Source organism: Desemzia incerta, from assembly GCF_900115825.1.
In the GTDB taxonomy this organism is placed as follows: domain Bacteria; phylum Bacillota; class Bacilli; order Lactobacillales; family Carnobacteriaceae; genus Desemzia; species Desemzia incerta.
Map to the genome: position 1 here is coordinate 57,672 of NZ_FOXW01000006.1, position 84,668 is coordinate 142,339.

Below are 84,668 nucleotides of genomic sequence, written 5' to 3' on the forward strand. Positions count from 1 at the left end.
GTACCCGTTTCCACATGCTGGATGAAAATCCGGAATATTACTTGGTCGCTCCTGTAAAAGGACATCCGCAATCTTTTTGGTTCAATGTTATGGTAAATGACATTGAGAAAACGTATCAATCAGCCATGGAGAATGGTTGTACAGAAATTCAAGGCATCACGCGTATGGAAGAATTCGGTATTTCAAATGCACAATTTTTAGATCCTTTTGGATACGTCTGGATGCTGCATGAAATTCATCGTGAAGTCAGCTTTGAAGACCGAATGGACATTTTAAAAGAAGAATTTGAATAATATACAGCAAAAAGGAGGACCGATATGTTATCGGTCCTCCTTTTTATTAGTTTATTTAGTTTCTATTGGATGCGTTTTTCCATACAATTTCCGAACCAATATAGGTGTTACGACAATCGTAATGATGGCTAAAGTAACGATTTGAGTTGTTGCACTTGTCACATAAGGTGCTACTCCAGGATTCACTTGAGCAATGATCGCAGGAAACGATGCGGACACACCTGCTACTGCATTCATAGATAAAGCAGGTACTCCGTCGTTTTTAAGCAATTTTTGATCGACTAAAACGATTGGACTCATCAACAAGTAAAAAACAACCACAAGAATGATACCGTAGACTCCTGATTGCAGTCCTTCAATCAAGTTCATGCCTTGACCAATATTCCACCCCAATAACGGAAGAAGTACTGTGATCCCAGTTCCAAATATTTTCGAGAAATCTTTATCCAAATTCCCTAATATCATACCTAAAATAAGAGGAAGAATCGTCGAGATGATTGGCATCCAATCAATCTCGCCTTGACCAGATATCGCATAAATAAACATCGGCACAGCTGGGATCCCGAACAATCCTACTAAACCAATAGCAGCTTTGTCCACATCATCACCAAAATCGTTAGCCAATGAAACATATAAAGCTGGGTTCATACTGCACATAGCCACTACAAAAGCCAAGGCACTAATACCAAATATGCCTTCTTGCCCAAATAAAGAAATAAACAATAAACCAAATCCAACTGTTAAAATAAATTTCACGACTAACAATACACCATGACGTTTGAACAACTTGCCTAACGTTTTGACGTTAATACCAATTCCAGAACAAAAACAAATCAGACCTATAATGAAACTTGTCCCGCTTCCTCCTAGAAAAGCATTTGTGATTCCGCCAATTCCGCTAAATAAATTCGGCCATATCGTGTAAAACACCGCACTCAGCAACATGGGAATTAAAAACGTTCCTGCTGGAATTCTATTCATAAATTTAACCATACATTCTCCTACTTTCACTTTTTTAAACGCTGTCTATTGTTATTCAGCTTCAAAGAATCCGTGTTGATTAGATGGCAGATCAACATCAACCAATCTTTTAGAAACCGATAAACAAAACGTATCTGTTTAACTGACAGCTGTTTGTAAAATGTCATTAGCAACGAAATCATTTCTCCAAAACCAGCTAGTAACATTTCAATACTTCTTCTATTGTCAGCTACTTCACGAATTTTTTCAAGGCTAATTCCTTCATTTAAAGCAATTACCTCTTTTCTTCTCATTGTTAACGGTTCATTCAAATCATTTTCAAAGGATTAATCCTTTAATTCATTTTATGAAAGTTATATGACATTTTTTAAAAAAAGACCTTACCTGTACACAAGTTTCTTTATTCACAATCAATTATGTGTTAAGATATCATTGTATTAGAGAGATAAAGAACTGTTTTATCCTTAAAAAACCCTTTCTTTGTCTATCTTTAAGCTCAAAACTGAGCATTAAGGCCCCTCTATCATACATAGCTTATACTCGGATAATTTTTTCAAAGTTGATTTGGAAGGAGCAGATGGAATGAAGCGAATGCTATTATTAGCGATAGGTTTGATATCTTTTGGATTTGGCTCAATCGGGGTACTTCTTCCAGTTTTGCCAACAACACCCTTTTTGTTGTTGAGTGCTTATTGTTTTGCTAGAAGCTCAAAACGATTTGACATTTGGCTTAAGCAAACTAAACTTTATCAAATCTATATTGCCGACTATATGGAAAGTCGGATGATCCCTACAAAGCGCAAATGGAAGATTTTGCTCAACATTTATTTGATGATGAGCTTTTCTATTTATTTTGCACCTTTACTCCCAGTAAAAGTAGGATTGACGATTCTAACCGCCGGCATCACTTTTTATTTATTTGCGGTTATTCCAAGTCCTCCAGAAAAAAAATCCAGTTTTAGAGTATAAGCAAAAAACCACGCATCAGACTGAATCCGTCTGATGCGTGGTTTTTATCGATTAAGCTTCTAATCGTGCAACTTTTCTTGTCATAGTGACTGTCACTAAAAGACTGATGACCAATAAAAACAGCGAGGTTACTATCACAATACCTTGTCCGCCAGCCATCACTAAGTTGCTGAGGATACTGCAAAATACAACTGCGGCTACGATAGCTAAAGGCAATGACTTTTTCCACCAGCCGATCGTTAAGGAAATCAAGCTTACGCTGCTGACCAAAACTCCAGCGATCACTAGGAGCGGCAATTGGCTGATGAGTTGGCTAAAGGACAACGTATCTTGAACCAACGGAAAAATAGATTCAGAAATAAAGAACAATCCATTGGTTAGAAAGAGCCCGATAAAAACACCTAGTCCCGAGAACACGACGCAAAAAATGATTTTAGCGAATAAGATTTTCTTTCTGGACACTGGATAACTCAATGTCAGATAAATATAGTTGTCGTTGTACGACTCCATGATCACTTTTCCTAGCAGTGCGGTCCCTAAACATGCAAACCCAGCTACATTGACAATGAAAGATGTGAAATATAAAAACTCATACGTCATCATTTCAGAGTCGGCTGCGGAGAAACTCGGATCTATTTTAGGAGCATAGGCCATCAGTTCTACCATTGCTAAAGCTGCTACCGGAATAATGACGGCTGCTAAGAAATAAGGGCTGAGGGCTATTTTTTTCATTTCTAGTTTGATTAAATTCATGTTAATACTCCCCTTCCATTTTGCTGATCAAAAAGTCTTCCAACTGGTTCTGATGGGCAGACACGAGTGCCGTTTTTTGGTCATTCAGCACCAGATGTCCGTCATATATCACTCCAATGCGGGTCGCGACCAATTCAACTTCTGTCAAAATGTGACTCGACATGATGATCGTCTTACCTAGTAAAGAAATTTCTTCCAACAGTTCTCTGAATTGCTTGATTCCTCTAGGATCTAAACCATTCAGTGGCTCATCGATCACCAGCAGTTCAGGATCATGAACTAAACATCTCGCTAAAACTAACCGTTGACGCATTCCTAAGGAGTATTCCTTGACCGGTCGATCATTATCGACGCTCAGACCTACGACTTTGAGCCATTCTTCGATGCGGTTTTTAGAAGCTTTCATGTAATCACAGTGAATGGATAGATTTTCTGCAGCACTCAAATGTTCATAAAAAACTGGTTCATTGATGTTGGACCCGATTTTGGTTTTAACTTTTTCAATATCTTTCGTTTCATTGAAAATACGAACTTCTCCATTTGTTGCTTTTGATAATCCTGTTAACAATTTGAACAACGTAGACTTGCCAGCACCATTCCGTCCGAGCAGCACATAAATATCGCCTTTTTGGACGGTCAAACTAAAGTTTTTCAATACTTCTTTTGCTCCGTAATTCTTCTCTACATTTTGCACTTCTACCACATTCATCATTTTTATCTTCCTCTCTTTTATAGGAATAACTGTTCATTTCAACATAGATACCACTGGTATGTTTCGGTTTAAAAAAATAGCTGTTTGAAAGCTATTCTTTTTTTAGCATCGAAAATAAATGGAACGCATCTTTGACTAATTCGTCTGACAATAGTGGAACACCTAACCCCTCAAACATCTTCTGGATAAACTTAGTTTTTCGTTTTAATTCTTCCAATGACAATACACTGATTTGAAAGCCAATCCACAAATTCAATGTCAACATCAGCAATTCAGAAATTTCTTTTGGATATTCTGTTTGGATCGATCCATCATCAATTCCCTCTTGAACGATTTTCTCTACTTCTGGAACCAATTCTTCAAAGACTTGCAAATACTGCTCTCCCAATATTCGAGGACTTCGTAAAGTTACAGCAGCCGAATAACCGATTGATTGTTGCCGGTAAGCATGAAAAGCGTCTCTGAGTGTATTTTGCAATTTTTCAAAACCATTATCCCCTTTTAAATCATTCAACATAGGCTGTTCGCCTGTTTCGTCCATCAGCGTCTCTAAAATAGCAAACTTCGATTTAAAATGGTGATAAATAACCCCTTTAGTCATGTTCCCTAAACCATCAACAATATCTTGGATCGAGGTTCCATCGTATCCTTTTTCTAAGAATAACTTTTCTGCTACTTCCAGAATTTTTTTCCTAGTTTCTTCTGGATACTTATTCCTTGCCATGAAATCACCTCTCTTTGAATACCAGTGGTATGTAATTACATAATACATACCACTGGTATCTATGTCAACTATTTTTGTTTTATACTGATATTTTTAAGCACAAATTCTTCACTATCTTTATTATTGCTTATGACATATATTCCAACATTTCTTTTGCTGATTTACGGTATGATCAAAATTTTCTTGTAAAACTGGTTTGAACTCTATAGTATGAACGATGAGACCAAAAAGAGGAAGAGGCCAATAATACATGAAGATTATTAAAGAAGAACCCGCTAATATAGAAGAATTGAAAATCAAAGCCAACACAAAAGATGATTGGAAAGTCAGAATGGAAGCTGTAAAAGAATTAGCTAAGTATGACTGTCAAAAATCTAGATACATCTTAACTAAACTGGCTACTAGCGACCGCGTTTTCGCTGTTAAAGAAGCTGCTTTTTATGCAGCTCGTTTTATGGGTGTTACTGAAAAAGGCGAGCAATTGCCAACACCAAGAAAAAAAATAGGCTATACTAAGAAAGCTTACGCGAAAATTTTCAACCGTGTAAAACGTGATACACAAATGGAAGAGCTTGATTTAGCTGTATTTAAAAAACAGTTCCAAGTTGTTTCTCCAGAGATGTATGACGTAATGCAATATGAAAAACAAGAAGATTTTGATGCTTGGATCGCTGATTCTTACGCAGAGTTCTGCTAAATTCTGCATCATCTTTATTGAAATAGTTTTACCTAAGAATCATTTGTCTACTACAAGGCAAGTGATTTTTTTATCTTCATCCAGTCATTAAATTCTTAATCTGCTATATTAAACCAACCTAAATTTGAAAACGTTTTCTTTTAGTGAGATAATGAAGATAATCGACTTTTATAAGTTGATAACTATATTAGGGGGTCAGGATAATGAATTTAGAACAATTAAAAACTGTTGGATTTGTCAACAGTTCTAAAATGGGTGAAAAAAGAATAGCCTTGCTGCCTAAGGATATCGTCCAAATAGAGCATAGGGAAAACTTATTTTTTGAAGAAGGTTATGGAGCTAATCTAAACATTTCGGATACAGAGTATGCGGATCTAGGCTGCCAGATCGTATCTAAAGAAGTGGCTTTAGCACAAGATATCATTTGCGATCCTAAGATCGGTGATGCAGATTATTTAACCGATCTGCAACTAGGACAGACCTTGTTTGGCTGGGTCCACGCCGTCCAGAGTAAAGAAGTGACAGATATCTTAGTCGCTAACGAATTATCTGCCTATGCTTGGGAAGATATGTATGAAGACAATCGACATTCTTATTGGCGTAATAATGAGCTGGCTGGTGAAGCAGCTGTAATGCATGCCTATCAACTAAATGGATCAATGCCTTATGAAACAAAAGCGGCTATCTTAGGTCGCGGCAACACCGCTCGTGGAGCACAACGTATTTTGACCAGCTTAGGGGCTGAGGTTCGTGTTTATAACCGTCACCAAGAAAAACTGTTCCAAAAAGAAATAGCCGAATTTGATGTGATCGTCAATGCAGTCTTATGGGATACTGCTCGTACAGATCATTTAGTCTATAAAACAGATTTAAAACGACTAAAACCAGGCACTATGATCATTGATGTGAGTTGTGATGAGAATGGCGCTATTGAAACTACTAAACCAACTACTTTAAGTGATCCAATTTATGAGATCGACCACGTGATCCACTATGCAGTTGATCATACCCCTACTCTTTTTTACCGCACTTCTTCAAGTGCCATCTCAAATGAAACAGCTAAATATATAGATGATTTGATTGAAGGACGCACAAACCCCATCTTAAAAGATGCCTTGATTATCGATAAAGGCAAAATCATTGATGAACGCATCAATCAATTCCAACAAAGGAATATTCCTGATTTATTCATAGAAACTGACAAAACTGATCCGGCTTCAGCCGTTTGATAAAAAATAAACTGATGAGTATTCGAGATTGTTCTGAGTACTCATCAGTTTTTTCGTTGTTATAGTGAGACACTAGTGCTAGGTTTGGCTATCTTTTCTATATGGCTTTCCGTTTCAAAATAAACATCTACCAATCGTTTTAATTCTTTTACAGCTTTATCTGCACGCTGATGTTGTTCTGGATTGATGGATTCGATAACCAATACGGCATCGGTAGTCTCTTCCTTTAGCATCGTTCGCTGCGCTTCCCGCCAGTTCCAGCAACGGCAAACAGCTCCCTTTTCATCTCCATAAATAATCTCTCCAGGTAAAGCCGGTGCATCTGACTCTGCCCCTAAAGGTAAAAAGCTCTCTCCTCCCGCTGCTACACCAAGATACAAATCTCCTTCAATAGACTGCAGGTCTTCTCCTCCGCATGGCAAAGCGTACGTTAACGAAATACTGTTATAAATATCTACCAAAGAATTGATTGGTTGAAAATCTCTGCCTTGATCAACACGTTTCAACAGTGCCTCAATGGAAGAACGGGCTCCTTTTTTGGTTTTAAAGGTGCTGAAGGCTTCTCGCCACTCTTTAATGACACTGTTCTGGCTGAAAACTTCTTCTGTTAAGTATCCTTTGGCAGCTTCTTTTCCATCTTTCAATAAGTCGATCAAATAACGCTCATCTTGTGGTTTGTGGTTATTGATTCCTTTCACCACCACTAGATGAAGCTGTGCTTCAGGGAACAACTTCCAAAAATCCTCTTCAACTCTAAACTGTTTCATCGTTTTCACCCCTGCTCTTTCGTTAGATTTTTCGTTAAGATCAAATCTGTCTGCTCGTCTTCGCCCATAAAAAATGAATGAGCTCCAGTTTGAACGAATCCTAACTTTTTATAAAAAGCCAAAGCAGCCTGGTTATGCTCCCAAACGCCTAGCCAAAGGGTTGTTTTTTGATGAAATCTTGCCCGTTCTATAGCTTGTTGAATCAGTATTTTACCTAACCCTTTCCCTTTGAACTCAGGCAAAACATAGATTCGTTCTATTTCTAAGGCATCTTCGCCGTTTGTTTCCGATTGGGCTTCATTGATATTGATTTTTAAGTATCCTGCCAAGTCGTATTCATCATATATAAAATAAAATTCTGAATCTTGGTTCAACAACTCTGTTTTCAGCTGTTCAATAGTGTATGCTTTTTCTAAATAGTTGCACAAATCTTCTTCGGTATTTTGGTCTTCGAAAGTATCTCGAAACGTTTCAATGCTTATACTTCGCAATGTTTGTACTTCTTCCACAGTACATTTTTCCACTTCAACAGCCATTATTCATTCTCCTTAATAGTTATAATTTCTTTTCTGCCCTTTCTTTACGGCATTCCAGTCTACTTCTATATTTTCTCTCACTTTTTCCAGCAAATCAGAAAGGACTTCAGCTTCTTCTTTTGATAATCCGTTCAATGCAACTGCATTAGAATAAGCATTTTCAGCTAAAATGTATGGAGCTACTTCTTTCCCTTTATTGGTTGGAAACAGCCGTTTGATTTTTTTATTCTCTTCATCATCTTTCCGTTCGATGAAGCCATTCTCTTCCAACTTCTTGACGGCTCTAGCTGCTGTTGTTCGATCCACTTTGATCATTTCAGCAAGCTTTTCTTGGATGATGCCGGGTTGTTCATAGATACGTACTAAATAAAGGTATTGTCCGCGAGTCAGATCGTATTGTTTGAACTCGATATTCGCAATGGAATCCAATGCTCTAGCAATCATTCCGATGTCCCTTAAAATCTCCGTCATCTGTTTTCTCCATCCTGCTGCATTTATTAACCTTTATAGTAAAATATTTATGTTGCATTTGCAACATAAATATTGAATTTCTTACTGCACTAAAAAATGTATTTTTTAGTCTGATTGTTTTACAATAAAATAGTTCTATCTTAAAGTAGAATCCACAATATTTATAGTTCATTTAGAAAGGAGCAGCTTACATGTTCATTATGTTTGATATCCGTTCATTCAATCAGCAACTGGATTTCAATCAACCTATGACTTGCCCTCATTGCGGTCATTTCGGTCGTTACGAAGTTTTTGTCACAGGCAGTAGATTCCGGTTGTTTTTCGTTCCTCTATTTACCTTTGGAAAAAAATACTTGGCCCATACGACTTGCTGTGATTCTTGGTATGAGTTAGACAAGCAAACAGGAAAAGCGATCCAGAAGAAACAATCGGTGCATATCGAGGAAAGCGATTTAACGCAAATGTTGTCAAAAGGAACCTATACTTCAAAATGCCCTAATTGCGGACATCCAAATTCTCAAGAAACCAATTTTTGCCCGAATTGCGGTCAGCCGTTATCTTGATACTAAAAAAGTCGCATCAGCTCATGGAGCCTGATACGACTTTTTTTATTGACTGAAAGTCTTTTTCTAACGTACTTTTACTTTCTGTGCACTTATTAAGCAGTGAATATATATTTAAGCAAACAGCATTTTTTAATCCTTATTTCGATAGAATCTTTTTAATTTTTGTACGTCAATTTCATCGATGAAATTTAAGCCAATCACTTCCAAAGCATCACCAGTTTTTATAAACAGATTGATGTGTCCAATTTGTTTAGGGAACAGCCATCTCGTTGTTTGTTCAGAAAAGGATTGGACTTTTTGACGTTCGACAAAGGTTTGAACTTTTGAGAACCATTCTATGTTTTGGATACATATTCGATGAGCGGTCTGAATCTGATAACCTTGGTGTTGTTCTTCAAGCCAAGAATTCAGCAGCAATATGAACATCACTGCTACAGCCGCTAATGCCAGCCAATAATTCAGAAATGCCAATCCTGCAGCGATCGGAATAAAGAGCAATTTCCATTTCCAGAAGTACCACAATTTTTTACGGGATACGAACTTTATTTCAGGACGAGTGAAGTTCCATTCCGGCAGTAATTCCGACAATGTCTCATAGAGCTGATGGTCAGAAATGATCGGCAAGATATAAAGCTTTTTGACGATTCCGCTTTCCCCTTCTGCTTCTTGCCCGCCTGCCAAAAGCAACTCAACAGTAGAGATCCCTAGTAATTTTCGAACCGGTTGCTGCCTGATCTTCAGACCTTGGATTTTTTCTACAGGAATCTTTTGGATTTTGCGTTCGAACAATCCACTTTCAATCGTTAACGTCTGATTTGTACGATTGACTTGAAAGTTATAGTACTGGATAAATGTCCTTAGAAGAGATAACAGCATGACGAAAACCAAACTAACGAATAAAATCGATAATGACGCCAACCATCCTGCTCGCAGCAAGCTTTCTGCCATTGAGGTAGTGGTAGTTATCCAATTTTCCGGAATAAATTCAGAAATGAAGATAATAACAGCGATCAATGTGGCCATGATACTCAAATCTGTCAGGGCAAATAAGACAATCTGACTGTTGGTGACTGTGTAGTCTGCAGAGCTTGATTCTTTTTGCATCTCCAGACCTGCTGAATGAATTTCACTTTCCGGCTGGTCTCCTTGGCGATACTTTTCAATCCATTCCCATACCTCAATGTTTACTGCAGGCATAGAGGCTTCTGCTTGCGTGCTTTCTCCCCCGGCAGTTTCGATCAAGAGCTGGATCACACCAAATGGTTTGAAGAAAAACCATTGGCGTTGCTTAATTGTTTGGATGCGTTCATAAGGAATGTCAGTTTCTCTCTTGCGAAAAACACCTCGGTAGAGGATGATTTTTTCAGAAGAAATCTGGTAAGTTTGAGAAAAATATTTCCACAGAGCTTGAATCAGCGACAATAAAACTATCGCAGACAAAGCGATCAATCCAAAAAGGGTCATCAATTCTCCATTGAAAACTAATAAAAGAACTGCAAATGACCAACTCTTCAATCCCTTAAATAAATAAATGAACACCGCCAAGGGATGAAATCTTTTCCGCTCAGACATCCTCTTTCGCCACCTTTACCAATTCAATGATTTGTTGGCGCAATTGAACGGCTTCTTCTACGTCTAATCCCGATATATGGTGACTTGAGGCTGCTGTATGTATGACGATCTCCATTAATTTTTCTTTGCGTAAAAAGGGTCCTTGCTCTGTTTCGATATGTTGGATCCGGTTGATGGGTACATGAGTAATAGTTCTGAAAATGTAACCATCTTGAAAAGATAAATCTTCAGGCGTGATTTCATATCGATGGAATTGGTACCGATAAGGAATCAACAGCATCGCAATAATCGACCAGATAAGAACAACGGCAAAGTAAATCCCCATGCTCCACACCCATACTCCTTCTAACACATCCAGCCAATTTAGAAAAGCCGTCACCCCGATTCCGATGATCAAAAAAATTCCTGTTGTCACCAGATTGCTTTTCTTCCACACTTTTTTGATTCGCTCGGGCATTTGTTTTGGTAATAATGGATAGTCCATTCTATTCCTCCTCTATAATTTTTTCTTCTTTTATTCTTTCTAGAAAGTCCTGCTTGCTGTAAGTTTTTATCACAGTGATTTTGACAGCCGGATCATGTCGCGGCACAGAATCCCATTTTCCATCAATTCTCCTTCATAATGCTCCGTGAAAAAGTCTCTGTCCACACTTGTGATCCTGAAGCCGCGTTTTTGATAAAACGCCAACTGTGCAATACTGGAATTCCCTGTTCCAACTTCTATCGTTTGAAAACCTTGGTCTTTCGTTTTTTCCAAAGCATGACTGATCAATTGTTTTCCGATCCCTTTACTTTGAAAATCTTCTCGTACGACTATATTTACCAGCTCAACCGTTTCAGGTCTAGTTGGCAGTAAGACATATGTACCGATAACTTGATTCTGGTTTTCCATCACAAAGCACTCCGCTCTTTTTAAATAAGCTTCAATGATTTTTTTGAGAAGGATCTGCCAGCAACAATAAATCCATGGGCGGCGCTTCATCTGGTTGCAATTTTCTGATCATCTAATTTGCTCCTTAACTTATTTTAAAGGATCTTGATTCATTATAACTGAAAGAACCTGTCCGCAGAACTGCAGACAGGTTTTTTTGTTAAATAAATTTCAATACAAAATACGCTACAAAAACCCCAGATAAAACATACATGATTTTAAAAATAGCGGCATGTTTTCCTGAACATACTTTAAGGAATGTATAGAAAGTAAAGCACCGACAATGACAAGCAGCGCAGAAATGACCGCCATCGGAATCAAAACGATCGAAACAATCACTCCGAAAATAATCATCAGCAAGAAATTCACAAAAAAGACAGCTGTGCCAACAAAAATCGGCACAGCTGTCTTTTTTACTTCATCATTGATCTATTGACTATTTTTTAATTGGGACAAATGGAATTCCAAGTGTTCTTCAATAAATGTCGCGATCGTGTAATAACTGTGGTCATGCCCTTTTTGCATACGAACGGTTAACGGATAATCTTTCTCATCTGCCACTGTTGCAATTTTAGAGGGTTGTAATTGCTTTTCATAAAAAGAATCGGCATCTCCTTGGTCGATCAGGACAGGGATTTCTTTCCCAGCATGATGCTTCAACAATTCCGTTGCATCCCATTCTTTCCATGTTTCTTGATCGTCGCCAAGATACTCAGTGAAGGCTTTTACTCCCCAAGGCACTTCGATCGGGTTAACGATCGGCGCAAATGCAGAAATCGAACGGAAACGATCAGCGTTACGCAATCCGATTACTAAAGCGCCATGGCCGCCCATTGAATGACCTGAAATAAATTCTGGACCGTTCAATTGGAAGTGGTCATGAGCAATAGCGGATAACTCTTTAGTGATGTAATCATACATTTGATAATGAGGTGCCCATGGTTTTTCCGTCGCGTTGAGGTAAAATCCGGCTCCCTGGCCTAAATCCCAATCCTCTGAATCAGCTATCTCTTCACCGCGAGGGCTGGTGTCCGGCATGATCATAGCCACTCCTAAACGAGCAGCTGCTTTTTGTGCCCCAGCTTTATGCGTAAAGTTATCATCGGTACACGTTAATCCAGACAACCACCAAAATAAAGGCGGGTTGGAGAACGTTTCTTTATTCGGCAAAAACAAACTGAACGTCATCAGACAACCTAAAACGGTCGAATCGTGACGGTATTTGTACTGTGTACCACCAAAAACAACGTGCTCTTCAAGTAATTCTAATTGAGACATCCATATCCTCCTCATGTGAAATTAAATTGGACAATAATCAGTAAGAAAGTACCGTACGAATTGATTTTCCTTCGTGCAGCAAGTCAAATGCTTCGTTGATTTGTTCAAATGGCAATGTGTGTGTGATGAACGGGTCAAGTTGAATCTCGCCAGTCATCGCTTTTTCTACCATACCTGGTAATTCAGTACGTCCTTTGACTCCGCCAAATGCTGAACCGCGCCAAACGCGACCAGTAACCAATTGGAATGGGCGTGTGCTGATTTCTTCTCCAGCTCCGGCAACACCGATAACGACACTTTCTCCCCATCCTTTATGACAGCATTCTAAAGCTGAACGCATGACGTCTACATTTCCGATACACTCAAAACTGTATTCTACGCCGCCATTTGTCAACTCGACAATGACTTCTTGGATCGGACGGTCGTATTCTTTAGGGTTTAAGAAATCTGTGGCGCCCATTTCTTTCGCCAATGCAAATTTGTCAGGATTCATATCGATCGCAATGATGCGTCCTGCTTTTGCTTGGACTGCTCCTTGAATGACTGCTAATCCAATCGCACCTAACCCAAAAACAGCGATCGTGTCGCCTTCAGCAACTTTCGCTGCGTTGCTGACAGCACCGATTCCTGTCGTCACTCCGCAACCTAGTAAACAAACCTTTTCTAAAGGAGCTTCTTGGTTGACCTTCGCTACTGATATTTCAGAAAGCACCGTATATTCACTAAATGTACTAGTTCCCATATAGTGGTAAATCGGCTCTCCTTTGTAAGAAAAACGAGTCGTTCCGTCCGGCATCAACCCTTTACCTTGTGTTTCGCGAATCGCTTGGCACAAGTTCGTTTTGCCTGATGTACAATACTCGCATTTGCCGCATTCTGGTGTGTATAACGGAATAACGTGATCGCCTGGTTGAACCGAAGTAACTCCTTCTCCGATTTCGACAACGATACCGCCGCCTTCATGTCCCAATATTGCTGGGAAAACACCTTCTGGATCTGTCCCGGATAACGTATACGCATCCGTATGGCACACAGCTGTATCTGTGATTTTTACTAATACTTCCCCTTTTTTAGGTCCGTCTACATCGATCTCTACGATTTCAAGGGGTTGACCTGGTCCAAATGCAACTGCTGCGCGTGATTTCATGTTGTTGAGCTCCTTTGATCTTATCAAATTAATCCAAAATAGAGGGACTTATACACCCTTACATACCTTGTTTCCCCCTATAAATGTATCTTACTCAAATCATAACATGATTATCTTTTTGCTACAACTTGCTTCGTTCGTATCTGCACCGACTTGCAGTCGGTGCAGTTATCCTATAGCTGTGATGATCCGATATCTCAAGTAAGTGGTAGCTGAATCTACTTTGCAAAAATATGGTTTCCCTTGATGTTCAAACCGCAATATTCATCACCACGAGTCACGAACATAACCCCATAAAGCTAGGAGCAATTCAGGCCATACTCACACTGAGCAAGCGTTTTTGATGGAACAGTCAAGATGATTATGGGATGATACACATAAATATTATTTGACAGAACAAGGAGAAAACGATCATGAAGAATAAGAAAGAGGAATATCGTATCTTAGCAACTAATATCATTCAACTAGTTGGGGGTGAAAAAAATATCGATAATGTCATCCATTGTGTAACACGCCTTCGCTTTTATTTGAGAGATGACACCAAGCCTAACGAAGAAGAACTAAATGAATTAAAAGGCGTCATGGGCGTGGTGAAAGCAGGCGGCCAATACCAAGTAGTGGTCGGTCAAGCTGTCGAGGACATCCATAAAGAAATCCTCTTACAACTAGGCATCTCTGACGACCAACCACAACACACAGCATCTACAACTGGTCTGTCTGAAAACAGCACGGCTTTTGAAAAACTCAAACACAGTGGAAACCAGCTGATCGGTGTTATAACGGGTTCAGTGATGCCGATCATCAATATTCTAGCTGCTTCCGGTATCATCAAAAGTCTTTTGGCTGTATTGACTGCCTCAAATCTGGTGTCCGAAACAAGTAGTGCTTATTTGATTATTAGCGCCATGGCTGATGCAGTTTTTTACTTTTTGCCTATAATGATCGGGTTTAACGCTGCTAAACGCTTAGGCGGAAATCCTCTGTTAACAGCAGTAATTGGCGGTGTTATCATTCACCCCACTGTTCTTGAAGCAGCAAACAACGGCTTGAACATTTTATCTATCGGTGCATTTGATTTCCCTTATGTTGCTTACACGTATTCCATTTTTCCGATGATCGTAGCTGCCTGGTTAGTAAAGAGATTAGAAACTTGGCTGAAAAATTGGGTCCCTACATATATCCAAGCGATTTTTGTTCCAATCGTTACCATTGGAGTTGTAGTTTCGATCACCTTTTTGATTACCGGCCCCGTCATTACTTGGCTCTCTTTTGGTCTAGCAAATGGCCTACAATCCTTGCTCAGCTTGAATGCACCTATTTTCGGAGCTGTTATTAACGGTTTTTACCAATTGCTGGTTATTTTCGGTTTGCATTGGGGTATCATCCCTATCTACGTCAACGACTTCGCAACTCTAGGGCATAGTTATTTGTCAGCGATAGTGAGCGTAACAATCGTTGCACAAGGCGGTGCAGCTCTGGCAGTAGCGGTAAAGTCAAAAAAACAAGATGTAAAAGAATTGGGTTATGCAGGAGCGGTCTCCGCTTTTTGTGGCATTACTGAACCGGCGATTTATGGAATCAACTTACGGTTCCGCAGGCCTTTTGTATGTGCAAGCATCGCTAGTGCTGTCGGTGGATTCCTTACTGGAGTGTTCAACGTAAATATGTGGAGTATTATCGGATCCATCATCGGGCTGCCTTCATTTATCGATCCTGAGAACGGCATAACAGCTAACTTTTGGTACGCCATCCTGGTAACAGCTGTAACGTTATTTGTATCATTTGCCCTTACCTATGTTTGGGGATACAAAGATACAATGAAAATGCATGAAAAGCGCAGCAAACCTAAAAACCCAGCAAAAGAAAGACTAGCTTAACGTTCAACAGATCTGTAACCCTTATAAATACAAATAAACCTCCCTATCACATTCAACAGGGAGGTTTATTTACGTTTTACTAAATGAAATCAAGTATTTTGGATTAAAGGACATTATTTCCAAGGAATTCTTTTATATTCTATAGTTACTTCAGCGGCTGAATTGCACAGGTTCCTCAAATCCATCTACCAAAGTCCAAGTCTCGCTCAGCTTAGTTTCTGCAATTTTTTCACCGCGTCTGTAAGAATAGCGGACCGGTACTTGTCGGCGGATAGCTTCGTATTCATTCTCAGCTGGCAGCACAATAAAATCAGCCGGCTTCCCTTCTTCAATACCATAACGTTCTTCAATGTGCAGCGTTTTAGCGCTGTTGATCGTGATCAGATCCATAGCATTCATGATCTCTTCGTAGCCTGTCAACTGAGTGGCGTGCAGTCCCATCAGCAGAACCTGCAGCATATTTCCTGTTCCCAGAGGGTACCACGGATCATAAATATCGTCATGCCCGAAACAAACGGTTAAATCGGCTTCCAGCAATTCTTTCACACGTGTTAGTCCTCGACGTTTCGGATAAGTATCAAACCGCCCTTGCAAATGCATATTGACCAACGGATTGGATACAAAACGAATATCAGATAATTTCAGTAAACGGAATAATTTAGACGTATACGCATTGTTGTACGATCCCATTGCTGTGGTATGACTGGCTGTTGTTCGCGAACCCATCCCTCTTTCGTAAGCTTCTTTTGCCACTATTTCGACAAAACGCGATTGTTCGTCATCGATCTCATCACAGTGGATATCCACGAGGCGATCATATTTTTCTGCCAGATCAAAAGCAATCTTAAGTGATTCTACACCGTATTCTCTCGTGAATTCATAATGCGGGATGCCGCCTACTACATCAGCTCCCATTTTCAAGGCTTCTTCCAGCAGTTCTTTTCCATTTGGATAAGATAAGATGCCTTCTTGCGGAAAAGCAACAAGTTGAATGTCGACATACGGCGACAACTCTTCTTTCACTTCCAGCATGGCTTTTAAGGCTGTCAAATGAGGATCTGTCACGTCCACATGTGTACGCACATATTGTATTCCTTGAGCTATCTGCCATTGCAGGGCTTTTTTTGCACGCGTCTTAACATCTTCATGCGTTAGAGAAGTTTTGCGTTCAGACCAACGTTGAATACCTTCAAACAATGTCCCGCTTTGATTCCATTCCGGCTCGCCTGCTGTCAAAGTTGTGTCTAAATGAATATGCGGCTCAATAAATGGCGGAAGCACCAACGAACCGTTGACATCCAACTCATCCGCTGTTTTTCCTGCAATTTCTGCTTGTGGTTCAATACCGGTAAACATTCCATCTTCTATCGTAATTTGCCAAAGACCTTTTTTTCCTCTTAATGCTGCGTTTTGAATCATCATTTATTCTGCACTCTCCTTAATTATTTTTTCAACTGTTAGTGCTGATTTAGGTTTCGGCAGTTTCATCAACCCTGTATAAACTACCGCTGTTCCGACTAGTGCATTGAGTGGAGAGATCCCTGGTGCAAATTGAGCTAAAGCTACACCTATAACCCAAGCTAAAAGAGCTGTCCAGTTGATTGGTACAAAAGTTGCTTCTTCAAACTTAGTATAGTTGCAGCGTTTTACAAAAAAGTAATCTGCAATAATGATTGCTCCAATTGAAGGGATAGCAGCACTCAGCAAGTTTAAAAATCCGACGAAGTTATTGTACATCCACATAGCCAAGACGGTTCCTACGATCCCGTTCACTAAAACCCAGAATTTCTTAGAGCTTTTCGTAATATTGGCAAATCCTAATCCAGAAGCGTAAAGCGCATTATCATTGGTTGTCCAGATATTCAACGCCAGTACCAAGATTGCCGGTATGGTCAGTCCTTGCAAAAATAGAACTTCTGAGATATCTGAAAGTCCGTAAACCATTGCCCCCACTGCTCCAAATAAGAACATCAGCGAGTTGCCTAAGAAGAAAGCTGTGGAAGTAGCCCCGATAGCAGAACGCGATGTTTTTGCAAAGCGGGCAAAGTCAGCTGTCAATGTCCCGCCGCTGATAAATGATCCAATACAGATCGTCAAAGCAGCTGACATGGTGAGGCTTGCTTGCGGTTCATACTCAAAGAGAGCCGATAAACCACCCATGAATCGGGTTGCTTCGAAAGCGGAATAACTTCCTAAAATCGCAACTAAAGGAACGGCTATAAAACTTAAGATCACCAGCGATTTCATTCCGTAAAGAGAAGCCAATGTGATCATGGTCCCAAAGACAAAAATCAGTAAATAACTGTTCCAGCCCATTTCTCTTGCGATCGGAACGGCGAACATTGCCACACCGACCCCGAACCAACCGACCTGAGTAAAGCCCAATAAGAAAGATGGCAAATGCGAACCTTTTTCACCAAACGAGTACTTAGCCAACAAGTGAGTAGATAAACCAGTTTTAGCTGCGATATGCGCCAATGCACCTGTATACATACAGAGTGCCAAATTTCCCAGCAAAATGACGAGCAAAAATTGTGACAACGTCAAACTCAATCCCAATTGACCTCCTGCTAACATACTGGCTGAGAAAAAGGTAAACCCTAGCATTACCGCCATTGTTTTTGCAAAAGAATTACGGCTCGATTGCGGTACCGTTTGTAATGAAAACTCTGTGTCGATTTTCTTCATTTTGTTTCCTCCCATTTCTATGGGTACCGAAAAGCATAAAAAAGAGGCTGATCATCAGATTTCACCTGACAATCAGCCTCTTTTTAAATATAGGAAAATATGGCATGTACATTTGTACACACTACTCCCGTATTCTTTTCCGCTTCCTTGTCAGTCTCTCTGAACTGATTTAAAGGTACCTGTTATTTGATTACACTTATTATTCCAGAAAAGGTTTTCTCTGTCAATCAAAAAAAATGACCCGACTTTATTCTCCTTTCACTAGATAATCTTCAGCGATCGCCAAAAAGGCTCTCCCTGCTCGCAGCATAGCCGTTTCATCAATGTTAAAGCGAGGATGATGATGTGGATAGGTTGCTTCCAATTCTTCATTGCCACCGCCGACATTGAAAAAGGTTCCTGGTTTCACTTTTAAGAAATAACCGAAATCTTCGCCACCCATAGTAGGTTCGCGTTCGATCACTTCACTTTCACCAAATTTCCCTTTCATGACCTCTACAAAACGAGCCGTTTCTTTAGGATGATTATAGACGGAATCATATCCCTTCGTGTAGATACATTCGGATGTTCCGTGGTACATAGCAGTGATGTTATCAGCCATTACTTTCATTTCTTGTTGAATGAGATCCCTTGTTTCCTCCTGATAAGTACGCACTGTTCCTTTAATCACTGCAGTATCCGCAATGATATTATTTGCTTCCCCGCCTGCATGGACTGCTGCGACAGTGACTACGGCTGGATGAAGAGGATTGATGACACGACTCACCAATGTTTGCAAAGCTTCTACGATTTTAGTGGCAATAATGACCGAATCGACCGTATCATGCGGATAAGCTCCATGACCACCTTTTCCTTGAATACGGATCTCGAAGAAATCTGCGGCTGCCATGGCATATCCATTCACGTAAGCAATTTTCCCTGCCGGAACTGACGACTGTACGTGTTGACCGAATACATAATCTACACCTTCCATCGCCCCAGCTTCCACCATGCTCTTTGCTCCACCTGGCAGCACTTCTTCGGCATTTTGGTGCAACAATACAATATCTCCATACAAATCTTCTTTATGATTGTTTAATACTTTAGCCACACTGAGTAAGGTCGCTGTATGTGAATCGTGTCCACAAGCATGCATCACACCTGGATTTTGAGATTTGTACGCAACCTCATTTTCTTCTTGGATACGCAGTGCGTCAAAATCAGCACGAAAAGCGAGAGTCGGTCCAGGTTGAGCACCTTTTATTTTTGCAACGATTCCATATCCGTTTCCAACATTTTCTTTAATATCCGTTATACCATAGAATTTCAGTTGTTCCACGATAAATGCTGCCGTTTCTTTTTCTTCAAATGATGCTTCAGGATGTTGATGCAGGTAACGTCTCATTTTCACAGTTTCTTGATAATTGTTCTCCAATTCTTTTTCCCATACAGTATATTGTGTTTTCTCTTTCACGGTGCTGTTTTCCATATCATCCCTGCTTTCAATTCATTTTTATTAGACTGCTAAGGCCTTGAGCGTCAACTTTTCATATTTTTTCTTCAGGAAAGGAACTTCTTCTTTCTTACAGTAAACAAAATGTTCTGGAGCGATTTCGTAAAGCCCTACTCCCGTGTCGTCTTCATAATGGTGAAAATTTTCATCATAGCTGATCCGTTTACGCTGACGTTCTACTTCTGGATCCGGCATCGGAACAGCTGATAATAGGGACTCTGTATAAGGATGCAGCGGAAAATTATATAAGTCATTTGAAGGCGCAACTTCTAATAAACGACCGCCATTCATGACACCGATGCGGTCACTAATGTACTTCACCATCGATAGATCATGAGCAATAAATAAACAGGTAAAATTGCGTTCTTCTTTGAGCTTCTTAAGAAGATTGACGATCTGTGCTTGAATCGACACATCTAAAGCCGAGATCGCTTCATCGGCAATGATAAAAGAAGGATCAACAGCCAATGCACGAGCGATTCCAACACGCTGACACTGTCCACCTGAAAACTCCCGTGGATAGCGGGTGGCATATTCCGGACTGAGGCCAACCAGATTTAACAGTTCATAGACTTGAGCTTGTTTCTCTTTTTGATTCCTTGCTAGACCATGAACTTCCAATCCTCCTCCGATAATTTCCATCACGGTTTTTCGCGGGTTTAAGGATGCATAAGGATCTTGGAACACCATTTGCATGGATTTGCGGAAAGCACGGATGTCTTCTCGCTTCTTCAAACGACCGATCTCCTTGCCGCCGAAATGAATTTCACCGGATACAGCATCTTGGAGTTTTGCAATCAATTTTCCAGTTGTGGATTTTCCAGAGCCCGATTCGCCAACGAGACCAAATGTTTCTCCTTCATAGATATAGAAAGAAAGATCGTTGACGGCCCGAACTTCTGAAGGTCTCCCTGAATTAAAAACCTGATTCAGATGACTGATCTCCAATGCTTTTTCTCTCGATTGTGCGTTCATACATGTTCCCTCCTCATCAGTTTTTGATCAAACAGTTCTCTGCGTCGCTGAATTTCAGCAGGCGGAGTCACTTTTGGCGCATCTGCATGCAGGAGCCAAGTTGCAGCGAAGTGAGTTTTAGATACGGGAAACACTTCAGGTTCTTTTTTAAAATCGATCTCCAATGCATAAGCATTACGTGGGGCAAATGCATCTCCCACTGGTGGACGAAGCAAGTTAGGAGGGCTCCCCGGAATCGTATAAAGACCATGTTCGAGGTTTTCCAAGGTCGGCATCGAAGCCAGAAGTCCCCATGTATATGGATGCTGTGGATTGTAAAATAATTCATCCACTGTTCCCCATTCCACAAGTTTGCCAGCATACATTACGGCTACACGATCTGCCATGTTCGCCACCACACCCAAATCATGAGTGATAAAAATGATAGAAGTATTGATTTTTTCCTTCAATTCATTCATTAATTCTAGAATTTGTGCTTGAATAGTTACATCCAACGCTGTTGTAGGTTCATCTGCAATCAAAATCTTGGGCTTGCAAGCAAGTGCGATGGCAATCATGACTCTTTGCCGCATCCCACCAGAGAATTGATGAGGATAGTGATTCATTCGGCTCTTTGTGTTCTTTACACCCACCATCCCCAACATCTCTTCCGCTTGCTTCAACGCTTCATCCAAACTAACTCCTTGGTGCTGAATAATAGACTCTGCGATTTGCTTGCCTACTGTCATTGTGGGGTTCAATGAAGTCATCGGATCTTGGAAGATAGCCGCGATTTCTTTCCCCCTCACTCCCTGCATCTCATCTTCACTCAGTTTCAACAAATCTTGTCCATAATAGAGGATCTCGCCACCCTTGATAAGCGTATTTTTCTTACCCAGCAGTCCCATAACTGCTTGAGTGGAGACTGATTTACCTGAACCCGATTCTCCCACAATAGCCAGCGTTTCACCTTCATACAAATCAAAGTTTACTCCTCTGACAGCATGTACTTCGCCGGCATAAGTCTGGAAAGAAATCTCTAGATTTTTGACTTCCAATATTTTTTTCCGCATGATTTACCCCCGCTCTTTAATTTTTTTCAACACCAAAGACTTTTATCAGTTCTACCATGTGAGCAATATTTTGGTAAAAATCGGCCAATCTGATATTTTCATTTGGTGCGTGTGCTCCCGAATAAGCCCAACCTGCCCCTACACCGGCAATCGGTAAATGCAAGTATTTTTCAAATAATTCACTTGGACCTGTACCTGCCATACTCGGAGATACAATGACTGGATTTTCATCCCCGTATACTTTTTTAGCTGAGTTTACGACCGTTTCAATAAAAGGATCTTCTAAAGAGGTGCGCTGTGCTCCTTCTGCAGCAACCATAGTCAGCGAAATGTCCCCATAGCCATGATCATCTAGATGCTGGCGGAGAGAGTCACGAACATGCTTTGGATTTTGTCCGGGTACAAGTCGACAATCTAATTTTGCTTTGGCATTTTTTGGCAGTACGGTTTTGATACCTGGTCCTGTATATCCGCTCGAAAACCCACAAACTGTCATGGTTGGAGAATAAGCTAAAGCTTCCGCGGGAGTCACATCGGTTCCTTCAGTGATGAACTTTCCTGTTAGACCGTATTGCGCCTTAACTTCCTCTGCCTTGAAAGGTTGATTGGCGGCTGCTTCCTTATCTTTTTTGGACAAAGGAGCTATTCCATCATAAAATCCTTCAACAACAATCTCATTTTTCTCATTCTTCATGGAAGACAAAGCATGAATCAATCGCCATGCTGGATTATCCGCAATGGCAGCTATCGAGGAGTGGATATCAATGGCAGCCGTGGTGACTTCTAGATCGAAATACGCAATGCCTTTCATCCCTGCACTTACGATATAATTTTCATATTTATCTTTTGACCCCGCTTCCCAGATACAGGCATCAGCTTGAAAGAGATCAGCGTATTTCTCGATATACAAACCTAGATTTGGACTGCCGATCTCTTCTTCTCCTTCCAAGAGAAACTTCACATTACAAGGGAAACCATCATTTGATTCCTTCAAAATGGATAAAGCATTCAAACGAGCCATGAAATTAGCTTTATTATCAGATACACCACGGGCATATAACGTATTGTCGCGAACGGTGGGCTCAAACGGCTCCGTATGCCACTCATCTAAAGGATCTGCTGGCTGCACATCATAATGGTTGTAGAACAATAGCGTCCGATCGCTATTTCCACTCGAAGAAGCTGGGAAATAACCATAAATGACTGGATGACCACCCAAGTCATCCAACACCTTAACTTCTCCGCCTGTTTGTTCAATCAGGTCCTTCACATAGGCTACTGTTTCTGGAATTTGCTTGTGTTCTGTGGAAACTGACTCCAGTCTTAAGTAATCATAAAACTCATCTTTACGAACCTCTGCCATATGTCTAGCTTCTTCTAGTGTTTTTGTATTTTGAGTTACTGTCATTATTTTTTCCCCTCTCAGTTGGTTAGTGTCGTTTATTCCAATGTCCAGTCTTGTATGTTGTATAAAGAACCAGCCCAATATTCATTAATACCGCCGTTCAAGGAATCATTTTTGATAACGATATCGTTTTGAGAATAGAGCGGCAGCATGGGCGATTGTTCTTGTAGCATAAGTTGGAAATCATCATAGATTTCTTTGCGTTTTGTACTGTCGGTTTCCCATTTCCCTTTTTCCAGTAATACATCAATTTCTGCGTTCTCGATTTGCGAATAGTTGGAGCCACCTGTAGATCCAAAGTAACTGGCTAAATCTGGATCAACGGGAACAGAAATACCGCCAAGATAAAGATCGTAATCACCTAAACGCGCTTTTTCCAATGTCGTTGGGAAATCATAGGTGATTTGCTCAACAGTGAATCCAACTGCTTCCAGATCTTGTTCGATCAGGTTAGCAGATTGTTCGCGCACCTTGTTTCCTGTTGGGACCATCAGCTCAATTGGATCATTCATGTCATAGTCGGATTTCGCGATATATTCTTTAGCCTTTTCAGGATCATAGGCGATCGGTTCCAAATCTTCATCCATATAAGGACTAGCTGAAGTATAAGGTCCATTGGTGACTTCTGCATTGCCTTTAAGTAAATTATCTACGATCGTATCGCGATTAACCGCATGAGACATCGCCAATCGGATATTTTGATCGAATTTCTCGTTATTATAATAAACAAATTGATTGGTCCAAGCAGGCTGTACATTGACAGATAGTCCATCTACATTTTTCATGGTTTCGATATCGGAAATAGAAATCTCACCGATCCCGCCACTCGCATTCATTGTTGCTCCGCCAGTCTGCAATTCGGTAGCTAGATTGGTACCCGACATGATTCGGATGAATACGTTGGGAATTTCAGGAATACCTCTGTAATAAGTTTCATTTGCTTCAAGTTCCAGATAAGAGTCTTGGGCATACTCTACAAATTTATACGGTCCACTTGTTACGCTTGGCTTGTTAAAAACTTCAGATCCTGCTAGTTCATCTAAAGGTACACTTTCTACCACATGCTTAGGTTGGATAAAGATATTCGTTCCGATCATCTCTTTTACATAGTTTGGATCTAACGGCGTTTTAGTCTTGAAAGTAACGGTCGTATCATCTACTGCAATCAAATTAGGGATTTCTGTACCGCTCTCTAATTTGCCGGAACTATCTACGCCTTCCAACTCAGTCAGATAAAGCCCTGTTGTTTCCACTTCTGGATTCGCGAAAAGATTCAACGTAAACACAACATCATCAGCTGTGATTGATTTCCCGTCTGTCCAGACTGCATCTGGATTTAATTTGATCGTGTAGTTTTGATTATCAGGCGTTTCGAAGGAATCAGCTAATTTCGGCTCAAATTCCAACGGACTGGTCATTTCCAGCAGCGTATCGAAGTAAAAACGTTGAGCCCATCTGGTGGAAACACTGCTCGCATTGATAGGACTGAGATTGCCCATGGGATTGGTAACTCCTACGTAAAGTGTATCTTTCGAGCTGTTGTCTGCGGAACTTGTATCTGCTGCATCCGTATTGCTGCACGCTGCTAGAATCATCACCATTGCCACGGTAAAAAAACTCATCAATTTTTTCTGGTATTCCTTCATGTTCATTCCTCCAATATACTAATTTATTGTTCCGTCAAAGGCATCCCGCAAACCATCTCCGATAAAGTTGATCGATAAAACAGCTAGTAAGATCATGATACCTGCTGGAATCCATAACCATGGCTGACTTGATAGGACAGTCAATGATTGTGCTTGAGATAAAATATTTCCCCAGCTTGAGGTGGGAGGCTGGATCCCCATCCCTAGAAAACTTAGTGAAGATTCTGTCAATATTGCGCTAGCCACTCCAAAAGTAGCATTCACAAAAATACTGGACAGTACATTTGGCAAAGTTTCCCGGAAAAGAATGTGCGGTGTCGAGTAACCTATGGAAATCGCCGCTTGAATATACTCACTGCTTTTGATAGACAATACATTCCCCCGAACAATACGACAAAGTCCTGGCCAGTTTAGAAAACCGAGAACCAGTGTAATGGTTCCTACCCCTGGTCCTATAATACTTACCAATACCAAAATGACCATGAAGGAAGGAAAGGATTGAAAAATTTCAGTTATTCGCATGATCACACTGTCGATCTTTCCTCCAAAATACCCTGCAATCAATCCGAGCGTGGTTCCGATCATAACGTAGATGGCGACCGAACTTACACCAACAAACAAAGATATTCGTGAACCGTAAAGCAGTCGGCTGAATACATCTCGTCCGACTTCATCCGTCCCCAACCAGTAAACACCATTTGGCGCAGCTTCGAAATCCGGTGTAATCACGGTTGGATCAAAAGGGGCAATAAGAGGCGCCAATACAGCCAACAAAACGAGAGTCGCAAACACAACGGAACCAATAACAGCAGGCTTGTGTTTTAGAAAACGTCTGAAAATCATTTTATGGTTGCTCTCTGTAGGCTTGTTTCCAGAAAATTGCTTTTCTTCCTGAAAAGTTTCGCTATTTTCATATACTAATTTGAAATCTGTACTTGTTGAACTCATCTTATTCCTCCTCTCTAATTCTCACTAAGACGAATACGCGGATCTGCCGCCGCATAGAAAACGTCCGTTAATATGTTGGCAAAAAGTACGGCAACTGCAGACAATAGTGTTATAGCCATTAGTACGTTATAATCACGAGCTTGGATAGATGAAATGGTCAATGCTCCCAATCCTGGCCACTGAAAAATCTGTTCCGTCACAATAGCACCGCCGATCAGCTTAGGAATATCTGTCCCTATAATCGTGATGATAGGAATCAATGCATTCCTTACACCATGTCTGAAAATGATTTTTTGAGGCTTCAATCCTTTTGCTTTGGCTGTACGTAAGTAATTTTCGCCGAAAACTTCAATCATGCTGGAGCGTACATAGCGGATCATATTTGCCGAGATGGTCGTGCCTATCACTAATACCGGTAAGATCAAATGATGGATACGCTCCATGAATCCGCCATCTGATCCAAGTTCCTGCATGCCTCCAGTCGGAAACCATTCTAATTGGACAGCAAATACATAAATAAACATCAGTCCTAAGAAGAAATTTGGAATCGATACTCCAAGAAAAGATGTTCCGGTAATGAAATAATCGATCCAGCTTTTTTGGTTCACGGCACTATAGACTCCCAATGGAATCGCTATGAGGTAGGCAACTATCAACGAAGTTCCCATGAGCAGAAAAGTAGGACTTGCTCTTTCTAAAATCATATTCGCTACCGGCTGACGGGTTGCAAATGAGATCCCGAGATCACCCTGAATGAAATTTTTTAACCAATACCCATAACGGACGAGCAGAGGTTCATTCAACCCTAGATTCTCACGTGTCTGCTCGAGCTGGGCATCGGTGGCATCAGAGCTCACATATAAAGTTGCTGGATCGCCTGGAGAGAAATTGATGATTAAAAAAGAAAGAAAAGTGATTAAAAGGAGAACCATCATCCCCACTAAAAAACGTTTCACAAGATATTTTTTCATTTCGATACCTCCATAATGCAAATTTTTATTTGTAGTTATTTATGCTCGTTTTAACTGTTAAACCTTCACTCCTCTCTTCTAAAAAACTATTTTGGAAAAAGAAAAAGCCCCTCGCAATGAGGGGCTCTTGTTTTATCAAGCCCCCATGGTACAAAAACGAGGACTTAACTAATTGAATAGTCAAAGTCCTAGGGCTTAATGAATAAAATAATAGCGCGAGTGTTACTTAGATTATATGTTTTATACAGTTGTTTGTTTGTCATAAGTAACACCCCTTGTTTATGAAATTTAATGTATCACTACCTTACTCAAAACAAATGAGATAGTCAACCTTTAAATCTAATGTTTTTATCATTAACATAACCTAATTTTAATAGTTATCGGTTTCAATTACTGACCTGCGTATAATTATACGCTTTAAAATTATTTCAAAAAAACAAGCATTTTTAAATTATCGTAAATTTCAAGTTTAAGTTAGCCACTTGTAGTTACTCTGTTTTACATTTTAATATCTAGCTATCGAACTGTAATGAGTCCTGTTTGTTAAAAATTCACGAATCAAGTGGCCATACGTTCTTGTTGGAATGCTTTCACGAAACAGTCATGTGGTGTTTGATAATCTAAGATTCTTCTAGGATAGTCATTCATCCATTGTTGAATTCGTAAGCATTGAGCTTCGTTCACATCAGTCATCGGCTTCCCTTTGGGAAGGAAACGGCGAATCAATTTATGCTGGTTCTCGCTTGTCCCGCGTTCCCATGAAGTATAAGGATGACTAAAATAGACATCCACTACATCTTGCAAGGCTTCGTGCAGTCCTGTGAATTCAGATCCATTGTCGGAGGTTACCGTTTTAAACAGGCAGCTAAAGTGTTCATCAGCACGCTCTCGCAATACATGAACTGCCTGGTCAACTGAATGAGCGTCTTTTCCATTCAATTTTAAGATGACTTCAAAACGTGTTTGCTTTTCGGCTAACGTCAGTAAAACGGCATCTGATTTCACCTTGTTTCCTACAACAGTATCGATTTCCCAATGGCCGAATGTTTCTCGAGTTCCGATGATTTCTGGACGCTCGTCTATGGATTTTCCTAATATGCGCTTGTTAAGATTCGATTTATGATTCTGTTTTTTTATTTTGCGAGACAGCTTTTCGAGCAAGTCTAAGTTCGTTGTTTTCATGATGCCTCGATCAATCCACTGATAAAGAGTGGTGGTGCAAGGAATGATTGAAGGATTGAACAATCCCTGATTTAAGGCAAAACCAATTACAACATCTGGGGACCACTTTTCATGGATCATCTTGTCATCAGCCCAGTTAGTAAAAGCATCTGTATCGGCCCATTTGGGCCGTCTACCAGAGTTCAGACGCTCTTTATCGTAGTGAGTTTGTCCTGCGTCAGCGCTATAAACAGAGTCATAATAGTCATACACTTTGCCATTTTGATTTTGGCGTTTTAATTGTGTAACTGTCCCTCTTTTGATTTCATTATGGATGGTTTGTGGAGCTCGCTCAATAACTCCAGAAATCTGTCGGTTTGAATAGCCTTCTTTTTTTAGAACCTCTATTTGGCAGCGTTCCGCATAAGAAAGGTGTTTTCCCTTACGTGAATCTATGTTATTCTTAGTTTGCGTCATGTGAATTCATCCTTGTCTATTGAGAGTTAGTGGTAACTTCAATATAACATGAAATTCACATGGCGTTTTTTAGTTAGCGGTGGCTAACTTCATTATATAATCCACCTCCAAAAATTAGTTCTTTAAGGCACCCATTTAAAACAATATGAGCTGATATGATTTCGGACTACCAGCGAAATCATATCAGCTCATATTTGTTTTATGGTGCTTCATCATCTAACGTTGATAGAAAGTATAAGTTACTTAAATTCTAACTTTTAGAAATTACTGGAGGAATTTACTTAAGTTCCCTTTATATGTCACAAATAAATTCTGCATTCCTCTAGAAACTGCAGTATAAAGGATTCTTTGATCTCGTTCACTTTGATAGTTTTCTTCTGAAACATTATAAACAAGCACATTATCAAATTCCAATCCTTTAGATAAGCTGATTGGCAGAACTTTAATGGAAAACACAAAAGGAAGGTTTTCCTTAAGGTAATTAGACAACTCTTCTGCTTCTTGCTCGTTCTTTGTGATAATTGTTAACGATTTACCATCTAGTTCCATCAGGATTTGTTCAAGAATACCTTTGAAATCATCCTTGTCTGAGACTTCATATACTTTGGGCTCATTTCCTTGAGGACGTACAGGAATGATCTCGATTTTTTGATTTGCTGTTATCAGTTGACTGAAGACTTTTGTAATGGCTCCGCTAGATCGATAGCTGTTTACTAAATCATAGCGTTGAACGCTTTTCTGTTTATTTTCAATGATATCTGCAATTTCTTGGAACGTGATCGAAGAATTGAAGATCGCTTGATTTTCATCTCCTACCATCGTAAAGTCACTCTTCGTAAAGAGGTCAGACATTAAGCTCATTTGCGCTGGAGTGTAATCTTGCACTTCGTCGATCAGCACAAATCGCATCAACGGAAACGAGATTCTCTCGACAAAAGTATTCATGATCAGCAAATAGATCACAGCTTCATCTACAGTTAGCACTTCTCTGGAATGAACATACGATTCTTTTTGATAGTGAAGGTACAAAGCATCAAAAATACGTGTGAGATCGACCCATTTATTTTGTTCGATCCCTTTCGTAACGCCTCGGTATTTCTTCCGCAGCAACTGCTCCCCATATTCGATCACTTTCTCTTCGTTGTCTTCTGTGATCAATTCTCCAAAATGCTTCATCTGCATTTTTTCAGACATTTCCAAGATCTGATCTTGTATCGCGTGAGTCTTCGATTGAGCAATCAAGCGTCTTTCCCAATAGCTCGCCAGACGGCTTTTTGTTGCTTGGATTCTGTCTATCATGGGACTGGATTCTGGTGTCGTTTGGTAAATATCCATCATTTTTTCTTTTGAAATGATGATTTTCCCTTTGTGCATCAAATCTCTGAACAGATCACCTTCCGCAGCCACGACTTCATTAGCTTGCTTGATGAAATCTACAAATTCAAGACTTCTCAATACTGCCGTTTGCTTGTCGACAGTTGGTTGACTGATGCGCGAGAAGTATTCTTCTTCCGTTTCCATTTTCCAGTTGACCTGTTGCCCAACGAATTGCAGCAGCGTCATGTTCAATGGATTCTTCTCTCCTAAAGACGGCAGTACATTTGAAATGTAATTGATAAATTGATTGTTAGGGGACAAAATCAATACATTATCCGAAGTGATTTCTTTACGTAAAGAATAGAGCAGATAAGCAATACGCTGCATGACGGTAGAGGTTTTCCCGCTTCCAGCAACTCCATTCACCAACAAAATTGGATGCTTAGTGTCTCGAATAATCACATTCTGCTCGTTTTGAATGGTCGCCGTGATGTCTTTCATTTGCTCAGTAGTATCTTGTTCCAAGGCTTCCAGCAGCACGTCATCTTGGATAGCCACTGTCGTATCAAAATAATTCAGCAGACGATTGGCTTCGACAATCAATTGTCGGCGGCTCTTGATCTCGACGTCTATCGTATGTTGGTTCACCTCATATGAGGAGTTTCCAAGAGTGTCGTTGTAGAACAATTCCGCAATCGGCGAACGCCAGTCATAAATCAAGTTGTCTCCTTCTTCATCCGCAAATCCATTGATACCGATATAAAATCCTTCATTTGGCTCGTCATCCAAGAAATCGACCGTTACTTTGCCAAAATAAGGCGATTGCAACAACCGTTCCACTTTTTCCAATAACGCAAGAGCGGCTTTCAGTTTGATGTTCATTTGGTCAATCTCACGGCTCTTCATTTCCAACCCTAAAAAAGTATCCAAGTTGTCCAATGTACTATCAAAATTCAAGCTGGAATCTCCTGACATATTTTTCAATGCCGCGATTCCCTCTGTCTTATTTTGCTCTATCGAATCCCTAAGCGTCTGTTCCGTTGCCTCAAGTCTTTCGTACACAAACTGAAGGTATTCCTGTTCTTTCTTAAACTCGGTGTCGACCATCTGTGTTGCCCCCTGTCTGTTTTATAGCGAACAGTTATTGTACCGCCTTTTTGCTTAGTAATCAATAGGTTCATCATTAAAATACGTTTTAGAAATGTTGATTTTTTCTATTGATCAAATGAGCATCAATTATCGTCTCACTTGATCAATAGACCTATTCTATTAGTCAAGTGAACAATATTTCGAGCCGTACTTGATTAATAGCTCTTCTTATACTACAAAAAGCCCTCTTGGAAACCATGGTAGTTTCCAATAAGGGCGTATTCTAAGTTGTTTAGTCCAAGCTAAAATCCAATATCGGTCCGACTGGAACGATTCCTGTCGGGTTGATGTTTTTGTGGCTGCGGTAGTAATGTTCTTTGATATGCTTGAAGTTCACCGTCTCAGCGATTCCAGGCCAGTTGTATAATTCTCTCGTGTAGCGCCACAGGTTCTTATAGTCGCGGATTTGTCGGATGTTGCATTTGAAATGGCTGTAATACACGCTGTCAAAACGGATCAGTGTGGTAAATAAGCGCCAGTCTGCTTCTGTAATCTGATCGCCAACTAAGTAGCGCTGATTTTCTAAGCGAGCTTCTAATTGGTCCAACGTTTTGAATAACCTGCCTACTTCTTCTTGGTAGACTCCTTCATTAGTCGCAAAACCTGCTTTGTACACACCATTATTGACGTTATGGTAAACGAGTTCGTTGACCGCGTCGATTTCTTCCTGCAGCTCTTTCGGGTAATAATCGCCTTCCTTGGCTCCTACACCATAAAAAGCTGTATTCAGCATGCGCATGATCTCAGAAGATTCATTGTTTACGATTTTATTTTGCTTCAAATCATACAATATCGGTACTGTGACTCGCCCACTATAATTAGGGTCCACATGAGTGTACAATTCATGCAAGTAAGTCGCGTTGATTACAGGATCCGGGATAACGCCCACTGCCGGCTCAAATGTCCACCCGTTTTCTGCCATCAATGGATTAACAACGGATACGGAAATCATGTCTTCCAATTTTTTTAATTTGCGCATAATCAAAGTTCGGTTCGCCCATGGACAAGCCATGGCTACATATAAATGGTACCGATTCGGTTCTGCTTTGAACCCGCCTTCACCGGTTGGACCGGGACTGCCGTCTGGAGTAATCCAATTACGGTACTGGGCTTCCGTACGAATAAAACGCCCTCCGTTTCCTTCCGTATCATACCACTGGTCGTGCCACTTTCCATCTACTAATAATCCCATAATTTTCCCCTTCCGAATACCTTTTGATACTTCATTATCCAAGTGTTTTCTATTTCAATTATAGAGGTATGATGAGCGATTAACAAATGAACAGCTGTCTCATCGTTATTTTTACAACTAATAAAGCCTTGACTGCTTTAATAAAAAGAATAGTTTATTTGTAGTATTTACTCTTTTAATCTCCCTTATTTGAGCGTAAATTAGTAGAGAGGTGAAAAAATGAAAAAGTACAAACACTTAATTTTTGATTTAGACAATACGTTGCTGGACTTTAATGATACAGAAGAACAAGCGCTTAAGAATGTATTTAAAACATTCAACGTTCCAGAAACTGCTGAATCCTTTGATACATACAAATCAATCAATAAAAGCTTATGGTCTTCTTTAGAAAAAGGAACAATCGCTAGAGAAGATATTTTCAATACTCGATTTGCCTTATTTTTTAAGGAATACAACTTGGATGTCGATGGAATAAAAGCAGAAAAACTATACCGTGGATTTTTGAATAACGGCTGCAAGACGATTAAAAATGCCGAGGTACTTTTGAGCAAACTAAAGAAACGAAACTACCGGATCTATGCAGGTACCAATGGAATGGGCATCACTCAAAGAAAAAGATTAACGGATTCTGGACTGCTGAATTATTTTGATGACCTGTTTATTTCAGAAGAAATCGGTTATGAAAAACCGGATCCTCGTTTCTTTGATACTCTGTTTGATTCGCTGCACATTACCGATAAAGAATCTTGCTTAATGATAGGAGACAGCTTGTCTTCTGATATTTTAGGAGCTAAAAACGTCGAAATCGATAGCGTTCTTTATGACCCAGAACAAATCTTATCGTCATCAGCTGCAACTTATACTATAAGTGACTTATTGCAAATTTATTCTTTATTAGGAGAAGGGAAATAGTCGGCTAGACTATCTTTTATTTCTGCTAGTTTTAACAGTGTAATCTATTTTTCTGTTGCTTCTTCGTTATCAAATGAGTAGCTCTTCTTTTTGATTCCAAAGTATATTATCATCAACCCATTGCTCACTAGCAATAATGCTGCAAACAACCACACTGCTGTCGTCATCGATCCGCCGATCGAGATCGCGTTTCTTAAAGCCTCGATCGCATAAGTCATCGGTAAGTACGGATAAATACTTTGGTAAAAACCATTTGATAGAATAATGGGATAGGTCCCTCCAGAACTTGCCAACTGCAAGATCATGAAAATCAGCATCAAGAAAGCACCTACTTTGCCTAATACAACATTGAACAACGTCACCAATGACATAAAGGACATCGATTCAAGTATCAAGAAACCTAAAACTTTTCCAGGAGAGATCGGATCCATCCCCAATACATAGATCAGCACGACAAAGACAATAATAGCCTGCAAGATGCTCACTAAGCCGAGAATCGACATTTTACTTGCCCACCAAGCGACACCTGAAGAGGGTTGGGTTTTCGGCTTATAAGCATCAAACATCATATTGGCTGTCAAAGTTCCTACAAATAACGCTACCGACATCATGTATGGTGCCATCGATGTTCCATTATTGGCTAGCTTATCTTTATCTGTGTGATGAGTCGTAACAGGATCTGAAACAGCTGCTGCTGCATCTTCTGTCGTATTCACTTCTCGGATCTGAGCTGCTCCATCAGCCAAACTGTCTGACATTGTTGCTAACCCTGCATTAACTTCTTCCAAGGATCCTGCAACTTTGGCTTCACCTTCTGCTAATTGTCCGCTTCCAGAAGAAATTTGTTGAGCTCCATCGGATAATTGATCAGACCCCTCTACTAATTTACTGCTGTTACCCGACAATTGAGAAGTTCCATTGGCCAATGTTTGTGCTCCAGACTGTAAAGCCGTTACGCCATTGCTTAATGTCGGGATTTTTTCCGCCACTGTTGAAAGCCCATTTGCTATGGCATCTGCTCCGCTTATCAAACCAGCGGAATTTCGGTCCAATTGATCAGCTCCGTCAGCGATTTGACTAGAACCTTCAACTAATTGATCCACACCTGTCACTAAAGCTCCTGTTTTCTCATTCAAAGTCGTTAAGCCATTAGAAATTTGTGCTGCTCCGTTGTTTAACGTGTCATTTTTTTCTGTTAGTTCATTCGTACCTTCTAAAATCGTCTGGCTGCCTTCTTGCAGTTGTTGCAAGGAAGCAGTCAATACAGGCAATGATTGATTCAACTGTTCCGTAGCTGCAGCAATACTTTGAGCAACAGGAGCAGCTTTTTGGGAAAGAACAGATACATTATCCACGATTGCTGTCAAAGCTTGCGTTTGTGCATCTGTCACTCTCACTAGTTGCTCTGTAGCTGTTTTCAGATCTTGTTCTGCTTGACTATTGGGCAACAGATTTTCTGCCGCTGTCAACGTTTGGCTATTTTGCTTTTGCATAGTTATTAAAACCAACGCTTGCTGTTCTTCTGTCAAATTCACTCCGCTATCTGTTAAAGCTTGTATGACTGCATCAGCATTCACTGCTAAATCTGCTTCGTAACTCGCTTCGATAGGATCTGTATCAACCGAAGAATTTGAAGCTCCTAACACTTGTGAAACTTGTTTAACATACGATTGTACACCAGTCAAATATCGTTGCAATTGGTTTTTATTTTCTTCTGTTAAATTTACTCCCGTTAAGCTGTTGGCTAACTGGTTCGCCCCATCATTTAATTGTTGGACTTGTGTGGGCAGATTTTTTGTCTGATCAACCACTTGGGTCAACCCACCGTTCAGCTGTTCAGCACCCTCGTTGACCGCACTCACGCCAGATGTGTATTGTTGGATACCATTTTTTAAACTGGATGCTCCAGTATCCAGATCACTAATTCCCGTTGTCAGCATCGGCAGCTGTCCTGAAAGTCCAAGAAGTCCGTTATTCAGCTGTGCCACACCAGCAGATAAAGAACCTACACCGTTTGTATATTGCAGGACTCCATTTGCCAAAGTAGTCCCACCACTGTTCAACTCATTGATACCCGTTGTTAAAGTAGGTAATTTCCCTGACAAAGCATCGATCCCTGTTGACAATTGACCCGCTCCATTGTCGATTTGAGCGACGCCGGCCACGTAGTCTTTCAATCCGATACTCAACGTTTGGCTGCCTTCTGCAAATTCCAGTGAGCTGGAAGCTAATGTTTCCAAATTGGTTTGGATCAACGCGCTGGCGTCCGCTAATTGAGTCGTTCCATCTTTAAGTTTTTGACTCCCTTCTGACGCTTCTTCCATACCGGATCCTGCATTACCAAATTGTTCTAATATAGTCGCAGTATACATTTCTGTGATTTGATTGGAGACTTGGCTTTTCAATTCGGTGATTGCTGAAGCCGCCATTTTAGAAGCTGTCAAATTTCTTCCTTGTGTTGTCTGGTAATCCACGACCATTTGCTTTGGATGGTCAGACAACAATGTGGTAGCATTCTGCGAAAAGTCCTCTGGAACAGTGATTTTTAAGTAGTAATCTCCATCAGAGAGTCCCTCATTCGCTTCTTTTTCCGACACAAAATGAAAATCTAAGCTTTTACTCTCTTTCAAGTTATCTACCAGCTGATCTCCGATTTCCAACGTTTTTCCTTGAAACTCTACTACCTTATCTTTATTGACTACCGCTACAGGTAACTGATCGACATGTCCATAGGGATCCCATAGAGCACCCAAGAAAATCAAATTATATAAAGCCGGTATCAGGGCTATAACACTCAATACAATGATAAGAAATTTATGTTGTGCGATAAATTTCCATTCTTTTTTTATCATGACACTATTTCCCTCTTTCTTTTGTCCTAACCTATGCCTAAATTATTTTCAACAGATCATTTTTAGACACTTGTAAAACTCATAAAGTCATGATAGATTCTATTTGAAACGAAGGCAAGATACAGATTAAGTCCTGTGTTTAAATTTAGACAAAATCAAAAATCTGCAAATAAAAGAGGGGTAGTAAAATGAAATATGACCTGTCAAAGAAACCGACCCGCGGCGCTCAACGAACGCTCGAAGCTTTCTCAAAAACCATGTTCAATCTGTTAGCTAAAAAGTCTTTTGAATCGATCAGCGTGAATGAAATCTGCGAGATCAGCAATTTCCCTCGAGCTACTTTTTATAATTATTTTGACGACAAATACGATTTATTGAATTACTGTTGGCACTTATTGAGCAACCAGATCTATCTTAACGAACCATCCAATGTTGCTTCCGATAAAATACTCAGTACATTGTTTGATCGGACGTATTATTTACTATCCTCGCATAATGAACTATTGAACGATATTCTAAAGAACAATCCCAGCAACAGTTCTTTGATCAATCACTTCAGTAGTTACTTAAAACGTGTCATCCAAAATATTTTCCATGAATACTTAGACTTCAGCAGCAAAGATATGCCGTTAGAGTTAGTCGTTGATCACTTCAGCAACACTGTGATGCTGATCTTAGAGGCTATTTTCTTGAAAAAACAACCTATCTCCCTTGAAGAAGCCCATAAATACTTAACCTTTTTGCTGGGACATTTAATAGTAGAATCTCCAGAAAATAATTAACCGAGTCTTTTTTACTCTAGTTTGGTGAGCAAATTGGCTCTATTAATCAAGTGGAGAATATTCACTCCTTCACTTGATTAATAGATCGCTTCTATTGATCAAGTGACCACTGCCAAATCCCTCACTTGATTAATAGATCACTTCTATTGATCAAGTGGCAATAATTCCAACCTTCACTTGACTAATAGAGTAACTTCCATTCCATTTCAGAGTACATAAATGACCTAAAAGCATTAAAAGAGCGAGGACTTTATCCTCTCTCTTTCTTCTCATATCAAAATCATAATTCTTTACTCATTGCCTTATACTCTTCTACAATCTGTATCCCAGCACTCGTTCCCAAACGTTCCGCACCAGCTTCTATCATGGCTCTAGCAGCAGCAATGTCTCGAATACCTCCTGCTGCTTTCACTTTGACGTCAGAACCGACAATGTCTTTCATAAGTTTTACATCTTCCACAGTGGCGCCGCTCGTTCCAAAACCAGTAGACGTTTTTACGAAATCCGGTTGAACTTTTTTAGCTATTTGACACACAGCAGCTTTTTCTTCATTGGTCAGGTAGCAATTCTCTAAAATCACTTTACTCAAAATACCATGTTCTCGACAAACGCCTACGATTTCAGTCATTTCCTTCTCGATGTAATCCAGCTTTCCATCTTTCAATTCTCTGATATTGATGACATAGTCAATTTCATCGGCTCCATTTTTGATAGCGTCGTCAACTTCAAAAACTTTCACAGCGAGCGAAGTCTGACCTAAAGGAAAACCAATAGCCGCACCGATATGGACGGGACTATCTTTCAACAATTCTTTACACATAGATACCGGCGCTGAATTGATCGCTACCATTTTAAACCCATATTCGTCGGCTTCCTGGCATAATTTCTCAAACCCTGCTTTTTGGGCATCTGCTTTTAATAATGTATGATCCACCATATTTGCTAATTCTGCTACACTCAATTGAACTGTCATTCTTCTTCCTCCTCTTGTTGAGTCCGGTTTCATTTTAACACAATACATCAGTTGATACATTACTAGTGTCGCGATGCTCTTCTCAAATAAACGAACCGCTATAACTGCTTACTGAAGGACTACATACAAAAGTAACTAATCGCCCTAATTTTTCTGGTGGAATAACTCGTTGGATCAAAGAAGCACTGTGATTTTATGCCATAAAACGACATTCTTGTTCTTCAAAGCTGATGTTTTCTTCGCATTTAATCTTACAATGAATTACCGACATCGTTTGGCTTTTCTGATGGATTCTACTATCCTTGTAAAAAACGTATGAACATAATGTTCAGTAGGCATGACTTTATTTTTAAAAAAAGGAACATGAGAACCTGAATGGATAAGCAGCCGCTTATCTCATGCATTTTCCTATATAATCTAACTATTAGATATTATAGGAGGTTTTTTTATGTTAACAGTCGCTTATATCGGTAACGGAAAAAGTACGAATCGCTATCATCTGCCTTTTTCCTTAAAAACAAAGAACGTTAAAGTGAAAACAATCTATTCTCGTCATGAAAACAGCTCTTGGGATAAAGTTCCTGGAGTCCACTATACAACGAATTTAGAAGATGTTTGGAATGATCCGGAAATTCAATTGGTTGCGATTTGCCTTCCAGGTTCATTGCATTTTGAATTTGCAAAATTATCACTGGAAAAAGGGAAACATACGCTGGTTGAAAAACCGTTTACTGAAACTGCTGAAGAAGCAAGAGAACTATTTGAGTTGGCAAAATCAAAAAATTTACTCGTTCAATGCTACCAAAATAGACGCTACGATTCAGATTTCCTGACGGCTCAAAAAGTCATCGAAAGCGGCGTGATAGGTGAATTACTGGAAGTCGAAATGCATTATGATTATTTCAGACCAGAAGTTCCAGAAAACAGCACCGAATTTTCAGCATCTTCAAGCTATTTATATGGACATGGATGCCATACCATTGATCAAGTTCTCTCCTATTTTGGAGATCCAGATTCTATTCATTATGATGTAAGACAATTACTGGGATCTGATCGAATGAACGATTATTTCGATTTGGACTTTTATTATTCAAAAATCAAAGTTTCTGTTAAATCAAGTTACTTCAGAATCAAACCGCGACCAAGTTTTGTTTTGTATGGTAAAAAAGGTATGTTCATCAAGCAAGAGAAAGATAGACAAGAAGAACATTTAAAATTATTCTATATGCCTACTAATGCTGATTTTGGCGTGGATACTCCAGATCATTATGGTACTGTGACCTATATGGACGCTGATGGTTTATACCATGAAGAAAAAGTTATTTCAGAAATCGGGGATTACAGTCACGTTTATGAAGGTTTGTACGAGTCGATTATCAATGGAAAAGATAAAACAGTGAAAGATGAAGAAACGATTCGCCAACTAGAGATCCTTGAAGAAGGTATTCAAAATATGAAACCTTAACTTGTCGAATCATAAAAACAAAAAAACTCTACTCAGAAAGAAGGTTTATAATGAAACTTGCTATTATAGGTTCTGGAATGATCGTGAATGATTTTTTAACGATGGTTCATGCTATCCCCGGAATTCAGTTAGAAGCGATTGTGGGCACAGCTAGAAGCGTGGATAAAATGGAGTTGTTAAAAAAAGACTATGGCATTGGCCAAGTCTCAACTGATTACGAAGATTGTTTGAATGATCAGAATATCGATACCGTTTATATCGCATTACCAAATCATCTTCATTTTTCTTTTGCCAAACAAGCCCTGCTCAACAAAAAAAATGTTATTTGTGAAAAGCCCTTTACCTTGAATGTATCCGAAATGAAAGAACTGAGAGAACTGGCTTCAGCAAACAATGTTATGCTGTTAGAAGCCATAACCAATCAATATCTGACCAATTACAAAAAAATAAAAGAAGCAGTAAAAACAATTGGAGATATCAAACTTATTGAATGCAATTATTCACAGTATTCGTCACGATACGATGCCTTCAAAAAAGGAGACATCTTACCGGCTTTCAATCCTAAAATGGGTGGTGGGGCTTTAATGGATATCAACATTTACAACATCCATTTTGTAACAGGGCTTTTTGGAGAACCACAAGAAATAAACTATTCGGCAAATGTGGAAAACAGCATCGACACTTCTGGCATCCTAAGTCTTGATTACAAGGATAAAAAAGTAGTCTGTATAGGTGCTAAAGATTCCACAGCTCCAGTAAGAACCATCATCCAGGGCAATAATGGCGCTATAGTTATTGAAGGACCTACTAGCACCATTGATCGGTTTACTGTAATAGACCATCAAAATAAGAGCCAAATAGTTGATTTTAAAGTGCATACACATCGGATGTATGAGGAATTTGTTGAATTTGAAAGAATCATTAGAGAGTCTGACTTTGAAACTATGACCAAACAACTTGATCACAGTGAACTAGTCATGTCTATTGTAGATAAAGGGTTAGAAACTGCAGGTATATCACTAGGATAATCTTAGAAAGTGAAAAACAGGTGCTTTTTCAATAGATGGTCGTATCAAAGTTCTTCTGACAAAATTCCATTTTGAATTAGTAACTGTTTTTCTTTTAAATTTTCCACATTACTTCTATATTCTTTTGCATATAAAATAGAATATAAAGTATCTAATACATATTGAAAGGCAACTTGTGAGGCGAAAGTTCCCACCTTTACAAAATCATATTCTTCCTGAACTATCACTATTGTTTCAGCAGCTAATGGAATCAAATCAGATTCTGTATTTCCGGTTATTAAAATAGTAGGGATATTTTTGTTGGAAAAATGTTGTAACATACGCTTATATTGCGGACTAGTTCCACTATAAGATAAAAACAGAGCACAGTCCTTTGCAGTAAGGTTAGAAGCATTCCATGCCTCGTCTGCATATTCTTCAGAGATAATTGCAAATTTATTGATTTTTACTAATTTATTTTGAAAGCTTCTCGCTCGTATTTGTGAATCACCACGTGAAAACAGAAAAATATGCTTAGATTTGAACAGAATCTCTGCCACTGATTGCAGCAACTCTTCATCTAATTGATTCAATGTTTTTTTTATGGTATCCATTGTTAAATTGGCGATATTCTTAGCAATATCCATGGTTAAATCTTCTTGTTTAAAAGGAAAGTTAGCATCCACTTCACTAGGTAAATGTAGCTGACTGTAGACAACACCTGAGATGGCATTCTTAAAACTTCTAAACCCATCATAACCCATTTTTTTGCAGAGACGGATAATCGTCGAATGAGAAGTGTACGTTAGTTTTGCCAGATCCTCAATATATATCGTCGGAATTTTGGTGATATTCTGTATAACATAATCCGCAACTCTCATTTCTGTATTTGTAAAATTTGTTTGGTCTTTCAACTTAGTCAATACTTGCACCAAAGTAAACCACTCCTTTATAACCTGATTCTATATCATCTAGTTAACTTTTACTATACAAGCTCGCGTGTAAAATCAGCATTTCTGCCTAAACAAATTATTGAAATGAGGTATAAATCATCCTATCAAAAATAGACTGTGTATAATTTCAATCTTCCAGTCCTTTTTCTCAAAATATCTCTTTTGCCCTTTTCAAATTTATGAGATACTACTAAGCGTGACTGAAAACGGAGGTAACGACATGATTTATATAAAAGAAGCCATTTTGCATATCTTTGATGTGAACAGCGATGAACCAATTTTTTCCTTTGCCGGATTAGATATCTCGGAGAAATTTACGATGGATTACATCCACGCGATGATTGAAAAAGTGGAAGATTCGGACAATATGAAAAAAGGAGTCTTGGCTGAAGGTAATCCTATGATCTCGACTTTTTCAACCTTAACAACAAATTTTATTGAAACCACAAAAGCTTTAACAGAGAAATTCTTTTCGATCACCAAATTAAACCCGGAAATACCCCCGGCTGATTTGTTGTTTGTCTATTTTACAATGGATGAAGTGCCTCACTTGGGACTTTTCAAACTAAATTATTCCAACAGCATCACGCATCACATTTCTTATGAGTCTGAGCAGTTGACGAACCAATTAGTGGTCAATCAATCGATTCTGCCGAGTGCTCGTCAAGCGATCCAAGAAGGTATGGTCTTAAATTTGAATGTGATGGAATACCATGTGATTGAGAAAAAACATTTGATCGACGAATTAGCTGAAAAAGTCTTTTATTTCACAGAAATGTTTTTAGAAGACAAACCTCAACCTAGTTTGAAAGAGAATATTGCTATCATCAAAAAAGCTGTTCAGAAAACTAGTAAAGCTTTCAATGAGGAAGAATTCCAAGTTCTTGCTGACACGAAAGACGCCATCGTTCACAGTATGACAGAAGAAAATGTCATCGATAACCAAATGATTGCCGAAACCCTTTACGGTGACAACTATGCTAAAAAGGAAAAGTTCTTTGAAGAAGTCCAAGAGATGGGCTATGTAGACCGCGCTCCTGCTGAAGTGGCGGTTGCCGGACCTAAGTATTCCAAACAAAAATTCCGTTTAGACAACGGAATCGAGATCAGTATCCCGATCGATTTGTACAAGGATCCTGAAGTTGTCGAGTTCATCAATAATCCAGACGGTACCACATCCGTTATGATCAAAAACATCGAAAAAATCAAAAACTTATTCTAAAAAAACTTCCTTTGTCTGAGCTTTTACTGCTCCGTACAAAGGAAGTTTTTATTTAACGTTGTTTTTAATTTCTTCCATGTTCTCATACAACTGAGGAAACTCATGGCATCTTTTTATTCTAGACGTACAGATCTCTTTTCCAAATGAAATCATAGATTGATGTGCTCTGCCCCAGTATTTTGCTGGGATAATTTCTGTCACACGCTCCTCGATTTGCTTAGGTGTAGCATCTTCTTCTACTATTTTATGGTGTTTGCAAATACGTGAGACGTGCGTATCCACCGCAAATGCTACTTGATCAAAAGCAACACTCAACAAAATGTTAGCAGACTTAGGTCCGATTCCGGTTAACGATTGCAGTTCTTTGCGCGTATGTGGAACTTCTCCGTCAAACTTCTCAAGCAGCTCCTGGCTGCTTTTGTAAATATACTTTGCCTTATTTCGGTAAAGTCCAACCGTTTTGATGTAAGACTCAATTTCTTCAGGCGAAGATTCTATGACAGCTCGTGGACTTGGGTACCGCTCAAATAATCGGTCTGTTACTTTTGCGACTGACTCATCTGTTGCTTGAGCACTCAATATGACGACCATCAACAATTGAAACGGATTCTGGTAACGCATCGTTGGTACAGCATCGGGATATAGTTTCATAATCTCATAAATCACATGTTGGGCAGCTTCTTTTGTCAGCATAAGTATTCCTTTCTTTGATTCTTTTCTTTCAATATATCATATTTTTATCAGCTGTTTTCAGATATGTCTATTACAAATAATGAATTTTGATATAATAAGTAAAGCGATTTCTATTTTAATTAAGCTTGCAAGAAAGGTGCTATATCAACATGATACGAAACGTGTCGTCTTTATTTGATCAATGACACTTATAGTGGCTATCGTTTTCTTACAATTATCCTGATAATAATTACAGAGGTGATACGATGAAAATTGGAGACAAGATTAAAGAAGAAAGATTAAGAAAGGAGTGGACTCAAGAACAACTAGCCCAATTATTAAATGTGTCTCGTTCAACTGTTTCAAGCTGGGAAGTAGCTAGGAATTACCCAGATTTAGAAACAATTGTTGCAATCAGCGATTTATTTGGTATCTCTCTAGACAGATTACTTAGGGAGGATAAACAAATGGCGAAAGATACGACAAAAAAATTAAAAAGAGGCCAATTATATAAATATGCTTTAATAGCATTGAGCATAATTGTTCTGCTATATTTTGGCTACAATGCAAAGTTACGATTAGATGAACATACTTATAGAAGCAACTTAGAAGAATACGGGTGGGAAAACATTCAATCTTCTTCTCCTGCTCAATCGAAAGATGAAAGCAATGCTTACGAATTAGCAGAAAATGATATTACTTATAAGAGTCATCTTCTGACTGCAGAAGATTCAATTGGTTTTCCATTGCCAGAACAGAATATTTCAGTAATCACTACAAAAGATGATTTCGTAGTAGATGTTTCTTATGAAAATGAAATCGGTGTGAGCATTTCACCCGAAAATGATCAGACTGTCAGTAAGCAATTTTACGTAACCGTTGACCGCAATGGTAATCTTGCTGAAAGTGACTCAAGTTGGTCCGAAGATGAAAGACAAGCAATCCTAAATTACCTTTCAACTTACCAAGATACACACCAAGAACTGATCGATAAAACACTTGAAAAAATAAGCGAGATCACAGGAAAATAACACTATCTTCAGATTAATAGAAATAGAAAGATTGGTAGCAATATCCATATATAATGGATGTCTCTACCAATTTTTTTACTTAACTACTACCAAAAGCGTTATAAAACTTTCTATGTAATTCAATCACTTCTTCGTGAGCAGTAATAAACAAAATGATCTCATCATCTTCTTCTATAAAAAAATCTATTGTAGCGTCGGCATCATTTTCACCATAATAATTAAGAATGTCATCCAATAGTTTAATAATATCTTTTTTATCTTTCGGTAACCAGTAGTAATCAATCTTGGCCTTTTTAGAACTGACTGTTCCTGGCCACTTCTTATTGTATTCTGTTTTTACCAACTTTCCAGCCATATTTTTTTTAACTTCTGGAATGAAGCCTTCTGATGGATAATATTCCACAACACCAATTAAACTATTCATTGCGATCAACTTAAGAAGTTTCCTAAAATTCTTTTTCAAATAAAAGGCGTCTATTGATTTCATTACCTCATACTTTGTAGTTTTGGTCATACAGTCTCCTTTCGACTTATTCTTCATCCTTTTTATCTTCCAATAATCTTTGAATATTGTTCAGCACATTTACAATAGCTGAGCCATAATGAATCAAAATCATGAACACTGGTACCCAAGTTAAGAAATAAAACATTCTGCCACCTCTTTTGTTAAGCGTTTTCAAATTATCCTTATACTGAATAATAACATAACAAATCATTTGTATAACTAAAAATCTTAATAAGTTTTTTTGAGTTCCAATAGTTCTTTGGCCCTACCTGCTGCGGTATAATAGAAAAAACAGTTCCCAAAAAATAAACCTAAGGATGGTTCTTGAGATGAAGCTAACGCAAGACGAAATACTCAATGCTATTTATAACCTGATCCTTAATCCTGGAACTCGAGACTGGGAGCGGTCTTTACTCTTGGAAGCCAGAAATGCCTTAGAGAACGGTGCGAATTTTGATACTCAGCTTTCGAAATTGGAAGCTGACTTGCGTCCATTGGCTCTCAGAAATAATTTAACACCTGACGTGACCGATTTTTATCATCACATTACGGATCAGACTACTTCTGATACTCCATTTGATTTCAACAAGCACTCTCTTGACGATCCCGTTCATCAAGACTCTGCGATATTTGCTGGCGGTTGTTTTTGGTGTATGGTGGAACCATTTGAAAACCGGAATGGAATCATTTCAGTTCTATCCGGCTACACTGGCGGAAAGGTAGACCATCCGACTTATGACCAAGTGAGCGGTCAGTATACAGGTCACGTAGAAGCTGTTGAGATCATATTTGATACACGGATCATTCAATACGCTGATTTAGTGGAGCTTTACTGGCAATTGACCGATCCGACTGATGCATCTGGTCAGTTTCAAGATCGAGGCAATCAGTATCACCCCATCATTTTTGTAAAAGACGAGCAGCAGCGTCAAATCGCTGAGGCTTCCAAACAACGATTAGCTGATTCAGGCAAATACACGAAACCGATCGTTACCTCTATTGAACCTGCAACTGCATTTTGGCCGGCAGAAAACTACCATCAGCAGTTCTATCAAAAGAATCCTGAACGGTATAAAAGAATCGAGCGATCACGCCGCCAACTCAAGGCTTATCAAGCTCTGCAAAGGAAACTTAGAGCTCCATTTCAAAAATCTAAACGCGATTAGAAAGGAGCTGCTCAGAAATGGATATGGAAAACGTGGTAAAGATACAAACGCGACAAGAGCTGAGAACCTGGCTTGAAACGCATTCCACCTCCAAAAGGTATTGTTGGGTCATTACCGATTCAACCAAAGGAACTCACTCTGTTCCTTACCTCGATATCGTGGAAGAAGCCTTGTGTTTTGGCTGGATCGACGGTACAAAGAAAAAACTATCAGCTACTGATTCAGCGCAAAGGCTGTCTCCCAGAACGAAAAAAAGCCATTGGACAGAATTGAATAAGGAGAGGGTCAGAAGGCTGATTCGTTTGGGTTTGATGACGGAAGAGGGATTGAAAGTCTTGCCTGATATGCGTATCGAATCATTCGTCATTGATAAAGAGATCGAAAGACGTTTGAAAGAAGACGAACACGTATACCAGAACTATTTGGCTTTTCCAGAATTGTATCGAAGAATCCGAATCGACACCATCCAAAGTTACAAACATGATCCGCAGCTTTTCAACAAACGGTTAGATAAATTCATTGAGAATACAAGAAACAGCAAACAGTATGGTCAGTGGAATGACAACGGTCGTTTACTTGAGGATTGACTGCTGGCTTTTAACACATAAAACTCCTCCAAAAGATTAACTGATCTTTTGGAGGAGTTCATTGATTGATGAAACATTCACTTCGGATTACAATTCGCTGACTGCTTCTTCAACCGTCTTGTCTCCAGCCAGAACTTCAAATTCTTTACGAAGGGTATTGTCATTTTTGAGTACAGAAATCAACGTGCGTGCCACATCTTGACGAGGAACTTCATTAATTTCTTGCCCCATGCCTACTTTGATTTGATCCGTACCATCTGTATCGACTAACATCCCTGGATGCACGATCGTCCAGTCTAATTGCGTACGGTTTTTCAACCATTCATCCGCATAATTTTTTGCAATGGTGTAAATTTGCAGATCGTGTTCTTGTGACATGGCTTCGCGACCTGTACGGAACGTACTCACCATAACAAAACGTTTCACACCCGCTTGTTCTGCAGCTGTCATAGCTTTTACAGCCCCGTCTAGGTCAATCAAAATCGTTTTATCCAGTCCGCTTCCGCCGGCTCCTGCACTGAAAATAACCGCGTCGGTACCTTTCATCGCTTCAGCTAATTCATCTATTGAGTTTTTGACCAAGTCCAAAAGAACTGTGTCTATTCCTCTTTCTTCGAAGAAACCTGCTTGTTCTGCTTTACGTATCATAGCCTTTTCGTCGATTGCACTGTCATCTTTTACAAAGTCGGCAAAATGACGAGCTACTTTTCCATTGGCACCTACTACAAATACTTTCATTTGAAATCCCCTTTCGGTATTTAATGAACTGAGTTCAGCATAGCACGTGTCTTTTTATTTTTCCATTAGTTGATTTCTTTAATGATTCGAGCCGGTGTGCCAGCAAAAAATCTTCCATAAGAGCTCTACTAATCTCTCATTTTTTTGTATTCGTATTCCTAATTTCATGTCCACTTTGGAGAAATTTGTCTCAGTTTATTATTTTCGGCCATGAGCAACTATTTTTTCTCTCTCATGGCCGTCTTTGTTTCACTATTCAGCCATGAGGAGCCAAAATACAGTACTCATGGCTTATGTAACCCCTTTTTTCGGCCATGAGATCCTTTTTCTTGAGCACCATGGCCGAAACAAGCCTTATTTGCCTGATGAAAACTCCATCTCTAAATAAAAAAGGAATGCAAATCAGATTTGCATTCCTTTTTGTCCTAATCTTTAATTAATAGGCACGTAAACTAAGTTTCGATACTTCATCAACCATTTGTGCAAACGGATTGTTCTAAACAACCTTAGTATGATAGGTCTTCTCCATTAGTTGCAATGACTTTTTTGTACCAGTCAAACGATTTTTTCTTGGAACGTTTCAGCGTTCCGTTTCCTTCATTGTCACGGTCTACATAAATAAACCCATAACGTTTTTTCATTTCTCCGGTACTTGCGCTGACGATATCGATCGGTCCCCAAGTGGTGTATCCCAGCAAATCAACTCCATCAATCTCCACAGCATCTTTCATCGCTTGGATGTGCTGAGCCAAGTAATCAATGCGGTAATCATCTGCTACATATCCATTTTCGTCTGGTGTATCTACGGCACCTAATCCATTTTCTACAATGAACAGTGGTTTTTGGTAGCGATCATAGATTTCGTTCATGGTGATCCGCAATCCTAGAGGGTCAATTTGCCATCCCCATTCACTGGCTTCCAAATATGGATTTTTAACAGATGACATAATATTTCCGCCTACTTCATCGACTTCCGGATCTGTAGCAACGACCCTGGAAGAATAATAAGAAAACGAAATAAAGTCGACCGTATATTGTTTAAGAAGCTCTGAGTCTCCTTCTTCCATTTGAATATCGATTCCTTTTCGTTCAAATTTCTTCAACGCATACGCTGGATATTCTCCACGAGATTGAACGTCGATAAAGAAATAATTCTCGCGATCAGCTTGTTGTGCAGCTAAAACGTCTTTTGGATTTGGCGTATACGGGTAAAACTTCCCAGCTGCAAGCATACAGCCGACTTGGTTTTCCGGATCCACCTCATGCGCGATTTTCGTAGCCACTGCACTGGCTATCAATTCATGGTGAATCGCTTGGTATTGGACTTGCTCTTCATTTTCGCCTTCTTCAAAATAAAGCCCCGCTCCCATAAACGGCAAGTGCATGATCACATTGATTTCATTGAACGTCAGCCAATATTTGACCAGACCTTTGTAACGACGGAAAATAGCGTTGCACAAGTTCTCATAAAATCCAATCATTTTTCTATTTCTCCAACCGCCATACTCTTTTACTAAGTGCATTGGGATGTCAAAATGTGTAATGGTCACAAGCGGCTCAATGCCGTATTTTTTACATTCTTTAAAAATGTTCTCGTAGAATTTCAAGCCTTCTTCATTTGGCTCAGCTTCATCGCCTTTTGGAAAAATACGCGACCAAGCAATCGATAAGCGGTACGTTTTGAAACCCATCTCCGCAAATAAAGCAATGTCTTCTTCGTAACGGTGATAGTGGTCGATAGCCTCTTTCGCTGGATAAAAATGGTCCTCGTCGAAATCGAACATTTTCATATGTCCTTTCATCACAGGAAAACGATCTTCTCCATGCGGAATGACATCGACATTGGCCAGCCCTCTTCCACCCTCATTATACCCGCCTTCTGTTTGGTTCGCAGCGGTTGCTCCGCCCCATAAAAAATCTTCTCTAAATCCCATTTGTCTCCTCCTTCAAAGCCTAATTGCTTGGATATGCAGAATAGATTTCTATCCTATTATCAGTATACCCTTATCGAGGATAAAACGCTTACTTATTTGCCGTGTTTTAGAAAATAATATATCTCATGTAATAATGTTCTTGCCATTTTTTCCATTTCCTTTACGTTTTTCATCTTATCTAAAAAGCTATAAAGATAGTGTTAATCTTTCAGGGATTTCTTTATGGTTTCTTCATACGAAGGTTAGGGGGGAATAAATTCAGGAGATTATTCATGTAAAATAAACTTGACTTTAAGTCAAAACAACTTTACTATAAGTAAAACAAGCTTTACTTAGGAGGCTGAATAAACGTGAAACAGAGTAAAGTGTTGTCTAATAAAATTCCTCTTTTAAGGGCAGAACATAAGATGACACAAAAAGAATTGGCAGAAAAATCAGGTGTGAGCAGGCAAACCATCATTTCAATCGAAAAAAATAGGTACACTCCCTCTTTGACATTAGCTTTTGATATTGCAAATGTCTTTGGTGAAGGAATAGAAAATGTATTTGAGTATAAGGAGGAAAAATAATATGTTGTTTACAGTGGCTTCTATTTTAATCATAATCAGTTTAGCTGTTTACCTAGCTTTCCTTGCAAATGAGGGAAAAGACGAACGAGGACAGGCTATTCTTTCAAAATCTAGTCGGATAGCTTTTATGGTTATTCTTTTAGGGTACATATTTCAAAGTTTTTATTTCCAATTTGCAAGTCCAACTATGGAACAAGTTAGAACGATGATTTACATTTGGATGGCACTTGTTTTTAGCAGCAATAGTCTAAGTATTAAGTTGCTTCAAAGAAAAATGTAATCTCTGTTAAAGGTTTGCCTTCTTTCATTATGAAAGTTTACATCATTCTCTTAACGCAAAAATACACCTAAAAGTAATTTTTCTACTTTTAGGTGTATTTTTATAGCATCTTTTTATGTTTGTGTTTCTTCAAATGATTCAAAACAACTTTGATGATTAATGACGACACTGCGACATAAACCAACCAAGTAATCAAAAAACTATTTAAAGTAAAATATCTAGGAACGAAATAAGGGTAACAAAAAAGAATGATAAGATTTATTGGAGCCACAATGTAATACATATATTTTTCCATACTTAAAAACCAGCTAACTCTTTTTATTCGTTTAGTTTGCTACTATAGGTTTGATTTTTCTAGCTACTACAATAATATAGCACATAAAACTTATATGAGAAATCGTTTTCAAAAATAGTTGTTGTGCTTAATATTTACAAAATTATAATTTCTTTATCTTAAAATAACCGACTCCTGTTTAATCTTAAGATTGAACTTATTTCTATTGGTCACTTTCGTTTTCTGCCCGCTCCTTTGCGTTCCCTATTTCCTAGATTATTTGAAAAAAGGGAACGCAAATTCAAATTACGTTCCCTTAATGGTGAGTTCACTCCGAAAAAGACACGCAAACACAATTTGCGTGTCTTTTTAAGCGTCAAATATCATTAAAGGGTACGCAAAGGGGTTTTTACTACTTCATTTGAGCTGGAAGTGGTGTAACCAGACCGTCTTCTATTGCCGTTCAGTTGATATCTCAACAATCGCATGCCGTTAAAGATAACGACTAAGATACTGCCCTCGTGCACCAACATTCCGATCGACATATTCATCCATTCACTGAAAAAGACGCTGGCCATTAAGACTGCGACCACTCCAACTGCGATAATGATGTTTTGTTTCATATTCCGCGCAGTAGCTTTCGTCAACCCCAACGCATGAGGCAAGCGGCTGAAGTCAGAGTTCATTAAGACTACATCCGACGTCTCGATTGCTACGTCTGTCCCTTTCCCCATCGCAATTCCGATATCGGCTAAAGCTAAAGATGGACTATCGTTGACCCCGTCACCGACAAACGCGACGATTTGCCCTTGCTGCTGTAATTCTGCGATGTAAGCTGCTTTATCTTCCGGGAGCATATTTCCATGTGCTTCGGTCAACTCTAACTCGCGAGCTACTACATCCACCGTTCCTTGGTTGTCTCCTGAAAGAACGATTAGATTTTTCACGCCTAGCTGCTTCAACTCTTCTAAATCCTTTTTGACTCCTACGCGAACCTGATCGCGAATCCCCATCAGAATCTTCAATTCGCCATCGACCGCTGTCAACACCAGCGAATTGCCGTTTTTTCCAAATCGCCTGATATCTGCTTGTGCTTTTTGATCCATGAGCACGTGTTCTTGTTCCATCAATGCTGCATTCCCAACCGCTACTCGGTGACCGTTCACTTGAGCTGTGATACCGCCGCCTTTAACAACTTTTGTATCTTCTACTATCGAAAAAGTCGTTTCTCCTATTTCCTGCAGAACGGCTTTTGCGAGCGGATGATCGGATTCCCGTTCTACACTGGCTAAATACCCAAGAACTTCCTCTGCCTGACCGTCGTAAAATTCCATTTCTGCCACAGCGGGGTTCCCTTGTGTCAACGTGCCCGTCTTATCAAATACAATCGTATCCACTCGGCTGAAGTCATGGATGACTTCACTTCCTTTGAGAAGAACTCCATTGCGCGCACCATTCCCAATGCCTGCAACATTAGAAACAGGCACCCCGATGACTAAAGCCCCAGGACAGCCTAGTACCAAGATCGTGATCGCCAATTCGATATCTTGGCTGAACAGCCACACTGCAAAGGAAAGCACCAATACCGCCGGCGTATAGTATTTGGAAAAGCGATCGATAAAACGTTCCGCTTCCGACTTAGAATCTTGTGCTTCTTCCACCAGCTCAATGATTTTCCCAAATGTCGTATCCTCGCCCACTCGATCGGCGCGAATTTGTAAAGTGCCGTTTTCTAAAATCGTTCCGGCATACACTTCAGCACCCGCCGTCTTGTTCACCGGCACCGATTCGCCCGTGATACTAGCCTCATTGATGTGGCCTTCTCCTGACAAGACGGTGCCATCTACTGGAACTTTAGCTCCCGTTTTGACAAGTAGAATATCTCCTTCATCAACGGCATCTACCTCTACTTCTTCAAATGCTCCATCTTCCATTTGGCGCAGAGCACTTTCTGGTGCCATTTCCGTCAGCTCTTTGATCGCCGAACGAGTCTGATTCAATGTTCGCTGTTCCAAAAAATGCCCGAACAAAAATAAAAAGGTCACGATAGCTGATTCTTCATAGTTTTGGATCAAGAAAGCCCCAATGACCGCAATAGTGACCAAAACATCGATGCTGACCACTTTCACTTTCAACGCTTGAACGGCTTGAATAGCAATCGGCGCAACTCCTAGAATAGATGCCACGATCAATGCTCCTTCAGAAACCCACACATTTTTTAACACAAAGTGGCTGAAGAATCCAATGATGATCAACATTCCACTGATCCAAGTAATCTTACTTTTCTTACTTAATACATACTGTTGCATGATTTTCCCCTCCTATTTTATGGTTAAACCTAGTATAAAAGACTTCTTCAACTTAAAATTTGACTGCCATCAAGTTTAAGAACCTTATTGCCTTTTAGCATAAAAAAGATTCCAGAAAACTTTCTGGAATCCACAAGATGGGTCACGCCTGATAAGCTCGATCTATCTCCGAAAGCATGTTGTACACTGCTGCATACGTTTCACACACATCGTCAGGAACAGCGTACTGATTTGTGACCTCGCGTAATTTTGAAAACTCTGTATCCAAATTGGGACTCGCAATCCCTGCTGCTTGTGTTTTTTCCTTTATCTTACTAAACAATTCCCGCACTTCAAATGCTTCAGGATGGTTCTTTCCATGTGCACGAGTGATTGCTGACGTGAACAAATCTAATTGTTTAAAATGGTTGTTTGCGACTTCCTTAAATGCTGTCATAATAAGGTTCCTTCTTTCTTGAATAATAGTTTTAAGCAGATTTAACGGTTGTTTTAAGGACTGGATAACCCAAGTCTACAATCGCTTTTTCGATTTCATTGATAGAAAGGATCTGTTCGTCAAATTCCGTTTTTACTTTACTGGAATTAAATAAAACTTTGACGCTTTCTTTGTCGATCCCCTTCAATCCTTTTACAGCACTCTCGATTTTTTGCAGGCAGCTTGGACAAGATAAGGTTTCTAAAGTCAAAACAGCTTTTGTCATGATGCATTTCTCCTTTATCGTTTTATTTGCAGAAGAGGATTTCTCTTCCTTACATCTGCAGTATAGCCAATTTGGTTGAATCAAAACTTGATCCTTATCAAGTTTTGATAGTTTTCCTAAAATAAAGAAACGACCTCCCAGATCTGTCTGGTGAGGCCGTTTCACATTTTTTGAATCAGGCAAACAAGTTGAGCAGTGCTTGAAAAGTTCCACTCTCTGCCATAATATATAGTCCCAATCCGATAAAGACAACCGGGACAATGATCCGTTCATACTTTTCAAGCGTTTCAGAGACAAAAGAGACTTTTGCCAGTCGATAACTGATATAACAAAGAAGTGCAATCGAAATAGCAAATACAACTAGAGCTACTCCAATTTCTAGAGCTGACAGAGCGGTAAAGTAAGGAATGTAAATGCCTAGATTATCGCCACCTGAAGCAATCGTTATTAAAGCTACCGTCCAAAATAAACGGCTTGTGTCTCGAGTTTCCAGCTTTTCAACTACTTCATCTTCTTCTTCTTCTTCCTCCTCACCCACTAAGGCAACTCGCACCCCTAAATAAATCGGAATTAGCCCCAGAAGCCCGATCACCCAATCTTGAGGAATAAAGTTCAATACATATGCAGCAAATAAACTTACTGCCACTAAGATTCCTGTGCCGAGATATTGTCCCCAATAGATTTGACGGACACCTTTTTTGGTATAACTTTGCGAAAAAATAATCAATAGGATAAATAGATAATCAATACTCGTGGAAATATAAACAGCTATAGCTGTAAAAATACTTTGCAACAAACTTGTTTCCTCCAAACTAAAATTTCATCATTTTGTTTCTGACATCTTGAAAAAAGCACGAATAGTCGAATGCACTTCTTCATTCGCTATAGAATAATAAACCATTTTTCCATCTTGCCGCGCTTTTGTCATTCCCTGCTTTTTTAAAAATCGTAAGTGGTGTGACGTTGTAGCTATACTTGCATCTAATACAGCCGCCAGATCACAAACACACATTTCCTTATACGTTTCTAAAGCATAAAATATCTTAATCCTAGATATGTCTCCAAAGCATCTCCCTAATGCAAGTAAACGTGAAAAGTCGTTTTCGTCCAATCTATTTTTTACATTTTCTACTTTTTCTTTATGTACGATATTCGCTTTACAAACTTCTATACTCATTTTCTCCACCTCTCATTCAAACTTTCATTTGAATGAAGTATATCTCTTGAATTATCCTTTTGTCAATCGCCTCAACATGCCTAGTTTTCTTCTATCAGCACTGAAAGACGTCACAAAAAAATCGTGCTGAAAGTCTGCACGATTTTTTGACCTATCAAATATTTCTCTACTGTTATTCTGCCTCTCCGGAACGAACCTTGTCTTTGTATTTGACCATACTATACGCTGAAAGCCATGCTGTAATCGGGATGATCAAAATAGCACCCGTTCCTGTATAAAAAATCGACATGGCTTCAGACGCGAACACTTTCGAATTTAAAACCTCGCCTAAAGAGTAGCCTAAATCCTTAAACCAAATAATCAGAGCCAGATAACCGCCGATGAAAGCAAAGAATAACGTGTTTGTCGTTGTCCCAAGGATATCTTTTCCAACTGTCATCCCGGACTTGAATAATTGGTACCGATCTAAAGTCGGATTGTGAAAGTAGATTTCGTTCATCGCAGAAGAAATCGAGATGGCTGTATCGGTTATAGCTCCGATCGTTCCCATGATGATCGTACAGATGATGATGTCGCCAAAATCGATCCCGACATAAAATGAAAACGACAGCAGCTCTTCAATTTCTTCTATCCCAAACCCTTGAATTTTAGACTTCTCTACCAATACAAAAACAGCGAAAATCAACAAAATCAACGTAAGAATCGTTGAAACAAAGGCCGTAAGAGACTTAAAATTAAACTGATTGATGTAAAATAAATTAATGCAGCTGATCAATATACAAGCAATGATCGTTAGAAGAATCGGATTGATTGCTTGGTCTGTCATAAGAATGATAGTAACCAGCATGATCCCGAAGTTGAAGAACAACGCCAGAAAAGAGCGCGTCCCTTTTTCCCCGCCGATCACTTTCATGAGGACAAATAAAATCAGTGCCAACAAAATCAGTACATTCATTTGATCACCCTCCCCTTACGGATAAAGTAAATGGCTGTATAGATGCTGATGGGAATCGTCAAGACGATCCCGATGCTTCCTACTAGCGCCCTCGTCAACTCTAACGACAAATTCATCGACAATGTATAATTCACTGCCATACCGTTTTTCAAATACAACAAGATCATCGGAATACTGCCGCTTACATACGCAAAGAACAGCACATTAGACATGGTGCCCATAATGTCTTTGCCGATTTCTCTGCCGGATGTCTTCAAGTCTTTCAATGCGATCGCCTGATTTTTCTCCGTCAGCTCATACAGCGAGGAAGTGATCGTGATGGCAATGTCCATTGCCGCTCCTAGAGAACCGACTAAAAGGCTGGCTAAAAATACCGACTGCGGATTTCTGGTGATAAAAGCCATCTCTTCGTACCGCAGTCCTTCTCCAGCTGTCAATTTAATGACCGCATAAGCAATCAGCAACGACGAGAATGTCCCTGCCACAGTGGCTAAAATAGCCGCATGGGTCTTTTTGTTGTTTCCGCTCACCAACAACAATGAAAAGACTGTAAAGAAAAGCACCAGTCCGCTGCAGATCCAGAATAAATTTACGTCTTCTCCCTCAGTGTAGTAATTCATCGCCAGCATCAATACCAAAACATTGACGACTAAACTGATCAATGAGTACAAACCGCTCTTTTTCCCAACCCATAGGACCGTCACGATAAACAACCAAGCAGCAACTACGATAAACGTATCTCGTTTAGCCCCTTCGATATTTCCTGTCAAATGCGTTCCCTCATCGTTTTGAATACTCACGAAGATTTTATCTCCCATTTGATATTCGTGGTCCGCCGCACCGGATTCGGAGTATTGGTTTTCCATTAGAATCCGTTGCCCTTTATGGTCGCCGTTTTTGATTTCACCGATCACCGTTTGATCAATTACTTGATCTGTATTGCTCAGGGAATCTACCGTTTCTTCTTCATCCGTCACAGTAGTTTCTATCACTTCTGCTATCGGCTTGTCGTATAAGTAAAAGTTATTTTGTACAAATAAGATGGATAACACCATACTGAGTAAAATCAATCCATAGGTTATAAACGTTTTATTTTTCCATTTGATATTCATCAGAATACCTCCAATTGAATGAGTATCTCAGTGTAGCCTATCACTTTTCGTTCTTCAGAGACAACCCTTTTTTAGCATTTTAGCCCCTTATTTGAAGCTTTCATCCGCTTCATGTAAGATTGATGTAGAGAGTACGGCAAGTTTTAGGATAAAAACAAGAAGGAGCTAATTAGGATGAGTGTTTTTACAGAGCAGCAAAAATTAACTATTTTAGAAGATCTTGTAGCTATCAACAGTGTCAACGAAAACGAGATCGAAGTAGCGGAATACCTGAAGAAATTGTTCGCAGAGTACGGTATCGACTCCACGATCGTTCCCGTTACAGAAACCAGGGTCAATTTGGTAGCGGAAATCGGTTCAGGATCGCCGGTATTTGGGATCTCAGGACATATGGATGTCGTCTCACCGGGGGATGTCTCCAACTGGTCGACAGACCCATTTGTGCTGACCGAAAAAGACGGCAAGCTTTATGGACGCGGGGCTAACGACATGAAATCAGGACTGGCTGCTTTAGCCATCGCTATGATTGAATTGAAAGAAAGCAACTCTTTAACAAAAGGTTCTGTCCGTTTCATGGCAACGACTGGTGAAGAAGTCGGCGGAGCTGGTTCGAAGAAATTATATGAAGAAGGCTACATGGACGATGTCGATGCTTTGATCGTCGCAGAACCCTCTCAAGACGTGATCGTTTATTCGCATAAAGGTTCCTTGAACTTCAAAGTCACTTCAAAAGGACAAGAAGCGCACAGTGCTATGCCGCATTTAGGTTACAACGCGATCGATCCACTAGCTGAATTCATCACTCGAGTGAACGCAGAAGTACGCGACCCGAGCCGCTCAAATGAAACGCTGGGCGAATTGATCATGAACTGCACGATCGTACAAGGCGGACAGCAAGTCAACTCGATTCCTGAGGTTGCTGCTGCAGAATTCAACGTGCGGACGATTCCTGAATACGATACGGAAGAAGTCATTGCCAAATTCAATGAGATTGCTGAAGAAATCAACAAGCAAAAAGATGCTAAGATTCATGTAGAAGTCACAATGGCTCTGCCGAGTGTGTTCACAGATGGAAAATCTGAACTGGTAGAAATCGCTCAAGATTTAGGCGAGAAGTATTTCGGTGAAAAACCTGGAACGATTGGTTCTCCAGGAGTAACTGACGGATCCAACTTCCTGCGCTCTAAAGGCGACGAGTTCCCGTTCATGATGTTTGGACCCGGCTTAACTAAAATGGCTCACAAAATTGATGAGTACGTGCACAAAGATGTTTACTTGAAATTCATTGATTTGTACAAAGAAATGATTTTAGCATTTAATCAGTAAAATCGTTTATTAGATAGATTTTTTTTGATCATACTAAATAAGACCTCTGCTGAATTCAGCGGAGGTCTTATTGTATTGAAAGATTGAAGTCACTAGCTTTATTCATTCGGGTAAAGATTTTGATACGTTTCTACTGACTGTTCGATCAATTTTTTTAAAACTTGAGTGTCGATATCCGCTAGTTTATTGACATAGATACAAGCCTTTCCTGTCGTATGTTTGCCAAAGTTTTCCAGCATTTTTTCTCTTTCTTCACTTTCATAAGCTAAATAAAGACTGATCTTCGCTTTTCTTGGCGAGAATCCGGCTAAAGGTGCGTCCCCTTCATGTCCTGAAGCATACTTATAGTGATAGCTGCCAAAACCGATGATACTCGGACCCCACATTTTCGCTTTAAAGCCTGTTACCTCTTCAAAAATGTCCAGCAACTGATAAGCATCAGCTTTTTTCTTTTCACTCTCTACACTTTCGATAAAGTCGATCACGCTATTATCATTTTCTTTCATTTTCGGTTCAGCCATACAGTCACGCTCCTCTTCTTCGAATAGATGTTAGTTCCATTATGGCACTTTAAAAGTACAAGTACAATTCTCTGAAAAAGAGCTTCCATAGCTACAGTAACAAATAGAAATATTTTTTAAAAACATCATTTATTTAATCAGCTATTATGGTACACTTAGCTCAATTAAATTGTATCGTAACTGTTATATTTGAGGAGATGTAGGATGAAAAGAAAAATAAGTCTTAAATGGATTTTCTTGCTTTTAGTTTCAGCTTTAATTGTTGTACTATCAGTTTACTTACTACATCTAAGGTCTGTAAAATACGAAGGCAGACCGTTAACTATTGCTGTTATAGGAGATTTTCCAGAGATCAAAGAAGAACAAGTCAGTTTTGAGGAAATCACTTTTGATGATGTCATGAATAATGATTTCGATTCTTATGATGCCGTTTTTATCATGCCCGAAAATTTATCGCAAGCCAGTGAAATTCCGTATGCAAAAATTTACTTAGATTATCCTATTCCGTTCTTTTTTATAGAGGCTAACAACCATATTCCATTTACAGAAGCAGATTTAGATTTTGACGATGATTCCTGGGAAGATTGGGAATGGACAACAGGAACGAGTTATGCCAGCGGATTCTATGCTGAGACTGCCGATAGTTCAACAGCTTGGGAATTTTATTTGTACGATGACGAAAATACAGATGAAAACATAAAAGCAGTCTATTCAGAAATATTCAGATCCATTACAGAGCTATGACAATACCCATTTAAATAATTGATTAACCTATCAAAAACTCGAGGCTATTTTATAAGCCTCGAGTTTTTGCATCATTTAACACGCACAAAAGCGGGAAGCTGATGCTCCCCGCTAAATCAAACCTATTTATTTAATATTTGCAAAGTGTTCTAACGTTCCGACCATGTTGGCTACAAAACCGTACTCGTTGTCGTACCAAGCAACTGTTTTGACCAATTGGCCGCTTTCGCCATCTATAACTTTCGTTTGAGTTGCGTCAAAGATAGAACCAGCCGGCACTCCGATAACATCTGAAGATACGATGTCATCTTCATTGTATAAGAATGCATCTGTTGCAGCTTCTTTCATTGCCGCATTGACTTCATCTACGGTTACTTTTGTATTCAATACTGAGTACAACTCTGTCATCGAACCTGTAACGGTTGGGATACGGACAGCTGTACCATCAATTTTACCTTCCAATTCAGGAATAACTTTTCCTACTGCTTTAGCAGCACCTGTTGAAGCTGGAATCGCATTTTGCGCTCCGGCACGGTTTTTACGTCCGCCAGGTGAATCTTGAAGCGCTTGAGTTGCTGTATAGGCATGAATCGTTGACATCAATGCACTATTGATACCGTATTTTTTGTTCAACACATTTGCCATCGGTGCCAAGCAGTTCGTTGTACAAGAAGCTGCAGAAACGATTTGATCATCTGCATCCAACGAATCATGGTTAACTCCGTAAACAATGGTTTTCGTGTTGTCTACTTCTGCTCCGGCAGCTTTAACTGGCGCAGAGATCAATACACGTTTGGCTCCTGCATCCAAGTGAGCTTGAGATTTTTTCGCTGAAGTATAGAAACCAGTACATTCTAGAACGATGTCGATACCTAAGTCGCCCCAAGGCAATTGGCTCGCATCTTTTTCTTCGTATGCTTTGATTTCTTTTCCATCCACAATAATCGCGTCGTTCCCTACTTCTACCTCATAAGGGAAGCGTCCTTGAGCAGTATCGTATTTTAGCAAATAAACTAAGTCGTCATTATCCGTCAAGTCATTGATCGCAACTACCTCTAACTCTGTGTCCATTTCCAACATCCGGCGCAACGCCAAACGTCCGATACGTCCAAATCCATTAATCGCTACTTTTATTGACATGAATATTTCCTCCTTCTTTATTTGAATCTACTTTTATGGTAACGCTTATGAAGGAGAATTTCCAATTGTACGCATTAAAAAAGATAGACGCTCTCACAACAAAACAGTACCTTGTATTCTCTATACGAAATCAAGGTACTGTCTCTAAAATCTTTCAATTATTAAACAACCGTTTCTGCACTATCAGAGTAATCCAAAGCTGAAGAACCAGAATCACCCGTACTGATGCGGATCACATTTTCCACCTCATATACAAAAATCTTCCCATCTCCAACATGGCCCGTATAAAGAACCTTGCGTGCCGCTTCAACTACTCTTTCTACCGGAACACTGCTCACAATGATTTCTATGCGTGTTTTAGGCAGCAGGTTGGCATCCACTTCTGCTCCACGGTAATAAGTGGTGTGTCCCTTTTGTATCCCATAACCGTAAACATTTGTTACTGTCATTCCAGTAACACCGATTTTGTTCAGCTCATCTTTTAGTTCTTCAAATCGATCTTCATTAGCAATAATGTCGACTTTTGATATTTTTTCTTCTCCTGAAAGGGACCGTCCTAATTTCGGCAATTCAGGTTTTATTTCTGGGATCGTTTCTTCCGTATCAAAGTCTACATCCCCCAAGCCCATTCCAGCAAATGCCAGCTCTGCATCATTTGGTTGCTTATTGATTCCTCTAAATACAGGAACTTGGCCAAAAGGTACAGTAACAAAATCTCCGTAACTTGATTTTAAGCCATGTTCTGAGACGTCCATTCCGGCAATTTCCTCTTCTTTACTGACTCGCAGTCCAACCGTTTTATCAATCACAAGGAATGTAGCTGTCATCGTCACAGCCACCCACAATGCAACTGCTGCAACTCCAAGTATTTGTACGCTAAGCAATTCAAAGTTTCCGCCATATAAAATTCCACCATCGACAGCGAATACGCCTACTAAAATCGTTCCTAAAGATCCCGCTATTCCATGAACTCCAAAAGCCCCAACCGGATCATCGATTTTTGCTTTATGTTCTATAAATTCTAAACCATAAACTAAAGCTATAGAAGAGAGTGCTCCGATCGCAACTGCTCCAATTGGCGAAACGACGGTACAACCAGCCGTGATTCCTACAAGACCAGCAAGCGAGCCGTTTAACGTCATTGAGATGTCTGGTTTGCCGTATTTCATCCAAGTGATTGCCATAGCTACTAGCGTTGCGGTTGTTGCTGAAAGGTTTGTATTTAAAAAGATGGTTCCGATCAATGTCAACGTTTCATCTCCTGTAGCTGATACCGTTGACGCTCCATTAAAGCCAAACCAAGCAAACCAGAGAATGAACACTCCCAAAGCTCCCAGTGTTAAACTATGACCAGGAATGGCACGTGCTTTTCCATCTTTGTCATATTTTCCAATACGAGCACCAAGTATTTTAGCTCCAATCAAAGCTGAGACGCCACCTACCATATGAACTGCCGTTGAACCGGCAAAATCTATAAATCCTAATTCGGACAACCATCCTCCGCCCCAAATCCAGTGACCTGATACGGGGTAAACAATAGTTGAAATGATCAACGTATAAATCAAATAAGAACTGAACTTTGTCCGCTCTGCCATTGCCCCTGAAACAATCGTAGCCGCAGTCGCAGCAAAGACTGTTTGAAACATTAAAAACACATTTCCAGGAATCGTTGAATCGTAATTCCCTTGGACAAATAAATCAGGAGCTCCGATAAAACCTGCAATACTTGGTCCAAACATAATTCCAAAGCCAATGACCCAATACATCAAAGACCCCAATACAAAATCCAATAAGTTTTTCATAATGATATTCCCGGCATTTTTTGCCCGAGTAAACCCTGTCTCTACCATTGCGAATCCCGCCTGCATAAAAAACACCAATACCGTCCCTACTAAAACCCATAGTGTATCTGTTGCTTCAAACATCTTTAACTCCTCCTTTTGACCAGCTATTTTTATAACATGTTATAAAAACTAACATCAAATAACGAAGGTTGCAACACATTTCATTCGATTTATCAAAATAATTTCCTAAACCTTACTTTGCATGTCAGAACACCTAACATCAAATATGGTATATATTTGTATTTCGATATAAAAATTAATAAAAAACCTTTTATAAATAGTCTTTATAAATTATAAACTAAACACTTTTATATATTGGTATATACTATAAAATGTTTATAAAAAACTTATAATTCATTAACCAAACTAACGAACGATATTATAAAAACAAATCATTATGTACGTACTTTTCTCATCTAATCTCTTTTTCAATTAAAACAAACAAAAAAACAGCACATACCCTTTTTCACTAAGGATATGCACTATTTTTATTCATGGTAGATCCATCACACATTTTCTGAATTTCTGCTATGCCAAGTTCTGACTAAAACAGACAAGGTAAAACAAATCAAGAAATACACTACAGCTAAGAAAGCATAGATCATAAAAACTTCTGAGGTTTTAGTGACTTTCCCTAAAATCACTTGTCCGCTTCGAGTGAACTCCATGATTCCCAACCCTGCAAGGAATGAGGTATCTTTGATGGTCGTAATCACTTGCGACAACAAAGACGGAATGATTTTTTTGAACGTTTGCGGCAAAATAATGTACCACAAAGTTTGGAAGAATGAGAATCCTTGAGAGTGAGCCGCTTCAAATTGTCCTTTTGGAATCGCGTTTAATCCCCCGCGAACGATTTCAGCTACTACTGCAGCAGTATATAGGAATAAAGCAAACGACCCTTTCAATAAGATCGTACTTCCTGGAATCAAGAAGGCGCAACCCAGCATCCACAGCAGCAACGGTGTATTACGAAACAACTCGATATAAAATCCGGCTAATTTGCCGAAGATTTTTCTTTCATAGTTCCGCACTAATCCTAAAAGAGTTCCGAATAGGATGGAAAGAATGACCACTCCTAAAGAAATCAGTAAAGACGTTTTTAGACCGTCCAATAGAAAAAGAACATTAGGCTGAGTAAAAACGGTTTTTAGAGACTCGATCATTCCATCACCTCCGGAATATCCACTACTACGGAATCATTTTTCTTCAATTTCTCTTCGTATTTCCGCGAGAAAGTAGCCAGCGGGAAGCACAATAAGAAATACAGCAGCCCCGCTATAACATAAGCCGGTCCATAATTTAACGAATAAGACGCATAAGAGTCAGCTGCATACATCAAATCTGCTCCAGCGATGATCGCCAATACAGATGTGTTTTTGATCAAATTGACCGCCTGGTTCGTTAATGGCGGCAAAATACTTTTCACCATTTGCGGCAAGATGATATAGCGCATGGTTTGCGCGTAATTGAAACCTTGAGAATAGGCGGCCTCATGCTGACCTTTTGGCATGGATAAAATACCGGCCCGCACGACTTCTCCTACATAAGCTCCATGATACAGCCCAACACCTACTACCCCAATAGTGAATTCACTCAATACTAAACCAGCCATAGCCAACCCGTTGTACATAAAGAAAATCTGAATGACCAGCGGGATATTTTGGAAAATCTCCACGTACACCCGCGCAATAGAACGCGGCAGCCAGCTTTGAGCTGTGGAGAGAATACCAACGAATACCCCTATCACTAAAGACAGCAGCAAGGCTAAAACAGCGATTTGAAGCGTCCTAAAAAAACCAGCCCCAATACTGTCAAAGTTTTGAAACAGAGCCTCCCATCTCCAAAGAGCGAACGGATTTGTACTGTTCATTATTCATTCAGTCCCCACTCTGAAACCAATCCATCAAGAGTACCATCTTCTCCCCATGTAGTGATCAACTCATTTACGTGCTCTGCTAACTCTGTATTAGATTTCTTCGTCGCAATTCCATAATCTTGAGTAGCAAAACGGTCTGGCAAGATCACAGTAGAATCATCCAAGTAACCAGCCAAGATCGATCTGTCCACACTAAACGCATCTACACGACCAGAATCTAAAGCCGCTTTGATTTCTGGATAAGTTGCGTATTCTGAAAAGTCCATTGTGATATCGTATTGTTCAGCTTCTGCTTTAATAGCATCGGCTGTTGTTGAACTTTGCGATACTCCGATAGTTGCTCCATCCATATCTTTCAAACCTTCATAATTTTTATCTTTTTTGACCAGCAAACCGACTGCGTCTTCATAATAAGCGTCAGTAAAATTGTAAGTTTCTTTTCGTTCATCGGTTACGGTAAAGGTAGCGATGATCATATCAACTTCACCGTTATCTAATAATGGACCACGTGTTTTTGCTGTAACTGGCGTCAATTCGATAGCGTCTGGATCGCCTAAAATATCTTCGGCTAATTTCTTCGCAATATCGATTTCAAAACCTTCGATTTCTCCGGTCTCGGTATTTTTCAAACCAAAGTTTGGAACGTCTTCTTTGACTCCTACTTTCAATACGCCTGCATCTTTGATGGATTCAATGGTAACTTGATCCGCGCCGCTTGTCGGCTCAGTCGCTGAACCTTCATCTGACGAACAAGCTCCTAAAAACAACAAACTGGACAACATCAATGCAGCGAATAGATTTCTTTTTTTCATCTCTTTTTCCCCCTAATTAGTTGATTATCCCTTTTTTATCGTAAAATTTTACTTAAAAATTCTTTCGTTCGTTCATGAGTCGGATTATCGAAGAAATGTTCCGGAGTCCCTACTTCCAAAATCGTTCCTTCATCCATAAAAATAACTCGGTCTGCTACTTGCCTTGCAAAGCCCATTTCGTGTGTCACGACGACCATCGTAATATTCATACTCGATAGTTGGATCATAACGTCCAGTACTTCTTGCACCGTTTCCGGATCCAAAGCTGATGTCGGTTCATCGAATAAAATGATTTTCGTTTCTGAACAAAGGGATCTCGCGATAGCGACCCTTTGCTGTTGTCCACCTGATAAAGTGGACGGATAAACATTGGCTTTCTCTCTCAGCCCTACGATATCTAAATACTTATAGGCTGTTTCTTCTGCTTCTTTTTTAGATTTTTTTTGCAGCTTTATTGGACCAATCGTCAGATTTTCCAACACCGTCATATGCGGATAGAGGTTGAACTGTTGAAAAACCATTGCAGAAGAATTGCGTACAACTTCTAATTTGTTTTTTGCAGTCACTTGTTTGCCTTCAATAAAAACTTCTCCTGATGTCGGTTCCTCAAGGAAGTTCATACATCGTACAGTCGTACTTTTACCAGAACCCGAAGGCCCGATAATAACGATTTTCTCCCCTTCCGCCACCTCTAGATTGATATCTTTCAGTACATGGTGGTCTCCAAAATATTTATTTACATTTTGCAGCTTAATCAACGTTGCCTCATCTCCTTTTGCAAAAAATTATGAACATTTCATTATTTTGAAGTATTCACGCACTATTCTCTAGTACAAATTAAAATTATAATGATGTTTAGATTAGAAAACAATTAAAATATGCAATATTTATGTAATGTTATCTTACATGAAAATGATAGTTAGTATTTTTTACGTCTCAAAAGCTTATTCTAAAGCCACTTTCCGAAATTAGAGAACGTTCATTATTTTGTCATTAATTAGCAAAAACCTTTTTTATTTTGAGAGAGAAGCTTTTTTAAAATACGGTGATATACTACAAAATCTAATAACTGTTTATTACCTGAATAATTCATACTTTTTATAAACTACCAAATTTTATAATTATCTGTTTAGTTTTATGCTCAATGGTTCTTTTTCTCAAAAATATTTTTCTCCTGAATTAGATAAATTAAATGATACTGAACGTAAAATTTATGAATTAATTTTACTTAGAACAATTGCTATTTTTGAGAAGCCTTATCGCTATGAAGAAACAACTATTTTAACCAATGCGAATGGTATTGAGTTTAAAACTACTGGAAAAGTGGAATTAGACAAAGGATTTAAACGTATTTTATCAGATAGTAAAGAAGATAAAGATGATAAGGAAGTATTACCAGCAGTCGCTAAAAGCGATACAGTTACCGCTAATTTTGAAACAAAACAAGGCGAAACAAAGCCACCAAAACCTTACACCGAAGGTACACTTTTAACAGCAATGAAGAATGTCGGAAGAACGTTAGAAGAAGAAAATGAACAAGATATATTGAAAGAAACAGAAGGTATCGGTACAGAAGCGACAAGAGCTAGTATAATCGAAAATATCAAAAACAAAGGCTATATTCGATTAAATAAAAAATATTTAGAAGTAACCGAAAAAGGAATCACTTTATGTGAAATCATTAAAGATGACCCTATCGCAAACGCTTCAATGACAGCACAATGGGAAAAATATTTAAACAAAATAAAAGAAGAACAAGGTACACAGGAAGCCTTTATTGATAGTATTGGACGATTTATTGAACATACGATTAATACTGTACCTGATAATTTCAAAAATAGTGATATTCAAGTTCATGCAAAAAAAAAAATGGACGACAAAATGATTGGCACTTGTCCTAAATGCCAACATCATATTGTAGATAAAGGGAAATTTTTGGGGTGTGATAATTATCCTGAATGTAAGTTTACTTTACCAAAAAAATGGAGTGGTAAAACGATACCTAAAAAGAATATCCAAGAATTGCTGGAGAAAGGTACTACATCAGAAATTAAAGGGTTTAAAAGTAAAAAGGGTAAGAACTTTAATGCTAAATTGAAAATTGTTGAAAATAGGGTAACTTTTGACTTTGACAAATAAAATAGACGCTGACAGGACGATTTAGAGCCATTTTAAAAGGATTAGGTGGTCAATTATGTATATCTGACCTACAAATAAAAAGATTAAAACAATAAAACAAAAGGAAAGAGGCTGGGACAAAACTACTTTTGCGAAAAAAGTAGTCCCACTTTCGTTTATTTTTATAAAGATATAGAAAAATACACTCCCACTACTGAACAAAAAAGTTCATAGTTTTGGGAGTGTATTTTTTTGAGAGACCTTTTGTCCCAGCCCCTTCTTTGTTATTCATTTTTAGAAGTTTTTGTTCGTTAACGGGAGTATTTCGCTTTCGATTACATCGGTATACTCTTGTTTAGCGAATTTTTTCACTCTGAATTTCTTCTGTACTTTCTCCCGATTTTCTTCTAGATAACGGTCTTTATCCATATTCTCAAGGAGATTATTCTCACCAGTTTGTTTACCTGATTTATCAGGTTTGTAATTCTCGATTAAGTAATGCAAATCATCCTCTTGGACATGGAGGCTTTCCGTTAACCCATGAACCAATTCACTTACACGATCATCAATACGCTTTTCAATTTCATTCGCTACATTAAGCGTGTCTTCTGTTGATGTTAGTTCATTACCATCCTTGATAGTTGAGAAGATATCTTCAATAATTTCACCTAATTTGGGGTTATTATCTTTAAATTTCGTTAAGTAAGCTTCAGCGTCAACAATACGTTTGATACGATTTTGACTATTAGGTTCATTTACGATTGTTTGCATCAACAGCATTAAGTACTCGTAATCAATTTGTTGCTTCCCTACTTCAGACAACTGGTAATCGAAGTCAATCGTTAAGTCATCTTCTTCATCTTCATCGATTTGTTCTCTAATTTTTTCTAAGGCGTTCTCATACTTACCATGGTAAGACTCTATTACTTCAGGACGTAAGCCATATTGTTGTTCAAACACCTCTTCATCAAACTCTGAATATACTTGGATAGCGCCTAAGCTCTTATCAAATTCTTGATAAGCTTTTACAAAGAGTTTAAGGGTATCGACATCGTCATTGACATCAATGCTCTCTGGACTAGGTGCGACAGAAATTAAACGCTCATAAGCGTCCTGGAAGCGTCCGTATGACTCATTCCACCCTGGCGCCTGTATTGCGCTCTCTCCACCGTTAGAATACAAAATAAAGGCATTTTCGACCGCTTCTTGATACTGACTTGGATATTGGAAAGTCATAATCTGGCCGTATTGTTTATCCTTGTCGTAGATACGATTTGTCCGTGAAAAAGCTTGAATTAAATGGTGCGGCTTTGCGGGTGGTCTATCCATGAATAAAATCGCTGTTGAAGGTGAATCGAAACCTGTTAATAGACGATCAACCACAATCACAATATCTAATTGTTCACTACGTGTACGGTATATATCTTTTTTCCGTGCTAAACGATTATTTATGTCTTGGTTAAAAGCTCTAACCTGTTCTAGGTCATAATGTGTGTTGAACGTTTCATTATAATCTTGAATGATTTGTTTATATTGTGATTGACGTTCAAAAGAAGTTTCTTCTGTTTCATTTAAAGAATAAGTCACCGCTACTTTCGGGAAGTCTGATACTAGACTCTTTGTTTTTTCACTTATCTTAACGCTTGATTTACCTTCTTTTACTTCATTAAACAGTTCATAATAGCGTTGTGCATCAGGAATAGAACGTGTGGTTAAAATCGCACTATAGGTGTTCCCTGGGCCACGAGTGAGTTTGAATTTATGTCTTGAGTAATTAACGATTTGGTCAATGACTTTTAGTTTGTGTTCATCGTTTTCATAAGCTTCTCTAGGTAATTTAGCTTCTATTTCATGTTCACTCAATCCATCTATATCTATACCTGATTGGTCAAAATAATCTACAATAGAGTTCTTTTCAAGTGTATTAATATATTCAACTTGGAAACCGAGTACAGCTTTATCGTGAATGGCTTCTTTTACCGTGTATTCATGTAGACGTGGGCCATACTGTTCTTCTGTTGTACGTGGCATATCCCCAAATTCATCTCTCGCATTTTCCGCAAATATTGGGGTTCCAGTAAAGCCATACCAAAGGGATTTAGGGAAAAACTTCGTAATTTCTTGTTGTTTTTTAGGAGTAACAGCACGGTGACATTCATCTACTACGAACCCTATGTTTAAATTGCGTAATTTCTTTGTGATATGGTTATCTTCTTTATCACCATAACGTTTCATAACATAATTTAATTTTTGTATCGTTGTAATCACTAAGTCACGGTCATTAGCAGTTAATTTTCGCACCAAATCGGATACGTTATCCGTATCATTCACTTCTACAACGTCATTCATTGCATAAGATTTAAAGGCAGTACCCGTTTGTTGGTCAAGGTCAATTCGGTCTACGATAAATATCGTTTTATCTAACGCAGGACTTCTCAATAGGTTTCTGGCCACTTTATAAGACGTAAGTGTTTTACCAGAACCTGTTGTATGCCATACGTAACCAGACTGACGTTGTCGTACGGCCTGCTCTACAGCTAAGATCGCATGAATTTGATAAGGTCTAAGTAAAATAATCGCTTTATGGTCATCATCTAACACAGAAAACTCGGTAATCATTTTATGACCTTTCGGGATAGATAACACTTCTTTGGCAAAACCTAAATAGTTATTGACTCTATTATTATTTTTATCTACCCATGAGGTTAAGAACTCTTTATTAATATGTTGGCCATCAGCAGCTGCAATATACTTCGTATCTACCCCATTTGTGACCACAAACATTTGAAGCATGGAAAAGATACCAGTATATTTACCTTCGTTTGAGTACTTCTTGATTTGTTCAAAGGCTGCCATATACCCTTCTGAACGATTCTTTAATTCAATCTGAATTAAAGGTAAGCCATTAATCAATAAAGTCACATCAAAACGGCGATTACGGTCTTGTTCATCACGTTTACTTGACGCGTATTGATTAATCACTTCATAAACAGAAATCCCACCAGAGATATCTTGTGACTTGAATACAGTTAAGGAAACTTTTCCTAGTTTCGCATCTTCACGTGGTACAAGGACTTGTGCAATCCCATTTTCCCCTTTTAACCATTCAGCAGCACGATAAAATGATCCGAAATTTAATTGCGTTTTGACTTGTTCAAACTCCATATCGGTTAACGGGACGTCATTTAGTTTATCTTTATTATTACGAGTCAGAATTTTGCGGAAATTATCCCATAATGCTTCTTCGTTTCTTAAATCTGGCCGATAAGTCCATTGCGATTCACCATTGATTAACTGATCAATCAACTTATTTTCCATTTCGCTCTCTAATTCAAAGCTTTTCACATCACACACTCCTTTATAATGATTTTTATACAAATACCTTCGCTACATCAATACTCTTTATCAAAGTGAACTGAATATAGCGAAGGTGATTTATATGATTATATAAACATATTTTTTAGTAAAACTTGTTTCGTATTTTTCAGTTGATCTAATTTACGTTGTTGAAGAGTGATAGTGTTATCTAGTTGTTTGAATACATCACTTATCTTTTCTTGTTCTGAATAGTTCGTCATAAAGAACTCAACCTTAGAAAGATCTTTCCCATACATATGAGCAATAGTTGTACCAACAGTGATAGGGAATAATTTTTGTCTTTGTGAATTAATTTGATAACTCATAAAAATAGATAAAACACGAATATCTTGTTTGGGTCTGGCAATTATTATATCTCCACCAAGCTTAACGTTATTTAACATAATCGCATTTGCTTGTGCCGTACCATTAGGAACCGTAGAACTTCCTGGAAATAGCAAATCATTTTCTTTTGATAACACTCCGTCATCATCAGAACTTAGATATACTTCACTAATTACTTCTGAATATTTTGTGTAAAGATGCCCATAAGCAATAGCTGGATCATCCTTAGAATGAGTAAAACTATCTAAAGGTAATCCCTTACCTTTACTAAAATCATAAATTGAACCTAACTTCCGCTCTTCCCAATCCCCTTCAAACCCAGCAAACCGTAATTTCGGCACCGTTTCGCCTTTACCTGGGAACATTTGCTGTAACAACGCTGCTTTTAGTTGTTTTAATTGGTCTAACTTACGCTGGTGAAGAGCGATAGTGTCATCTAGTTGTTTAAAGAAATTCCCAATTTTAATTTGTTCCTGTATGAATGGGACAATTATTGTTGTTTGTAAAATATTTTTATTGTACAACCTTTTAATTGTGGTACCTTCAATTCCATTCCATTTTACAATAGAATAAAAATGTTTTAAAAATAGATTATCTAATTTTCCATTGTGCTTTAGCCATACAATGTTTGAGTCTTGATAATAGGCTTCTTCCCCTTTGTATTCAATAGTTTTACCAATACTCCCTGAGGCGGAAATTAAAATATCTCCTACTTGCGGATATGGATATTTACTCTTATAATCTTCAAATTTTTCACGAGTAATATACGCATCTGGCTTACCACCAAAAGTTCCAATTTTAAAAAAAGGTATTTCGCCATTTTCAAAAGTTTCATCTTTAAAAATTCTCTTATTCATTACTACAGATCCTAAATCTCCCAATTTACGCTGTTCCCAATCGTCAGTAAAACCTTTAAACCGAAGATTTGGTGTTTTTTGTGAGTTTTTGTTTATACTCATTATCCCAAGACCTCCTTCAATGCATCAATGATATCTTTGGTATCATCTGTTACCTCTAAATCATCAACCATCGCTAAAAGTTCTTTAGAAACTGCTTCAATTTCTTGATCAGTTTGTTTCATTTCATTTTTTAAAGCCACAACATCAATCGGTTCAGCTTCTTCAAATGTATCGACATATCGTGGGATATTTAGGTTGAAATCATTTTCTTCGATTTCTTCATATGTCGCAACATGTGCATATTTCTCTACATTTTCACGTTTTAAATAAGTTTCATAGATTTTATCTAAATGTTTTTCTTCTAATTTATTTTGATTTTTGACTTTAGTGAATTCATTTGAGGCATCAATGAATAGCACATCACGACTATCACGGTTTTTCTTCAAAATAACAACCGTTGTTGGAATACTTGTATTGAAGAAGATATTTGCTGGTAAGCCAATAACCGTATCAATTGCGCCTTGTTCTAGTAAGGCTTTACGGATTTTACCTTCAGCAGCGCCACGGAAAAGTACACCATGTGGTAGGACAATGGCCATTTTCCCATCATTCTTCAAGTGGAAGTAACCGTGTAGTAAGAATGCGAAGTCAGCTTTTGATTTTGGCGGTAACACACCATAAGAAGCGAAACGTGGGTCATCTAAGAAACCTTTTGCTGCTGACCATTTTGCTGAATAAGGTGGGTTCATCAGAACAGCATCAAAGTTTGTAGGTTCATCTTGTGGCCAGTCCACATCTAACGTGTCCCCATTACGTAAAGTCTGATTTTCTGGATCTACATTATGTAGGAACATATTCATACGAGCTAGGTTATATGTTGATGTATTTAATTCTTGACCAAAATAACGAATTGTTGACGCTTCATTTGAATATTTAGACGCATTTAATAGCAATGATCCTGAACCCATTGTGGGGTCATAGACTGTTAAACCTTTCTTATCTTCTTTATTTGCCAAAGCGATGCGGGTCATAAGCGTAGACACCTGGGACGGCGTGTAGAACTCCCCAGCTTTCTTACCTGAGTCCTCCGCAAACTGTCCGATAAGGTATTCATAGGCATCTCCTAATGCATCCCCGTCATAATTAGCCAAGTTTAAATTGTCTAAAGCTTTCATGACTTGAGAAATCGTATCGTTTTGTTTTTGTGGTGTAGCACCTAATTTTTTAGAGTTTAAATCAATATCTTCGAATAAATCTTCAAAAACGTTTGACGATTGTTCAATATCACGTAAACCTTGTTGTAAATGTTCACGTTGGAATGTATGGTTATTGATTTCTTCCATCAAAGCAGAGAATGTTAATTCTGGTTTAATTCGATAAGACATTTCATAAACCAATGCAGATTGAAACTCTTCGCTAAATTCATCATCCGCATAAGCTTCACGGTACATATCTAAAGCTTCATCTAAATTTTCTGTCTTTTCTTCCAACATTTCCGATGAATGCACTAGCATCGTATCTGATAAATATTTGTAGAAAATCAATCCAAGTAAATAGTTCTTATACTCACTAGCGTCCATTTTAGAACGTAATACATCTGCCGAAGTCCATAATGCTTGATATAGTTCTGTTGCTGTTCCCTTAGTCATGTAAAATCCTCCAAATATAATTTAATGTAATCACTTTTATTGTTTAAAATACATAATTAAATACTATGCATCTATTATAACAGATGTGTGAATGTTTATAGCGCCGATTTGTAAATGTTTCCCAGCCTCTTGGCATTTTTATTGGCTTCTCTTATTTCAACTTATTTGTGATAATTAATTCGACCAAGAAACTACACAATCTCTGACTTGTTACTCTATTAACTAACTAGAATCTATATTAGATTGTTAAATCAGAAAAAAACTCTATTTTTTCTCTGTGATTTCAGTATCAAAAACAATCGATTATGAGACAAAGGAAAAAGCACCCTCCTTGTACCGAAAGATGGGTTTTTTCGGTTTCAAAAGCCATCTCACTATCTATAGGCCTTTAACCACCCTTTGTAATACAATAAAGATAAAAAAAGGGGATGAGGACCATGAGTGGCGATGTCTACGGCTATGCGCGCGTCAGCACGCAGCACCAAGGACCTGATCGATCTCGTCAGCTACTTCGAGGAGCAGGATGTGAAGCTGGTCAGCCTGAAGGAGAACTTCGATACGAGCCCCCCACAAGGGCGGCTTAGTATGACCGTCTTCCAGGCCTTCAGCCAGTTCGAGCGCAGTTCTATTTGATTATCTTATCATTTAGTTTATGTCTCATCAGGTAATCTAGTGTCTTCTTGTTTAGGGTAAATCAATTTTGGTCCATTTACGACAGCTGTTGCGCCGTACATTCCTATTTCATGAAGAATTGTTTTTTTCTCTGTCATGATGTGGCGAACCATTAATCCTTTTAACGTCAACGTATTTGAAATCAAAAGCCGGTGGCATCGCCAAGGAACGCTTTCAGAACACATGTAGCAAACGCGTTCTTTCCTATCGATTTCTATCAACTTCTTTATCCCTTTCTCATACTCTTCTGTTAAACTGTATGCCGCATAATTGCGAAAAGAGGTGTTTCTCCATCCGTCTATCAACGACTCATCGATTTCCCTATTTTTCTTTCTTCTGCCGCCCAATTCGGGCATATGAAGGTAATGGATAGATTGATCTGGCAGCCATTTCTCCATGTTCTCTTTATTGAACTGAGGCAACCGCTTACTGCCTGGATAAGCACGAACATCGATCAACATTTCTATCTTGTATGCTTTAAGCAATGATAAAAGTTCTTCGGTGCTGTGTGTTGAATGCCCAACTGTATAAATCTCCATCTTGAGTCCGCCTTTCTTGCCACCTTTAAAAGGTTAGCTTCTCTGTACCTCTTATTCTTGTCTTTCTTTCAGCTTGAATCAATAGATAGGTATGATTTTCTTATGATCCAGGGATTGGCTCTACTAGTAGTGCGTGCTCATTATTGTCATAATAAGTAACTTGTTTTGATACTAAATCGCTTGCCCAAAATGGAACTCCAACTTCTCCAGTTAACTCACAAATAGCGGTTTTGTCTATGGAACCTGAATATGGGGAATCCCCTGTCTCTATTGGGTTAGGTAGGTCAGTTTCCGCTTGTGGCGGGTCAAGGTACTCTTACTAATTCCAGTCATCTTCTCCACCTCTGTGTAGGAGTGAGTCTCTAGGAGACTCATAGCCAGAGTGATCTGCTGTTGAGAGAACTTTTTTGGACGACCTTCTCGGTATCCTGGTCGCTGTTTAGCAATCTCTTTCCCTTCTTGAGTTCGTTCTACGATTAGGTCACGTTCAAAGTCCGCGAAGGCGCTAAAAATGGTGAAAATTAGTCTACCTGTAGACGTATTCTCAATCACGCCCAAGTTTAACACATTAATCTTAACCCCTTTTTCGAAGAGTACTTTAATCGTGTTCAAGGCATCTTGGGTGCTCCGAGCGAATCGGTCTAGTTTTGTTACTACTATCGTATCTCCAGTTTGAAGTTCCTGTAGGAGCTTTTGAAATTCAGGACGATCGTTTTTCGTTCCGGTAATTTTTTCATAATAGATCCGTTCGCAATGTTCCTCTTCCAGTTGGCGCATCTGCCCTTCTAAATCCTGATGGCGAGTACTTACCCGAGCATAGCCATATTTCACGTTATTCACCCTCTTTTTCACTTTACTTTTGACTATAAGTTATGACACCGTTGTATGTATTGATTTTACTGGATTGTAAAATCATAGTCAATACTCTTGAATTATGACCATATACTAACGATTGATATTAGACTAAACAATATAAAAATTTTTCTCTTAAAAAATGTGTTTTCAATTTGGCAGAAATAACACCTTAAACTTATACAAGAAAATTATTCATCAAATCTCTGCACGTGTTAAACACTTAATTAAAAGGGCTTGTATCCTTTAAAGTCAAGTCAGAGTAACAAAAAAAGGATCTTTGACAAGTAGATTCTTTTGTTTGGTAACTTAATTATAGGAGCTCACTGGTCTTTTTTCATTTAAAAATAAGATTTAGTGCCAGTGAACCGATTGGTTCACCAACACTAAATCTTATAGAGCCCAAAAAAAGCCAAAAGCACGTTTGAATTGTGCTTTCGACTCTTCCTTATTTTTTATAACGTTGAGGATTCCAGTTTCTTAATCCCTATATTCGCATATCCGCTGATAACGGTTAAAATAGGCGACAATAAGCAGAAAAACGCAAATGGCAAGTAGGTTAACGTTGGAACACCTAAGGCGGTTGAGATGAACACGCCACTTACTCCCCAAGGAATCAATGAATTAATAACAGCACCGGCATCTTCCAATACACGTGATAGAGCTAAAGGTGATAAATCTGATTGCTTATAGGTCTTCTTAAATGCATTTCCTGGTAAAACAATCGCTAGGTATTGTTCTCCGACTAGAGCATTTACCCCAATAGCAGATAACGCTGTTACAAGAATTAAGTTTCCAATCGATAAACTTGCATCCGAAATAGGCGACATTACGGTATCAATAATTTTGAATTCCATTAATAATCCACCAAGAGCTAGGGCTAGAATAATCAGCGAAATAGACCACATCATACTCTGAACACCACCTCGTGACAATAACGCATCAATTATTTCATTGCCCGTTGTTGAAACATACCCTTCTTGAATGTAACTTGAAATTTCAGTCAATTTAACAGATGGAGAATTAAACTTCAATAAGCCTATCGACAAGCCAATATTAATTAATAACGTTGGAATTGCTGGGATTCGTTTCCATGAAGAAATGAGTATAAAGATAATTGGAATAGCAGCCAACCAATTCACTTGAAAATTAGATTCTATTACCTTTGTTAACCCCACAACTTGATTTGTTGTTGCAAGCTCATTATTCATACCAAAGAATAAAAATAATAAGGTAGATAAAATTAAACTTGGAATCGTTGTCCACATTAGATTTTTTATGTGCTTAAACAGATCAACTTCAGCAATCGCGGCTGCTAAATTCGTACTATCTGACAGTGGTGACATCTTATCGCCAAACACACTACCTGAAACAATGGCACCTGCTATTAAACCAGGTTCGAAACCCATAGCTGTTCCCATTCCTAGAAAAGCTAAGCCAATTGTAGAAACAGTCGTTAGTGCTGAACCAATAGATGTACCGACTACGGCACAAATTAAAAAGACCGATGGAATAAAAAAGCTCGGATTCAATAATTTGAAACCAACTACCATCATCGAAGGAATAATTCCAGATGCAATCCAAACAGAAATAAGCGCGCCGATTAGAATAAAGATAATCATCGGTATGATACCTGTCTTAACTCCTTTTTGAATGCCATTATGAATCTCTTCCCAAGAGTGTCTGCGAAATCTTCCCCAAACAATCAGCAACGTAATTGCCAATAGTAAAGGTGTTTGTGGATCTAATTTAAACTTAATAATGCTAACACCAATCATAATTAATAATAGTAACAGTAAAGCTAAACTTTCTCGTATGGACAACTTTTTCATTCTATACACTCCTGATTTTATAGTGATGAAGTAAAATTAGTCATACGATAATAAGTGATGCCCCCTGTAGTGTTGCATAAAAACATGCTACTACTCCCTTTCTTTCCGATATGTACCCTTCTACCTTAATATATCCAGCAGAAAATACTATTTCTCTAGTATCAACCATTAATAAGCGAATGTCAAAGCAATTTAGTATATAAAAAGAATAAGACTTTTGCGAAGTAAATGTTTGCATTAATGTGAGCCTTGGTTTTAGAACATTTTAACTTTCGCTTGACAAAACCAGTCAGAGATCGAACAACTAATTATCGGTGAAGCTTTCAAATGTTCAACACAAGGAGGTATGCGTAGATCTCATACTAGCAACTCTAGAGTTTAACCCGCCTTGAAAGACACGGTGTATCGCATTTATTACATTCTGATAATCTAAAACAATTAATAGTACCACTTCATGAGCCTCGTCTCCTATTTCAGCTATTCCGACTTGGGCAGCTAAATAAGTTGACGTTATTTTCATTTGATATTCAACCGGTTTTTCTATCGCTATTTGTTTCACCTTAATAATTTAAGTAGTTTTATTTTGTATGATCAATTTATTACACCCCACATTACAATTACCAAAATATTCTTTTATTGCTAGAGAGAACTATGAATCTGCCTAATTGGTTCGTTATGTAAATATACGTTATTCACTTCAAATTTTATTTTTTATTCCTACTTATTTTTTTATTTAGGGATAACATTTTTATCCTTTTGATCCTGAATGTTTGTGCAGATGATGATTAAAAGGTATCAAACAAAAAAAGTATACAAACCACTTAACAGTCTGGATATAGTCGATCAAATAATGTAGATAGGCTAATGAAAAAGACAATTTCCAGCTCTTCTCATGCACGTACGTTTACCTTGCCTATAGTTTGAAATCGCCTTAAAATCGTTCTCTTTATTTCCATAAAAGCAAAAAAGCAGAGAATTTCAGAAAAAATAAACTCTTTGCTTTTTTTAATTATGTTTAAAGCGAAATTACACAATTACACTTGTGTAATTGTGTAATTAGAATATGTAAATCTCATCTAGTTAAGAATTATATCCAACTATAAATGTCCAAAAAAGTATATAAAGTGAAATTAATGTAATTATTGTCCCTATACCTATACTAATGAAAGCTGAAGTCTTGCTTTGTTTTCGTACTTTAAATCCAGTGGTTACTAGCAAAACTCCACCAATCAAAAAAAATGCTTCAATAAGTAATACAGACCATTTAAATTCTAACATAGTTTTAATAATCCCCATAAGTCACCTTCGTGTTAGTTTTTTAGCACTACTCCTTTGCTACTACCATTTCTTGTGATATACAAATGCCAAACACCAGATCTGCCGGTAGTATTTAGTTTTACATTAGCAGTTTCTGTTTTTGTTCCTCCCCAATTACCATTGTAAATGAGTTGTACGGTCCCATCTTTACTACTGTGCTTTTTAATAGAAGTATCTTTGATTTTTCCACTTTTCCAATTGTATTCCAAATCATATATTTTATTGATTTTCAAAGGGGAACCTGTGAGATGTGTTTTGAAGGAATAAGTGTCTGTTGAGCCCTTATATGTATATTTGTATGCATTACCAGCTGCTAATGCAGGACCACCCGAACTACCGCCTCCTGGTCGAGTAGCAAAGGTTGTCATTTCGGGCAACTCCTTAGATATAATTATCGTTGCTAATGTTCCATCTTCTTCTTCAAATGTCACTTCTTCATAATAATCTTTTTCTATGTTAAACTCTATTAGCTGTGTTTCTTCTGAATTTGTTTCTGGTAATTCACTCTCAAATTCACTAGCTATAACATTTTGACTACAGATAAGCAAACTGGACAATCCTGTAATAAGCGTTAAACTAAATATCATCTTTTTCATCATGTTTCCTCTTTTCTAGCTTATATATAAGCCATAAAACTCTAGCAATAAACAACAGAATAAATATAGGCAATAAATGATATAGATTAACTAGTATTAGCATGACTATATCAAATAAACCACCTGCATAATCGTATTCTACAATTTCAACAATGTTCATTATTAAAATCCCCTTTTTATTTAAATTTCTGTATAAATTATTTTTTAAGTATACTCGTGACTTCATTGCAATAAGTACATTATTATTGAGTATAGTTAATTTGAGTAACTTATTCAAATATTTAGTCAAGTCCATATAATTGTGTAAAATACAGTACACTGCTTTAGAGCTTTAACCTATAGGTTAAAATTGAATATATTTTCTGGTAGAGCTTAGCCAATCTTCGTGACGATCAATAAGAACCGCACCGATTAAACGAGTGGCAGAGGCATCATTCGGAAAGATACGAATCACTTTTTCTCTGCGTCTGACTTCTTCATTTAATCGTTCAAGAAGATTCGTACTCTTTAATCTCGATTGACCTTTACCGGCAACGGTGTATTGAAAGGCATCTTCGAATCCTTCATCTAATTTTTGACAGGTTTTATGGTATTTTAATTGTTCACCATAACCACTTACTATAGCATTCTTAGCCTTGCGAGCTGTCTCAATATCCGTGAATTTGAAGAGTGCTTTGACTTCTTCTCTGAAGGGTTCTGAATCTTTCTTAGGGATACAACTAAGGATATTACGCATAAAGTGAACTTGACATCGTTGCCATGAAGCGTTTGTAAATGATTTCTTAATGGCTTTGACTAAACCCTTGTGGGCATCAGAAATGACCATTTCCACTTCACTTAACCCTCTGGTTTTGAGATAGTCGAAGAAGAGAGACCAGGTCTCGTCACTTTCTTCATTTTGAATCATAAAGCCAATAATCTCACGCTCTTCATCTCCTGATATGCCAATTGCTATATGGCAACTTTTAGATACGACACGATGATTCTCTCTGATTTTTATGTAGATAACATCTGTCATAACATAAGGAAAAGACCTGTCTGATAGAGAACGATTTTGCCATTCAGAGACCATAGGGTCTAACTGGGCAGTTAAACTGGAGACAAAGGATTTAGAGACTGATTTACCGCATAGTTCTTCAACGATTTGAGAGACTTTACGTGTAGAGACACCAGAAATATACATCTCTAACATAGAGGCTAACAAAGCCTTCTCATTGCGTTGATATCGCTCAAGTACAGTCGGTGAAAATCCACCGTCGCGTGTTCTAGGAACTTTCAATTCAAGAGAACCAATACGAGTCGTTAATTCTCTTTCATAATAGCCATTACGCTGACTTTTTCGAGCCTCTGACCGTTCATAATTTTTGGCTTGAATATAATTTGTTCGCTGCTCGTTCATCAACTGATTAAATACAGTTTGTAGAATTTGCTTGGCTGCATTATCTTTGACCGAATGGTCAATTAAACTTTGAATATCTTCTGTTTCCAGTGTAAAATGTACTTGGGTCATATGGTTGCCTCCTAGGTATGTTTTTAGTGGTTAAAAACATTGTACCGTAAAGAGGCGTTTATATGGCCTTTTTGCTTTTACACAATTATATGTACTTTATCAAAATTGACGTAGAAACTATTTTTGATCGATTGAAAGGTGTATTTGGTATGCGAAGAACCCATGTCAGAGGCAAGTAAGCTGTACATACTGACATTGGAATGATGCTTATGAGCATGAACTTAACCAAATTAGCCCTTGAGGTTAGAAGAAAACCGGAAGCTTTTCAACACAAATCAGTCAAAAATAAAAACCGCGACGAAACAATCACATTTATGATTATTTCATCGCGGTTTTTATTTTTAGAGCTAGTTATTTCCCAGCGCCTTTTTCATTTTCTAGGTACCTTTCTATTAGGCGCTTACTTTTAACAAAAGACTTATGGAACATTATAAAGTTCAACAATCAAACCACTTTAAATAGAGTGAAAATTTAAACCAAAGAATTATCTTAAGTACTCCATATGAAAAGCGAAATGATCTTCCAAGAAAGTAGCAATGAAGAAGTAGCTATGGTCGTAGCCTTCTTCCTTTTTGTAATCTACGGCTACATTATTTTCCTGAGCATTTTTCAAAAAATACGTTTCTGTTAATTGTTCTGGATAAAACCCATCTTCAGTTCCTTGCGTAATGTGAATAGGCGGCATCCCGGTTCCTTTAACCAGTTCGGAAGCATCCCACTCTTTCCAGGAAGTTTGATTCTCCCCTAAATAAGTGGTGAAGGCTTTGATCCCCCAAGGAACTTGACTAGGGCTCAAAATAGGAGATAAAGCCGAAATCGCTTTGAATCTCTCTGTATTTTTCATGCCCATTACCAAAGCGCCATGCCCTCCCATAGAATGCCCCATAATGCTCTCTTTCCCTGAGAAGTTGGGCACTAGAGAGGACGCAATCGCGGTTAACTCCTCTGTGATATAGGTATACATCTTGTAATGCTTAGCCCATGGTTCTTGGGTCGCATCCAAATAAAATCCTGCACCTTGGCCAAGATCCCAAGACTCATCATCAGCAACATGTTCTCCGCGTGGTGACGTATCGGGAATCATGACAGCCACTTGATATTTTTCAGCCAATCTTTGGAAGCCACTTTTATGACTAAAATTATCATCGGTACACGTTAAACCCGATAACCACCAAATAAGCGGGATTTTTTCCATTCCCTTATTGGACGGCAAGTAGAGACTAAAGGTCATGTCGCACTGTAACACTTCTGAATAATGGCTGTACTTACGCTGTTCTCCACCAAAAGAGCGGTGGTTTTCAATAAGCTTAAGATTCACTTCTTCACTCCTCATATGTTAAAATCGTTCGAATCGATTCGCCCCTATGAAGCAAATCAAATGCCTCATTAATGTCAGTAAAGTTTAAGTGATGGGTGATATAGGGGTCCAAGTCAATTTTACCCTCCATAAAGTCCTCCACCATTCCTGGTAGTTCCGTTCTACCTTTGACTCCGCCAAAGGCTGATCCACGCCATACGCGTCCCGTTACTAATTGGAATGGGCGAGTATGAATCTCTTTCCCTGCGCCGGCTACACCGATAATAGTGCTTTCCCCCCAGCCTTTATGACAACATTCAAGAGCAGCCTTCATAACTTCCACATTTCCAATACACTCGAAGCTATAATCAACTCCCCCATCCGTCATTTCAACGATGACCTCTTGAATAGGACGATCAAATTTAGCTGGATTCACAAAATCGGTTGCGCCCATTTTTTTAGCTAATTCAAACTTATCTTCATCTAAGTCGACAGCAATAATTCGGCTGGCCTTTGCTTGGACCAATCCTTGAATAACAGCTAAACCGATAGCCCCAAGGCCAAATACGGCTGTCACCGCACCTTCTTCCACTTTTGCCGTTTTGTGTACAGCGCCTATCCCTGTAGTTACACCGCACCCAAATAAAGCGACTTTATCAAGGGGTGCTTCTGGGTTAATTTTTGCTAAAGAAATCTCAGGTACGACTGTATATTCGCTAAAGGTACTGGTTCCCATGTAATGATAAATCGGCTCTCCCTTATAAGAGAAACGCGTGGTTCCATCAGGCATTAAACCTTTGCCTTGCGTTTCTCGCACGGCACCACATAAGTTGGTTTTACCAGAAAGACAGAATTTACATTCCCCACATTCAGCCGTGTACAGTGGAATAACATGATCCCCTGGTTTTACGGAAGTCACTTCATCCCCTACAGAAACGACAACACCAGCACCTTCATGACCTAGTACAGCCGGAAATACACCTTCTGGATCATCACCCGATAAAGTAAACGCATCAGTATGGCAAACTGAAGTATACAAGATTTTTACTAAGACCTCTTTTGCCTTTGGTTCTTCTACATCGATTTCTACAATTTGGAGCGGTTCTCCTGATTTAAATGCAACAGCAGCTTTACTTTTCAATTGAATACCTTCTTTCTTTTGTTTGCTAATTTACTTTTCCATAATCTCATATTATAATTCATTAGACAATACTGACGCTTTTGTCACTATAAACAAAATATCAATAGAAAGAGATGGTACTATATGACCATTCATTATAAAGAAAAAACTTTTTTCACTAGCAAAGATTTGGCTTTATCCGTTATAGGTGGACGTTGGAAAATAGCGATTATCTGGTGTTTGCTCCAACAGTCTCCATTAAGGTTAAGTGAAATACAAAGATACCTTCCCGATGTCAATCAACGTATGTTAATTAGACAATTAAGGGAATTAGAAGAAGATCAAATCATTACTAGGGTTGTATACCCGGTTGTACCTCCTAAAGTAGAGTATCAACTAAGTGAAATTGGTTTACTCTTAGAACCCGTTGTAACTTCTATTTGTGATTGGGGAGATAGTTTTAGAGTTTTTTTGAAAGAAAGCGCTGATAAAATTTCAGTTGAATAATAAACTGCACAAACATTTTTGAAAACAAAAGTCCCTAATCGCTTTTATGAAGGCGTTTCTCAACTTCTTGAATGATCAATTTGATAGAAGAATTTGAGAAAAAGAAGTCAGGCTGCAGGCTTAGCTTCCTTTTTCATTTATCATCTAGAATTGAATGAGTAGACGATACACGTGCATAGCCTACTTTTATATTTTTCACTCCTTTTTATCAGCTTACTTAATCGACACTCATAATAAACACTAAAAAAGGCGAAAAAACAAAACCTTATCGCTGTCTGTTCTAGGTACACCCTAAATAGACAAAAAACTCACATTTATATTAAATATGAGTTTAAAAAGCTTTATTATTTTGTTGAATACATTTTTCCTTGTACTCTATCTTTCTCTGTTAACATTCTTTCAGACACTGGTAGCATAAATATATCTTCAATAGTTCTTGTTAACTCATTATATTTATGGTAATCCTTATAAGCGTGGTACCCTACGAATACAAGCGCCAATTGTAAAATTAAGCTAGACAAATAAAAAAGAGAAACTGTTGTAAACAAGTACACTAGTTTCTCTTCGGTTTTATTCTTTGATTTGTCAAATTAAGCTAGACAAAATATCTTTATTCATGTAACTCATAAATACTTCCAAGGGCGTTTGGTAATTTAATATTTTTCTAGGGATGTTATTTCGTTTGTCTGCAACAGAAGAAATGAAACTTTGGTCTACCAGATTGAAATCCATCGCCTTAGGCAATCCGTCTTTTCGCAAGAGACCGTTGGAATGCTCATTCAGACCACGTTGCGAAGGTGTTCCTGGATCAGCAAAATAGATGGCAACGTCGTGCTGGTTACTTAAAGCTTTCCAGTTAGAGAATTCTTTTCCGCAATCAAAAGTGATCGATTTAAATAAATGCCTTGGAATGGCATTAAACCAATGATCCATAGCAGCTTCAATGTCGCTGGCTCTCCGCCCATCGGGCTTCAAAGTAATAATGACCTTAGAAAGACGTTCTACCAAGGTAATGATGGCGCTCTTGTGATGAGCCCCCACAATGGTGTCGCCTTCGATATGACCGAACTCTTCTTCGAAGTCAGGATAATCGGTCTTTCTTTCAACAATATTCCGTTTGAAGGCTTGTTTTCCTCTTCGTTCTTGATGACCATTGGGTTTTCTTTTCCCCTTCATAGGAAGTGTAACTTCATCGAAGACTTTTTCTTTAAACTGCCGGTAAAGAGTTCGCATAGAACAGCTGATGATCATTTCTTTTCGTCCAATAATCACATCAGGAGTCCAGCCTTGATTTACTTTTTCCTTGATATAGGTCTGTTGTTCTTTTGGTAAGATGATTCTCTGTCTGCCACACCGTTTCTTATTTTCTTTATATTGTTGGTAGTAATCGAGGGCCGTATGGCCTTCTTTCAAGAAATGAATGACATTATAAATGGGCGTTCGAGATCGTTTCAGGAACTCAGCAATTTTAGCGACTTTAATATTTTGGTGATAATAAGACTCTATCATCACTAATTCATCCGTGGTAAGATGGGTGTAGGTCATTCGTGATCACTCCTATGTTTTCTTTGGTCGGAAATACATTTTGAGTGTACCACGAATGGCTTTTTTATTTGTCTAGCTTAATTTTACAATCGGCG

General features: G+C 38.7%; 80 protein-coding genes and 2 pseudogenes (1 of these 82 only partly in view). 23 read left to right on the forward strand and 59 right to left on the reverse strand.

Annotated elements, in window-relative coordinates; translation table 11 throughout:
• Positions 1–293, forward strand: partial view of a VOC family protein gene (locus tag BM137_RS08560; RefSeq protein ID WP_092480752.1) — the 3' portion only. 139 nt of this gene lie to the left of the window's left edge; 293 of the gene's 432 nt are visible here — the last part of the coding sequence; the start codon falls outside the window, past its left edge; the stop codon is at positions 291–293.
• 51 nt (positions 294–344) lie between these two features.
• Here the strand turns inward: BM137_RS08560 and BM137_RS08565 are convergent, their stop codons facing one another.
• A complete protein-coding gene (locus BM137_RS08565) occupies positions 345–1,286 on the reverse strand; it encodes a 2-keto-3-deoxygluconate permease (protein WP_092480753.1) in 942 nt (313 codons plus the stop codon).
• Between the two features lie 570 nt (positions 1,287–1,856).
• Between BM137_RS08565 and BM137_RS08575 the strand changes: the two genes are divergently transcribed.
• Positions 1,857–2,243, forward strand: a complete 387-nt coding sequence (locus BM137_RS08575) for a YbaN family protein (RefSeq protein WP_092480755.1) — start codon at positions 1,857–1,859, stop codon at positions 2,241–2,243.
• A gap of 51 nt (positions 2,244–2,294) precedes the next feature.
• Here BM137_RS08575 and BM137_RS08580 read toward each other — a convergent pair whose 3' ends face one another.
• The 3 genes from BM137_RS08580 to BM137_RS08590 all read right to left on the reverse strand — a co-directional run bounded on the left by BM137_RS08580 (position 2,295) and on the right by BM137_RS08590 (position 4,432).
• The gene (locus BM137_RS08580; protein ID WP_092480756.1) at positions 2,295–2,996 is read right to left on the reverse strand and encodes an ABC transporter permease; all 702 of its coding nucleotides are present in this window, start codon (positions 2,994–2,996) and stop codon (positions 2,295–2,297) included.
• A gap of 1 nt (position 2,997) precedes the next feature.
• Positions 2,998–3,708 carry an ABC transporter ATP-binding protein gene (locus BM137_RS08585; protein WP_092480757.1) on the reverse strand — a complete coding sequence of 237 codons (711 nt, stop codon included), beginning with the start codon at positions 3,706–3,708 and terminating at the stop codon, positions 2,998–3,000.
• A gap of 91 nt (positions 3,709–3,799) precedes the next feature.
• Positions 3,800–4,432 carry a TetR/AcrR family transcriptional regulator gene (locus BM137_RS08590; protein ID WP_092480758.1) on the reverse strand — a complete coding sequence of 211 codons (633 nt, stop codon included), beginning with the start codon at positions 4,430–4,432 and terminating at the stop codon, positions 3,800–3,802.
• Positions 4,433–4,682: 250 nt separating this feature from the next.
• On the opposite strand from BM137_RS08590, the gene BM137_RS08595 reads away from it, so the two are divergent.
• Together BM137_RS08595 and BM137_RS08600 are read left to right on the forward strand one after the other, a co-directional pair.
• The gene (locus BM137_RS08595) at positions 4,683–5,129 is read left to right on the forward strand and encodes a HEAT repeat domain-containing protein (protein ID WP_092480759.1); all 447 of its coding nucleotides are present in this window, start codon (positions 4,683–4,685) and stop codon (positions 5,127–5,129) included.
• A 203-nt stretch (positions 5,130–5,332) separates the two neighbouring features.
• Positions 5,333–6,358 carry a N(5)-(carboxyethyl)ornithine synthase gene (locus BM137_RS08600; protein WP_092480760.1) on the forward strand — a complete coding sequence of 342 codons (1,026 nt, stop codon included), beginning with the start codon at positions 5,333–5,335 and terminating at the stop codon, positions 6,356–6,358.
• 59 nt (positions 6,359–6,417) lie between these two features.
• Here BM137_RS08600 and BM137_RS08605 read toward each other — a convergent pair whose 3' ends face one another.
• Genes BM137_RS08605 through BM137_RS08615 form a run of 3 tightly spaced genes read right to left on the reverse strand, consistent with a single transcriptional unit; the run spans position 6,418 to position 8,132 of the window.
• Positions 6,418–7,125: a B3/B4 domain-containing protein gene (locus BM137_RS08605; protein ID WP_092480761.1), complete on the reverse strand. Its 708-nt coding sequence runs from the start codon at positions 7,123–7,125 to the stop codon at positions 6,418–6,420.
• A gap of 5 nt (positions 7,126–7,130) precedes the next feature.
• Positions 7,131–7,661 carry a GNAT family N-acetyltransferase gene (locus BM137_RS08610; protein WP_092480762.1) on the reverse strand — a complete coding sequence of 177 codons (531 nt, stop codon included), beginning with the start codon at positions 7,659–7,661 and terminating at the stop codon, positions 7,131–7,133.
• 12 nt (positions 7,662–7,673) lie between these two features.
• Positions 7,674–8,132, reverse strand: coding sequence for a MarR family winged helix-turn-helix transcriptional regulator (locus tag BM137_RS08615; RefSeq protein ID WP_092480763.1), 459 nt, complete (start codon positions 8,130–8,132; stop codon positions 7,674–7,676).
• Positions 8,133–8,323: 191 nt separating this feature from the next.
• On the opposite strand from BM137_RS08615, the gene BM137_RS08620 reads away from it, so the two are divergent.
• The gene (locus tag BM137_RS08620) at positions 8,324–8,695 is read left to right on the forward strand and encodes a zinc ribbon domain-containing protein (protein WP_092480764.1); all 372 of its coding nucleotides are present in this window, start codon (positions 8,324–8,326) and stop codon (positions 8,693–8,695) included.
• Positions 8,696–8,827: 132 nt separating this feature from the next.
• On the opposite strand, the gene BM137_RS08625 is transcribed toward BM137_RS08620, so the two are convergent.
• The 3 genes from BM137_RS08625 to BM137_RS08635 all read right to left on the reverse strand — a co-directional run bounded on the left by BM137_RS08625 (position 8,828) and on the right by BM137_RS08635 (position 11,162).
• The gene (locus BM137_RS08625) at positions 8,828–10,270 is read right to left on the reverse strand and encodes a PH domain-containing protein (protein WP_092480765.1); all 1,443 of its coding nucleotides are present in this window, start codon (positions 10,268–10,270) and stop codon (positions 8,828–8,830) included.
• On the reverse strand, positions 10,263–10,754 hold the full coding sequence (locus tag BM137_RS08630) for a PH domain-containing protein (RefSeq protein ID WP_092480766.1): 492 nt from the start codon (positions 10,752–10,754) through the stop codon (positions 10,263–10,265). Before BM137_RS08630 ends, BM137_RS08625 begins: the two co-directional genes overlap by 8 nt.
• Before the next feature lie 69 nt (positions 10,755–10,823).
• On the reverse strand, positions 10,824–11,162 hold the full coding sequence (locus tag BM137_RS08635) for a GNAT family N-acetyltransferase (protein WP_244887679.1): 339 nt from the start codon (positions 11,160–11,162) through the stop codon (positions 10,824–10,826).
• Between the two features lie 322 nt (positions 11,163–11,484).
• Here BM137_RS08635 and BM137_RS11290 point away from each other — a divergent pair, with 322 nt between their 5' ends.
• Positions 11,485–11,637, forward strand: coding sequence for a hypothetical protein (locus BM137_RS11290; protein WP_177192543.1), 153 nt, complete (start codon positions 11,485–11,487; stop codon positions 11,635–11,637).
• On the opposite strand, the gene fghA (BM137_RS08640) is transcribed toward BM137_RS11290, so the two are convergent.
• The gene (gene fghA, locus BM137_RS08640) at positions 11,631–12,479 is read right to left on the reverse strand and encodes an S-formylglutathione hydrolase (protein WP_092480767.1); all 849 of its coding nucleotides are present in this window, start codon (positions 12,477–12,479) and stop codon (positions 11,631–11,633) included. The genes BM137_RS11290 and fghA (BM137_RS08640) overlap by 7 nt on opposite strands.
• Before the next feature lie 37 nt (positions 12,480–12,516).
• On the reverse strand, positions 12,517–13,626 hold the full coding sequence (locus BM137_RS08645) for an S-(hydroxymethyl)glutathione dehydrogenase/class III alcohol dehydrogenase (RefSeq protein WP_092480768.1): 1,110 nt from the start codon (positions 13,624–13,626) through the stop codon (positions 12,517–12,519).
• A 413-nt stretch (positions 13,627–14,039) separates the two neighbouring features.
• On the opposite strand from BM137_RS08645, the gene BM137_RS08650 reads away from it, so the two are divergent.
• Positions 14,040–15,503 (forward strand): PTS transporter subunit EIIC, encoded by a 1,464-nt coding sequence (locus tag BM137_RS08650; RefSeq protein ID WP_092480769.1) that lies wholly within the window; start codon positions 14,040–14,042, stop codon positions 15,501–15,503.
• 150 nt (positions 15,504–15,653) lie between these two features.
• On the opposite strand, the gene BM137_RS08655 is transcribed toward BM137_RS08650, so the two are convergent.
• The 12 genes from BM137_RS08655 to BM137_RS08710 all read right to left on the reverse strand — a co-directional run bounded on the left by BM137_RS08655 (position 15,654) and on the right by BM137_RS08710 (position 31,976).
• Positions 15,654–16,925 (reverse strand): cytosine deaminase, encoded by a 1,272-nt coding sequence (locus BM137_RS08655; protein ID WP_092480770.1) that lies wholly within the window; start codon positions 16,923–16,925, stop codon positions 15,654–15,656.
• Positions 16,926–18,191: a cytosine permease gene (codB, locus tag BM137_RS08660; protein WP_092480771.1), complete on the reverse strand. Its 1,266-nt coding sequence runs from the start codon at positions 18,189–18,191 to the stop codon at positions 16,926–16,928. It abuts the gene before it with no gap.
• Positions 18,192–18,438: 247 nt separating this feature from the next.
• Positions 18,439–19,659 carry a M20 metallopeptidase family protein gene (locus BM137_RS08665; protein ID WP_092480772.1) on the reverse strand — a complete coding sequence of 407 codons (1,221 nt, stop codon included), beginning with the start codon at positions 19,657–19,659 and terminating at the stop codon, positions 18,439–18,441.
• 27 nt (positions 19,660–19,686) lie between these two features.
• On the reverse strand, positions 19,687–20,658 hold the full coding sequence (locus BM137_RS08670) for an ABC transporter ATP-binding protein (protein ID WP_092480773.1): 972 nt from the start codon (positions 20,656–20,658) through the stop codon (positions 19,687–19,689).
• Positions 20,655–21,710, reverse strand: coding sequence for an ABC transporter ATP-binding protein (locus BM137_RS08675; protein WP_092480774.1), 1,056 nt, complete (start codon positions 21,708–21,710; stop codon positions 20,655–20,657). Before BM137_RS08675 ends, BM137_RS08670 begins: the two co-directional genes overlap by 4 nt.
• 16 nt (positions 21,711–21,726) lie before the next feature.
• Complete coding sequence (locus BM137_RS08680) at positions 21,727–23,118, reverse strand: M20/M25/M40 family metallo-hydrolase (RefSeq protein ID WP_092480775.1); 1,392 nt, start codon at positions 23,116–23,118, stop codon at positions 21,727–21,729.
• A gap of 32 nt (positions 23,119–23,150) precedes the next feature.
• On the reverse strand, positions 23,151–24,761 hold the full coding sequence (locus BM137_RS08685; RefSeq protein WP_177192544.1) for an ABC transporter substrate-binding protein: 1,611 nt from the start codon (positions 24,759–24,761) through the stop codon (positions 23,151–23,153).
• Positions 24,762–24,779: 18 nt separating this feature from the next.
• Positions 24,780–25,709, reverse strand: coding sequence for an oligopeptide ABC transporter permease (gene opp4C, locus BM137_RS08690; protein WP_092480777.1), 930 nt, complete (start codon positions 25,707–25,709; stop codon positions 24,780–24,782).
• Positions 25,710–25,723: 14 nt separating this feature from the next.
• Positions 25,724–26,680: an ABC transporter permease gene (locus tag BM137_RS08695; RefSeq protein ID WP_092480778.1), complete on the reverse strand. Its 957-nt coding sequence runs from the start codon at positions 26,678–26,680 to the stop codon at positions 25,724–25,726.
• 558 nt (positions 26,681–27,238) lie between these two features.
• Positions 27,239–28,318: an IS30 family transposase gene (locus BM137_RS08700; RefSeq protein WP_092480779.1), complete on the reverse strand. Its 1,080-nt coding sequence runs from the start codon at positions 28,316–28,318 to the stop codon at positions 27,239–27,241.
• A 264-nt stretch (positions 28,319–28,582) separates the two neighbouring features.
• A complete protein-coding gene (helD, locus tag BM137_RS08705) occupies positions 28,583–30,742 on the reverse strand; it encodes an RNA polymerase recycling motor HelD (RefSeq protein WP_092480780.1) in 2,160 nt (719 codons plus the stop codon).
• 274 nt (positions 30,743–31,016) lie between these two features.
• Entirely contained in the window at positions 31,017–31,976 is a 960-nt protein-coding gene (locus tag BM137_RS08710) for a glutathione S-transferase family protein (protein WP_092480781.1), read from the reverse strand.
• Between the two features lie 219 nt (positions 31,977–32,195).
• On the opposite strand from BM137_RS08710, the gene BM137_RS08715 reads away from it, so the two are divergent.
• Entirely contained in the window at positions 32,196–32,888 is a 693-nt protein-coding gene (locus BM137_RS08715; protein WP_092480782.1) for a YjjG family noncanonical pyrimidine nucleotidase, read from the forward strand.
• A 44-nt stretch (positions 32,889–32,932) separates the two neighbouring features.
• Here BM137_RS08715 and BM137_RS08720 read toward each other — a convergent pair whose 3' ends face one another.
• Positions 32,933–35,740 (reverse strand): YhgE/Pip domain-containing protein, encoded by a 2,808-nt coding sequence (locus tag BM137_RS08720; RefSeq protein ID WP_092480783.1) that lies wholly within the window; start codon positions 35,738–35,740, stop codon positions 32,933–32,935.
• A 188-nt stretch (positions 35,741–35,928) separates the two neighbouring features.
• On the opposite strand from BM137_RS08720, the gene BM137_RS08725 reads away from it, so the two are divergent.
• The gene (locus BM137_RS08725; protein ID WP_092480784.1) at positions 35,929–36,522 is read left to right on the forward strand and encodes a TetR/AcrR family transcriptional regulator; all 594 of its coding nucleotides are present in this window, start codon (positions 35,929–35,931) and stop codon (positions 36,520–36,522) included.
• A 280-nt stretch (positions 36,523–36,802) separates the two neighbouring features.
• Here BM137_RS08725 and deoC read toward each other — a convergent pair whose 3' ends face one another.
• The gene (gene deoC / locus BM137_RS08730; protein WP_092480785.1) at positions 36,803–37,495 is read right to left on the reverse strand and encodes a deoxyribose-phosphate aldolase; all 693 of its coding nucleotides are present in this window, start codon (positions 37,493–37,495) and stop codon (positions 36,803–36,805) included.
• A 448-nt stretch (positions 37,496–37,943) separates the two neighbouring features.
• Between deoC and BM137_RS08735 the strand changes: the two genes are divergently transcribed.
• Positions 37,944–38,960, forward strand: coding sequence for a Gfo/Idh/MocA family oxidoreductase (locus BM137_RS08735; RefSeq protein ID WP_092480786.1), 1,017 nt, complete (start codon positions 37,944–37,946; stop codon positions 38,958–38,960).
• A 50-nt stretch (positions 38,961–39,010) separates the two neighbouring features.
• Entirely contained in the window at positions 39,011–39,988 is a 978-nt protein-coding gene (locus BM137_RS08740; protein WP_092480787.1) for a Gfo/Idh/MocA family protein, read from the forward strand.
• A gap of 44 nt (positions 39,989–40,032) precedes the next feature.
• On the opposite strand, the gene BM137_RS08745 is transcribed toward BM137_RS08740, so the two are convergent.
• A complete protein-coding gene (locus BM137_RS08745; RefSeq protein WP_092480834.1) occupies positions 40,033–40,899 on the reverse strand; it encodes a MurR/RpiR family transcriptional regulator in 867 nt (288 codons plus the stop codon).
• Between the two features lie 241 nt (positions 40,900–41,140).
• On the opposite strand from BM137_RS08745, the gene BM137_RS08750 reads away from it, so the two are divergent.
• Positions 41,141–42,142, forward strand: a complete 1,002-nt coding sequence (locus tag BM137_RS08750; RefSeq protein ID WP_092480788.1) for a nucleoid-associated protein — start codon at positions 41,141–41,143, stop codon at positions 42,140–42,142.
• Between the two features lie 48 nt (positions 42,143–42,190).
• Here BM137_RS08750 and nth read toward each other — a convergent pair whose 3' ends face one another.
• Positions 42,191–42,835, reverse strand: a complete 645-nt coding sequence (gene nth, locus BM137_RS08755) for an endonuclease III (protein WP_092480789.1) — start codon at positions 42,833–42,835, stop codon at positions 42,191–42,193.
• A gap of 245 nt (positions 42,836–43,080) precedes the next feature.
• Here nth and BM137_RS08760 point away from each other — a divergent pair, with 245 nt between their 5' ends.
• Positions 43,081–43,845, forward strand: a complete 765-nt coding sequence (locus BM137_RS08760; protein ID WP_092480790.1) for a helix-turn-helix transcriptional regulator — start codon at positions 43,081–43,083, stop codon at positions 43,843–43,845.
• A gap of 79 nt (positions 43,846–43,924) precedes the next feature.
• On the opposite strand, the gene BM137_RS08765 is transcribed toward BM137_RS08760, so the two are convergent.
• Positions 43,925–44,359 carry a hypothetical protein gene (locus BM137_RS08765; protein WP_143084249.1) on the reverse strand — a complete coding sequence of 145 codons (435 nt, stop codon included), beginning with the start codon at positions 44,357–44,359 and terminating at the stop codon, positions 43,925–43,927.
• A gap of 320 nt (positions 44,360–44,679) precedes the next feature.
• On the opposite strand from BM137_RS08765, the gene msrA reads away from it, so the two are divergent.
• Both msrA and BM137_RS08775 read left to right on the forward strand, forming a co-directional pair.
• On the forward strand, positions 44,680–45,516 hold the full coding sequence (msrA, locus tag BM137_RS08770; RefSeq protein ID WP_092480792.1) for a peptide-methionine (S)-S-oxide reductase MsrA: 837 nt from the start codon (positions 44,680–44,682) through the stop codon (positions 45,514–45,516).
• Positions 45,517–45,533: 17 nt separating this feature from the next.
• The gene (locus tag BM137_RS08775) at positions 45,534–46,103 is read left to right on the forward strand and encodes a YdeI/OmpD-associated family protein (RefSeq protein ID WP_092480793.1); all 570 of its coding nucleotides are present in this window, start codon (positions 45,534–45,536) and stop codon (positions 46,101–46,103) included.
• Between the two features lie 87 nt (positions 46,104–46,190).
• Here BM137_RS08775 and BM137_RS08780 read toward each other — a convergent pair whose 3' ends face one another.
• Both BM137_RS08780 and BM137_RS08785 read right to left on the reverse strand, forming a co-directional pair.
• Entirely contained in the window at positions 46,191–46,841 is a 651-nt protein-coding gene (locus BM137_RS08780; protein ID WP_092480794.1) for an SDR family oxidoreductase, read from the reverse strand.
• A 506-nt stretch (positions 46,842–47,347) separates the two neighbouring features.
• Entirely contained in the window at positions 47,348–48,775 is a 1,428-nt protein-coding gene (locus BM137_RS08785; RefSeq protein ID WP_092480795.1) for a 6-phospho-beta-glucosidase, read from the reverse strand.
• 350 nt (positions 48,776–49,125) lie between these two features.
• On the opposite strand from BM137_RS08785, the gene BM137_RS08790 reads away from it, so the two are divergent.
• Together BM137_RS08790 and BM137_RS08795 are read left to right on the forward strand one after the other, a co-directional pair.
• Positions 49,126–49,344 (forward strand): helix-turn-helix transcriptional regulator, encoded by a 219-nt coding sequence (locus BM137_RS08790; protein WP_092480796.1) that lies wholly within the window; start codon positions 49,126–49,128, stop codon positions 49,342–49,344.
• A gap of 1 nt (position 49,345) precedes the next feature.
• A complete protein-coding gene (locus tag BM137_RS08795) occupies positions 49,346–49,624 on the forward strand; it encodes a hypothetical protein (protein ID WP_092480797.1) in 279 nt (92 codons plus the stop codon).
• Positions 49,625–50,284: 660 nt separating this feature from the next.
• On the opposite strand, the gene BM137_RS08800 is transcribed toward BM137_RS08795, so the two are convergent.
• The 7 genes from BM137_RS08800 to BM137_RS08830 all read right to left on the reverse strand — a co-directional run bounded on the left by BM137_RS08800 (position 50,285) and on the right by BM137_RS08830 (position 56,152).
• A complete protein-coding gene (locus BM137_RS08800) occupies positions 50,285–52,207 on the reverse strand; it encodes a heavy metal translocating P-type ATPase (protein WP_092480798.1) in 1,923 nt (640 codons plus the stop codon).
• A 142-nt stretch (positions 52,208–52,349) separates the two neighbouring features.
• Positions 52,350–52,643: an iron-sulfur cluster repair di-iron protein, ric gene (locus BM137_RS08805; protein WP_092480799.1), complete on the reverse strand. Its 294-nt coding sequence runs from the start codon at positions 52,641–52,643 to the stop codon at positions 52,350–52,352.
• 31 nt (positions 52,644–52,674) lie between these two features.
• Positions 52,675–52,908: a heavy-metal-associated domain-containing protein gene (locus BM137_RS08810; protein ID WP_092480800.1), complete on the reverse strand. Its 234-nt coding sequence runs from the start codon at positions 52,906–52,908 to the stop codon at positions 52,675–52,677.
• 175 nt (positions 52,909–53,083) lie between these two features.
• On the reverse strand, positions 53,084–53,704 hold the full coding sequence (locus BM137_RS08815; RefSeq protein WP_092480801.1) for a CadD family cadmium resistance transporter: 621 nt from the start codon (positions 53,702–53,704) through the stop codon (positions 53,084–53,086).
• Positions 53,705–53,731: 27 nt separating this feature from the next.
• Positions 53,732–54,085 (reverse strand): ArsR/SmtB family transcription factor, encoded by a 354-nt coding sequence (locus tag BM137_RS08820; RefSeq protein ID WP_092480802.1) that lies wholly within the window; start codon positions 54,083–54,085, stop codon positions 53,732–53,734.
• Between the two features lie 172 nt (positions 54,086–54,257).
• Entirely contained in the window at positions 54,258–55,040 is a 783-nt protein-coding gene (locus BM137_RS08825; protein ID WP_092480803.1) for a YibE/F family protein, read from the reverse strand.
• Complete coding sequence (locus tag BM137_RS08830) at positions 55,037–56,152, reverse strand: YibE/F family protein (RefSeq protein ID WP_218147510.1); 1,116 nt, start codon at positions 56,150–56,152, stop codon at positions 55,037–55,039. The genes BM137_RS08825 and BM137_RS08830 overlap by 4 nt, the downstream gene beginning before the upstream one ends.
• A 174-nt stretch (positions 56,153–56,326) precedes the next feature.
• On the opposite strand from BM137_RS08830, the gene BM137_RS08835 reads away from it, so the two are divergent.
• Positions 56,327–57,478, forward strand: a complete 1,152-nt coding sequence (locus tag BM137_RS08835; RefSeq protein ID WP_092480804.1) for an ArgE/DapE family deacylase — start codon at positions 56,327–56,329, stop codon at positions 57,476–57,478.
• Positions 57,479–57,576: 98 nt separating this feature from the next.
• On the opposite strand, the gene BM137_RS08840 is transcribed toward BM137_RS08835, so the two are convergent.
• The gene (locus BM137_RS08840) at positions 57,577–57,999 is read right to left on the reverse strand and encodes a DUF1801 domain-containing protein (protein WP_092480805.1); all 423 of its coding nucleotides are present in this window, start codon (positions 57,997–57,999) and stop codon (positions 57,577–57,579) included.
• A 204-nt stretch (positions 58,000–58,203) separates the two neighbouring features.
• Between BM137_RS08840 and BM137_RS08845 the strand changes: the two genes are divergently transcribed.
• Entirely contained in the window at positions 58,204–58,743 is a 540-nt protein-coding gene (locus BM137_RS08845; RefSeq protein WP_244887680.1) for a TorF family putative porin, read from the forward strand.
• A 126-nt stretch (positions 58,744–58,869) separates the two neighbouring features.
• Here the strand turns inward: BM137_RS08845 and gap are convergent, their stop codons facing one another.
• The 6 genes from gap to BM137_RS08875 all read right to left on the reverse strand — a co-directional run bounded on the left by gap (position 58,870) and on the right by BM137_RS08875 (position 65,176).
• Positions 58,870–59,883 carry a type I glyceraldehyde-3-phosphate dehydrogenase gene (gene gap / locus BM137_RS08850; protein ID WP_092480806.1) on the reverse strand — a complete coding sequence of 338 codons (1,014 nt, stop codon included), beginning with the start codon at positions 59,881–59,883 and terminating at the stop codon, positions 58,870–58,872.
• Positions 59,884–60,044: 161 nt separating this feature from the next.
• Entirely contained in the window at positions 60,045–61,808 is a 1,764-nt protein-coding gene (locus BM137_RS11425; protein WP_092480807.1) for an ammonium transporter, read from the reverse strand.
• 425 nt (positions 61,809–62,233) lie between these two features.
• Entirely contained in the window at positions 62,234–62,893 is a 660-nt protein-coding gene (locus BM137_RS08860; protein WP_092480808.1) for an amino acid ABC transporter permease, read from the reverse strand.
• Positions 62,890–63,600 carry an amino acid ABC transporter permease gene (locus BM137_RS08865; RefSeq protein ID WP_092480809.1) on the reverse strand — a complete coding sequence of 237 codons (711 nt, stop codon included), beginning with the start codon at positions 63,598–63,600 and terminating at the stop codon, positions 62,890–62,892. Before BM137_RS08865 ends, BM137_RS08860 begins: the two co-directional genes overlap by 4 nt.
• Complete coding sequence (locus BM137_RS08870) at positions 63,600–64,418, reverse strand: transporter substrate-binding domain-containing protein (protein WP_092480810.1); 819 nt, start codon at positions 64,416–64,418, stop codon at positions 63,600–63,602. Before BM137_RS08870 ends, BM137_RS08865 begins: the two co-directional genes overlap by 1 nt.
• Positions 64,419–64,453: 35 nt before the next feature.
• Entirely contained in the window at positions 64,454–65,176 is a 723-nt protein-coding gene (locus tag BM137_RS08875) for an amino acid ABC transporter ATP-binding protein (RefSeq protein WP_092480811.1), read from the reverse strand.
• A gap of 379 nt (positions 65,177–65,555) precedes the next feature.
• Here BM137_RS08875 and BM137_RS08880 point away from each other — a divergent pair, with 379 nt between their 5' ends.
• Positions 65,556–66,557 (forward strand): type IA DNA topoisomerase, encoded by a 1,002-nt coding sequence (locus tag BM137_RS08880; protein WP_092480812.1) that lies wholly within the window; start codon positions 65,556–65,558, stop codon positions 66,555–66,557.
• Positions 66,558–66,830: 273 nt separating this feature from the next.
• Here the strand turns inward: BM137_RS08880 and BM137_RS08885 are convergent, their stop codons facing one another.
• The 3 genes from BM137_RS08885 to BM137_RS08895 all read right to left on the reverse strand — a co-directional run bounded on the left by BM137_RS08885 (position 66,831) and on the right by BM137_RS08895 (position 72,786).
• The gene (locus BM137_RS08885) at positions 66,831–69,881 is read right to left on the reverse strand and encodes a type I restriction endonuclease subunit R (RefSeq protein WP_341849605.1); all 3,051 of its coding nucleotides are present in this window, start codon (positions 69,879–69,881) and stop codon (positions 66,831–66,833) included.
• Between the two features lie 98 nt (positions 69,882–69,979).
• Entirely contained in the window at positions 69,980–71,197 is a 1,218-nt protein-coding gene (locus BM137_RS08890; RefSeq protein ID WP_092480814.1) for a restriction endonuclease subunit S, read from the reverse strand.
• The gene (locus BM137_RS08895) at positions 71,197–72,786 is read right to left on the reverse strand and encodes a type I restriction-modification system subunit M (RefSeq protein ID WP_092480815.1); all 1,590 of its coding nucleotides are present in this window, start codon (positions 72,784–72,786) and stop codon (positions 71,197–71,199) included. Before BM137_RS08895 ends, BM137_RS08890 begins: the two co-directional genes overlap by 1 nt.
• A 474-nt stretch (positions 72,787–73,260) precedes the next feature.
• On the opposite strand from BM137_RS08895, the pseudogene BM137_RS08900 reads away from it, so the two are divergent.
• Positions 73,261–73,416, forward strand: a pseudogene (locus BM137_RS08900) (recombinase family protein); the annotation flags it as partial.
• A 20-nt stretch (positions 73,417–73,436) separates the two neighbouring features.
• Here BM137_RS08900 and BM137_RS08905 read toward each other — a convergent pair.
• The 8 genes from BM137_RS08905 to BM137_RS08940 all read right to left on the reverse strand — a co-directional run bounded on the left by BM137_RS08905 (position 73,437) and on the right by BM137_RS08940 (position 80,104).
• Entirely contained in the window at positions 73,437–73,997 is a 561-nt protein-coding gene (locus BM137_RS08905; protein ID WP_092480816.1) for a DUF488 domain-containing protein, read from the reverse strand.
• Positions 73,998–74,097: 100 nt separating this feature from the next.
• On the reverse strand, positions 74,098–74,268 hold the full coding sequence (locus tag BM137_RS08910) for a DUF1398 family protein (protein WP_092480837.1): 171 nt from the start codon (positions 74,266–74,268) through the stop codon (positions 74,098–74,100).
• Complete coding sequence (locus BM137_RS08915; RefSeq protein ID WP_092480817.1) at positions 74,265–74,828, reverse strand: recombinase family protein; 564 nt, start codon at positions 74,826–74,828, stop codon at positions 74,265–74,267. Before BM137_RS08915 ends, BM137_RS08910 begins: the two co-directional genes overlap by 4 nt.
• A gap of 476 nt (positions 74,829–75,304) precedes the next feature.
• On the reverse strand, positions 75,305–76,681 hold the full coding sequence (gene nhaC / locus BM137_RS08920) for a Na+/H+ antiporter NhaC (RefSeq protein WP_092480818.1): 1,377 nt from the start codon (positions 76,679–76,681) through the stop codon (positions 75,305–75,307).
• Between the two features lie 1,080 nt (positions 76,682–77,761).
• On the reverse strand, positions 77,762–77,977 hold the full coding sequence (locus tag BM137_RS11320; RefSeq protein WP_092480819.1) for a hypothetical protein: 216 nt from the start codon (positions 77,975–77,977) through the stop codon (positions 77,762–77,764).
• A 14-nt stretch (positions 77,978–77,991) separates the two neighbouring features.
• Positions 77,992–78,594 (reverse strand): DUF5626 family protein, encoded by a 603-nt coding sequence (locus BM137_RS08930; RefSeq protein ID WP_092480820.1) that lies wholly within the window; start codon positions 78,592–78,594, stop codon positions 77,992–77,994.
• The gene (locus BM137_RS08935) at positions 78,575–78,754 is read right to left on the reverse strand and encodes a hypothetical protein (protein ID WP_092480821.1); all 180 of its coding nucleotides are present in this window, start codon (positions 78,752–78,754) and stop codon (positions 78,575–78,577) included. Before BM137_RS08935 ends, BM137_RS08930 begins: the two co-directional genes overlap by 20 nt.
• Before the next feature lie 183 nt (positions 78,755–78,937).
• The gene (locus tag BM137_RS08940; RefSeq protein WP_092480822.1) at positions 78,938–80,104 is read right to left on the reverse strand and encodes an IS256 family transposase; all 1,167 of its coding nucleotides are present in this window, start codon (positions 80,102–80,104) and stop codon (positions 78,938–78,940) included.
• A gap of 101 nt (positions 80,105–80,205) precedes the next feature.
• On the opposite strand from BM137_RS08940, the pseudogene BM137_RS11470 reads away from it, so the two are divergent.
• Positions 80,206–80,373: pseudogene (locus tag BM137_RS11470) on the forward strand (transposase); the annotation flags it as partial.
• Positions 80,374–80,588: 215 nt separating this feature from the next.
• On the opposite strand, the gene fghA (BM137_RS08950) reads toward BM137_RS11470, so the two are convergent.
• A complete protein-coding gene (fghA, locus tag BM137_RS08950) occupies positions 80,589–81,422 on the reverse strand; it encodes an S-formylglutathione hydrolase (RefSeq protein WP_092480823.1) in 834 nt (277 codons plus the stop codon).
• Positions 81,423–81,426: 4 nt separating this feature from the next.
• Positions 81,427–82,542, reverse strand: coding sequence for an S-(hydroxymethyl)glutathione dehydrogenase/class III alcohol dehydrogenase (locus BM137_RS08955; RefSeq protein ID WP_092480824.1), 1,116 nt, complete (start codon positions 82,540–82,542; stop codon positions 81,427–81,429).
• A gap of 123 nt (positions 82,543–82,665) precedes the next feature.
• On the opposite strand from BM137_RS08955, the gene BM137_RS08960 reads away from it, so the two are divergent.
• Positions 82,666–83,028, forward strand: coding sequence for a winged helix-turn-helix transcriptional regulator (locus tag BM137_RS08960; protein ID WP_092480825.1), 363 nt, complete (start codon positions 82,666–82,668; stop codon positions 83,026–83,028).
• Positions 83,029–83,613: 585 nt separating this feature from the next.
• Here BM137_RS08960 and BM137_RS08970 read toward each other — a convergent pair.
• Complete coding sequence (locus BM137_RS08970; protein WP_092480827.1) at positions 83,614–84,573, reverse strand: IS30 family transposase; 960 nt, start codon at positions 84,571–84,573, stop codon at positions 83,614–83,616.
• Positions 84,574–84,668: the final 95 nt, after the last annotated feature.

What these genes read in the sequence shown, in the direction of transcription:
- BM137_RS08700 (WP_092480779.1), bottom strand. Translation starts at nt 28,318, where the DNA reads ATGACGCAAACTAAGAATAACATAGATTCACGTAAGGGAAAACACCTT.
- BM137_RS08655 (WP_092480770.1), bottom strand. Translation starts at nt 16,925, where the DNA reads ATGATGATTCAAAACGCAGCATTAAGAGGAAAAAAAGGTCTTTGGCAA.
- BM137_RS08575 (WP_092480755.1), top strand. Translation starts at nt 1,857, where the DNA reads ATGAAGCGAATGCTATTATTAGCGATAGGTTTGATATCTTTTGGATTT.
- BM137_RS08665 (WP_092480772.1), bottom strand. Translation starts at nt 19,659, where the DNA reads ATGGAAAACAGCACCGTGAAAGAGAAAACACAATATACTGTATGGGAA.
- BM137_RS08775 (WP_092480793.1), top strand. Translation starts at nt 45,534, where the DNA reads ATGGATATGGAAAACGTGGTAAAGATACAAACGCGACAAGAGCTGAGA.
- BM137_RS08830 (WP_218147510.1), bottom strand. Translation starts at nt 56,152, where the DNA reads ATGAATATCAAATGGAAAAATAAAACGTTTATAACCTATGGATTGATT.
- BM137_RS08940 (WP_092480822.1), bottom strand. Translation starts at nt 80,104, where the DNA reads ATGACCCAAGTACATTTTACACTGGAAACAGAAGATATTCAAAGTTTA.
- BM137_RS08565 (WP_092480753.1), bottom strand. Translation starts at nt 1,286, where the DNA reads ATGGTTAAATTTATGAATAGAATTCCAGCAGGAACGTTTTTAATTCCC.
- deoC (WP_092480785.1), bottom strand. Translation starts at nt 37,495, where the DNA reads ATGACAGTTCAATTGAGTGTAGCAGAATTAGCAAATATGGTGGATCAT.
- helD (WP_092480780.1), bottom strand. Translation starts at nt 30,742, where the DNA reads ATGGTCGACACCGAGTTTAAGAAAGAACAGGAATACCTTCAGTTTGTG.
- BM137_RS08715 (WP_092480782.1), top strand. Translation starts at nt 32,196, where the DNA reads ATGAAAAAGTACAAACACTTAATTTTTGATTTAGACAATACGTTGCTG.
- BM137_RS08595 (WP_092480759.1), top strand. Translation starts at nt 4,683, where the DNA reads ATGAAGATTATTAAAGAAGAACCCGCTAATATAGAAGAATTGAAAATC.
- BM137_RS08760 (WP_092480790.1), top strand. Translation starts at nt 43,081, where the DNA reads ATGAAAATTGGAGACAAGATTAAAGAAGAAAGATTAAGAAAGGAGTGG.
- BM137_RS08845 (WP_244887680.1), top strand. Translation starts at nt 58,204, where the DNA reads ATGAAAAGAAAAATAAGTCTTAAATGGATTTTCTTGCTTTTAGTTTCA.
- BM137_RS08620 (WP_092480764.1), top strand. Translation starts at nt 8,324, where the DNA reads ATGTTCATTATGTTTGATATCCGTTCATTCAATCAGCAACTGGATTTC.
- BM137_RS08590 (WP_092480758.1), bottom strand. Translation starts at nt 4,432, where the DNA reads ATGGCAAGGAATAAGTATCCAGAAGAAACTAGGAAAAAAATTCTGGAA.
- BM137_RS08800 (WP_092480798.1), bottom strand. Translation starts at nt 52,207, where the DNA reads ATGCAACAGTATGTATTAAGTAAGAAAAGTAAGATTACTTGGATCAGT.
- BM137_RS11425 (WP_092480807.1), bottom strand. Translation starts at nt 61,808, where the DNA reads ATGTTTGAAGCAACAGATACACTATGGGTTTTAGTAGGGACGGTATTG.
- codB (WP_092480771.1), bottom strand. Translation starts at nt 18,191, where the DNA reads ATGAAGAAAATCGACACAGAGTTTTCATTACAAACGGTACCGCAATCG.
- BM137_RS08650 (WP_092480769.1), top strand. Translation starts at nt 14,040, where the DNA reads ATGAAGAATAAGAAAGAGGAATATCGTATCTTAGCAACTAATATCATT.
- BM137_RS08645 (WP_092480768.1), bottom strand. Translation starts at nt 13,626, where the DNA reads ATGAAATCACGCGCAGCAGTTGCATTTGGACCAGGTCAACCCCTTGAA.
- BM137_RS08805 (WP_092480799.1), bottom strand. Translation starts at nt 52,643, where the DNA reads ATGACAGCATTTAAGGAAGTCGCAAACAACCATTTTAAACAATTAGAT.
- BM137_RS08615 (WP_092480763.1), bottom strand. Translation starts at nt 8,132, where the DNA reads ATGACGGAGATTTTAAGGGACATCGGAATGATTGCTAGAGCATTGGAT.
- BM137_RS08930 (WP_092480820.1), bottom strand. Translation starts at nt 78,594, where the DNA reads ATGAAAAAGATGATATTTAGTTTAACGCTTATTACAGGATTGTCCAGT.
- BM137_RS08780 (WP_092480794.1), bottom strand. Translation starts at nt 46,841, where the DNA reads ATGAAAGTATTTGTAGTAGGTGCCAATGGAAAAGTAGCTCGTCATTTT.
- BM137_RS08960 (WP_092480825.1), top strand. Translation starts at nt 82,666, where the DNA reads ATGACCATTCATTATAAAGAAAAAACTTTTTTCACTAGCAAAGATTTG.
- BM137_RS08735 (WP_092480786.1), top strand. Translation starts at nt 37,944, where the DNA reads ATGTTAACAGTCGCTTATATCGGTAACGGAAAAAGTACGAATCGCTAT.
- BM137_RS08580 (WP_092480756.1), bottom strand. Translation starts at nt 2,996, where the DNA reads ATGAATTTAATCAAACTAGAAATGAAAAAAATAGCCCTCAGCCCTTAT.
- fghA (WP_092480767.1), bottom strand. Translation starts at nt 12,479, where the DNA reads ATGTCTCAATTAGAATTACTTGAAGAGCACGTTGTTTTTGGTGGTACA.
- BM137_RS08670 (WP_092480773.1), bottom strand. Translation starts at nt 20,658, where the DNA reads ATGAACGCACAATCGAGAGAAAAAGCATTGGAGATCAGTCATCTGAAT.
- BM137_RS08710 (WP_092480781.1), bottom strand. Translation starts at nt 31,976, where the DNA reads ATGGGATTATTAGTAGATGGAAAGTGGCACGACCAGTGGTATGATACG.
- BM137_RS08835 (WP_092480804.1), top strand. Translation starts at nt 56,327, where the DNA reads ATGAGTGTTTTTACAGAGCAGCAAAAATTAACTATTTTAGAAGATCTT.
- BM137_RS08935 (WP_092480821.1), bottom strand. Translation starts at nt 78,754, where the DNA reads ATGAACATTGTTGAAATTGTAGAATACGATTATGCAGGTGGTTTATTT.
- BM137_RS08630 (WP_092480766.1), bottom strand. Translation starts at nt 10,754, where the DNA reads ATGGACTATCCATTATTACCAAAACAAATGCCCGAGCGAATCAAAAAA.
- BM137_RS08895 (WP_092480815.1), bottom strand. Translation starts at nt 72,786, where the DNA reads ATGACTAAGGGAACAGCAACAGAACTATATCAAGCATTATGGACTTCG.
- BM137_RS08890 (WP_092480814.1), bottom strand. Translation starts at nt 71,197, where the DNA reads ATGAGTATAAACAAAAACTCACAAAAAACACCAAATCTTCGGTTTAAA.
- BM137_RS08600 (WP_092480760.1), top strand. Translation starts at nt 5,333, where the DNA reads ATGAATTTAGAACAATTAAAAACTGTTGGATTTGTCAACAGTTCTAAA.
- BM137_RS08860 (WP_092480808.1), bottom strand. Translation starts at nt 62,893, where the DNA reads ATGATCGAGTCTCTAAAAACCGTTTTTACTCAGCCTAATGTTCTTTTT.
- BM137_RS08695 (WP_092480778.1), bottom strand. Translation starts at nt 26,680, where the DNA reads ATGAAAAAATATCTTGTGAAACGTTTTTTAGTGGGGATGATGGTTCTC.
- nhaC (WP_092480818.1), bottom strand. Translation starts at nt 76,681, where the DNA reads ATGAAAAAGTTGTCCATACGAGAAAGTTTAGCTTTACTGTTACTATTA.
- BM137_RS08740 (WP_092480787.1), top strand. Translation starts at nt 39,011, where the DNA reads ATGAAACTTGCTATTATAGGTTCTGGAATGATCGTGAATGATTTTTTA.
- BM137_RS08685 (WP_177192544.1), bottom strand. Translation starts at nt 24,761, where the DNA reads ATGAAGGAATACCAGAAAAAATTGATGAGTTTTTTTACCGTGGCAATG.
- BM137_RS08585 (WP_092480757.1), bottom strand. Translation starts at nt 3,708, where the DNA reads ATGATGAATGTGGTAGAAGTGCAAAATGTAGAGAAGAATTACGGAGCA.
- BM137_RS08765 (WP_143084249.1), bottom strand. Translation starts at nt 44,359, where the DNA reads ATGACCAAAACTACAAAGTATGAGGTAATGAAATCAATAGACGCCTTT.
- BM137_RS08680 (WP_092480775.1), bottom strand. Translation starts at nt 23,118, where the DNA reads ATGACAGTAACTCAAAATACAAAAACACTAGAAGAAGCTAGACATATG.
- BM137_RS08840 (WP_092480805.1), bottom strand. Translation starts at nt 57,999, where the DNA reads ATGGCTGAACCGAAAATGAAAGAAAATGATAATAGCGTGATCGACTTT.
- gap (WP_092480806.1), bottom strand. Translation starts at nt 59,883, where the DNA reads ATGTCAATAAAAGTAGCGATTAATGGATTTGGACGTATCGGACGTTTG.
- BM137_RS08870 (WP_092480810.1), bottom strand. Translation starts at nt 64,418, where the DNA reads ATGAAAAAAAGAAATCTATTCGCTGCATTGATGTTGTCCAGTTTGTTG.
- BM137_RS08795 (WP_092480797.1), top strand. Translation starts at nt 49,346, where the DNA reads ATGTTGTTTACAGTGGCTTCTATTTTAATCATAATCAGTTTAGCTGTT.
- BM137_RS08605 (WP_092480761.1), bottom strand. Translation starts at nt 7,125, where the DNA reads ATGAAACAGTTTAGAGTTGAAGAGGATTTTTGGAAGTTGTTCCCTGAA.
- BM137_RS08810 (WP_092480800.1), bottom strand. Translation starts at nt 52,908, where the DNA reads ATGACAAAAGCTGTTTTGACTTTAGAAACCTTATCTTGTCCAAGCTGC.
- BM137_RS11290 (WP_177192543.1), top strand. Translation starts at nt 11,485, where the DNA reads ATGACAAGCAGCGCAGAAATGACCGCCATCGGAATCAAAACGATCGAA.
- BM137_RS08785 (WP_092480795.1), bottom strand. Translation starts at nt 48,775, where the DNA reads ATGGGATTTAGAGAAGATTTTTTATGGGGCGGAGCAACCGCTGCGAAC.
- msrA (WP_092480792.1), top strand. Translation starts at nt 44,680, where the DNA reads ATGAAGCTAACGCAAGACGAAATACTCAATGCTATTTATAACCTGATC.
- BM137_RS08720 (WP_092480783.1), bottom strand. Translation starts at nt 35,740, where the DNA reads ATGATAAAAAAAGAATGGAAATTTATCGCACAACATAAATTTCTTATC.
- BM137_RS08635 (WP_244887679.1), bottom strand. Translation starts at nt 11,162, where the DNA reads ATGGAAAACCAGAATCAAGTTATCGGTACATATGTCTTACTGCCAACT.
- BM137_RS08610 (WP_092480762.1), bottom strand. Translation starts at nt 7,661, where the DNA reads ATGGCTGTTGAAGTGGAAAAATGTACTGTGGAAGAAGTACAAACATTG.
- BM137_RS08725 (WP_092480784.1), top strand. Translation starts at nt 35,929, where the DNA reads ATGAAATATGACCTGTCAAAGAAACCGACCCGCGGCGCTCAACGAACG.
- BM137_RS08675 (WP_092480774.1), bottom strand. Translation starts at nt 21,710, where the DNA reads ATGCGGAAAAAAATATTGGAAGTCAAAAATCTAGAGATTTCTTTCCAG.
- BM137_RS08880 (WP_092480812.1), top strand. Translation starts at nt 65,556, where the DNA reads ATGCTCAATGGTTCTTTTTCTCAAAAATATTTTTCTCCTGAATTAGAT.
- opp4C (WP_092480777.1), bottom strand. Translation starts at nt 25,709, where the DNA reads ATGAGTTCAACAAGTACAGATTTCAAATTAGTATATGAAAATAGCGAA.
- BM137_RS08625 (WP_092480765.1), bottom strand. Translation starts at nt 10,270, where the DNA reads ATGTCTGAGCGGAAAAGATTTCATCCCTTGGCGGTGTTCATTTATTTA.
- BM137_RS08820 (WP_092480802.1), bottom strand. Translation starts at nt 54,085, where the DNA reads ATGAGTATAGAAGTTTGTAAAGCGAATATCGTACATAAAGAAAAAGTA.
- BM137_RS11320 (WP_092480819.1), bottom strand. Translation starts at nt 77,977, where the DNA reads ATGGGGATTATTAAAACTATGTTAGAATTTAAATGGTCTGTATTACTT.
- nth (WP_092480789.1), bottom strand. Translation starts at nt 42,835, where the DNA reads ATGCTGACAAAAGAAGCTGCCCAACATGTGATTTATGAGATTATGAAA.
- BM137_RS08750 (WP_092480788.1), top strand. Translation starts at nt 41,141, where the DNA reads ATGATTTATATAAAAGAAGCCATTTTGCATATCTTTGATGTGAACAGC.
- BM137_RS08865 (WP_092480809.1), bottom strand. Translation starts at nt 63,600, where the DNA reads ATGAACAGTACAAATCCGTTCGCTCTTTGGAGATGGGAGGCTCTGTTT.
- BM137_RS08825 (WP_092480803.1), bottom strand. Translation starts at nt 55,040, where the DNA reads ATGAATGTACTGATTTTGTTGGCACTGATTTTATTTGTCCTCATGAAA.
- BM137_RS08970 (WP_092480827.1), bottom strand. Translation starts at nt 84,573, where the DNA reads ATGACCTACACCCATCTTACCACGGATGAATTAGTGATGATAGAGTCT.
- BM137_RS08905 (WP_092480816.1), bottom strand. Translation starts at nt 73,997, where the DNA reads ATGGAGATTTATACAGTTGGGCATTCAACACACAGCACCGAAGAACTT.